Source organism: Microbacterium proteolyticum, assembly GCF_014192415.1.
GTDB classification, from domain to species: domain Bacteria; phylum Actinomycetota; class Actinomycetes; order Actinomycetales; family Microbacteriaceae; genus Microbacterium; species Microbacterium proteolyticum.
The window spans coordinates 178,437-293,779 of the sequence record NZ_JACHXY010000003.1; the positions used below are offsets into that span (position 1 = coordinate 178,437).

Here is a 115,343-nt window from a genome sequence, read left to right on the forward strand (position 1 = left end):
GTGCGCGCACGCGTCGAGCCCGGTCGGTGGCCCCATGCCCCGGGGCTGCCGCGGCGCCGCACCACTCGCAGCCGCTCCGCCCGCGCCCTCGCCGCTGGATCCCGCCCCGCCCGCGCCCGCGCCGCTCGTTTCTGTGCCGCGCGATGCCTCGGCGGTATCCCTCCCCCCGGCATGCACCCCCGCGGCGCCCCTCCCCCCGGCATCCGTCTGCGCAGCCTTCGCCCCTCCGTCGACCGCCTCGAGCGTCGCTTCGACCCCCGACCGCGACAGGTCGGGCCGGCGCACCACCACGCCGTGCCGCCGCGCATCGGCGGTCAGGGTCGCGGGCGAGTAGAACCCCATGGGCTGTGCGCGCAGCAACCCCGCGAGGAACGCCGCCGGATAGTGCAGCTTGATCCACGAGCTCGCGTAGACCAGCAGCGCGAACGACAGCGAGTGCGACTCGGCGAAGCCGAAGTTCGCGAACGCCTGGATCTTGGCGTACAGCTCGTCGGCGACCTGACCGACGAGGCCGTTCTCGGCCATGCCGGCGTACAGCGTCTCGCGGAGTGAGTCGATGCGCTCCAGGCCCCGTTTGGACCCCATGGCCCGACGCAGCAGGTCGGCGTCTTCGGCGGAGCAGTTGCCGATGGCGACGGCCATCTGCATCAGCTGCTCCTGGAACACCGGCACCCCCATCGTGCGTTCCAGCACCGGCTCGAGCTTGGGGTGTACGTAGGTGACCTTCTCTTGGCCGAGTTTGCGCCGCACGAACGGGTGCACGGCTCCGCCTTGGATGGGTCCGGGACGGATCAGGGCGATCTGCACGACCAGGTCGTAGAACTTGCGCGGCTGCAGGCGGGGCAGCAACCCCATCTGCGCGCGTGACTCCACCTGGAACACCCCGATCGAGTCGGCCCGGCACAGCATGTCGTACACGGCCTTCTCTTCTTTCGGCAGGGTCGACAGCTCCCACTGCTCGCCGGTGGCATCCCGGATCAGGTCGAAGCAGTACTGCAGGGCCGCGAGCATGCCGAGTCCCAGCAGGTCGAACTTCACCAGCCCCATCCACGCGGCGTCGTCTTTGTCCCACTGGATGACCGTGCGGTCCTCCATGCGCGCGTGCTCGATGGGCACGACTTCGCCCACCGGCCGATCGGTGAGCACCATGCCCCCGGAATGGATGCCGAGGTGCCGCGGCGCTTTCAGCAGCTCCGACGCGAACTCGATGACCTGATCGGGGATGTCGTGGTCGCCTCCGGTCTCGAGCGTCGCCCCCCAGCGCTCGACCTGCTTCGACCAGGCATCCTGCTGACCGGGTGAATGTCCGAGGGCCCGGGCCATGTCGCGCACGGCGTTCTTGGGGCGGTACTGGATGACGTTGGCCACCTGCGCCGCCCGTTCACGCCCGTACTCCCGGTAGACCCACTGGATGATCTCTTCCCGGCGGTCGGAGTCGAAATCGACGTCGATGTCGGGCTCCTCGTCGCGCAGGCTCGACAGGAACCGCTCGAACGGCAGCTTGTAGAAGATGGAGTCGACCGCGGTGATGTCGAGCAGGTAGCAGACCGCGCTGTTGGCGGCCGACCCGCGACCCTGGCACAGGATGCCGCGACGGCGGGCCTCGGCCACGATGCCGTAGACGATGAGGAAGTACCCCGGGAAGTCCTTCATCTCGATGACGCCGAGCTCGCGTTCGATGCGGCGGCGGTCGTCGTCGGAGAGATCCGGGTACTTGCGGGGCACGGCCTCCCACACCAGGTGTCGCAGCCACGACATGGGCGTGTGCCCCTCGGGGACCTTCTGTTTCGGAAGCGCGGGCTTGGCGCGGCGCAGCGGAAAGGCGATCTCGTCTGCCAGAGTCACGGTGCGCGCGACCGCGCCCGGGTAACGCGCGAACCGCGCCGACATCTCGACACCCGAGCGCAGGTGCGCGCCGGCGTGCGCGGGCAACCACCCGTCGAGCTCGTCGAGACCCCGGTTCGCCCGTACCGCAGCCACGGCGGCGGCGAGCAGTTCCTTCTGCGGAGCGGCGTAATGCACGTTGTTCGTGGCGAGGGTCGGCAGCCCGCGCTCGGCGGCGAGCGCCGCCAACACGTCGTTGCGACGGGAATCGAGGGGGTCGCCCTGGTCCATCAGTTCGACGTAGACGGCCTGCGCACCGAAAAGGTCGACGAGGGTGTCGAGTTCACGCGCGGCCCCTGCCGGTCCCTCGGATGCCAGCGCCTGCCGGACCGCTCCCTTACGGCATCCGGTGAGCACGGCCCAGTGCGGATCGCGGGGACCGCCCGCCCGCTCGGCGAGATCGGCGAGGTCGTAGACGGGGCGCCCCTTCTCGGCGCCGGTCAGTTGCGCGTGGGTGATCGCGGCGGCGAGACGGTGGTACCCCTCTTCTCGCCGCGCGAGGACGAGCAGGTGCGAACCCTCGGGATCGGCCGTGCCGCTCTGCGGACCGCCGAGTCCCAGCGACAATTCCGCCCCGAACACGGTCTTCACCGTGCGGGCCTCGGCCGCCTCGGCGAAGCGCACGATGCCGTAGAAACCGTCGTGGTCGGTGAGGGCGAGGGCGTGCAGGCCCAGGCGCTCGGCCTCTTCTACGAGCTCTTCGGGCGAGGAGGCGCCGTCGAGGAACGAGTACGACGAGTGCGCGTGCAGTTCGGCGTACGGGATCGTGTCGTCGGGGCGTTCGATCGACGGCGGCACATACGCCCCGCGCTTGTGCGACCAGGCCGGGCTGTCGCCGCCGTCGCCGTTCGGCGGCGTGCCGGTCGGCCGACGCGCGTCGCTGAGCAGGCGCTCCAGCTCCGACCACTTCACCGGGGGGTTGGTCCATCCCATCAGCGCACCCCCGCCTCGTTGCGTGACGCCGGCACCCCGCCGGCCCCCGCACTCGGATGGAGCACACCCACGGCCCGGGCGACTCGGATGCTCTCGCGCTCAGTCATATCGCCCCTCCGCCCGCCACTCGCCCTCTTCGACCACGAGCAGCCAGGCGCCGCCATCGGCGTCGATCACCTGGAATCGGTGCGCCCGGCGTGCCCGCAACGGGTCCCACCCGCGCTCGCTGATCGGCCAGGGTCCCGCCCATTCGTGGATGCGACGACGCTGCCCCGCCGTCTCGAGCACTGCGGGCGGGGCGCTCAGCACGTCTCGCTCCCCCACCGTCACGGGGGCGCCCCCGACGTCCGTCACGCCGACCAGGCGTGGTTCGGGGTAGACCGTGGCCGGCAGGGGGTCGGGAAGGCTGCCGGGCCAGGGCCGCGCCCGATCTTTCGCCGTGACGGCTCGATCGCCCCACGGCACGTTCACCTGGCGTTCGGCGAGCCATCGCCCGCCGCCGACGACCGGCGTCACCACGGCACGATGACCGAGCATGGCCTGCACGCGCGACAACGCGTGATGCACGCGTTCGTCGGGGCCGGCGCCGAAGAGTCCTTTGGCGTGGTGGGCTGCGGCATCCACCGCTTCGGGTTCGATGTGCACACCGGCCACACCGCTGCCGAAGATGCCCTGCGCGTCTTCGGCGAGTTGCCACCGCACCCGGTCGACCACGGCGGCGGCGTCGAACGACCCCGGATGCAACCAGACGCGTTCGCTGCGCTCGGCTCGTTCGCCGGTGAGGACGACGCGCAGTTCGGTGCACACGAGGTCGTGCGCCCCCAACCCGGCGATGAACTCCTCGGCCGCCACGCGCATGCCGAAGGCGATCTGATCGGCGAGCTCGAGCGGGGGTTCGAAGGCGACGTCGCGGTGCAGTTCGGGTGGAGGCGTCCGCGGCTGCACCGGCTGCGAGTCGAGCCCTCCCGACAGGGCGTGCAGCCGCACCCCACGGCCACCGAAACGCTCCCGTACCCGCTCGACCGGAAGCGCGGCCAGGTCACCGAGCGTGTGCACGCCCAGGCGTGAGAGCAGGCTCCCGAACTCGTCGTCGTCGAGCGTCGCGACGGACAGGGGCGCCAGGAACGCGCCGGCTTCTCCCGATGCGACGATCCGCACCGGGTCGTCGACGCGCGCTGATCGCGCCGCCTGCTCGGCGGTGAAGACGCCGTCGGCGACACTCGCCCGCACGTCGCTGAAACCGACGTCGTCGAGCAGACGGATCAGCGTGCGAGCCGCCTCGCGTTCGCCGCCGTAGTACCGGGCCGGTCCTCGCGCTTTCAGCGCGCACAGCCCGGGTCGCACGACCTGCACTCCGGGGGCGTACTCCTCGACGCGCGCGACGACGGGGGCGAAGGCGCGCGCGTCGCGCACGGGGTCGGCGGGCACGACCTGCAGCACCGGGCACAGGGCCTGTGCGTCGCGGCGCTTCTGGCCCCGACGCACTCCCTGCGCCCGGGCCGCCCACGAGCACGCCACGACGATGTTGTTCGCGAACACCGCGACGGCGGCATCCGGCTGCGGGGGCGAGACGGCCTCGTGGGCGAACGCCGTGATCGGCCAGTCGGGAAACCACAGCACGAGGCTGCGCGTGGGCGCCTGCATCACCCCACCGCCCGTACGGGGTAAGCCGGCACCGAATACGCGTCGAGTTCGCGTGGCATGAGACGTTCGGCGGGTGCGCCCAGCAGCTCGATCGACCCGTCGGCGGCCGGCAGCAGCATGCGTGCGCGGCGGGCGTTGGGCGAACGCCGGCTGCTGACCGAGACCGTCAGTTCACGACCGGCGAGATACCCGTTGCCCTGACCGAGCCCCGACCACTGCGGGTCGGCCACGTCGATCACCGCTTCGGCCTGCGGCCAGGCGCCCTGCACGAGCAGCACCGACCCGCGGTCGCGCAGGCGCGCGGCCAGGCGCGTGGTCTCGGCACCCCCGCGAGCCGCCGTGGAACCGGCCGGCGGGCGCACGGCCACCACCGGCAGCACCTCGGTGATCGTCGCGGTCACCGCGAGCCACCGCGGCCCCGGATCGGGGATGAAGACGAGCCGGTCGAGATCGAGACCGTACTTCTCAGCGGCTTCGGCACCCAGTTCGGGCATGCCGATCACTCCGCACCACGCCCCGTCTTGCGAGGGTCGGGCCATGAGCGCGAGCAGCAGCGAGGACGAGCGGGCGAGGGCGTAGGCCGAGCCCGGACGCAAACCGCCTCCGGGCAGCAGCGGCGAGAACGCGGGATGCGTCGGGAGCACCGGGGCGTCCATACGACGGCCCTGCATGCGCTCGAGGCGATCACGCAGCGCATGGATGTCGGGTACGGCCTGTACCTGGTCTCTCATGATCGCCCTCACTCCCACAGGTTAGAACATGTGTTCTATTCCCTCAATCCCTGTGGGTCGAAGATACGATCGACCTCCGACATCGGCGGAGGAGGTCGGCTGCAGCGCCCCGAACATGACGCGGATCCCCGAAGGCCCCGGCCGGGCGCACCGAGGAGCCCGGCGAGCCGGGGCGGGCGGAGCAGCGTCAGGCCGCGAGGGCCAGGTACGGCTCCCACCGCGGGTCGCTCTTGTCGACGCCACGGACGGTCCATGACGAGCCGTGCGGCGGGGCGGGCACGAGCCGCAGCTCCCACCGCATCTCCTGCGGTGTGCGATCGCCCTTGATGTTGTTGCACGCGAGGCAGCACGCCACGAGGTTCTCCCACGTGTCCTTGCCGCCACGCGAGCGCGGCATCACGTGATCGATCGTCGAGGCCGCCTTGCCGCAGTACCCGCAACGGTGCCCATCGCGGCGGAGGACGCCGCGCCTCGTCACCGGCACACGCCGTGCGCCCGGCACGCGCACATAGCGGGTCAGGATGATCACCGCCGGGCGATCGTACGTGCCGGCCGAGGCCCAGACGGGATCCTCCTCGACGCGTTCGACGACGACGGCCTTCTCGTTCATCACCAGCACGAGCGCTCGCTTGAACGACACGACGGCGAGGGGCTCGTAGCCCGCGTTGAGCACCAGTGTGCGCATGTACGTCTCCTCTCGAATGGCCGAGACGGCTTCTCGGATGTTCGACTCGCGACGACGACAGGCGCGGAAGGGCATGAAAAAAGGCGCTGTCAGGCAGACAGCGCCTTCGGACGCGCGGCGAGGCCACGGCATCCGAACTCACGATGCCGAAGAACGAGCAGCCCGAGCGCATCCATGGTGCGGATGCGCGGACTGGCGTTCATCGGCGTTCCCTCCGGTTCTTCCGACGTCGAGGAAAGGCTAACCCACCACGACACGCCCGGGGTCGGGCGGGAGGGGAAACAGAAGACGGCGTGTCGGAGAACGATGGTCTCCGACACGCCGTCTCGCGCAGGGAAAAATCAGCCTGCGTTCTGCTGCAGCCAGGCGTAGGGGTCGACCACCGAGTTGTTGATGTGCACCTCGAAGTGCAGGTGGTTGGCGGTCGAGCTGCCGGTCGAACCGACGAGGCCGATGAGCTGACCGGCGGCGACCGACTGCCCCGCCTGCACCTGACGGCTGCCGTAGGTCATGTGACCGTAGGTGGTGCGCACCTTCTGGCCGTTGATGACGTGCTCGATCTCGATACCGACGCCGTACCCGCCGTAGCTCTCCTGCGAGACGCTCACGACGCCGGCGGCCGCGGCGAAGATCGGCTGCCCACCGGGGGCGAGCAGGTCGACACCCTGGTGGTATCCGGAGTCCCACAGGCCGCGTCCGAGGACGTAGCTGGTGAGCGGCCACCGGACCTCACCCGACCCGGGCGCGGTCATGGACAGGTCGACCGACGAGACGGAGGCGTTCGCGGTGGATGCCGTCAGACGGGCGCGCTCAGCCGCGGCCGCGGCGGCAGCGGCAGCGGCCTCTTCGTCTTTCTTCTTCTTGATCTCGTCCGCGGTCGTGGCGGAGTAGCTGCTGCGGTCGAGAGACTCGGCCGTGGCGTCGGATGCGACGACCAGCGACTGGTTGTCGGCCGCCGACATCTGCTGCAGCGTCATCGTCTCGGCCGCGGGCATGGTGGCCGCGTACGCCGGGATGGCGACCGTGGCGACGAGACCCGCCACCATCGACAGGATGACGGCGCTGCGCAACGGCTTACCGATGCGACGCGTCGATGAGGGGCGGGGAGCGGGGATGGCACGCACGGCCGGTGCGGCCGCGGCGCGGGCGACCGGTACGGCCGCGATGCGAGCGGGACGCTTCGTCGTTCGGGCGACGGCTGCGCGCGTGCTCTTTCGGGTGGGTCCCGTCGAGGGGACCTCGGGTAGGTCCGCAGCGGGATCGTTGTGTTCAGCCAAAGTTCCTCCGGCGCCTCTGCGTCTTCGGGGACGCTGGCTCGTCAGCACTCGATCATTGGGGGCACGATGTGCGGGCTTAGCCCTCTGCAGACGACGAGCCGATGAGGCAAACCGCGAGGGGTCCGACGGCGGGCTTCCAGCCTGTGGACCCTCTGAGGCTACCTGAAGATAACGAACAAGTCACGCTTCGGTCAGGTGGCCCCGGCGAATACCCGGGTGAAATCGCGCCGACGTTCAGTCGCCGGCGACCAGGAAGATGTGCGAAGCCACTTCGACGGGCAGCTCCAGCCCCTCGTCGACGCCCTCCATCTGCAGGAGCACGTAGCCCTCGTTGAAGCGGTAGTCGCCGCGCTTTCCGGGCAGGACGCCGGCGGCCTTCAGCTGCTGCAGCAGTTCGGGGTCGACCTGCGCGGGTTCGGCGAGGCGCCGGATCGTGCCGCTGATGGGGCCACCGGCATCGGTCAGCTTTCGCACGAGACCGACCACGCCGTCGTCGAAGGTGGCGCTGGTGGCGTCGCCGAGCTGGTCGAGACCGGGGATCGGGTTGCCGTACGGGGACTCGGTCGGGTGGCCGAGCAGTTCGACGAGGCGTCGCTCGACCTGCTCGCTCATGACGTGCTCCCACCGGCACGCCTCGTCGTGCACGTAGGCCCAGTCGAGCCCGATGACATCGCTCAGGAGACGTTCGGCGAGGCGGTGCTTCCGCATGACGTCGACGGCCTTCTGGCGTCCGTCGTCGGTGAGCTCCAGTCGGCGGTCCTCGGAGACGACGACGAGACCGTCGCGTTCCATGCGGCCGACGGTCTGCGAGACCGTCGGACCCGAGTGGCCGAGGCGCTCGGAGATGCGCGCGCGCAGCGGCACGATCTTCTCCTCCTCGAGTTCGAGGATCGTGCGCAGGTACATCTCGGTGGTGTCGATCAGGTCGGTCATTCGGGTGTCCTCGATGTCGCGCGGCAAGTCCTCCCAGCCTACCGACCCCCTCCGACATGAGCGCGGGAGGGGCCGGACGGGGACTCTAGAATCGGTCCATGCCGCACGTGGAACTCCCCAGCGAACTCCTGCCCGCCGACGGCCGCTTCGGGTGCGGCCCCTCGAAGGTGCGCGGCGCGCAGCTCGAGGCCCTCGTCACCCGCGGAGCGTCGATCCTCGGCACCTCCCACCGTCAGGCCCCCGTCAAGAACCTCGTCGCCAGCACGCGCGAGCGCCTGTCGCAGCTGTTCCGCCTGCCCGAGGGCTACGAGATCATCCTGGGCAACGGCGGGTCGACCGCTTTCTGGGATGCCGCGGCGTTCGGCCTCATCGACACCCGCAGCCAGAACCTGGTCTTCGGCGAGTTCGGCGGCAAGTTCGCCTCCGCCGCCGCGGCTCCCTGGCTGCAGGCGCCCGACGTGCGAAAGGCCGCACCGGGCACGCGCACCGTGGCCGAGGCCGTCGAGGGCGTCGATGTCTACGCCTGGCCGCACAACGAGACCTCCACCGGCGTGTCCGCTCCGATCCAGCGCGTGCAGGCGGATGCCGGTGCGCTCACCGTCATCGACGCGACCAGCGCCGCGGGCGGCATCGACTTCGACGTGACGCAGGCCGACGTGTACTACTTCGCGCCGCAGAAGAACCTCGGCTCCGACGGTGGACTCTGGTACGCCGCCGTGTCGCCGGCCGCCATCGAGCGCATCGAGCGCATCGCGGCATCCGATCGGTACATCCCCGAGTTCTTGAGCCTGAAGAACGCCCTCGACAACTCCCGCCTCCAGCAGACGCTCAACACCCCCGCGTTGGCGACCCTGCTGCTGCTCGACGAACAGCTCGGCTGGATCCTCGACAACGGCGGTCTGTCGTGGGCCGCCGCCCGCACGGCGGAGTCGTCGTCGGCCTTGTACGAGTGGGCCGATGGGAGCGCCGTGGCGACTCCCTTCGTCGCCGATCCTTCGGACCGCTCCCCCGTGGTCGTCACCATCGACTTCGACGACAGCATCGATGCGGCCGCGATCGCGAAGAGCCTCCGCGCGAACGGCATCGTCGACACCGAGCCCTACCGCAAGCTCGGGCGCAACCAGTTGCGCGTCGCGACGTTCGTCTCGATCGAGCCGGCCGACGTCCGCCGTCTCATCGGTGCGATCGACTACACGATCGAGAACCTGCCCCGCGGCTGACGCCTCACCGAACGACGAAGGCCGTCCCGCATCGTGCGCGGGACGGCCTTCGTCGTTCGTGGTCAGTAGCTGCGGTCGCCCTCGTCGTCGTCCTCGCCGAAGCGGTCGCCCTCGTCGTCGTCCTCGTCCGAGCGGTCGGACTCGTCATCCTCATCGGACTCGTCGGAGCGGTCGGACTCGTCGTCGTCATCCGTCTCGTCGAGGTCGTCGTCCGCCTCGTCGGGGTGGTCGGCGTCGAGTTCGTCGATGTCGACACCGTCGAGATCGCCGGCGTGGAAGCGCGCCTTCGGCTCGTCTTCGTCGTCGTCCGCCTCGTCGTCGGTGTCGTCCTCGTCGTCGTCCAGATCTTCGTCGTCGTCCTCGTCGATCGCCGCCGCGGCCACCTGCGCCGCCTGGTACTCGGCCAGGCGCGTCGCCCAGGGCACCCAGTCGGGCGCGAGGAGGGCTCCGTCACCCGGCAGCAGTTCGACCTCGAGCACCGTGGGATCGGCCCCGTCGACCACGGCGACGCTCACCGTCCAGAACCAGCCCGGGTACCCGGAGAGGCGGGTGTGGAAACGCAGGGACACGGCGCCGTCGTCTTCGGCCGTGTATCCGGCCGCGGGACCGACGGTGTCGGCGGGCGTGATCTCGCGCAGCGCGGCGAGCGCCAGGTCGTGGGCGCCGGTCAGGCGCTCATCGACGGACTGCTCAGGCTTCGAAGTCATCGGCGACCTTGCGCAGCACGGCCGCGATCTTCTGCGCGTGCGGGGCGTTGGGGTAGCGGCCGCGGCGCAGGTCGCCACCGATGCCGTCGAGGAGCTTGACGAGGTCTTCGACGATGATCGCCATGTCGTCGGCGGGCTTGCGGGAGCGCTTGGAGAGGCTCACCGGGGCGTCGAGGACGCGCACGGACAGGGCCTGGGGGCCGCGCTTGCCGTCGGCGACGCCGAACTCCAGTCGCGTCCCGGCCTTGGGCCCGGGGGTTCCGGCGGGCAGAGCCGTGGCGTGCAGGAACACGTCCTGGCCGTCATCGGTGCTGATGAAGCCGAAGCCCTTCTCGTCGTCGTAGAACCTGACCTTGCCGGTGGGCATGGACACCTCGCTGAGTGTGTGCGCGATCGCGCGGCGGAACGTCGGACCCGATCGGATCCCGGTCTTCCAGCCTACGGCACCGCCGCCAGGCAGTAGGCTGAGGCCGATGAGCACCCGCACCTCCGGCGGCAGCACGCCGGGCGACGACGTTCCCGTCCGCCGCATCGACCGCATCCTGGCGTTCATGTCGCTCGGGTTGCTCGTTCTGGCGCTCTTGTGCTTCTTCGCGATCATCATCGGCTCCACCGCCGGCGCCGATCTGGCCTCGGGCGTGTGGCCCGTGGTGAGCCTGCTCGTCCTCATCACGCCCCCCATCGCGTTCGGATGCCTGTTGGCAGTGCTCATCATGAGCTTCGTCCGAAGAGCCCGGGCCAACAAGGCTCGTTGACGTGGCCGAGACCTCCGCTCAACGCGCACTGGCGGTCTCGTTGGGCGCGCGCTCCGACCACGAACTCGCGCACCTGTTCGCCGAGCGGCACGTCTCGCCGTCGGCGACATGGCGCGACATGTTCGACGCGGCCGAGGCGCTGCTCGAGCCTGTTTCGGTCGCCCGCGCACTGCCCGCCCTCACCCGTCGAGAGTCCGACGCCCTGTTCGCCGCGATCGCCGGCACCCCTGCGACGGGCGAGGTGCGCGACGATCTGATCGCCCGCGCCCTGGTCGGAGACGACGGTCGCCCCTTCCCGAGCGTGATCGACGCGGTCCGCGATGCGCTGCCCGAGGGCGTTCCCGCCGCCGTCACCCCGTCGCACACCCCGTCCGCAGCCGAGACCGCCGCGGCATCCGAGGCCGCCTTCACGTATGCCGCATCCGTGGCCGACATTCTTCTGCAGACCCTCGAGGCGCCGCTCGGACGCATCGGGTCGGGCTCCCTCGGCGCGACGGAACGCCGCCGACTCGTCGATGCCGGAGCCGTGTCGACGCCCGCCGATGCCGACCTGCTCGTCGGTCTCGCCGCCGACGTCGGCCTGCTGGGCGCGAACGATCGCGCGTGGCTCGTCTCGTCGGCCGGCCGGGAGTGGCTGCGCCTGCCCACCCTCGAACGCTGGCAGCACACGGCGGTGGCGCTGCGCGACGCCCTCCCCCGCGCGTACCGCTCGGCCGATGGCGGGTGGATCCCCGTCGACGAATGGGCCGGGGCCACCCCGTTCGACCCCGAGGGCGCGGACCGCGCGGCTCTGTGGGCACGTCGCCTGCGACGGTGGGGTCTCGTGGATGCCGCGGGTCGCACCGCCCCGTGGGCGGAACCCCTCGCCCGAGGCGGCGATGTCGACACGTCGGCCCTGCGCGAACTGCTCCCGCCCGAGGTCGATCGCGTGTACCTGCAAAACGACCTCACCGCGATCGCGCCCGGACCCCTCGCCCCGCACCTGGACGTCCGGTTGCGATCGATCGCCGTGCGCGAGTCGCGGGCTCAGGCCTCGAGCTACCGTTTCAGCGCGGCCTCGATCGGCGCGGCGATCACGGCCGGCGAGACGGCCGACTCGCTCCGCGACTTCCTCAGCGGCATCTCGCTGACCGGGCTTCCGCAGCCGCTCGCGTACGTCATCGAGCGCACGTCCGCCGAGCACGGGCGGGTGCGGGTGATGAGCGACCCCGCAACCCATCTGACGCGCGTCGTGACCGATGACGAGACGCTGTTGCGCTCGATGGAGATCGACCAGTCGTTGCGCTCGATCGCGCTTTCGCGCACCGACGACGACGAACTGGTGTCGCACGTGTCGAGCGACGTCGTCTTCTGGGCGCTCACCGACGCGCACTACCCCGCCGTCGCCGTCGACGCCGACGGGCGGCCTCGGGCCCTGGAGCGCGCGAAGCTGGCGCCGGGCACGCGGCCTCCCGCCGAGCCCGCCGACGTCTACACCGACCTGCTGCGACGCCTGCACGAGGGGGTGGGCGACTCGGATGCCGCGTGGCTCGAACGCGAGCTCGACCAGGCCGTCCGCGCCCGTGCCGTCATCGACGTGACCGTGCGCCTCCCCGACGGCTCCGCCCGCGTGTTCCGACTGGAAGCGACGGGGCTGGGCGGCGGGCGACTCCGCGGTCGCGACCGCGGTGCCGACGTGGAACGCACCGTGCCGCTATCGCACATCGACGGCGTCGTCCCCGTCGAGTGACGCCTCGCTTCGGCGTGGTCGGCGCCTGCCGCCGTGACCCCGGTAGAATCGAACGCTATGGCTGACGGTCCCCTCATCGTGCAAAGCGACCGCACCGTCCTCCTCGAGGTCGCACACCCCCAGGCGGAGACGGCGCGGCACGAGCTCGCCATCTTCGCCGAGCTCGAGCGCGCACCCGAGCACATCCACACGTACCGCATCACGCGTCTGGGGCTATGGAACGCCCGCGCGGCAGGTCACGACGCCGACGCGATGCTCGAGACCCTCGACCGGTGGTCGCGCTTCCCCGTGCCGGCCTCGGTCAGCACCGACATCCGTGAGACGGTCAACCGTTACGGACGTCTCGTGATCGAGCGCAACGACGACAAAGAACTCGTCCTGCGCTCCACCGATGCCGCCGTCCTCAGCGAGGTCTCGCGCAACAAGCGCATCGCGCCGCTGCTCATCGGCCACCCCACCCCCGACAGTTTCCTCGTCGACGCGTGGGCTCGCGGGCACATCAAGCAGGAGCTGCTCAAGATCGGCTGGCCGGCCGAAGACCTCGCCGGTTACACCCCCGGCACGCCGCACCCCATCGACCTCGCCGAAGACGGATGGAGCCTGCGGCCCTACCAGCGGCAGGCGGTGGACTCCTTCTCCGAGGGCGGCTCCGGTGTCGTGGTGCTTCCCTGCGGCGCCGGCAAGACCCTCGTGGGCGCGGGTGCGATGGCCGACACCCGCACCACCACGCTCATCCTCGTCACCAACACCGTCAGTGCGCGGCAGTGGCGCGACGAGCTGCTGCGGCGCACCACCCTCACGCCCGAGGAGATCGGCGAGTACTCCGGTCAGGTCAAAGAGATCAAGCCCGTCACCATCGCGACGTACCAGATCCTCACCGCCAAGCGGAAAGGTCAGTACGCCCACCTCGCACTCCTCGACGCCCTCGACTGGGGCCTGGTGCTCTACGACGAGGTGCACCTGCTGCCCGCCCCCGTCTTCAAACTCACCGCTGACCTGCAGGCCCGGCGCCGGCTCGGACTGACCGCGACGCTGGTGCGCGAGGACGGCCGCGAGGGCGACGTCTTCAGCCTCATCGGACCGAAGCGCTTCGACGCTCCGTGGAAGGAGATCGAGGCGCAGGGCTTCATCTCCCCCGCCGCCTGCTACGAGGTGCGCATCGACCTCCCCGCCGGCGAGCGCCTCGAGTACGCGGCCGCCGCCGACGAGGACCGCTACCGTCTCGCCGCCACCGCGCCCGCGAAGATCGACGTCGCGCGTCGCCTGGTCGAACGGCATCCGGGCGAGCGCGTCCTCGTCATCGGGCAGTACCTCGACCAGATCGACGAGCTCGCCGAGGCGCTCGGCGCGCCTCAGATCACCGGGGCGACGCCGATCCCCGAGCGCGAAGAGCTGTTCCAGGGCTTCCGCGACGGCAGCATCCCCCTGCTGGTGGTGTCGAAGGTCGCCAACTTCTCGGTCGACCTGCCGGAGGCCTCCGTCGCCATCCAGGTGTCGGGCTCGTTCGGATCGCGCCAAGAAGAGGCGCAGCGTCTCGGACGACTCCTGCGACCGAAGCAGTCCAGCCACACCGCGAGCTTCTACACGCTCATCGCGCGCGACACGGTCGATCAGGATTTCGCCCAGAACCGCCAACGGTTCCTGGCCGAGCAGGGGTACGCCTACACGATTCTGGATGCCGACGGAATCGACGCCGCGGCGGCCTGATCCATAGCAGGGCGCGCCCATCGGTTCCATATCCAGCGGATTGCTGGGTCGGGTCACGATAATGAGGTCATGACAGCACCTCGCATCCTCGTCGTCGACGACGAACCGAACATCCGCGACCTGCTCATCACGAGCCTGCGCTTCGCCGGGTTCCAGGTGCGTGCCGTCGCCAACGGCGCGCAGACGATCTCGGCCGTGCTCGAGGAGGAACCCGACCTCATCGTGCTCGACGTGATGCTCCCCGACATGAACGGCTTCAGTGTCACCAAGCGTCTTCGCGGCGCCGGTTACACCGCGCCCATCCTGTTCCTGACGGCGAAGGACGAGACCGAAGACAAGATCGAGGGCCTGAACGCCGGGGGCGACGACTACGTCACCAAGCCGTTCAGCCTCGACGAGATCGTCGCCCGCATCCAGGCGATCCTCCGCCGCACCATGCAGGCCGACGAGGAGTCCATCATCCGCACGGGCGAACTCACGATGGATCAAGACACCCACGACGTCAGCGTCGGCGATGTGTCGATCGATCTCAGCCCGACCGAGTTCAAGCTCCTGCGCTATCTCATGCTCAACCCCAACCGCGTGCTGTCGAAGGCGCAGATCCTCGACCACGTCTGGGAGTACGACTTCAACGGAGACGCCGGCATCGTCGAGAGCTACATCTCGTACCTCCGCCGCAAGATCGACCCGCACTCCTCCGAGCCGCTGATCCAGACCAAGCGCGGCTTCGGCTACATGCTGAAGTCGGGCAAGACCGCCTGACGAGAAGGCATCTGCCCTGTCGCATCCTGACGATTCCCTCACGCGCTGGTGGCGCGGCCTGAGCCTTCGCACCAAGGTCACCGGCGTCACCGTCATGCTCCTGGCGATCGGTTTGTTCACGGCCGGCATCGGCACCATGGTGTTCCTGCGGACGACCCTGGTGAACAACCTCGACGAGCAGCTCGCTCAGCAGGCGGCCGGCAACATCGCCGACAGCGTCTTCACGATGACGCCCATCGACGGCCAGGTCGTGTTCTCGCAGATCGAGAACGCGCCGCAGATCGGTTCGATGGTCGTCGTCTACGGCCCCGACGGCGAGCGCAAGGCGTTCTACAACGGCACGGCATCCCAGACTCTTCCCGAGTTGCCGTCGACGTTCACGGTCGAGCAGACGTACAGCCAGATCGATCGGCGCATCGAGCTGCACGAGGGTGATTCCGGTCAGCATTTCCTGGCCCGGGTCGGCGTGCTGCAGGTCAACGGCAGCTCGGGCGTCTACACGCAGATGGTGATCCAGCCGCTCGCGACGACCGATCGCATCGTCGCCGCCTACATCGGCATCTACGCCTTCGTGGCCCTGCTCATCCTCATCGCGACCGCCCTGCTCACCCGATGGCTCGTGACGCTGGCGTTCCGCAACCTCCGCCAGGTCGAGACGACCGCGATGGACATCGCCGCCGGCGACTTCAGCCAGCGCCTCACCGACATCGTCCCCGACACCGAGGTGGGCCGGCTCAAGACGGCCATCAACGCGATGCTCGCGCGCATCGACGGCGCCCTCGGTCAACGGGATGCCACCGTGCGGCAGATGCGCCGGTTCATCGGTGACGCCAGCCACGAACTGCGCACCCCTCTCGTGACCATGCGCGGATACGCCGAGTTGTACCGGATGGGCGCGATCCGCTCGGACGAGGATGTCGCGCAGTCGATGGAGCGCATCGAGAAGGAAGCCATCCGCATGGGTGCGCTCGTCGAGGATCTGCTCGCCCTCGCGCGTCTCGACGAGCGACGCGACGTGACCATCACCCCGCTCGACCTGCGTCCGATCGCCCGCGATGCGGCCCTCGATCTGCGGGTCACCTCGCCCCAGCGAGAGGTGACGGTCGACGACACCACCTCGCGCGACGAGATCGTGCTGCCCACCATCACTCTCGACCCGCTGCTGGATGCCGGCGGGGATCCCTCGACGGCCGCGAGCCGCCGTCGCGCCGCCCCGACTACGTCGGCCATGGCCATCGCGGGGGCGACCCTGTCACGGCTTCGACGCAAGCCCAGGGAGGTCGCCGAGTCGCCGTCCCCGGCTGCTGACGCCGCCCCCGCCGCGGCACCCACACCCCCGACAGGTGTGGTCCGCACGCCCGCGCGGATCGCGCCGATCGTGCTGGGAGATGAGAACAAGGTGCGCCAGGTGGTGGCGAACCTCCTCGGGAACGCCCGCCGGTTCACCGGTGACGACTCTCCGATCGGCCTTCGCGTCGGCGTCGACGTCGAGAGCGACATGGGGTGGATCGAGATCATCGACCACGGCGAGGGCGTTCCGGAGCAGATCCGCGATCAGATTTTCCAGCGCTTCTGGCGCGCCGACACCTCTCGCACCCGCGAGACGGGCGGGTCGGGCCTCGGTCTGTCGATCGTGGCATCCATCGTCGACCTGCTGCACGGAACGGTCGAGGTGGTCGACACGCCGGGAGGTGGTGCGACCTTCCGTGTCTCGCTCCCCCTGGCCGACCGCCGCGATGCCCAGGAGCACGCGCTCATCGAGACGCAGCCCCTCGAGCGTCTCCCCGACGGCTATCGGCCCGAGCCGACCGCCTGACGACGCGGGACCCCGCGCGGGGCGTCGAGAGCGGAGGACATCCGGGCGGAGGAGGATCTTCCGGTGAGGATCCTTCCTCCCGTCCCGGAATCTCCTCCGCCTCGCCTCCAGAGGTGGAGTGTCTGCGACGCGTCACCCGGCGGGGCAGGGCGTGCCGGATGCACACGCGGAACCCTCACGAGAACCCCGCCGCACACGCAGAACGCCCCCTCCCGAAGGAGGGGGCGTTCTGCTGACGTCAGGCGTGGATCAGAAGTCCATGCCACCGGTCGGGTCACCCGCGGGAGCGGGGTTCTTCTCGGGCTTCTCGGCGACGACGACCTCGGTGGTGAGGAAGAGACCGGCGATGGATGCCGCGTTCTGCAGCGCCGAACGCGTCACCTTTGCGGGGTCGATGATGCCCTGTGCGAACAGGTCACCGTACTCGCCGGTCGCGGCGTTGAGGCCGTGGCCCACGGGGAGCTCGGCGACCTTGTTGGCGACGACGCCGGGCTCGAGACCGGCGTTGAGCGCGATCTGCTTGAGCGGGGCCTCGATGGCGACGCGGACGATGTTGGCGCCCGTGGCCTCGTCACCGACGAGGTTCAGGTTGCCGAGGGCGTTCTTGCCGGCCTGGATGAGCGCGACGCCACCACCGGCGACGACACCCTCTTCCACAGCGGCCTTGGCGTTGCGCACAGCGTCTTCGATGCGGTGCTTGCGCTCCTTGAGCTCGACCTCGGTCGCAGCTCCGGCCTTGATGACGGCGACGCCACCAGCGAGCTTCGCAAGGCGCTCCTGGAGCTTCTCGCGGTCGTAGTCGCTGTCGGTGTTCTCGATCTCGCGGCGGATCTGGGTCACGCGACCCTCGATCAGCTCCGACTCACCGGCGCCCTCGACGATCGTGGTCTCGTCCTTGGTGATGATGACCTTGCGGGCACGACCGAGCAGGTCGACGGTCGCGTTCTCGAGCTTGAGGCCCACCTCTTCGGTGATGACCTGGCCGCCGGTGAGGATCGCGATGTCCTGCAGCTGCGCCTTGCGGCGGTCGCCGAAGCCGGGGGCCTTGACGGCGACCGACTTGAAGATGCCGCGGATCTTGTTGAGCACGAGCGTCGCGAGAGCCTCGCCCTCGACGTCCTCGGCGATGATGAGGAGCTCTTTGCCCTCCTGGATCACCTTGTCGACGATGGGCAGAAGGTCCTTGATGTTCGAGATCTTCTGGTTCGCGATCAGGATGTAGGGGTCTTCGAAGACCGCTTCCTGACGCTCGGGGTCGGTGACGAAGTAGGGGTTGATGTACCCCTTGTCGAAACGCATACCCTCGGTGAGCTCGAGCTCGGTGCCGAAGGTGTTCGACTCCTCGACGGTGACGACACCCTCTTTGCCGACCTTGTCGATCGCCTCGGCGATGAGCTCGCCGATGGCGGGGTCAGCGGCCGAGATCGACGCGGTGGCGGCGATCTGCTCCTTGGACTCGACCTCTTTGGCGGAGGCGAGCAGCTCGTCGGTGACGGCCTTAACGGCCTTCTCGATGCCCTTCTTGAGCGAGATGGGGTCGGCGCCGGCGGCGACGTTGCGCAGGCCCTCGCGCACGAGCGCCTGGGCGAGAACGGTGGCGGTGGTAGTGCCGTCACCCGCGACGTCGTCGGTCTTCTTGGCGACCTCCTTGACCAGCTCTGCGCCGATCTTCTCGTACGGGTCGTCGAGCTCGATCTCCTTGGCGATCGAGACACCGTCGTTCGTGATCGTGGGGGCTCCCCACTTCTTCTCGAGCACGACGTTGCGACCGCGGGGGCCCAGGGTCACCTTGACGGCGTCGGCCAGCGTGTTGAGGCCGCGCTCGAGGCCGCGCCGAGCCTCTTCGTCGAAAGCGATGATCTTTGCCATAAGTGTGTCGTCCCTCCCGGACGGATGACTTGCAGATTTTGGCACTCGACGAAAGCGAGTGCTAACTCATTCTGGCACTCGACCCTGGGGAGTGCAAGCCACCGAACGCCCGTGAAACGACGAACGCCGCGGCATCCGGAACTCGGATGCCGCGGCGTTCGATCCAGCACTCAGGCCAGACGCACGGACTCCGCCTGCGGTCCCTTCTGACCGCTGCCGACGGTGAACTCGACGGCCTGACCCTCTTCGAGGACACGGAAGCCCGACATCTCGATGCTCGAGTAGTGGACGAACACGTCCTGCCCGTCAGCGACGGTGATGAAGCCGAAACCCTTCTCGGCGTTGAACCATTTGACAGTGCCCTGCGTCATGCGAATCTCCTGTTGCTGAACGACGAGGTCATCGTAAGCACGGAGAGCGCCCCCGGATCAGGGTTCGAACGCATTGTTGACGCGCGTGCCGTCAAGTTGTTACTCCGCGGAAACACGCGGCCACGCGGGTCAGGATGCGGGTGACTCCGACGCCTGACCGGCAGCGCGATCGAGGCCGATCACGACGATCAGCCGCTTGACCGCACTCTCGTCGTCGGGGGTGCCGGGGTCATCGGTCGGCTGCAGGAAATCGCTCTGCGCCACCTCGGCACCGCCGATCGCCTGGGCCAGCCCCTCGGCGGCCGCCTCGTCGCTCTCGCGGAGGTAGAAGACGGTCGTCTGAGCGAAGTCGGTGGTGTCGGAATCGCCCGTCTCGACGCCGTCCCCCGGCCACCCGGCGGCGATGATCGTGTCGCGCAACGACCCCGCCAACCCCTCGTCGGCGGTGCCGTTGAGCACGACGACCGCATACGACTGGTCGACCACGGCGGGCGTGGTGACCTCGGCTGTGGGCACGGGGGTCGCGGCGTCGTCGGGACCGAGCGAGATGCGCCCCGACACGACGAGGGTGGCGAAGATGCCCGCGATGATCAGGACGAGCGTGGCGATGGCCGCCCACAGGAACACGATCCATCCGCGCAACCGGGGGTTCTCGGCCCGGTGGGCGCCGATTCGGCCGGAGGGATCGGGCAGGTCGTCGAAGCGATCCCGAGGGAAGGTCGATCTGGCCATTGGACGATGCTATCGGTCGGAGCCTGGCCGCTCCGTCAGCGGGACGCCGCCCGACCGAGCCTCGACCGGAGCCGGTCGGCGGCCTCGTCGCGACGGCGCCGGAGGCGGCGCACCAGCATGGGGTCGTGGGCGAGGGCATCGGGGGTGTCGATCAGGCGGCCGAGCACCTGGTAGTACCGGGCGGGCGTCAGGCCGAACTCGGCGCGGATCGCCTCTTCTTTCGCCCCCGCATGGCGCCGCCATTCACCCTCGAAGGCGAGGAAGGCGAGTTCGCGGTCCGACAGAGTCACGTTTCCACGTTAAGGGCGGGCCGCGTCGGATCCGGGATGCCACGCCACCCACGCGCCCAGAGGATCCACCTCCGCGACCACGTCACCGTCGAGCGCCAGCGAGAAGCCTCCCCGCACCGACTCGACGGGCCGCGTCCAGCCGTCATGGAGCCCCGACGCGTCGAGGGTGATCCATCGTCCCGCCGCACGGGCGGCCGCGATCACGGCCGCGCGCCGGATACGGGGAACGTGCGCGAGGACGCCGGGGGTCGTCACGACCAGGGTGGCATCGCGCGGCGCGCGGGCGGCGAGGGCCGGGAGCGCGTCGGCCCCGTCACCGGCGATGAGCAGCGGCGGGTCGGCCGCGGCGATGTCGAGCGCGCCGACGATGCGCTCCCGCCGCCCCTCCTCCCCCGGCCACACCAGACCCGTGAGCCACGCCCGGTCTTCGGCTCGGCGTGCGTCGAGCGGGTTCAGATCGATGCCCGCCCGCCACACCACCTGCGGCATCCGCATCTCCGGCGCACCCTCCAGCACGCTGTCGAGCACGACCGGGCTCGCCCCGTCGGCGGGGTCCAGCGCGAGGATGTCCGCGCCGCGTCGGTAGCGGTACGAGTAACGGTCGGGGTAGAGGCAGAGCCCCGCGCTCGCCCCCACCTCGAGCAGGGCGATGGGCCCCTCGATCAGCGACAGCGCCGGCAGCAGCGCAGCGCAGCGCAGCGGCTCGTTCGTCTGCACGCTCCGACGCCCGCACTCGGCTGCGATCGCATCGGCGTGGGACACGACCCACGACGCCCAGGCGTCGAGGTCGCTCATCGGGGCGCCGAGCACGCGGAGGACGGCGAAGACGAGCGGAGGCTGACGTCGCGTCTCGACGATGCCCGCGAGCGAGGTCGCCACCGCGGGGTCGTCGACCACCCGGCGCGCCCACGCCTCGTACACGGCGGATCGACCGGGCGCCTCCTCGCGGGCGAAGCGCCCGAACCTCTCGACGACGGCGGTCACGGCATCCTGATCCATCCCGCAGATTATGCCGGGCCGACCTGACCGCTCCCGGGCACGACAGAATGGATGCCGGAGAAGGGAAGTTTCCATGACTTACGCCGTCGACAAGTCCGACGACCAGTGGCGCGAAGAGCTGACGCCCGAGCAGTACGCGGTGCTCCGCCAGGCCGGCACCGAGCGCGCCTGGACGGGTGAGCTGCTCGACGAGAGCCGCGCCGGTTTCTACACCTGTGCCGCGTGCGGTGCGGAGCTGTTCCAGAGCGGGACGAAGTTCGACTCGCACTGCGGGTGGCCGAGCTTCTACGAATCGGTGCGCCCCGAGGCCGTCGAGCTGATCGACGACAGCAGCCACGGCATGCAGCGCACCGAGGTGCGCTGCGCCACCTGCGGCTCGCACCTGGGGCACGTGTTCCCCGACGGCTTCGGCACGCCGACCGGCGACCGCTACTGCATGAACTCGCTGTCGCTGAGCTTCACCCCGGAAGACAAGGCGTGAGCGCACTCGAGGCGATGCGCGACCGCCGGTCGTGGTCGAAGGTCACCGACCTCGCCCCCACCGGACCCGAACTCGAGGCGTTCGTGGCCGCGGCCGGACGCGTCGCCGACCACAAGACGCTGCGCCCCTGGCGCATCATCGAGATCCGCGGCAGCGACCGCGACCTGCTGGCTCGTGCGCTGAACAAGGCCGACGGCAAGCGCGGATACTCCTCGAAGCCGCGTCGTGCACCCCTGATCATCGCGCTGGTGGCGGACGTGTCGTCGAAGAAGATCCCCGCGTGGGAGCAGGAGGCGGCGGCATCCGGTGTCGCCCACATGCTCAGCCTCGTGCTCGACGAGGCGGGCTTCGGCGTGTTCTGGCGCACCGACGACAACACCCGCAGCAAGGCGCTCGCGAAAGCGCACGGTCTGCACAAGGGCGAGGTGCTGCTCGGGTGGCTCTACGTCGGCGGCAAGCCGCAGCGCTCGCGCCCGGTGCGCCGCAAGACCGTGGATGCCGCGAAGCACATCTCGCGCATGCCCGGGGGCAAGAAGGGCCGCAAGGTCGACGACGTCTCGCTCTGAGATACACGCGTTCAGCGACGCCGCCCGGGGGTTTCCTCCGGGCGGCGGCGTCGTCCGGGGGCGGCGGGAGGACCCTCAGCCGCGTCGACGCCGCCAGGGCACCGCCGCGACGACGACCCCGGCGATGGCGACCGACGCCGCGAGCACGGCGACCGCCGTGGCGGGCGCCGCCGGAGCGGGCCACGCCGCGTCGAGCAGCACCGAGGTGGTGAGGAGCCCGACGACCGACCCGAGGCCCAGCAGCAGCACTCCCGTGCGACGCACGACCACCGACGACAAGAAGATGTAGATCACGCCCACGGCACCGCCGCTGTACAGCCATGGTTCCGTCGGCACCGCGCGGGGGGCTCCGACGACGGCGACGTGCACGGCCGCCGCGACGAGCAGCACCGCGGTGCCGCCGACGAAGTTCACCAGCGTCGCTGTCAGGGGGCTCTCCACCCGTATGCGCAGGCGCCCGTTCGTACCCTGCTGCCAGGCCACTCCCGCCCCCGCGAGGGCGGGGACGACGAGCATCCACAGGGGTACGCCTCCGAGGGCGTCCCCCGACAAGCACACGACCACCCCGGCGATGGCCAGCGCCGCACCGACGAGTCGGCGCACGGTGACGGGCACGATACCCGCCGGGCCGTACCCCACTCGGTCGAGGATGAGCCCGCCGGTGGTCTGTCCCGCGACGAAGCCGACCGTGAACAGCGCGACGCCGATGGTTGCGACCGTCAGCCCCTGACTCGCGACCGTGAAGGCCCCCGCCAGACCGCCCAGCAGCATCCACGGTGGAATCGAGCGAGACCGGATGCCGGTGACCAGGCGGCGCAGACCGCCCCGGCCCTCAGGCAGCGCGGCCGACAGGACGAGCAGAATGACGAGCCCCGAACTGAACGAGACGGCGGCGGCCACGATGCCGTCGCCGAGCTCGGCGCCCAGGGTGCCGTTGATGCGCGCCTGCACGGCGGTGAGGGCGCCGATGAGCACCGCTCCCCCGACGGCCACGCCGACCGCACCCCGTTCCGACACCGCGTCCCCCTCGTACCCGCGACTCGGGCCGTCGTCGATCGTACGACGCAGGGGGAAGATCGCCCCGCCGCGATCAGCGCGACCCGGCATCGTCCGCTATCAGGCGCAGCACGTCGGCGAGCGTCTCCGCAGCCACTCCCTCGGCGACGGCGGCGTCGACGAGTTCGCGTATGCGCCGGGTCAGGTCGGCGGACAGCGCGGAAACGCCCGCTGCCACTCGCGTCCCCGATCCCACCCGGCTGACGATGAGACCCTCGCTCTCCAGTGCACGGTATGCCTTCTGCACCGTGCCGGGCGCCACCCCGAAATCTGCAGCCGCCTGTCGAACGGTGGGCAGCTTCTCACCTGTTCCGAGCCGGCCTGACACGATGAGACCGCGGAACAGACGGTGCACGTCGGCGGGAGCGGCCACCTGGTGGGAAACCGCGGACACGGCATCCTTCATACCCTGACCTCCGCCGGCGGGGCAGGTTGCCGACGTCGGGCATGAACGGCCGCGGCGGCGCGGACCACGAGCAGGGTCAGCAGCGAGCTCCCTGCGATCTCGAGCATCGGGGCCGCGATCCCGCCCACCATGATCAGGTCGGCGTGCGGGAGTGCGAGCTGGACGCTCGTGAGGTGGCCCGATGGCATCTGGACGGTCATGGTGTCCGCGGCAGCCGAGCGCGCGAGACGCAAGACCCCACCGAGCATGAGGAGCATCGTGGCGACGGCGAGCGCGACGATGTCACGCGCCGCGTCGGCGCGACCCCGACGCTCGAGGTCGAGCCTCACCCCGTCCGGAAACGGCCGCGCAGCGTTGCGATGCAAGGCGAGCACCACGGCCGCCGCAAGGGCGACCGCCCCCGCGAGGAGGGGGATGCCGTAAGCCCAGCCGGGAAAGACCGTCACGACAGGCGGCGCCTCGACGTTCGGTGCTTCCATAGCCACGTGAGCGGCCAGGCCGGGCTCGAAGGCCGTCGACATCCGCCCGAAGACGACCATGACGCCGACGGCGACGACCATTGCGACGAGAAGGGCAACGAGGCCACGGCGCGGCCCGAACGTTACCCACGTGCGCCGAGTCACCGACCCCGCGTCCGCGGCTCGACGGGGTTGCGTCGCCCGCCGCGTCACGGCCCACGCGGCCACCCCCGCGGCAGCGACGACCGGGGCGAGGGCAAACCGCCACCGCGAGACGGCGGCGGACATATCGATGACGTAACCGCGCAACGCGATATCGCCGATCCACACCAGCCCGACCGCGAGCGCAATCACGCCGATCGCAGCATGCCCGACACGGGCGACGGCGGCCCCGCTCGGCCCGCCGTGCCGTACTCGCGCCGCGACGAAGGCGATCGCGATGCCGAGCACAGCGCATACGACACTCGACGACAGCAGTCCCCACACGAGCTCCGGCAGGGGTGCCTGCAACATTCGGTTGCCCACGTTCCAGAAGTGTTCGGGGTTCATGGAAACCACCTTTCGTATCACTTTTCTAGCACATTTTGTGCTTTATATATGACACAAAAATAGTTTCATGCCGCGCGAGGCGCGCCGTCTTTGCGGCGGCTGCGGATCGCGCCGCCCACGAAGATCGAAACGAGTCCGAGCATCGCGAGCAGGCTCACCACCCCCAGGGCGGCACCGCCGAACGCGGAGTCGCCACCGGTGATGCCGTACGTGTCGGCGAGTCCCATGCCCGGACCGAACGAGGCGATGAAGTAGCCCGTGACCCCCGCAACGAGCAGACCCAGGTAGCAGGAGACGAGGGCCCAGACACCGACGTCCGTCAGCGCCAAGACCCCGCCGAAAACGAGCGCGAGCAGGGGACCGCGGCGATGACTGCGACGACGGAAACGTTGGGCGGACCCTGGCTCGCCGTCCCCACCTCGCGCCACACCTCTGCCGCAGTCAGGCCCGGCACCGCTGCCTCCGGGTTCCACACGAGGATCTGCAGTAGCGCGACGACCGCGTACAGCGTGACGACGACGACGCCCACGAGGGCGGCGAGCACACGGGTGCGGCGGTGCGCGGAGCGAGGCTTCACCTCCCCATGATCGTCCACCGACCGCCGTCTGCCCCGGATCGCGGGCACGTCGCTGCCGACCGGGACCGATTCCATACGTCAGGCTGTCACCCGTGACACAGCTCAACCCCGGCCCCCGCGATGTCTCGCACCTCCTCGGCGACCTGAACAGCTCCGGCGCCGACCGCGAGTTCCTCGCCCACGCCGAACTGCACCTGCCCCGCCTGCACGAGTTGTTCGTCCGCCTCTACGGCGAGCGCACCGACGGCCTCGAACGGCTGGCATCCGTCGTCGACCTCGCCCGCCGCTCCTGGACCGAGCGTCCACGGGCGCTCAAGGCCCTCGACCGCGAACGCGACAGCACCCCCGACTGGTTCGAGAGCGAGCGCATGCTCGGCGGTGTCTGCTACGTCGACCGCTATGCGGGCGGACTCAGCGGCATCCGGGATCGAATCCCCTACTTCCGCGAACTGGGGCTGACCTACCTGCACCTCATGCCGCTGTTCGAGAGCCCCGAGGGCAACAGCGACGGCGGCTACGCCGTGTCGAGCTATCGCCGCGTGAACCCGGCACTGGGGACGATGGAGGAGCTCGCGTCGCTCGCCGCCGACCTCCGGCGCGCGGGCATCTCGCTCGTGGTCGACTTCATCTTCAACCACACCAGCAACGAGCACGAGTGGGCGAAGAAGGCCGTCGCCGGTGAGCCGGGGTTCGAGGACTTCTACCTCATCTACCCCGACCGCGAGATGCCCGACGCGTTCGAGCAGACGACGCGGGAGATCTTCCCCGACGACCACCCGGGCTCGTTCGTGCAGCTCGACGACGGGCGCTGGGTGTGGGCGACCTTCTACCACTTCCAATGGGACCTCAACTACGCCAACCCCGCCGTCTTCGAGGCGATGGCCGGCGAGATGCTGTTCCTGGCGAACCAGGGCGTCGAGATCCTGCGGATGGATGCCGTGGCCTTCATCTGGAAGCGACTCGGCACGACCTGCGAGTCGCTGCCCGAGGCGCACCTGCTGCTGCAGGCGTTCAACGCCGTGCTGCGGATGGCGGCGCCGGGGCTGCTGTTCAAGTCGGAGGCCATCGTGCACCCCGACGAGGTCGTCTCCTACGTCTCCCCCGACGAGTGCCAGATCTCGTACAACCCGCTGCAGATGGCCCTCACCTGGGAGGCGCTGGCGACGCGCGACGGCCGCCTGCTGCAGCAGGCGCTCGAGCGCCGCCACGCCCTCCCCGACGGTACGGCCTGGGTGAACTACGTGCGCAGCCACGACGACATCGGCTGGACCTTCGCCGACGAGGATGCTGCCGAGCTCGGCATCGACGGCTACCCGCACCGCCGGTTCCTCAACGACTTCTACGTCGGCAGATCCGACGGCACCTTCGCCCGCGGTGTGCCGTTCCAGGAGAACCCCCGCACCGGCGACGCCCGGGTCACCGGCACCACCGCATCCCTCGCCGGCATCGAGGCGGGTGACGCCGGCGGCGAGGACCGCGTCGTCCTCGCGCACGCCCTGGCGCTGTCGACCGGCGGGATCCCGCTGCTCTACCTCGGCGACGAGGTCGCCCAGCTCAACGACTACGGCTACGCCGACCGGGCTGCGGAGGCGGGCGACAGTCGGTGGGTGCACCGCCCGTTCCGCCCCGAGCAGAACTACGCCGACCGCACGGATGCGGCGACCCCGGCGGGGCGCGTCTTCTCGCGGTTGTCGCGCCTGCTCGCCGTCCGCCGCTCGACGCCCGAGTTCGCTGGCAACGAGCTGGTCGCCTTCGATGCCCGTGCGGGGTCGGTGGTGGCGTTCCTTCGCCCCGGCGACGGCGGGTTCGCGGTGCTGGTCGCAGCCAACGTCGCCGACTCCACGGTCGGAGTCGATGCGTTGACCCTGTCGGGACTCGCCCCGGAGGCCCTCGACCTCGTCACCGGCGCTCCGGTGTGGCTCGGTGCGGGTCTCACGCTCGGTGCGCACGACGTGCGCTGGCTCCGCGTGCGCCCGCGCTGACCAGTCGTCCCGGCGCGGTAGTTCCCGCGCCGGGGACGACGTCAGCGGCGTTCCGGCGCCGGCTGCCCGTCGGTGGTCGCGATGCGGCGCGCCGCCGCCTCGAGCAACACCTGCGCCGTCACGTCCTCGATCTCGACGGCGGTTCCGATCCGGGTGTCGTTCATCAGGCCGGCGATCTGCGCCTGGTGGTCGTCGACGTGCTCGTTGCGGCCGGCCCGGCGGACGACGGCGACGGGGTACACGCCGGCCTCGAGCAGACCGAGGATGGTGCCGACTCCGGCGTGGGTGACCACCACGTCCGCCTCGTGGAGGGCGCGGTCGAAGGACGCGGCATCCATGTCCTGCACGACGCGACCGGGCAGATCGTCACGGGTGGTGTAACCGAGCTGCCAGGTGGTGTCTTCGCCCATGAGACCCGTCGCCAGCAGGGCGTCCACGAGAGTGTCGAAGCGATAGCCCTGGATGGTGCCGAGCGTGACGAAGATCTTCAGCGGCCGTCCCTCGGGAGGCACACGATCCTCGATGGAGAACGTCTCCAGCACGCTCGGGTGCAGGCCCCAACGACCGCCGGCCCACGAGCGGTGCTGCGTGCGCATCTCGGCGAGACGGCTGTGGTACAGCATGCGACCCGCCAGCGAAGGCCCGAGCACGCGCGAGACGCTCTCGATGTACAGCGCCGGGATGCCGCGTCGACGCGCTGCCGGCAGAGCGGCCGTGGCGAGCGCGGCCCCGGTGCTGACGGCGGCGTCGAAATTCTCGACCGCGAGGGCCTTGTCGATCTGCCCGACGGCTTTGAGCGTCCCGCGCCAGTCGCGCGGCTTGATGTAGGGCACGAGCAGGGTGCGCTTGTCACGCAGGAGCGACCGGGTCTGAGGAGAGTCGAAGCTGACCCACAGCGAGTCGTCGGTCGCCCCGAGCCCGGGTGCCAGGCGCACGAGCTGGGCGATGTGCCCACCGGTCGATGCCGCAAGCAGCATCTTGCGGGGGTTGTCGGGGGTCAGGTCCAGACGGGCGGAGGTGTCACGCGCCGCGATCATCGGGCCTCACCCGTTTCGAGACGAATTGCGGAGGGGTCCGCCGTGGTCCGCCGGTGCCCTCTCGTCGCCGCCCTCCCGGACGACGCATTGTCAGACGCACGAGTAAGAATCACTGATCTCCCCCAGATCTTGTGTCGGGGCCGATCTCTCTCGGGCCCGACGTCAGGTGAATTGTACGGTAGGCGCATTACAGGGCCGTGTCCGGCAAAGCAACGGCGGCGACCAGGAATGCGGTGCGCACCGCCGGTCGCGGTGCAGAACGAACGAAACCGCCGCACATCCGGAGCCCGTCCACGAGGGTCTAGACCCGAGCTCGGCCGAGGATATTGCGGTAGGCGTTCAGAGTCTGCGCGGCGATGACATCCCAGTCGAGCGCGCGCAGGTCCGCCTGCTCCGGCCTCCCCGAGGTCGTCGACCATTCGAGCGCGCCCGTCAGGGCGGCGGGTGTCAGGTCGCCGTCGAACAGGCGCACCCAGTCGTCGCCGAGCTGCTGCTGCAACTCCTGCATGGCCCCCAACTGCGGAACGAGCACCGGGCGGTCCGCCGAGACGGCCAGGATCGCCGAACCCGAGTTCTGGATACGCGAGTACGGGAGGATGACGAGATCCGCCGCGGCGAGAGCTGCGGCGATGTCGTCGTCGGGAAGGAAGCGCGCATCGATCACGATCCGGTCGTCTCCGCGGGCGGCCTCGCGGATCTCCGCCTCGAGCTCGGGCGGTGAGATCTTGCCGGCGATGAGCAGGGTGGCATCCACCTCGCTCTCGCGGAACACCCGGATCAGGTGAGGGACGTTCTTGTAGCGACGGATCTGCCCCACGCTGACGATCACCGGGCGACGGGGGTCGAGCCCCAGCCGCTCGCGGGCCTCGCTGCGGCCGACCCCGAAATCGTACGAGTCGCGGTAGTGGCCGTGCGGGATGACCTCCGCGGGAACGGCGGCGAGTTCGGGGTAAGCGGTCCGGGCGCCGACGACGCCCTGCGCCGTCAACGAGATGATGCCGTCGACGTTCTTCAGCAGAAGCTTGTCGGCGAGGGCACGGAGGCGGGCCGTCGAGCGCTCTTCGTGCGCGGCGACGTTGTGCACCGTCCACACCAGAACGGTCCCCCGGCGCCGGGAGAGCGCGAGGCTTCCGTAGAACAGGGCGAGCCGGCAGACGTGTCGGTACAGCCGGGGTCCCGACAGGAACGACAGGTCCGGCCAGTGCAGGTGGATGACGTCGGTGCGCTCGACGAGCAGACGTCCATAGTGCAGGTCGCGCACGACGGCGCCCTGACGCTGCAGCGCACGGGCGAGGTCGGCGGTGTACGGATTCGCCTTCTCCGTGCGGAAGGCCGGTTCGGCCTGCACGACCAACGGATGCCGCGCCGTCGTCGACGGCTCCCGCCCGAACAGGGTGCGTTCTGCGGCCGGGAATCCGCGACGCCACGAACGGCGGTGCGCCCATGCCTGCCGGTAGGCGTCGCGCGAGCTGCGGCGCAGAGCCTCGAGGACCGCGCGCAGGGCCACGCCCGCTTGGAGCAGCAGCACCGCGAGCAGCGCGACGGGTGCGGACCAGACCGTCGTGAAATACGTGACCTTGCCGGCCAGGACCATCGCCAGCCGTCGCCCGCTCGAGCTGCTCGAGCCGCCGACGTCGTGACGGATGACGGCCTCGGGCACGACGACCGGACGGAAGCCGCGGCGCCACGCCCGCGTCGAGAACTCCGCGTCCTCGCCGTACAGGAAGAACCGCTCGTCCATACCGCCGATGCGGTGCCACACGTCGCGACGCGTCATCAGGAGGCAGCCCGTGACGATCGGGACCTCGCGGACCGTGTCCCGCTTCCAGCGACCCAGGGACTCCGGGTCGAACAGGGCGGACTTCTTCGCGACGGCCGAGGCCCCCGTGGCGTAGCAGAGCAGCGACCACAGACTCGGCGCGCCCCAGCACGACGACGGGTCCAGCGCGCCGGTCTCGTCGACCGTGCGACCGCCGTAGATCCCGTGCTCGGGGTGGGCTTCGGCGAAGCTCACCAGCGCCTCCAGCGAACCGGGGAAGGCGGACGCGTCGGGGTTGAACAGCATGACGTAGTCGGCCGTCGACGCCTCCACTCCCCGATTGACCGCTCGCGCGAAACCGAGGTTCTCGCCCGCGTCGATGAGGGTCACGGCGGGGTGTGCGGCGCGGATCGCCTCCAGGGAGCCGTCGGTCGATCCGTTGTCGATCAGGACGATCCCGAGCCAGTCGAGGTCGAGATCGACCAGGGACTCGATGGCTTCGAGGGTGCGATCGCGGGTGTTGTAGTTGACGATGATCGCGTCGACGGTGGGCGCGCTCACGCGGTGACCCGGCCGGGAGTCGACGCGGGTTCGGCGTCTCGCCGGTAGGCGATGACCTTGGCCGGCACACCGCCGGCGATCGCGTTCTCGGGGACGTCCTTCGTGACGACGGCTCCGGCGGCGATGATCGCGCCGTCTCCGATGGTGACGCCGGCGAGGACGACGACGTCGGCCCCGAGCCAGGTACCGGCCCCGATGACGATGTCATCCTCCTGCTTGGGCTGGTCCATGGGCGCGACGCCCTTGGCGATGCCGTAGTTGGATGCCGTCAGCGTCACTCGGGGAGCGAGCAGGGCCTTCTCGCCGAACGTGATCCGGCCGGTCGAATTGCCCGCCCAGATGGTGGAGTACTCCCCGATCCGCGTCCCGGAGCCGATCGTGATGCGCTCCGCGTTCCGGAACGAGACGTTGGGCGCGAAGCTGACGTCGGTACCGCGCGTGAGCTTGCGCACCTGCGAGACGTGGGAGTACCCGTAGAAGTGCAGCACGCGCAACCCGTGCAGGTACACCCGCGGGTCCAGCAGCGAGGCGACTGCCACGAGCGTCTTTCGGATCTTGTTCATTCGTCCGCCCCTTCGAGCATCGAGCGGAGCCGACCGGCGATGCCGTCGGTGTCCAGCTCCGCGCGGGTGGTCACCGTCAAGGTGATCTTCTCGCCGTAGACCGCGGCGAACACCGCGAGTTCGTCCCTGCGGTCCGAGGCCGGCAGCACGATGAAGCGCTCCACGACATCCCCGGAGAAGAACCTCGGCTCGCGCGACCACGGCACCAGCGTCACGTACCCGATCGAGCGACCGCGCGGCTGCTCCTCGACGGCCAGGCCGCGCGCGAACGCCGCGACCTGGGAACGCACCGACGCGATGACCTCGGGCAGGCCCGACGACGGCGCCCCGTGCGCGCGGAGCATCTCGACGTGGTTGCGGATGGCGCGCTCGCCCTTCTTGCGACGTGACACCGGCACCATCACGTCGATGCCGTCACGGTCGTCGTCGACCGCGCACATGGCGGCTGCGACGATGAGGTCGTTCAACGAGCCTCGCAGCTTCGCCGCCCGGCGCGCGGTCGCCGAGGCGTCGACCTCGAAGTAGGTGTCGGTGAACGGAGGGATGAAGCTCGCACGGAGGTTCCGGCGGGTCGCGTAGACCTCCTTGAGCGGGCGGATGTTGCGTCCGACCACGCGCTTCACCCTCTTCACGACCGGCTTGCGCCAATACTCACGCCATGCGGCGGACACGTTCGGCTGCAGCCGCCACCAGTTGCGGGCGGCGTACAGCGGCACGAGCGCGCGCGATGCGGGCGGCCGGGCCGTGCGCGGCAGCGGTGTCTCCTCGGACACCTCGGATGCCTCGGTGAGCTCGGTGAGACGTTCCATCGCCCACTTGGCATCCCCGTTGGCGTGGTGCATGCGGGCACCGAAGGCGACCTGACCGGTGGTGAGCAGCGTGAACGTGAAGTCCCAGAGCGGACGGTCGCGCGGGAGCAGGCCGCGGTCCCCCTCGATGAACCACCGCAGGCGGTCCGTCCCGAGGTCGTGGGTGCCCTCGGGGAAATGCACGTGGTTGCGCAGGTCGAAATCGCTGGCCGGAACCCACGCGGGCGCCGTCATCCCGAGCGGGGAGTCGATGACGCGCAGCCGGAACTCCGGCACCCGTCGCACGAGCCGATCGACCCCCGCCAGGATCTTCTCCTGGTCGAGCGAGCCGTCGTCCAGGCGCAGATTGCGACCGCTCAGGACCAGGATGCACCCGGTGTGCATGGTCTCGTACTGGATGTTGGATGCGAGGTGCGTCTCGTCGAGGATGCGGAGCAGCTCGACCGACGCACCGGGGGCGGTCGAGGCGTCGACTGCGCGCGACGGTGCACGCGAGACGCTCGCCGACGGGGATGCGGACGCGAACCGTTCGCCGATCACCGGCGTCCTCCATGCTTGGCGGGCTCCGGTGACGATGCCGTCGAACATGGCGTGCTCGTGTGCCGCCGGCTTCTTGCGGGCGAAGGCCCGCACGATGCGTACCACCGAACGCCCCACCAGACGCCAGGCGAGCCGGGTGCCGAGCACGGGATCGATGTGGATCCACTTCGCGATCATCGCGCCCAGCCCCAGGCCGTAGCCCCGGTGCAGGTTGACGTAGTCCTGACCCTCGCGGGTGTTGTTGTGCCAGACGATGCACGTGGCGTCGTGCACGATGGTCGACCCGGCACGGACGATGCGGACGAAGATGTCGAGGTCCTCGGCGCCTGCCCACGGCTTGCCTGCGCCGAGGGCGTCGTCGAAGCCGCCCATCCGCAGGAGCATCTCGCGTCGGAACGCCATAACCGCGCCGTGGCCGGCATCGAGTCCCTGTACGGGTGTGCGGTACAGGCGCTGCCGACGGTACGGGGCCTTGGCGGCGGATTCCGATCGATGCAGCATGCGGCCGGTGACCGCCCCGACCGTCGGATCCTCGAAGTGCGGGAGGACGACGTCGATCCACCCCTCTTCCGGCAGGCAGTCGTCGTCGGTGAAGATCACGAACGGACGCGCAGAGGCATGGATGCCGGCGTTGCGCGCGACGGACAATCCGGCGCCGGCGAGCACGTAGACGACGCCGGCTTCCTCCGCGATCTGCCGCGTCTCGTCCGTGTCGGAGGCGCTGTCGACGACGACGACCTCGGTCTCGGCCGGGGTGGTCTTGCGGATGGCCGCCAGTGCCTCGCGGAGATACCCGGGGCGGTTGCGGGTGCAGACGATGACAGAGATGTCAGACGGCGTGAGCATGCGCACCTCCCGCCGTGGCGCGGTCGCGCGCGGCGTCGTAGCAGCGGACGAGGGTGTGGGCTGCGGCATCCCAGGTGAGCTCCGGGCCGTGCGCGATCGCGGCGGCGCTCATCCGCGCCAACTCCGCTCGGTCACGCGAGAGCAGGTCGAGGTGCGCGGCGAGCGCGTCGACGTCTCGGGGCTCGTGGAACAGACCGTGCACGCCGTCGTCCATCAGCGCCCCCGATGCGGTCGAGACGAGGGGGACGCACCCCATCGCCTGTGCCTCGTAGGTCACAAGGGCCGACCCTTCTTCGATGGTGGGCAGAAGGAGGACATCGGATGCCGCCAGCGCCGCCTCCACCTGGTGGGTGAAGCCGACGACCTGGACGCTCGGGTGGGCCAATCTGTCCGCGAGGAAAGCCTCGTATGCCGGGAGCATGCGCCCGACGACCGTGAGGGTCCCTTGCGTGCTCGCTTCCGACCTCAGCCACGCGTCGAGGGCGTAGTGCAGTCCCTTCCGGGGTTCGCCGAGTCCGACGTACACGGCGCGGAGAGGCGCCGGCGTCGCGGTGCGGGCCCGCGCGACCCGCGTCCCGGGGCGGAAACCGTACTGGTGACGGAGGATGCGGTCCTCGGCGAAACCGGCGTCGCGGAAGGTCTGCGCGACGAAATCCGACGGCGCGAGGACGGCGGTCGCCTGCGACCAGTCCGCGCGTTCCATGTCCAGGCGGCGGGCGTTCGCGGTGTGCGCGGTGTCCACCTCGCCCTGCAGGCCCAGTGTCGCCACCTCCTCGGCGACCACCCGCCACGCGAACTCCGTGTGGGTGTTCGGCGCCTCCCGCACGACGGCGGTCCCGCGCTCGCGCGCCGTCGCCGCGGTGCGGCCGGGGCCCGTGGGCCACAGATGGACGACGTCGTAGTCCCCGCTCGCCGCGAACCGCGCCGCCCGGGCGTCATGCCACGCGAAAGCACGGTCACGCCCGATCGCGCGGTGCGGGACCCTCTTGCCTCGAACGGCGAGGGTCTGCGTCACACGCACGTTTGCCGGCACCGGCCGCGCGATGCTCGCCGCCACGACGTGCACGTCGTGACCGAGCCGGGCGAGTCCGTCGACCTGGTTCCACGCCGTCCAGCCGATACCTGGCGCCCCGAGTGCATGAGGAAACGAAAAAAGCACCCGCATAGACATTGCCCCCGTTTCGAGCAGACATCGAATGCAGACATCGATACCCGCCGGTCTCCTACTGTGGACACGGGGCGGCGGCATTGCAAGTTGAGTACTTGATGTACACCCGAACGACGCGACGTTGTAACACGTACGAATCGCTAATACCAGAGGTTGCCCGCATACTGTCAAAGTGAGGTCGACCGGTTCGCCGGTTACGGGGTGTCTCCGGAGATCCTCTCATTCGCCATAGGTGGCTCAAGTTACATCGTCGCCCGGGGGGGCGACTGGAGGGGAAACAATGGAAATTCCGACGTATTTGCGCGTCCTGTGGAGGAGCAAGTGGCTCCTCGTGGTGGGCGCCGTGGTCGCGGCGGTGGCCGCGTTCTTCGCCGGCTTCACCATCACGAACGGCCAGGTCGAGCCGCGCGCCGAGCAGTCGTACCGCGCCGGCACGACTCTGCTGCTGAACGGCCCCGACCAGCCGCTGTACCAGGCCGTCATCCCCGGCCAGGAGCTGCAGGAGGGCCAGACCCAGCCGCAGACGGTCGACCTGACCTCGCGCGCCATCCTGTACGCCTACCTCATCAGCGGTCAGGACATGCGCGCCACGGTGGAGTCGCAGATCGGAACCTTCGCCGAGGAGGAGACGCTCACCGCTCTCCGCCGCACCACGCAGCCCGCGGGTGATGAGTCCTTCGCCGGCCGCTACGTGCTGCCCATCCTCGAGGTCATCGGCACGGCCTCGACGCCCGAGCGGGCGGAGCAGATCTCCCGCACGGCCGCCCAGACTTTCGAGGCGCAGGTCGTGTCCGACCAGACCGCCGCGGAAATCCCCGAGGGCAACCGCGTCCTGATCACGACCATCGACCAGAAGCCCGGCGCGGCGCTCGAAGGCTCCAACCCGGCGATCCCCGTCGTGGTCACCTTCCTCGGCGTCTTCCTGCTCTTCGTGGCGGCGGCGTACATCATCGCCGGTTCCAAGGCCTCCCGTGAGCGCAAGCGCGCCGCGAAGGCCGCTCGCGATGACGACGCCCCCTCGTCGGCGAAGCTCGACGACGACGCCGACTTCTCCATCGACGACCTCCTGCCGGGCCAGAGCTCCGATTCCGAGGCGGAGGCCGTCCGCTCCCGAGCGCGCAGCCGCTCCTCCCGCGTCGAGTCCACGACTCTCCGCAGCGACCTCTGAACCCCGAGGCCCCTCCCGTGTCACTGCACACATCGCAGACGCGGGGGCCGCACGATGCTGCCCCCGCGTCGCCTCCTCCCTCACCGGCTCCGGTGACGGAGGACGAGGTGACCCTGCCCGTGGGCAGGGCGATCCTGGCCGTGGTGATCCTCGTCGCCGTGGCCGCCGTATCCGTCATCTTCCTGCCCCCGGTCGCGGCCGGCGGCGCGATGATCGTCGTCGCCCTGGCGGTCCTGGCACGGAGGATCCTCACCTCGTGGGTCGGTTGGCTCGGCATCCTCGTCGCCGTGGTGATGTTCATCCCCATCCGGCGCTACGCCCTGCCCACCCCGCTCCCCTTCCAACTCGAGGCCTACCGTCTCGTGCTGTTCGTGATGTTCGCGGGAATGGTCGCGGCCCTCCTGCTGGACCGCAACCGCAAGTGGAAGCCCGTCGGTTTCGGCTGGCCGATCGGGATCTTCTTCGTCTCGCTGTTCGTCTCCATCCCGCCGAACGGCACACGGCTCGTCGAGGAGGGCCTCGCCACGAGCGCCGTGGGTACCCTGGTCAACTGGGTGGTGCTGCTGTCGGTCTTCTACATCGTCCGCCAGATCATCGACACCGAGACCATCGCCATGGGTCTGCTCACCGCTCTCGTGTGGTGCGGCACGGTCGTGGCGGTCTTCGCCGTCTTCGAGCGCGTGACGCGCATCAACGTCTTCCACCGACTCGAGACCTTCCTCCCGCTGAACCTGATCTCCGCCGACGGCGAATCGTTCCGCGCCGGTGGCTATCGCTCGTTCGGGTCGTCGCAGCATCCGATCGCCCTGTCGGTGATGTTCTGCATCCTGATCCCGATCGCCATCTACCTCGCGCGTTACGGCCGGTGGCCCAAGAACGAGTGGACGCGCCGCCTCGTGTACTCGCTCGTCACCCTCGTCCTGCTGATGGGCGTGCTGGTCGCGGTCTCCCGCACCGCGGTGATCGTGCTGGGCATCATGTTCCTGCTCACCCTCCTGCTGCGGCCATGGCTGGGCATCACCCTGCTGGCAATCGGTGTGCCGCTGCTGGCCGTCGGCATGGCGGCCCTCCCGAAGGTCGTCGGCACGCTGGTCCTGTCCTTCCTGGACATCGACGCGCTCATCGCCTCGCAGCAGACGTCACCGGGTTTCCGCGGTGCCGGTCGATTGGCCGACCTCGGTCCGTCTCTGATCGAGGCGTCGCAGTCTCCGTTCTTCGGAACGGGCTTGGGAAGCCGCATCGTCGTGGGTGACGAGCAGAACGCCTACATCCTCGACAATCAGGTGCTCGGTTCGCTCCTCGAGGTCGGAGCCGTCGGCGTTCTCGGTCTCGCCGTGTTCATCCTCGTTCCGATCCTGATGATGGGCGCCTGGGCATTCACGACGGCGCGGGACGAACCCCGCTACGCGATGCTGGCGTTCGCGCTGTTCCTGAGCGGAGCCGGCTACGCAGCCGCGCTGTTCTTCTACGACGCGTTCGGTTTCATGCAGACCTTCTTCGTGTACTCCATGCTGCTCGCGGTCGGCGGGTGGCTGCTCACATCGAGCCCGCCCGCCCTGAGGGCGCGCGCGGCGGGCGAGGGGATGTTCGTCCGGTGGCCCCGTGCAACGGTGTCATCCGGAGTCGCCGTATGACACCTCGGATGTCGATCGTCATCCCCGCCCACGACGAGGGCCCCCTGGTGCGCCGCAGCCTGGAGCAGATGCTCCGGGGTGCGGCGCCCGGGGAGTTCGAGGTCGTCGTGGTGGCCAACGGCTGCTCGGACGACACCGCGGAACAGGCGCGCGCCGTACCCGGCGTCGTCGTCCACGAGATCGCCGAGGGCTCGAAGATCGCCGCTTTGAACGCCGGCGACGCGCACGCGCGAGTACTCCCCCGCGCCTACATCGATGCCGACGTCGCACTGTCGGTGTCGGCTCTGCGCGCGATGGCCGACGAGCTGACCGGCACATCGGCGCCGCTCGCGGCGGCTCCGCGCCTCATCGTCGACACGTCGCGGTCGAGCCTGCCCGTACGGTGCCACTCGCGCGTCTGGGCGGCATCGGCGTATCGATCCCGCGGTCACGTCGGCTCCGGGGTGTACGCGGTCAACGCCGCGGGCCGCGAGCGGTGGGAGACGTTCCCCGACGTCATCGCCGACGACCGGTTCGTGCAGCTCCGCTTCGCGCCGGACGAGCGCACGACCCTGGCCGACGAGACCTTCACGGTCCACGCTCCCCGGAACATGCGCGCGCTCGTGCGCCGCGGCGTTCGCATCGAGCTCGGCAACCGGCAACTGCCCAACGACAGCGCCGAACGCGACCGCGGCGGACTCCTCGGGCGAGTGGTCCGTTCCCCCCGCCTCTGGCTCTCCTTCCCGTTCTACGTGTGGGGATATGCGATGCCCAAGCTCATCGCCCGTCGCCGATCGGCAGGTCCCATCGCGTGGGACCGCGACACATCCCTCAGAGAGGCATCACGCCGATGACAAGCGACCTCAAACACAAAGCGTCCCGCGGCGCCGCGGTCACCGCGGGCGGCCTGTGGATCAAGACGGCGCTGCAGCTCATCTCGACGATGCTGCTCGCACGCCTGCTCGACCAGTCGGACTTCGGTCTCGTCGCCATGATCATGGCCATCGTGGGCGTGGCCGACCTCGTGCGCGACTTCGGCATGACCGGCGCCATCCTCCAGGCCAAGAAGCTCACCGAGGATCAGTGGCGGTCGCTGCTGTGGTTCTCGGCGCTGCTGGGTACGGTGCTCATGATCGGCATCGCGGCCTGCGCTCCGCTCATCGCCATGCTCTACGGCGAACCCCGCCTGACGATCCTGACCCTCGCCATCGCACCGACCCTCCTGATCAACGGCCTCTGCATGCCGCTGCAGGCCTCGGTGCAACGCGACCTGCGTTTCGGGACCCTCGCTCTCATCGACATCGTGGCGATGGCTGTCGGGGTCGCACTGTCGGTCGTGGCCGCTCTGGTGGGCTTCGGCGTGTGGTCGCTGGTCGTCTTCGCCGGCGCCGGCCAGGTATACCGCCTGATCGCCCTGTGGATGGCCGCCAAGCCCCGCTGGGGTCGCCCCCGCGTCGGTCGCGACATCCGCCCGCTGCTGACGACGGGCGGAAGCCTCTTCGGTGTGCAGCTGCTCAACTACGCCTCGCGCAACCTCGACAACGTGGTGATCGGTCAGCAGCTCGGCGCCGCGGCATTGGGTCAGTACTCGCGCGCGTATGCACTGTTCCTCCTTCCCCAGCAGCAGCTGACGGCCCCCCTGGGCCGGGTCGCCCTGCCCGTGCTGAGCCGTCTGCAGGATGACAGCGAGCGATACCGGCGCTACATCAGCAACGCCATGGTGGTCATCGGCTATCTCGCCCTCCCGGTGTACGCGATCGCCGCCGCCGTCGCCCACCCTCTCATCCTGCTGCTCCTGGGGCCGGGATGGGACACCGCGGCGGACGCCTTCGCTCTCCTCGCCCTGGCGGGTGTGGCCCAGGCGGTCGGCAACGTCAACGGGTGGATCTACATCACCCTCGGGCGCGCGCACCGCCAGCTGGTCTACTACCTGATCACGCGCCCGATCGTGATCGCCGCGTTCTTCGTCGGCGTGGCGTGGAACGGCGTGAACGGCCTCGCCCTGCTGTACGGCCTGGTGACCCTGGCGCTCCTCGTCCCGGGGTTCCTCGTGGCGACCCAGGGCACGTTCCTGCGCAGCGGTCGTGACATCGCTCTCCCCCTCATCCGCCCCGCGATCGCGGCCGGCCTCGCCTTCGGGGCGTCCTGGACCACCGCGCAGCTGCTCGTCGATTGGCTCGCGATCCTCCAGGTCATCGGCGGCGGTGTCGCGGGTCTGATCGTCCTCGGCATCCTCTACCTCGTTCCCGGTTACCGGCGCGACTACCGGATGATGCTCGACTTCGTGAAGCAGGCGCGAAAGCCCGCTCCGCGCAAGCCCGCGTCCGACAAGGCGGCGGATGCCACCCCGTCCGACGACGGCACGGTCGCGCAGCCGACCGCGGCCGAGATCGACCTCGAGGCGACGCCCGTCGACGCCCCGGCCACCGTTCTCGGCGCCGACGAGCCGTCGGTCGGAGAACTCGAGTCCACCATCGAACAAGAGCAGTCCCGGCGGAAGGACAAACGCCCATGAAGGCAAGATTCTCCGCGATCGTGACCGGCCTCGCGCTGGTCGCTCTCCTTGCGGGATGCACCGCTCCGACGGCGGCGCCGGCACCTCCGACGGAAACCGCCGATAGTGACCTGCGCGAGGTCTCCTCGATCGCCGTCGTCGGAGACTCGATGTCGGTGGGCATGGCCGCGTGCGGCTCACGCGATGCGTGCCCGGAAGCCTCCTGGGCACTCGGGACGGATCCTGCCGTGTCGTCCATCCGCGAACGCCTGGGCGGCGACTCCATCGCTCCCCTCTCGTTGGCTCGTCCGGGCGCGGTCGTGGCCGACCGGATCACGGCCGTCGAGAAGGCCCAGGGCGAATCGGCCGACCTCGTCCTCGTCGCCGTCGGTACCAACGACGTGTGCACGAGCAGCATGGACAAGATCACGCCCGTCGACGAGTTCGGGCAGACGTACAGCGAGTTGCTCGCGACGATCCGCGCCGGCGTACCGGACGCACCCATCGTGGCCGTGTCGCTCCCCGACATCAGCCAGCTGTGGGAAGCGGGTCGAAGCGACCCGAAGATCGTCGGCCTGTGGAATCAGAGCCCGTCCTGCCGCACCCTCCTCGGTGACGCCGATTCGGATGCCGCGGCGGACGAGGAGCGTCGAGCCTCGGTCATGCAGACCCTCGCCGGCTACAACGCCTCGATCATCGAGGCGTGCGCGGCCGTGACCGAGTGCACGACCGACGACGGAGCCGTCAACCAGATCACGTTCTCGTTGGACGACATCTCGTCGGCCGACCACTTCCACCCCTCGGCCTCGGGCCAGGCGAAGGTGGCGGCCGCGGCGTGGCCCGCCGTGCAGAAGGCCCTCGGCGGCTGACCGCCCGCACTCCCCTCCGTCGCGTCCCGACCGGCTGACCGGTCCGAACGCGACGGAGGGGGTCAGACGTTCGCCGGTGCCGCTGCTCGGTGGCGGGCTGAGGACCGCAGAACGAGCTCGAGCACCGCACGGTGGCGTGAGCCCCAACTGTTGTCCTCGATGAACGCCGCGCGCTGCGCGTCGGTGAGAGGACCGCGCTCGAGAGCGTCGTCGACCTGGGGGGCCATCTCGGCCGTGCTGGCGGAGAAGGTCACCCGCTCGTGGATGCCCCGCACCGGCGGGAGATCGACGGAGACCACGGGCAGACCCGCGGCGAGGTACTCGTACACCTTGAGCGGGCTCATGGCCTCGGTGAGCGCCGTGCGCCGGTGCGAGAGCAGCGACACGTCGCAGTTGCGCAGTGCCGCCACGAGCTCCGATCGACCGACCCCGGCGTGCTGATGCACGTTAGGGATCTCGCGCAGCGCCCGGGTGTAGCCGGGCTCGGGTGTGGGCCCCAGCAGCACGATGTGGAGGTCGGGTCGCAGGACCGCCAGGTGCGCGATCCCCTCGACGTCGAGTCGGCTGTCGATCGTGCCGACGTAGATGGCGCGCGGACCGGGGATGGCGGCCAGCCAGTCCGGCGCCACGGGGCGGGGCCCCATCCACTCGCGCGGGTCGACGCCGTTCGGAACGACGACAGCCGGTCCGCGCGGGTCGATTCGGTCGATGATCTGCTGCGATACCGCAGCGACACCCACTTCGCTCTCGCTGATCTGGCGGTAGGCCGCGGCGTACGCCGGCCAGTAGGCCTGACGTGCCTCGGAACTCAGCCAATCGTCGCGCCCGAAATACGTGACGGTGTCGGCCCAGCCGAACGGACAGAACGCCGCCACGAGCGGGTTCGTCGTCACGATCGCGGTGCGGCTCATGCCGGCTCGGGCGGCCGCGGTACGCAACTGCTCGTCGTACGAGCGATAGGTGCGCACGATCGCGGGCACGCTGACCGGGTCGCGACGAGCGAGTCGGGTCGGGGTGATGAGCCGCCGGTCCGCGCGGGCGGGGAAGGACTCGGCCGGCCGGATCCCCCGTGCAGCCACGCTGGCGAGCGAGCGGAACGGGTTCGCGACGAGGAGGTTGCCCACCTCGTCCGACGACATGAGGGTCTGCAGGATGCGGTCCGGCGGACGCATCATGCCGCGAGCCGCAGCATCGGCATAGGTCTCGTACGAGAACGTGAAGACGACGTCGCGTTTCACGAGACGATCTCCCGCAGCACGCGAGCCGGAGCGCCCACCGCGACACAGCGGGGCGGGAGGTCGGAGGTCACGACGGCGTTCGCCCCCACGACCGTGCCGGCGCCGATGGTCACCCCGGGCATGACCACGACGTTCTGGCCGAGCCAGGCACCGCGACCGATCCGGACGGGGGCGACGCGCGACAGCGGCTGGTCGCGGATGGGGATGTCGGGATCGTCGAACCCGTGCGTGTGGTCGGAGATGTAGACGCCGCGGGCCAGAGCCACGGCATCCTCGACGATCACCTCTTCGACGGCGGTGATCGAGGTCTGGTTCATGCGCACGCGGTCGCCGATATGGATGACGGGGCCGACGGCGTCGAGCCGCGGCACCATGAACCACGACGACGGCCCGATGAGCACGTCGCGGCCGACCACGACCTTCTGGGGGTTGCCGGCACGGAACGGCAGCATGATCCGCGAACCGCTCCCGAACTCGGCGAAACCGGTCGCCGCGATCTTGGTGTAGGCCGCGTCCCGCGCGCGGGTGGCGTACTCCATGAGCGTCATCGGGTTCACGGCCCGCCCCCTCATGACAGGCCCTCGACGTTGCGTCGCGCCAGATCCGTCACGGTCGCACGGGCGTCGAGGATCCGCGAACGCAGCTCGTCGCGGTGCTCGACGGCGGTCGACACCGCGGCGAAGAGATCGCCGTCGAACGACGAACCCGGGGCGACGCACAGCTCCGGTGCTCCGAACAGGTCCATCAATCCCTCGACCTTCCCCTGCGTCGCGACCGTCACCGGCGGCGTCCCGGCCATCAACGACATCACCGCGAGGTGCATGCGCCCGGTGACCGTGACCGAGGCGCGCGCGGCAAGGCCGCGGATCTCGGCCGGGGCGAGCAAGCGCGGGACGAGGTGCACGTCCACGTCGCCTCCGGCAGCGTCCACGAGCGCCTGGCACAGCGGCAGATCGTCGGCGCCGTGACGCGACACGTGCGGGACCACGAGGACCACGAACCCCGCGGCGCGTAGGGTCTCCACGACCCGGACGTAGGCGGGCAGCCTGTCGCCGACCAGCCCCGATGCGTTCACGAGCGCGAGTTCCCGGTCGCCGAGCTCGGGCAGCAGACGCTGCACGATCGTGTCGTCGCGCGACGTGGCCGCGAAGACGATGTCGGCGCTGTCCCGCACCGCGAGACCGTCGGTGCGCGCCCGCGCCGCAGAGCGCGGATCGCGCAGGTACAGGCGCACCCCCGCGTCGCCGGCTCGGCGCAGAGCCGCCACGGACCGCGCGTGCGGCGCCGCGTTCCAGCTGAAGCCCACGATGCGGGTGGGCCACCCGAGACGGGCGAGCCGTTCGGCGAGTCCCGCGCGGTTCACGGAGGCCCGCAGAACATACGCGCCGTCCATGATGTCGGCGCCGATGACGGAGAACGACCGCGCCGAGCGGAGTTCGCGGGCCAGGGCGCGCACGTCGCGCGCATGACCGACCGCGGAGCCGTACACGAGAGCGGGAAGAGGGACGACGCGCATCCGCTCGCGCAGAGCGGCCGGTACGTCGAAGTCCTGCACGGATCGCGTCAGGACGACCACCGGCCCGTCGACGGTCTCGACGAAGGCTTCGACGAGAGCTTGGTCGCCGATGTTGCCGCGACCCGGAGGGGCCAGCAGGACGTGGTTGCGAGCCCTCTTCTGCGGTCGTGAATGCAGCAGCATCCGGTCGACGAGGCGGATGAGACCCTCGGACTGCAGGGGCTTCGCCAGGCGTCGGAGCGCGCTCACAGAGCGCTCTTCGGGACGACGTCTGCGGGGCTCCGGCGAGCCGAGGGAATGATCAAAGTTTCCAAATGGCCCTCAGGTATTCATCGGTAGGTGTAGGTGTGCGCTGTTCGAGCCACGCGGAATCTACGGTTGAAAGCGTCGGATCACTCGTCCATCCTCCGGAATTGGAGTAGGTCGTCGTCGCCGGTGTGAAGGAATTCTCTACGGATGCCCAGACGCCCGGGACGCTTCCGATCATAATCGAATCGCGTGCCGCCATAACGCCGTTCGTCCCCGACCCGTTCGCCGCCTGGGGCGCCCCCGTCGTCGACGACTTCGCGCCCGTGGGGAGCGGATAACGCTGGAGCATCCGACTCCCGGCGACGACGAGGCAGTGCTCGAATCGGACGCCGCTCGCGAGCTCGGTGGGGATGAATGCCGCATTCGTGGAGGCGAAGATCACGGTGTCCGTCATCACGACATTGCGCAGCGCGTGCGTACCCGACAGCTGGTAGGTGTCGAGGTGCGCCGACGAGCCCGAGGGCTTGTACATCGACGCGATGTAGCAGCCGGTGATTGACAGATCGGTCACGGTACTCCCCGCCGTCCGCGTCGCCCAGGCGTCGGATTCGGTGAGCTGCGACTCGGGGGTCACGCACTCGACGAACTCCACGCCGGACACGGCCCCCGTCTCGTTGCTCGAGATGTTGAACGCCCGCCCTTTCGACCACGCCCACGCGAAGTCGGAGACGCCGGTCAGTACCAGCGAGCTCGGGAAGGTCCAGAATCCGACGAAGCTCACGCCCATGACGCGATCGAGGCGGATCGACGCGTCGAAGCTCACACTGGCGGAACCGTCTCGCGGCATGATCAGGATGCGACGACCGCGGCCGGTCTGCCCGACGCCCTGCAGGACGGGCTTCGACGACGAACCGGCGCCGTTGCCGGCCAGGCGGCCGGGGCGCACGAGGATGCGCACATTGCCGTTCGGCGCGACCGTGCGCAGCGACGCGACGGCATTCGCGATGGCCGTCCAATTGCAATCGCATTCGATGGTCTTGTCGAACGCGTCGGAGGGGCGGGGGGTTCGAGACGGCCAATGCGAGCCGTCCGGCCCGAATCTGGTCGACATGACGGTGGCGGCGGAGGCGGCCGCGGGCACGAGGAGCGCGGAGGCGGCGACCAGGGGTGCCGCGGAGAGCAATCCGACGAACGAACGACGGCTGATGACATTCATGGCGCAAATATATGAGCACGGTGAATGCGCCGGCCTCGTTTATCGAAATTGCCCGTCAAACGTAATCTATTCGTCGTTTTCCGACCGACGCGCAGTCGTCAGGCCGATCCGGCGACGGCCGTGGGCGGTCAGCGGAGCTGCCAGATCTCCCGCAGCCGGTCGTCGGTGGGCATCGGCGCCCGCGCGTCCAACCACTCGGCGTCGATGTCGGCCAGCGAGGGATCCGACTCGAACGCACCGCCCGTGGCCGCCGGCGGATCCGCCGCCGAGATGGTGGAGTTCTCGACGCTCGCGAACGTGCCCCTCACGCGGCCGATGAAGATGGAGTCCTTCGCGCTCATCTCGTCGATGGACTTGGCAGCGTTCACCACCGACGGCGCCCCGGAGGTGAAGGCGTTCGCGCCGTCGGGCAGCGGGTAACGCTCGAGCATGCGGTCGCCCCCCACGAGAAGGCTCCGATCGAAGACGATGTCGCGGGCCTCCGCCGCCGGGATGAACCCGGCGTTCGTCGAGGAGAACAGCACGGTCCCCTCGAGCAGCAGCCCCTCCTTGTCGGCATTACCCGACAGCTGAAGAGTGTCGCAGTGCGACGACGAGCCGTCCTCTTTATAGGTCGGCGCGATGTAGCAGCCCCGCACGGCGATGTCGCGGAAGGGATTCGCCCCTGTCCGGAACGCCCAGGTGTCGGCGTCGCCCGAGACCGCGTCCGGGGTGACGCACTCCACGAACTCCGTGTTCTCGGTGGGTCCGCTGTCGCCCGACGTGATGTTGAACGCCTGCCCCTTCGACCAGGCCCAGGCCACATCACGTGTCGAGGTGAGCACGAGGCTCTTGGGGAAGGTCGAGAACCCGGCGAAAGCCACGCCCACGACGGCGTCGAGCCGCAGAGACCCGTCGATGGTCACCGACTCCGTCCCATCGCGCGGGATCACGAGGACCCGGGACGCGCGCCCTTCGCGCCCGACGTCCGCGAGCACGGGTTCCGACGTGGATCCCGCCCCGTTGCCCGGCAGGACGCCCGGTCGCACCAGCACCCGCGCCGAGCCGTCCGGCGCTGCCACGTCGACCGCGGTGATCGCGGTGGCGATGGCCTCCCACGTGCACTCGCACTCGATGCTCGCGTCGAACGCGTCGTAGGCGCGCGGCGTCCGCGTCGGCCAGTTGTGGCCGGTCGGACCGAAGACGTCACCCGCCGGCGGGATCTCCGGAGCGGTGGATGCCGCCGCCGGGGCGACGACGCCGAGACCCTCGCCCGAGGACTCCGGCGCGGACGGCGACGTGGTCGGCGTCACCGGTTCCCTCTCGGGGGCGCAGGCCGCGACGACAGCCACCGGCGCCAGAAGAAGGAGGGACATCGCAGTCCGTCGAGAAAAATCGGTCATTCTTCGCTCCGAACACTTGAGCGACGGACCCCCCGCCGTCGTTTCAACCCTACGCACTCGGCATGTCCCGGCAGTTACGGCAGGACCATCTCCCCGTGTCTTCGGGGCGAGTCCACGGGAAGGGAGAGCGTGAGGGCGCGAACCCCACGTCGACCTCGGAGAAAGTCGTTCGATGTGCCGGCTACAGGACTTGAACCTGCAACCCCCGTATTACAAGTACGGTGCGCTACCAATTGCGCCAAGCCGGCGGGAGACGCCGCGGGCGCCTCGGAGGACGAGTCTAGGGCGTGGTCAGGATGACTCGTGGTGCCTGCCGCTGCGGCGGTCCCAATCGAGGGACTTGAACTGCAGGAACGAGCAGAGATTGCCGGCGATGACGAGCTCGGCCGCGAGGCTGGCCATCTCGTGGGGCGTGAGCGTCAGGTCGTCGGGGCGGGCGCTGAGCGTCGCTTCCCACAACGGCTCGTCGTAGCCCCGGGGCTGCATGTAGATCGACGCCTGCGCGTTCGACAGGCTGACGACGACGAGGCCCGTGTCCTGACCGTCCGCGTCCTCTTGGTCGACGACCTTGATCTTGCCCGCGACGACGTGCCCCTGATCGCGGAATTCCTGCACCCAGACCTGCAACTGATCACGGGACCGCCGCGGCGGGGAGTCCTCGATCTCACCGTTCATGACAACAGAATCGCACACCGCCGCCTCCACCGAGGGATCGGTTCAGCCGACCGGCGTGGTCGACGGCGCCGGAGTGGCGGTGGAGTAATAGGCGTTGCTGTCGACGGTCAGCACGAACTGCGCGAACTCCTTCGCGTCGTCCATGTTGCCGACGTACGGCGTGCCGTTGACCAGCACGGTGGCGGTCGAGGTGAGCGCCTGTCCGTCCGTGCCGGGGAGCCCCTTGATCGCACGATCGGTGGCGGCCTTGGCCCAGGCGGTGTACGTCTCGTCCTCGATGCACGACCGCACGGTCGCGACATCGCTCACGCCCGCGCCCTGAGCCATGTCGGCCAACTGCTGGTCGCTGTACCCGTCGGTGTCGACGGCGGGCTGGGTGGTGAGCAGCTCGTGGTTGAAGGCGAAGAAGCGGTCCGACGCGTGGGTCGCGACGCACGCGGCGGCTCCGGCGGCGCGCAAGCTGTACTTCGTGCCGTTCGACTTCGAGGTGAGCATCGCCACGGGGTAGTAGGTGAGGGTGGCGGCGTCGTCACCCACCCACTTCGACAGCTGCGTCGCATTGGCAGACTGGAACTCCCGCGCCTCCGTCGAGAGGTAGTCGACGTAGACGCGGATGTCGACGGGCGCGGCCGTCGACGTCGGTTCGGGCGTGGGCTCCGCAGTCGGCGTGGCCTCGGCCGCCATGGTCGCGGCCGTGCCGTCGACCGTCTGGTCGGCCAGCGGGTTCGCCACCTGCGGAGCGCTGGTGACGAGGAATCCGTCGTCGCTGGCGGCATCCGGGAGCGCCTGCGAGCGGTCTTCGCGGGAGTTCAGCGCGGCCGAGACGCCCACGGCGCCGATGCCGATCACCGCGACGGCACCGACGGCGATGGCGGAGCGCCGCGCGATGCGCCAGCGCGTCTGCTTCGCCTTGACCTGCTGCGCCTTCTCGCGCACCGCCTCGCGACGGTCGCGTTCGGCGGGCGCATTCGCTGAGGGGTCGTGGGACATGAAACCTTCCGGACGCGGGTGATCGCCGCATGAAAACGAGGGGGTTCGCACGGGTGGGCGAACGAGCACCGATGGTAGTCACGCTGGCTGAGAAATGACCAGACACGTGCCATACTGACCCTGCGTGCACTGTCGCGCGCACGGGGTCGCCCCCGTTCATTCCATTCACTACGGATCGTCCGGCACGTACCTGCCGGTGAAGGAGAAGAAGAAATGGCGTCCGTCACCTTTGACAACGCAACACGTCTGTACCCCGGCGGAACCCGCGCCGCCGTCGACAAGCTGAGCCTCGACGTCGCAGACGGTGAGTTCCTCGTCCTCGTCGGCCCCTCCGGTTGCGGTAAGTCCACGTCGCTGCGCATGCTCGCCGGCCTCGAAGAGGTCAACTCGGGCCGCATCCTGATCGGTGACCGCGATGTCACCGACGTGCCCCCGAAAGACCGCGACATCGCGATGGTCTTCCAGAACTACGCGCTGTACCCGCACATGACCGTCGCCGAGAACATGGGCTTCGCGCTCAAGATCGCCGGTGTCGGCAAAGAAGACCGCGCCGCTCGCGTGCTCGAGGCCGCCAAGCTCCTCGACCTCGAGCAGTACCTCACGCGCAAGCCGAAGGCCCTCTCGGGTGGTCAGCGTCAGCGCGTCGCGATGGGCCGTGCGATCGTCCGTCAGCCCCAGGTGTTCCTCATGGACGAGCCGCTGTCGAACCTCGACGCCAAGCTCCGCGTGCAGACCCGTACCCAGATCGCGTCGCTGCAGCGCCGCCTCGGCGTCACCACGGTGTACGTCACGCACGACCAGACCGAGGCCCTCACCATGGGCGACCGCATCGCGGTCCTCAAGGACGGTCTCCTCCAGCAGGTCGGCACCCCGCGTGACCTGTACGAGACCCCGAAGAACGTCTTCGTCGCCGGCTTCATCGGCTCGCCCGCGATGAACCTGTTCACGGCCGACCTGGCCGAGGGCGGTGTCCGCTTCGGCGACATGGTCGTCGCCGTCGAGGCCGACACGATCGGCAAGGCCCACGGCTCCGAGGTCACCATCGGCGTCCGCCCCGAAGACATCCAGGTCGCCCCGGCCGACGGCCGCGGCCTCAAGGTCGTCGTCGACCTCGTCGAAGAGCTCGGCGCTGACGGATACCTCTACGGGCACACCGAGATCAACGGCAAGCGCACCGACCTGGTCGCGCGCGTCGACGGTCGCCGTCACCCCAATGCGGGCGAGACGGTCGTGCTGGCCCCGGTCCCCGGACACATCCACGTGTTCGACCTCGAGTCCGGTGACCGCCTGACCGACCGGGCCATCGCTTCGGCCTGACCCACGCACCGACGCGGCGCGTCCCCGGTCCCGATTCGCTCGGGCCGGGGGCGCGCCGCACTGTTTCCCGGAGGTTCCCGTGTCCGAATCCCTCAGTATCACGGCCAGCGCCGTCGACCCCGGGCTGCTGCAGCTGCCGTGGTCGACCGGACTCGGCGAGTGGCCGAGCAGCCACATCGTGGCGCTTCCCAAGGGCATCTCGCGTCACCTCGTACGCTTCGCCACCCTCTCCGGTCGCGTCGTGGCCATCAAGGAGACGACCGAGGAGATGGCGCGTCGCGAGTACGACATGCTCGGCAACCTCGACCGCCTCGCCGCCCCCTGTGTCGACCGCATCGCGGTGATCGCCGGGCGCACCGACGCGTCGGGTCGGCCGTTGCCCGCGGCACTCGTCACGGCGCATCTGCGGTTCTCGCTCCCCTACCGCGCACTCTTCACGCAGGTGCTGCGGCCGCACACCGCCACGCGCCTCGTCGACGCCCTCGCCGTGCTGCTCGTGCGTCTGCACAACGTGGGCTTCTACTGGGGTGACGTGTCGCTGTCGAACACGCTGTTCCGCCGCGACGCGGGCGAGTTCGCCGCCTACCTCGTCGACGCCGAGACCGGTGAGCTGCACGGCAACCGTCTGAGCCCCGGCCAACGCGCCCACGACCTCGACATCGCGCGCACCAACATCGCCGGAGAGATCATGGACCTCGAGGCGGGAGGACGACTCGAGGGCGGCGTGGACGCCATCGCCATCGCCGACGGACTGGTGTCGTCGTACCATTCGCTGTGGGGCGCGCTCACCGACAAGGAGTCCTTCGCGGTCGACGAGTCCTGGCGTATCACCGAGCGCGTGCATCGTCTCAACGCCCTCGGCTTCGACATCGGCGAGATGTCGATCCGCACGGCGAGCGACGGCACGCAGGTGTCGATTCAGCCGAAGGTCGTGGATGCCGGACACCACCAGCGCCGCCTGCTCCGCCTCACGGGGCTCGACGTCGAAGAGAACCAGGCCCGCCGCCTGCTCAACGACCTCGACGAGTTCCGCGCACGCGTCTCGCGCCTCGGCGCCGACGAGGAGATGGTGGCCCACGAGTGGCTCACCCGCGTGTTCGAACCCATCGTCATGGCCATCCCGTGGGACCTGCGGGCCAAGCTCGAGCCAGCCGAGGTGTTCCACCAGGTGCTCGAGCACCGGTGGTACATGTCGCAGGCGCGGGGGCGCTCGGTGCCGTTGGCCGAGGTCGTCAGTTCCTACATCGACGACGTGCTGCGCCACCGCCGTGACGAGGCGACCGTGATGGGTCCGCCCACCGACACCATGTCACTGCCCACCGTGTCCGACGCCGATGCCCCCGCCACGGGCGAGGTGCCCACGACCGACACCGACCTCGTCGACTGGCGCGACCTGGTCTGAACGACGGAGGCCGTGGCATCCGGAGTCGATCCGGTATGCCACGGCCTCTGCGGTACGCGGTGTCAGTAGCCGACGGTGAAGCGCTCGCGCGAGCGCTTCGGGTCCTCGATCTCGTCGACGACGGCGACGGCGAAATCGGCGCCGCCGATGAACGAGTCGCCGTTGTCGTCGACGACGAGCACGTCGCCGCCGTCGCGGTACGACCCCGTGCGCTCCCCCGGCGCCCACGCGCCGAAGCCGCCGGCCGGGTGCACGTAGAACCAGTCGCGGCCGGTGTCGTCGGCCTGCAGGTCCTCGAGGATGCCGATGGCTTCGCGGGCCTCGGGCTTGTACTCCTCGGCGAAGCCGTCGGTGTCGATGAGGCGCGGTCCTCCCTCGGAGACCAGTGAACCGCCCGCCCCACCGACGACGCCCAGACGCACGTTCTCGGGCAGCGCGGTGACCAGCTCGGTGATGGCGGGGCGCAGCTTGCCCTCCATGTCGCCGCGCGGGGCGACGGCCGAGACTACGACGTCGACCCCCTCGAGCTGAGCGACGAGGCCGGGCACGTCGAGGACGGTGCCCTCGATGTACGTGGCTCCCTCGATGCGCTCGGCGGGGACGGAGCGGGCGATGGAGACGACCGTGTGGCCGCGACGGACGGCCTCGGTCACGATGTGGCTACCGGCGTAGCCGGTGCCTCCGATGACGGCGATGCGGGGCATGGCGTTCCTTTCGTCGGTCGTGCGCGGAGCAGACCTCGTCGTCGTCCAGCGTGCCGCGTCCACCACGGCTCGGCAATGCGACGCGGGAGGTTCTCCCCGCTTTCAGAGTTGGTTCCGGATCACCCGGCGGCGCGCAGCGTCGACACCTGGTACAGGGCGACGGATGCCGCGATTCCGGCGTTGAGGGACTCGGTGGCGGCCGTGATGGGGATCGACACGACCTGATCGCACGTCTCGGTGACGAGGCGCGACAGGCCCTTGCCCTCGGAACCCACGACGATGAGGACCGGCCGGTCGGCGAGCTCGAGCGAGGGCAGCGACACGTCGCCGTCGCCGTCGAGGCCCAGGACGAAGACGCCCTGCTTCTTGAACTCCTTCAGCGTCGCCGTGAGGTTCGCTGCGAGCGCCACGGGGATGCGGGCGGCGGCGCCGGCGCTGGTCTTCCACGCGGCGGAGTTGACGCTCGCCGAGCGGCGCTGCGGGATGATGAGGCCCTGGCCGCCGAAGGCGCCCGTGGAGCGGATGATCGCACCGAGGTTGCGCGGGTCGGTCACGCCGTCGAGCGCCACCAGCAGCGGCACCTCGCCGCGATCGATGATCTGTTCGAGCAGGTCCTGCGGGTGCGCGTAGGAGTACGGCGGCACCTTGAGTGCGACGCCCTGGTGGACCCCGTCGAATCCGGCCATGCGGTCGAGCTCGGGGCGGGTCACCTCGAGCACCGGGATGCCGCGGTTCGTCGCCATCGACAGCATCTCTTTGACGCGGTCGTCCATCTCGACGCGCTGGGCGATGTACATCGCCGTGGCGGGGATCTTCGCGCGCAGCGCCTCGAGCACCGAGTTGCGGCCGGTGACGGTCTCGGTGTCGTCGGCCGCTTTGGGGCTCTTGCGGTTGGGGTTGCCGACCGCGCGCACGCCGGGTCGACCCTTGCCACCGGCGGCGGCGTAGCGCTCCTCGGCGGCCTTGCGCTTGCCGGCGGGGTGCCAGGCGCGGTCCTCCGCCTTGGGCGTGGGGCCCCGACCCTCGAGCGCCTTGCGGGGGTGCCCGCCGGTGCCCTTCAGGGGGCCTTTCTTCTTGCCGGGGTTGCGTGCTCCGGGGCGTCCAGGCTTAGGCATCGATACTCCAATGTGTTCCGGCCGGAGTGTCCTCCAGCGTGATTCCGGCGGCGGCGACGGCATCGCGGATGCGATCGGCGGCCGCCCAGTCTTTGTCTGCGCGCGCGCGGGTGCGCTGCGCGATCATCTCCTGCAGAAGGGCGTCGAGGGTCGCGTCGGCCGACCCGCTCGCGATCGCGGGCTCGGAGGCCTCCAGACCCAGGATGCCGAGCATCGCGGCGACGGAGCGATGAGCGGCGATCGCGGCATCGATGTCTCCCGTGTCGATCGCGACGTTTCCCGCGCGCACCGTGTCGTGGAGCGACGCCAACGCCTGGGGGACCCCGAGGTCGTCGTCCAGGGCTGCGGCGAATGCGACGGGGATCTCGCCCGGCACGATCACGAGCGCGTCTGCGCCGGAGGCCCGCAGCACGCGCTGACGGAAGGTGGCGATCCGCTCCAGCGCGCTGGCCGCCTCGGCGAAGCCGCGGTCGGACACGTCGAGGCTGGAGCGGTAATGCGCGGCGGCGAGGGCGTACCGCACGACCAGCGGGTCGTGTTCGGCGAGCACATCGGCGGCGAGGACGAAGTTGCCGAGCGACTTCGACATCTTCTGCCCGTCGACGGTGACGAGGCCGTTGTGCATCCAGTGACGGGCGAAGGCGTCGCCCGCGGCGGTCGACTGCGCGATCTCGTTCTCGTGGTGGGGGAAGCGCAGGTCGAGTCCGCCGCCGTGGATGTCGAACTCCACGCCGAGGTAGCGACGCGACATCGCCGAGCATTCGATGTGCCAGCCGGGACGGCCCGCTCCCCACGGCGAGGCCCAGGTGGCCGATACGGGCTCTCCCGGCTTGGCGCCCTTCCAGAGGGCGAAGTCGCGCGGGTCGCGTTTGCCGCGCGGGTCGGCGTCGGCCGCGGGCTCCATGGCATCCAGGCTCTGACGCGTGAGCTCGCCGTAGGCGGGCCACGAGCGCACGTCGAAGTAGACGTCTCCCGCGGCGGAGTACGCGTGGCCGCGCTCGATGAGCTCGGCGATGAGCTCCTGCATCTGCGTGACGGACGCGGTGGCGCGCGGTTCGTAGGTGGGCGGCAGGATGCCGATGGCGGCGTAGGCCCGTGAGAACTCGAGCTCCATGCGGTACGCGAGTGCCCACCAGGGCTCGGCGTCGGTGGCGTTCGCGAGCACCTTGTCGTCGATGTCGGTGACGTTGCGCACGAACGTCACTCGTCCGAAGCGGTGGGTGAGCCACCGGCGGAGCAGATCGAAGGCGAGAGCGGCGCGCACGTGGCCGATGTGGGGCCCGGACTGCACGGTCGGGCCGCAGACGTAGACGGTGATGTTCGAGGGGTCGAGAGGGACGAAGTCGCGCAGGTCTTGCGCCCTCGAGTCGTACAGCCGAACAGTCACCGCACAAGCCTACCGGCCACCTCGTGCGCGACACCTGGGGGAAACACGCAGCGGCTACGGTGCGGGTATGCCCCTGCTCATCCGCCCCGACGACCTCACCGGTGCCGAGACCCGCGCCCTGGTCGCCGCTCACCTGGCGGAGATGCTCGAGAACACGCCGACCGAGAGCATGCACGCCCTCGACGCCGACCGTCTGAGCGCCGACGGCGTCACGGTCTGGTCGGCGTGGGTCGACGACGAACTCGCGGGCATGGGCGCGTGCAAGGATCTCGGCCACGACCGGGCCGAACTGAAGTCGATGCGTGTCGTCGAGCGCTTCCTCGGACAGGGGATCGGCCGGGCCATGCTGCGGCACATCATGGAGGATGCGGCGGAGCGCGGCATCCGGAGCCTGTGGCTCGAGACCGGCAGCACCGACGACTTCGCGGCCGCGCGCGGACTCTACGCGAGCGAGGGATTTCGCGAGTGCGAGGCGTTCGCGCCCTACGAGCCGGATCCGCTGTCGACGTTCATGACCCGCGAACTCTAGATCGGCACGACCAGGGCCGTGGCGAAGGCCGCGACCCCCTCGGTGCGTCCGGTGAAGCCGAGTCCGTCGGTGGTCGTCGCGCTCACCGACACCGCCGCTCCCCCCAGGGCCGCCGACAGCACCCGCTCGGCCTCGACGCGACGCGCCGCGAAGCGGGGGCGGTTGGCCTGCACCTGCACCGAGACGTTCCCGACCCGCCACCCCGCCGCGCTCAGCAGCTCGACCGTGTGCGCGAGGAACGCCTCGGCGTGGGCACCGGCGAACTCGGGGCGATCGGTGCCGAAGTGCGTGCCGATGTCGCCCAGACCCGCCGCCGCCAGCAGGGCGTCGACGATGGCGTGCGCCACCGCATCGCCGTCGGAGTGCCCCGACAGGGCCTGCTCCCCCGGCCATTGGAGGCCCGCGAGCCAGAGCGTGCCCTCGCCTCCGAAACCGTGCACGTCGGTGCCGATGCCCACCCGGGGCACCGAAGCGGACGGGGACGGGACGGATGCCAGGGGGGCGGCGGCGAGCAGTGCGCGTGCGCGCTCGAGATCGGGGGTCGTGGTGATCTTGAACGCCACCGCGTCGCCGTCGACGACGACCACATCGTGTCCGGCCGCTGCCACGAGGGCTGCGTCGTCGGTGTGGTCCGCCTCGACCGAGTTCAGGGCCGCGCGCAGGACCGATACCCGGAAAGCCTGGGGAGTCTGGGCGGCCGCCAGCTCGCTGCGGTCGACGGCGGCCACGACACGGCCGTTCACGTCGACCCGTTTGATCGTGTCGACGACCGGAACGGTGGGGATGACCGCGACGGCGCCGGCAAGGATACGCGCCATGACGCGCTCGAACACCGCGGCCGGGGTGAGGGCCCGGGCCGCGTCGTGGATGAGCACCGTGTCGACGTCGTCGCGCAGGACGGCGAGCCCGGCCGCGACCGACTCCTGACGGGTGGTCCCGCCCGCGACGATGTCCACCGGGCGGGTATCGCCGGCGGCGACGTCGCGTGCGACGTCCAGAGCGGTCGCTTCATGACCCGCGGGTACGACGACCACCACCTGCGCCGGCCGAGCCATGAAGACACCGCGAAGGGCATGGTGGAGGATCGACCGTTCGTCGAGAGCCACGAACGCCTTCGGTGCCCCGCCGCGAAGACGGGTACCGGAGCCGGCGGCCACGACGACGACCGCGAAATGCGGATCCGGGGCGTGAGTCACCCGTTCACGCTAGCGCGATGACGTCCTGAGACGTGGCACGCCGAGCGACGTCAGGACGCGAGGACCTCGTCGAGCACGACGCTCGCGCGGTCTTCGTCGGTCTTCTCGGCCAGAGCGAGCTCGGACACGAGAATCTGACGGGCCTTGGCCAGCATGCGCTTCTCGCCGGCGGAGAGACCGCGATCCTGATCGCGGCGCCACAGGTCGCGGACGACCTCGCTCACCTTGATGACATCACCCGACGCCAGCTTCTCGAGGTTCGCCTTGTAGCGACGCGACCAGTTGGTCGGCTCCTCGGTGAAGGGTGCGCGCAGCACCTCGAACACGCGGTCGAGACCCTCTCTGCCGATCACGTCGCGAACGCCGACGAGGTCGACGTTGTCGGCCGGGACCTCGATGACGAGGTCTCCTTGCGTGACGTTGAGCTTCAAGTACTTCTTCGTCTCGCCCTTGATGACGCGTTCTTTGACCTCGATGATCGTGGCCGCGCCATGGTGCGGGTAAACGACGGTCTCGCCAACCTCAAAAAGCATGGAGTTATGTCCTTTCGGCAACATCCAGGATACCACAGGCCTGCATGCGCTATTGTTCCGCCCACCCTGCGGCCCCTCCCCCTCGCGCGCGGGTCCTGCACGACCCACGTGCGCGGGGTACCTGAGGCGCGCGCCGCGCGAGCCGGACCCGCAGCATGTACCCCGTAGGATGAGTGGGATGCCGTCTGTCGATCTTGGAGGATCCGTGAAAACGCGCCTGATCGCGTCCGTGGCCCTGGGTGCCGCTGTTCTGCTGGGCACGACGGGGTGCAACCTCATCGCTCCGCAGGCGACCACCATCGACTACTCGGCTTCGGACGGCGTGAACGTCCCCGCCGAAGCCGGCCCCCTGTCGGTGCGCAACGCCCTGATCGTCGCCAACGACGACGGCACGACCGGCAACTTGGTTGCTGCGATCGTCAACGACACCACCGACCAGCTCGTGCTGCGCATCGAGGTCGGCGAGGGCTCCTCCGCGGTCCGCGCCGCCGTCAACGTGCCGGCCGGCCGCACGCTCAGCCTCGGCGACCTGGCGGACGACGTCGAGCCGCTGCGTCTCGACGACATCGACGCCGTCCCCGGCTCCACCGTTCCGGTCTACTTCCAGTCCGGCGACGGCCAGGGCTCGCTCATGCAGGTGCCCGTGCTCGATGGCGCCCTCGAGTACCTCGCGCCCCTCGCCCCGACGCCCGAGGCGACCGTGACGATCGCGCCGATCCCCACGAACACGGCGACGCCGACCCCGACCGCGACGCCGACGCCTTCCTCCTGAGGACGACGAGGAAGGCGTCGACGGGTTTCGTCGGCGCCGATCCTCTCCCGCTGAAGACGACGACGAAGGCGCCGACGCATCGCGTCGGCGCCTTCGTCATTCTCGCGGTCACGCCTCGAAGCGATACCCGAGGCCCCGCACGGTGACCAGCATGCTGGGCTCGCTCGGATTCTGCTCGATGCGCGAACGGATCCGCTTGATGTGCACGTCGAGCGTCTTGGTGTCGCCGAAGTAGTCGGTCCCCCACACGCGGTCGATGAGCTGACCGCGCGTCAGGACACGGCCCGCGTTGCGCATCAGGACCTCGAGCAGCTCGAACTCCTTGAGCGGCATGTTGATCTCGCCGCCGTCGACCGCGACCGTGTGGCGATCGATGTCGAGCACCACGCGGCCGCCCGCCAGGACGCGATCGTCGAGGTCCGCGCCGTCGGGCGTACGACGTCGAAGCACCGCGCGCATGCGTGCCAGCAGCTCCCGCGTCGAGTAGGGCTTGGTGACGTAGTCGTCGGCGCCGAGTTCGAGCCCCACGACGATGTCGACCTCGGAGTCCTTGGCCGTCAGCATGATGATGGGCACCTGCGAGGTCAGCCGCAGCTGCCGGCAGACCTCGGTACCCGGCATCCCGGGGAGCATGAGATCCAGCAGCAGGATGTCGGCACCGCGCTCGCGGAAGGCGGCGAGAGCGAGGGCTCCATCTTCGGCGATCTCGACCTCGTAGCCTTCGCGGCGCAGCAGGTAGGCCAGCGGGTCGGCGAGATCGGGCTCGTCCTCGACGATCAGAACGCGAGTCATTCGGTTTCTTCCTTCACGGGAACGGAAGCCGCGGCAGAGGCCTTGCGGCCCTTGCGACGCTGCTTCGGACGGACGATTTCGAGATCCGGGGTCTCCGACAGCGGGAGGCGGATGGTGAACGTCGAGCCGCGGTCGGGGCGCGACCACAGTCGCACCTCGCCGCCGTGTCGCTGGACGGCGTGCTTGACGATCGACAGCCCGAGTCCGGTGCCGCCCGTGCGGCGCGAGCGCGCCTGGTCGGCGCGGTAGAACCGCTCGAACACCCGGTGCTGGTCACCCTCGGGAATGCCGATGCCGCGGTCGGTGACGGCGATCTCCACGACGTCGACGTCGAGCTTGATGCCGACCCCGACTTTCGAACCCTGCGGCGAATAGGCGATGGCGTTGGCGATGAGGTTGCCCACCGCCTCCGTGAGGATCTGGGGCTCGCCGCGCACCCAGAGGCCCTTCGTACCCCCGCGCACGACGACCACCTGCGCCGAGTCGGCCTGCACCGTGTGCGCCTCGACGGCGGCGGTCACGACCTCGTCGATCGACACGTCGCGCACGTCGCGGAGCTCCTCGGCCGCCTGCAGACGCGACAGGCTCAGGATGCGATTGACGAGCGCACTCAGTCGCGCCACCTCGGCCTGCATGCGCGCGGCGAAATGACGCACCTGCTCGGGGTCGTCGGCCGCCGATTCGATCGCCTCGGCGAGGAGGCTCACGGCGCCCACCGGGGTCTTTAGCTCGTGAGAGGTGTTGGCCACGAAATCGCGGCGCATCTCTTCGACACGCTCGCGCTCGGTGATGTCGCGCAGCACGACCAGGGTGAGCCGGTTCGAGATGGACGTCGCCCGCACGGCGACGAGGCGCGCCTCGGCCGGGGCCGCACCACGGCGCAGACGCAGGTTCTCAGCGACGCCGGCTCCGGTGTCGCGGGCGACGCGTGCCACGCGCTTCAGTTCATCGCTGGCGACGACCTCCCCGGTGTGCACGCCGAACACCTCGGCGGCGGGCGAGAGCGCCAGCACCGTCGACGACATGTCGCACACGAAGGCGGGGTCGTCCATCGCCTCGAGCATGGCGTCGACACCTTCCGGCACATCGACGTTCGTCTCGGCCCGAGAACGCTCACGTGCCCGCAGCGCTGCGACCACCAGACCGACCACCGCGGCCCCGATCAGCAGACCCGCGAGGAGCGAGAGCAGCGCGAGCTGCGGTTGTTGCATGCCCCCAGCGTAAACGGGAGGATGCCGCTTCACCCGCCGTTCACCACCGCGCGGACTCACGCGGACGTTACTATTCACTGTCACAGCACCACTCGTTAACCTTCGCTGGACAGAATCCCGGAGGGTAGCGGGACACCTCCGTGCCGTGCCGCCGACGAGGAAGGTACCCGCCATGCGCGAAGTATTCCACCAGTCCCTCGAGGACGTTCAGAACCGCCTGGTCGAGATCGCCGACCTCGTGACCATCGCGATCGATCGCGCCACGCGCGCGTTCGGCACGAGTGACGTCGCCCTCGCCGAAGAAGTGATCGAAGCCGACGCGATCATCGACGAGAAGGCCGTCGCGCTCGATGAGCTGGCCATCGAGATCCTCGCCCGCCAACAGCCGGTCGCCCGCGATCTGCGCATCGTCGTGACCGCCCTGCGCGTGAGCGCGTCGCTGGAGCGCATGGGCGACATGGCCGAGCACATCGCCCAGCTCGCCCGGTCGCGCTTCCCCGAGCGCGCGATCCCCAAGGGACTCAAGACCACGTTCACCCGCATGGGCGAGCTCGACGTCGAGGTGGCGCGCAAGCTCGCCGAACTCCTGCGCACGCAAGACCTGCGCCTCGCCGAGTCGATCCGCGACACCGACGACGACATCGACGAGCTGCACGTGAGTGTCTTCGAGAAGGTTCTCGGCGACTCCTGGAAGGGCGAGCCCACCGCAACCGTCGACGCCACCCTCGCGAGCCGTTATCACGAGCGCTTCGCCGACCACGCCGTCTCGGTCGCGAAGAAGGTCGTGTACCTCGCGACCGGCGACTGGGCCGGTGCCGATGAAGAGGCGGCGAACGAGCCCAGCCCCGTCATCTGACGACACACGTGGAAAGGGGGTGGATGCCGATCGGCATCCACCCCCTTCGACGTGCGGTGTCAGTGCTTGTTGCCCTGAGCAGCCACGGCGGCGGCGCCGGCCGCGGCGGCCTCGGGGTCGAGGTACTCGCCCGGTCCGACCGGGGTGAGGTCGTCGTTCAGCCGATAGACGAGCGGGATGCCCGTGGGGATGTTCAACTCGGCGATGTCGGCGTCGCTGATGCCCTCGAGGTGCTTCACGAGGCCGCGCAGCGAGTTGCCGTGCGCGGTGACGAGCACCGTCTTGCCGGCCTGGAGGTCGGGCACGATGTCGCTGTGCCAGTACGGCAGCATGCGGTCGATGACGATCTTCAGCGACTCGGTGTCGGGCACCTCGCCGTCGATGCCGTCGTAGCGGGGGTCGCCGACCTGACTGTACTGGTCGTCGGCGGGCAGCGCCGGCGGCGGCACGTCGAATGAACGGCGCCACAGCATGAACTGCTCGTCACCGAACTCCTCGAGGGTCTGCGCCTTGTCCTTGCCCTGCAGCGCGCCGTAGTGGCGCTCGTTCAGGCGCCACGAGCGCTTGACCGGGATCCAGAGGCGGTCGGCCGCGTCGAGCGCGATGTTCGCCGTCTGGATGGCACGGCTGAGCACGGAGGTGTGCAGCACGTCGGGCAGCACACCGGACTCGGCGAGCATCTCGCCGCCGCGCTGCGCCTCGGCCTTGCCCTGGTCGGTGAGTCGCACGTCGACCCAGCCGGTGAACTGGTTGGTCTTGTTCCACTCGCTCTGCCCGTGGCGGAGGAGGATCAGCGTGTGAGGCATGACTCCATGCTATCGACGCGCGGGCGTCGACCAGGAGCTGCAGCTGGCATCATGTCGGACGTGACCTCCTCCCCCGTCGGCCGTCCCACCCGCGGCACGACCGGGGTCAACCGCCTGCGCCGGGTCGACCGCTGGATCGCCCGGCATCCGGCGCTGCGCCGCAGCGACGACCCGCTCGTGGTGGATCTCGGCTTCGGGGCGAGCGCGGTCACGCCCCTCGAGCTGCACGCCCGCCTCGTCCGCGAGCGACCGGATGCAACGGTGCTCGGCCTCGAGATCGACGCCGACCGCGTGGCCCGCGCCCGGGAGCAGGCCGGCGGTGTCGCCGGAGTGTCCTTCGCCCGCGGCGGATTCGAGGTGCCGACCGCCCCGGGACGGCGCCCCGCGATCATCCGCGCGATGAACGTCCTGCGTCAGTACGACGAAGAGGACGTCGCCGGCGCCTGGGCACGCATGTGCGCGCGCCTCCAACCGGGCGGCATCCTGGTAGAGGGCACGTGCGACGAGATCGGCCGGGTCGTCACGTGGGCGGAGGTGGGAGCCGACGCGGTGCCCCGGAGCCTGACGATCTCGCTCAGGCTCGCCGAGCTCGACACCCCCGCCGTTGCGGCCGAGCGCCTGCCCAAGGCTCTGATCCATCGCAACGTCGAGGGCGAGCGGGTGCACGCATTCGTGGCGTCTCTCGAACGGGAGTGGGCGCGCGCAGCGGCGGTCGCGCCCTTCGGCGCCGTCCATCGCTGGCGCACCGCGGTGAAGGGGATGCAGGATGCCGGATGGCCCCTCGTGCGTCGCGAGCGCTGGCGGCTGGGCGAGGTCGGCGTCGCGTGGGAGGCCGTCGCTCCGCGGTGAGCGGGCCGGACACGCCCCGATCCACCCTCTCTCGGATCCGACGTTCTCCTCGCGCCGTCTCAGATACGGGGCAGCAGCGCCCGTGCCTCGGCTGAGGGCATTCCGGCCGCGGTGAGCAGATCGACGGCCAGCGGTCGCATCGCGGCGACGAGGTTGAGTTCTCCGACCCCGCCGTCCGGCAGCAGCGCAGCCGGATCGAGGCGACGGATGACGGCGACCACCGCCGAACGCGCCGCCGGCTCGAGCGAGATGTCGTCGAGGCTGTCGCGCACCAGCGACGCACCCCGGGCGAGCTCGGCCAGCAAGTCGGCCGGTATCGGTCGCGTCTCACCGTCCGCGCAGAGGTAGGCGACGCGCCGGGCCACGACCCGCAGATTGCGTGTGGCCAGATCCAGGGACTGCCTCACCCGCTCGTGGCGCTGCAGCTCCGTGCGCTGGCGGCGGAGGAACGGCGAGATACGCGCCACCTCGCGTCCCGACTCCAGCGACCCGCTCCATGCATCGACGTAGGTCTGCAGCGACCGGGCACGCTCGAGACCGCGCTCGGCCCGGACGCGATCGCCCCGTCGCAGCGCCCGCACGATGGTCGCCATCGCGACCTCGAGCGCATCGAACAGCTCATCGGCGTCGCGCAGTTCGGTGCGCCGCAGCGTCCGCGGGATCAGCGCCGTGACGATGAGCGCCGCGACCCCGCCGATCGCGCCGTCGACGAGACGCAGGAACGGCGCTCCCGTGACCACGACCAGGGCGATGAGCGACTGCACCACCGCCGCCAGGGCGAAGCCCGGCTGGGGTGAGAGGAAGCGGGCGACCAGCAGCGTCGACGTCATGGCCACGGCGATCTGCCACCAGCCGCTGCCCGCGGTCACCAGCACGATCTCGGCGATGAGGATACCCACCAGCATGCCCATGACGGTCTCGGCGACGCGCCACGGGCGCGCATCGCGCACGAGTCCGAGACTCGACACCGTGACGGTCGCCGCCAGCAGCGGGACCGGATGCCCGAGCACGAAATGGGCGAACGCGTACGCCGCGGTCGCTGCGACGACGATCTGCGAGATCGCCGGAAGCGAATCGCGCACCCGCGCGGCACGCCGACGCAGCGTCGAGCGCAGGCGCGAGCGGGGAACGACGACCCCGACGGTCGTCGAGGAGTCGTCGGCGATCATTCCGCCGCGCGGCGGCGTCCGAGGCGGGGCATCCGCGGAATGGACGCGGTGGCCCCCGCGTCGGCGGGTACGACCGTCTCGGCCGCGGCAGCGAGTGGCCCGTCGGCGGTGTCGACGACGAGCGGCACTCCCTCGGGTGCGGTGCGCTTGACGAGGGCGAGGGCGATCGGCCCCTCCTCATGGTGCACGGCGACCGAGGTGATGGCACCGATCACGATGTCGCCCGCGCGCACGGCGTCGCCGCGGGCGGGGAGGACGTTGTCGCTTCCGTCGAGCTGCAGGGCCACGACGCGGCGGGGCGGGTGGCCGAGGTTGTGCACCTTCGCCACCGTCTCCTGGCCGCGGTAGCAGCCCTTCGACAGGTGCACCGCAGTGCGCAGCCAGTCCATCTCGTGCGGGAGGAGACGTTCGTCGGCGTCGACGCCGACGCGCGGACGCCACGCGGCGACACGCAGCGCCTCGACGGCATCCAGACCCGACAGGGCGATCTCTCCGCGGACGGCGCCGTCGAGCACGCGACCGAACTCCTCGGCATCCACGATCGCCTCGGCCCAGTCGCGCTCGGCACCGGGGTGCGGTTCGACGCGGGCGTAAGCCCAGCCGCCAGGTGAGACCGCGGGCCACGGGTCGACCCAGACGGGGGCGACGGTGCGCAGGGTCTCGACGGCCGCGCGGGTGCCGCCCACGACGACGAGGTCGTCGGAGCGGTCCCGCACCTCGACCCGCAGGCGGAAGCGCATGCGGGTGAGCCACGTCGCGAGTGCTTCCACGTCGGAGGCGTCGACGAGGAGCCACATCGTTTCGCCGTCGTCGACCACCGCGGCGGCGTGCTCCACCCGCCCCTGGGGGTCGAGGATCAGCAGCTCGGTGGACACCCCGGGCGCGAGATGCGTCAGAGCCTGCGACGACAGCGAATCGAGCCAGCTGCGGCGGTCCTCGCCGCCGACGGAGATCACGCGCCGGTCGCCGAGGGGGGCGAGCGCGGATCCGGATGCCAATCGTCGCTGCTCCGCCACGGGCGAGCCGACGTGGCGGAGCCCGCGGTCGTCCATGACGGCACCGGGGACGTCGGCGAGGGAGACCATGATCACTCCGCCCGCGCGAGACGCGCCGAGGCGTGCGAGCCGAGCTCGCGGCCCAGGGCGGCGATGTCCCACGCCCACAGCAGGTGGTTGTCGACCAGTCCGTACAGACGCGTCGCGGCCGCGTAGGGCTTCGCTCCGGCGGTGCGCACGACGGCATCCGTCGCCAGATCGATGCGGGGGCCCTTCACCTGACCGACGTAGAGCTCCAGGATGCCGTCCGCATGCGCCAGGCTCACCTCGATGTCGAAGCCGCCGTCGGCGTTGCGCAGCGCCTCGACGTCATCGGCCGTGCGGGCGACGGGCGACGTTGTGGCCGGAAGGAGCCCGGGGCCGGCGTCGGCGTCTCCGACCGGTCGCGCCAGACGCCAGTAGCCGATCTCGGAAACGAGGGGCCGCCGCTCTTCGCCGTCGAGCAGCCAGGCGTCGGCGGAGTAGTTCAGAAAGGCCCCGCCGTCGTGGCTGAAGCTCACGCGATGTGCGAACTCCCCGGAGAACGCACGACCGTCCGCCTCATAGTCGATGACGCCGGTGCCCTCCCAGACGCCGACGAGCCACGAGAGGGGAACGAGGTCGGCGGGAAGGTCGGTCGGGATCTCGATCACGACGCGCTCAGCGCTGGCCGCGATAGAGGTTCCAGACGACCGTTCCGGACACGAAGGCGATCGCCAGCGAGGCGAGACCGAGAAGTCCCACGAAGAACAGTTCGAGCGCGAGGAGGTCCATGGCTCAACTCTAGCCCGAGACCAGGGATGCCAGACCGAAACCGATCGTGATCACCCCGAGCACGACGAGCGCACCCAGCGAGCTCAGCGCCATCCGCTGGATGAAGGCCTGCGACCGGCCGTACCAGAGCTGCACGGCGAACGACACGATCACGCACCCGCCGAGGGCGACCGCGACCCACTGCGCGCGCCACTGCTCGGGGGCGAAGATCCCGATGAGGACGCCCGCGACCGCAGCCAGCACCCATACCGCGACGACACCGGCGTAGGTGTGGCGCGGGGCGAGGTCGGGAGTCGACATGCCCCCATCATCGCTCAGGACCCCCGCCGCGCGCACGCGCAGCGCCGGTGATGAGGCCGCCGCCTCGTCGCCCTAAGATGATCGGGTGCGCGACACGCCGCACGGGAGGTCCTCTTGGCACAGCTTCTGGTACTCAGCTCCGCCCCGGGCGGCGGGGCTGCCCTGCCCGCGCTCGAATTGCTGAGCCACCGCGTGCGGCAGATCCCCGCCGAGGCCGCGCAGCTGGTGAACGCCCCCAGCGCCGACGTGATCTTCGTCGATGCACGCTTCGACCTCGTCGGCGCCAAGTCGCTGTGCAAGATCATGTCGACCACCGGCATCGAGGCTCCGCTGGTGCTCATCATCACCGAGGGAGGCCTCACCGCGGTCTCCACCGACTGGGGCATCGACGACGTCGTGCTCGTGGGCGCGGGTCCCGCCGAGATCGACGCCCGCATCCGACTGGCCATGGGCCGGCAGACGGCGGATCAGGTGTCGACGCGCATCCAGACCTCGGGCATCACCATCGACGAGTCGTCGTACTCGGCGAAGGTGCACGGCAAGCCGCTCGACCTCACCTACAAGGAGTTCCAGCTCCTGCACTTCTTCGCCACGCACCCCTCGCGGGTCTTCACGCGCGAGCAGCTGCTGAGCGAGGTGTGGGGATACGACTACTTCGGCGGCACCCGCACGGTCGACGTGCACGTGCGCCGCCTGCGCGCCAAGCTCGGCGACCTCGAGCAGCTCATCGGCACCGTGCGCAACGTCGGCTACCGCTTCAACGTGTACGAGGACGACGCCCCCGTCGCGGCATCCGCCCCCGTCTAACCCGACGCCTACCGCCCGTTCACTCCCGTGTCACCGACCACTGCAATGATGTGGGGATGATGGAACACGACGTGCTGGACACCGGACTCGGTGACGCCGACGACGATGACTTCGATGAGGCCGTCGAGGCCGAAGACGACCAGCTGCCCGATCACCGGTACCTCGACCGCGAGGTGAGCTGGTTGGCGTTCAACCAGCGCGTCCTCGAGCTGGCGGAAGATCCGGCCGTCCCCGTGCTGGAGCGCGCGAACTTCCTCGCCATCTTCGCCAGCAACCTCGACGAGTTCTTCATGGTGCGCGTCGCGGGGCTCAAGCGCCGCATCGTCACCGGGCTCGCCGTGCCCACGAACGTGGGCCGAGCACCGCTCGACGTGCTCGCCGACATCTCGGCCGAAGCGCACCGCCTGCAAGAGCGCCACGCGGCCGCCTGGACCGAGAAGGTCCGCCCCGCGCTGGCCGAGGCCGGCATCGAGGTCGTGTCGTGGGACTCGCTCGACGAGGACACCGCCGCTCGGTTGACCGAGTATTTCCAGCGCAACGTCTTCCCGGTGCTCATGCCGCTCGCCGTCGACCCGGCGCACCCGTTCCCCTACATCTCGGGACTCTCGCTCAATCTCGCCATCCGCATCCGCAACGCCCGCACCGGTCGTCAGGAGTTCGCGCGCCTGAAGGTGCCGCCCATGCTGCCGCGCTTCGTCGAGGTGCAGGGAGGGGGCCCGGGCGTGCGTTACCTCCCGCTCGAGGAGCTCATCTCCAATCACCTGGGAGACCTCTTCCCCGGCATGGAGGTGCTCGATCACCACGCGTTCCGCCTCACCCGCAACGAGGACATGACGATCGAGGAGGACGAGACCGAGAATCTCATCCAGGCCCTCGAAGCCGAGCTCCTGCGCCGCCGTTTCGGCCCGCCGATCCGCCTCGAGATCACCGAGGACATGGATGACGTCACCCGGTCGCTGCTCCTGAGCGAGCTCGACATCACCGAGCAGGAGGTCTACCGCCTTCCCGGCGCCCTCGACCTGCGCGGATTGTTCGATCTCTCGCGTATCGACCGCCCCGACCTGCGGTACCCGCCTCACGTGCCCAAGACCGCTTTGGCGTTCCAGCCGCCGGAGCAGAACGGCCGCGCCGACCTGTTCCGCGCGATCCGCAAGAACGACGTGCTCGTGCACCACCCGTACGAATCGTTTGCGACGAGCGTGCAGGCGTTCCTCGAGCAGGCCGCCCGCGACCCGCACGTGCTCGCCATCAAGCAGACCCTCTATCGCACATCGGGCGACAGCCCCATCGTGCAGGCCCTCATCGATGCCGCCGAGGCGGGCAAGCAGGTGCTGGCGCTCGTCGAGGTCAAGGCGCGCTTCGACGAGGCGAACAACATCGTCTGGGCCCGCAAGCTCGAGAAGGCCGGCGTCCACGTCGTCTACGGCCTCGTGGGGCTCAAGACCCACTGCAAGCTCGCCCTCGTCATCCGTGAAGAAGAGGGGCGACTCCGCCACTACAGCCACGTCGGCACGGGCAACTACAACCCCAAGACGAGCCGTATCTACGAAGACTTCGGCCTCTTCACCGTCGACGATCAGGTGGGTCGCGACCTCACCCGCCTGTTCAACGAGCTCAGCGGCTACGCGATCGAGAAGAAGTTCAAGCGCCTGCTCGTCGCGCCCCTGCACCTGCGCAAAGGCCTGCTGCGCCACATCGACAAGGAGCGCCGCAACGCGCTCGAGGGCAAGCCCTCCGGCGTGCGCATCAAGGTCAACTCGATGGTCGACGAAGAGATCATCGACGCGCTGTACCGCGCCAGCCAGGCCGGGGTCCCCGTCGAGGTGTGGGTGCGCGGCATCTGCTCGATCAGGCCGGGAGTCCCGGGCATGAGCGAGAACATCATCGTGCGCTCCATCCTCGGCCGCTACCTCGAGCACTCGCGCATCTTCTCGTTCGCGAACGACGGCGATCCCCAGATCTTCATCGGCAGCGCCGACATGATGCACCGCAACCTCGACCGCCGCGTCGAGGCGCTCGTGCGGGTCGTCGACGAGAACCAGCTGCGCGAACTCACGTCGTTGTTCGATCTCGCGATGGACGACGGCACGAGCTCGTGGCACCTCGGGTCGGAGGGCGAGTGGACGCGTCACAGCGTCGCCGCCGACGGTTCGGCCCTCCTCGACCTGCAGGAGCACACGATGTCGCGCGTCCAGCGCAAGCGCCGCGCCCGGACGGCCCGATGACGGAGACCGCCGTCTATGCCGCCGGCGGCGTCGTGTGGCGCCGCGTAGAGGGCAAACTCCGCATCCTGCTCATCCACCGCACCAAGTACCGCGACCTCACTCTGCCCAAGGGCAAGGTCGATCCCGGCGAGACCCTCGCCGAGACGGCCGTCCGCGAGATCCGCGAAGAGACCGGCATCCGCGTCGCACTCGGGGTCCCGGTGGGTGTCTCGCGATACCGGATGCCGAACTCGCGCACGAAGATCGTGCACTACTGGGCGGCCGAGGCCACCGATGCGGCCGTGCGCACGTCGTCGTTCGTGCCCAACAAAGAGGTCGCCGCGATCGAGTGGGTGAGCATGAAGAAGGCGCGCAAGCACCTCAGCTACCCCGTCGACATCGAGATCCTCGACGAGTTCGCGCGCATCGTCGACGAACAGGCCCTGCCGACGTTCCCGATCGTGGTGCTACGTCACGGCAAGGCGCGCTCACGCGAGGAGTGGGACGGCGACGACACGGATCGCCCGCTCAACGCGCGCGGTCGCAAGCAGGCCGAGGCCATCGTCGGACCTCTGCTGGCCTTCGGGGTGCGTCGAGTGCTCTCGAGCCCCGCGGAACGATGCGTGCGCACCGCCACCCCGATCGCCCAGGCGATCGGTCAGCGGGTGCAGCTGACGGCCGACATCAGTCAAGATGCGTGGGAACGGGGCCGGGCCGATGCCCGAGCTGTCATCGGGCAGCGCGTGCGCGCGCGCAAACCCGTGGTTCTCACCAGTCACGGCCCCGTTCTGCCCGCCCTTCTGCACGAGCTCGCCCTTGCGACCGGCACGATGAGCGGCTCCTACCTCGGCAGCGCGTCCACCCTCGAGCCGGGCGCGTTCTCGGTCGCCCACGTACCGGTCGAGCATCCGGGTGCGGGCATCGTGGCGATCGAGACGCACGAACCGCGGGCGTGACCCTCCCGCCGGGCATTCGCATCGCGTGGCGGGCGGTTCCCGCGCGCTCGTCGCGGCGAGACACGTCGCGGGCGCTCCTCGCGGAGATGCTCCCCGGTGCGGGGTTCGTCTCCCGATGCCCGCTGTGCGGCGGTGACCACGGTCGGATTCGGGTGGAAGGCGAGGATGCCGAGGCGGCGGATGCCGCGGTGTCGGTGTCGTACGTCCCCGGGTGGGCCGTCGTCGCGGTGACACGGGAGCACGCGCGCATCGGCGTCGACGCAGCGCCGGCGGATGCCGCGGGACTCGATCGCGTCCTCCCCGGTGCGGCGGATGCGCGAGCCTGGGCGCGTGCGGAAGCGGTGCTGAAGGCCGACGGGCGGGGTCTGGCCGTCGACCCGGCTCGCGTCTCCGTACACGAGAGCACGGATGGGTGGTGCGCGAGGATCATCGACCGTCCGGACGGCCGGCACTCGACGACCGAATGGCGTGGGTGGGACCTCGACGGCCCCGAGGGTGTGGTGGCGGCGGTCGCTGTCGACGCGCCCGCCGAGGCCCACCGCCGCGCGCGTAACTCCTGACCGGCGCGGTTGAAGCGGGTGACCCGCCCCGGACCCCGTAAGTGTCAGGGGCGCGGCGGCAGAGCCTCGGCGTCGATCCAGCGCGACAGCACCGCCACGGCATCCGGTCCGCCGGCGCGCTCGACCGCGGCGCGGAAATCCTCGGTCGTGACGAGTGCGTGCCGGTGCTGCGCCGTCCAACCCCGCACCAGGTCGAAGAACGCCTGGTCTCCGAGCGTCCGGCGAAGAGCGTGCAGGGTCAGTGCTCCGCGCTTGTAGACGCGATCGTCGAACATGTCGTCGGGGCCGGGGTCGGCCAGGAGCAGATCGCGGGGCTTGGCGGCGAGGCGCGCGTAGTGCTCGGCGACACACGTCTCGACGGGGGTGCCGCCCGAGGCATCCGACCACAGCCACTCGGCGTAACAGGCGAAGCCCTCGTTGAGCCAGATGTCGCGCCAGCGCGCGATGCCGACGCTGTTCCCGAACCACTGGTGTGCCAGCTCGTGCGCCACCAGACGCTGAGCTGCCGGTACGAGATGGTTCATGCCGAAGACGGCGAGACCCTGCGCCTCGAGCGGGATCTCGAGCTCGTCGGCCGTGACGACCAACGAGCAGGTGTCCTGCGGATAGGGCCCGAAGAGCCGGTCGAACACACGGAGCATCTCGGGCACTGCCGCGAAGGCGCGATCGACCGCCGCGTTCAGTGACGGGGGCGCGGTGACGCTGACCGGCGGGACGACATCCACTCCCCCACCGACGAGCGGGCGGGTGCGGTAGCGGCCCACGTGGACGGCCGCGAGGTACGTCGCGGTGGGCACGTCGGAGGTGAACGTCGACGTCACGCGTCCCCCACGCCGGGTCGTGGGACCTGCGACCCCCGTCGCCGCCACCGTGTAGCCGTCGTCGACGGTGATCTCCATGCGCATGCGCGCACGATCGTCGGGACGGTCGTTGCACGGGAACCAGGTCGGCGCCCCGATGGGTTGGCCCGCCACGAGCGCGCCGTCGGTGAGTTCCTCCCACCCGACGGCGCCCCAGCGCGAGCGCCGCGGGGCCGGGGCGCCCGCGTACACCACCTCGACCTCGAAGACCGCGCCCTCGGCGAGCGGCTGCGGGGGCGTCACGCGCACCACGCGCGGACCGGCGGCGAATCGGGCCACCTCCCCGTCGACGCGGACGCGCGACGTGCGCAGCCCCACGAGGTCGAGCGCGAACGAGGTCAGCGGCGCACGCGCGACGGCCACGATGGTCGCCGTCCCCTCGAGCCGGTTGGTACGCACGCGATAGCCGAGGGCGAGGTCGTAGGACCGCACATCGTACGACGCGTCACCGCTCTGCGGGGCGTAGGGGTCGGTCGTGCTCACGTCGTCGACTGGTAGGCGCGCACCTTCACCGCACGCCAGGGTCCGATGGGGTTGCCGCTCCAGCGCGAACCGACCGGGACGGTCTCGCCGCGCATGACGAGCGAGGCGGGACCCACGGTGGCGTGCGCCCCGAGCGTGGATGCCGGCAGCACCACGCTGTGCGGGCCCAGGGTCGCCCCGGGTTCCAGCTCGACGGTGTCCATGCTCATGATTCGATCATGGAACAGATGCGTCTGAACGACGCATCCGCGGTTGACGGTTGACGCATCGCCCAACGTGACCAGGTCGGGTTCGGGCAGCCAGTAGCTGTCGCACCACACGCCCCGCCCGATCTTCGCTCCGAGCGTTCGCAGCCACACGGCGAGCGCCGGCGTCCCCGACGCCGCCCGGGCGAACCAGGGTGCCGCGACCATCTCGGTGAACGTGTCCGACACCTCGGTACGCCACACGAAGCTCGACCACAGCGGCTGCTCTCCCGCGCGGATGACGCCGACGATGGCCCACTTCGCCGCGGTCGACACCCCGGCGGCGACCGCACCGGCCGCCAGCAGCACGAGGCCCGACAGCAGCAGTGTCCAGACGGGTCCGGTCGCCTCCCACAGCGTCGCGAGCGTGAACAGCACGCCCAGTCCGATGCCGCACGTCACCACGACCGGCACGAAACGGCACAGCTCCCACAGGGTGCGAGCCAAACGCAGACCCGGTCCGGGGTTGTACGTACGGGAATCGTCGACCCCGGCCGACAACCGTCGCAGGCGCACCGCCGGCGAACCGAGCCACGACGACCCCGCTTTGGCCTTCAGCGGAGCGGCCGACAGCACGGCGACGAGCCCGTCCCGCGGAACGCGGTGGCCGGGGGCGGCCATGCCGGAGTTGCCGAGGAACGCGCGCTTGCCGATGCGCACCGGACCGATCCGCAGCCATCCGGCGCGTAGCTCGTAAGAGGCGACCATGGTGTCGTCGGCGAGGAACGCCCCGTCTTCGATCCGCGCCATCGAGGGGATGAGCAGGACGGTGGATGCCTCGACGTCACGGCCGACGCGCGCGCCCAGCATCCGCAGCCACACGGGGGTGAACAGCGACGAGTAGAGCGGGAACAGGATCGTGCGGGCGGCATCCAGGAGTCGTTCGATGGTCCACGCCTGCCAGGCGACGCGGCTGCGCACCGGATGAGTGCCCTCGGACAGACCGATCGAGAGGAGCCGCACGAGCAGGACGACGGATGCCGCGAAGACCAGGCCCGTGACGGCGACGCCCGGAACGAGCCAGACGAAGGCCCGGCCCGCAGCCTCGGCGAGCGAGTCGGCGCCGCGCAGGCCCTGGGCCACGACGAGTCCACCCACGGCGAATGCCGCCAGCGGCAGAAGGGCGAGCGCGACCGCGGACGCGGCGTAGGCCCACAACCAGCGCGTCGGCGCCGGCGGACGCTCACTCGGCCACCCCTTCGCGGTGCCCCCCACGCGGACGGCGGGCGAGCCCGCCCACGACTGATCGGCCTTGACACGGCCGAAGACCGCCGAGCCGGGGGCGATCTCGGCACGACGGCCGATACGGGTGCCGGGCGCGAGGGTCGAACGCGCACCCACCGTGGCATCCGCTCCGATCCGCACCTCGCCGATGCGCACGAGGTCACCGTCGATCCAGTACCCCGTCAGATCGACTTCCGGCTCGATCGATGCACCGTCGCCGACTTCGAGCATGCCGGTGACCGGCGGCAGGGCGTGCAGGTCGACGTTGCGACCGATCCGCGCGCCCAGCGCCCGGGCGTAATACGACACCCACGGGGCTCCGGCCAGGCCCACGGCATCCACCTGATCGGCGATCTGCTCGGCCAGCCAGAGCCGGATGTGCACCCATCCCCCGCGGGGGTAGTCGCCCGGACGAACATCCGCCAGCAGAAGACGAGCGGATGCCACGGCGATCACCATGCGCCCGAACGGGGTCGCGAACACCAGCAGGCCGACGCCGAGCACGGGCCAGGGCACGCTCGGCAGCACGTCGAAACCCGGGACGAGTTGCAGGATCGCGGAGGCGGTCAGCAGGTAGAGCAGCCAGCGCACCCCGGAGAGGATGAACAGGGGCGCGCCGAGGAGCGTCTGCGCCCATTGCGTCGAACGGGGCGTGGGCGCCGCACGGTGGAACTTCGCGGGCGCCTCGTCGGCGAGCTGCGGACCGAGCGCCTTGGCCATCGCACCCAGGCGCGGCACGTCGTAGATGTCGGCCACCGAGAACTCCGGCACCCGCGTGCGGATGCGCGAGACGAGCTGCGCGGCGGCGAGCGAGCCCCCGCCGAGGTCGAAGAAGTCTGTCTTCCGCTCGGTCACGGGAAGACCCAGCACCGCCTGCCACTGTTCGGCGAGCCAGCTCTCGTCGGCGGTGAAGTCGGTGGCGGCGGGGGCGTCGACGCCCGGTAGCGGCCACGGCAGCGCGGCGCGGTCGACCTTGCCCGAGGTACGCACGGGCAGGGCGTCGACGACGCCGAGGAGGGGGATGGTCGCCGCGGGGAGCCGCTCGGCGAGCGCCGCACGGGCGGCCCCGCGGTCGAGCTCCACTCCCTCGTCCATCACGAGGTAGCCCACCAGCACCGGCACGCCGGCCTCGGTGGTGCGGACGGCGACGGTGGCCGCGCTGACCCCCGAGAGATCCTGCAAGGCCGATTCGACCTCGCCGAGCTCGATACGTCGCCCGCCGACCTTGACCTGGTCGTCGGCGCGCCCCTGGAACACGAGTCCCTCGGGCTCGAAGCGCACGAGGTCGCCGGAGCGGTAGGCGCGGTCCCAGCCGAGGGTCGGCATGGGAGCGTACTTCTCGGCGTCCTTCGCCGGGTCCAGGTACCGCGCGAGGCCGACGCCGCCGATGATCAGCTCGCCCACCTGGCCCTCGGCGACCGGGAGCCCCTCGGCGTCGACGACGGCGAGCGCCCACCCGTCGAGGGGGAGGCCGATGCGCACGGGCAGGGAACCGTCGAGCGGGGCGGCGCAGGCGACGACCGTGGCCTCGGTGGGGCCGTACGTGTTCCACACCTCGCGCCCCTCGGCGACGAGCCGCGCGGCGAGTTCGGGCGGGCACGCCTCGCCGCCGAAGATCAGCAGCCGCACGTTCTCGATCGAGTCCGCCGGCCACATCGCCGCCAGCGTCGGCACGGTCGACACCACCGTGATGCCCTGGCGCAGCAGCCAGGGTGCCAGATCTTCGCCGGAGCGCACGAGCGACCGCGGCGCCGGCACGAGGCACGCCCCGTGACCCCACGCGAGCCACATCTCCTCGCACGAGGCATCGAACGCCACCGACAGACCCGCGAGCACGCGGTCGCCGGGGCCGAGAGGCTCCTGCTGCAGGAAGATGCGGGCCTCGGCCTCCACGAACGCCGCGGCCGAACGATGCGAGACGGCGACGCCCTTGGGGACGCCGGTGGAGCCGGAGGTGAAGATGATCCAGGCGTCGTCGTCGACGGTGGGCGGGGCGACGATGGGCACCGCGTTGGTGCTCGGGTGGGGTGCGTCGCCGTCGTACAGCCGCACCAGGTCGGTATCCTGCGCGATGAACTCCCCCTCCCCCGCGACGATGCCGCGAACGCCCGCCTCCCCGAACACGAGGCGGGCACGGTCGTCGGGATCGTCGGCATCGACGGGGACGTAGGCGGCACCGGCCGCCATCACGGCCAGGATCGACACGTACAGCTCTTTCGAGCCCGAGGGCATGCGCACGCCGACCCGGTCTCCACGGCGGACGCCCGCCTCGTGCAGGGCCGCCGCCGTCCGCCACACCCGCGCCAGGAGCTCGCGGTAGCTGAGGGCACCCGAGCCATCGTCGATGGCCGAGGCCTCCGGATGCCGCGCGGCGACGTCGGCGAGGAGGTCGATGAGGGTGCGCGGAGGCGGCGCGGCACCGGTCCGATCGAGGGCAGCCTGGGGCTCGGGCACGGGGGTCGTCACGGGGATGAACAGTACAGCGCTGAGGAGAACACCCCGGAATGGCTGGGCTGGTTCACCGCCCGTTCACCCGAGGGGCGCATCCTCTTAAGGATCGCTGTTTAGCGTTCCCGGCGAGTCCCCACGGGGCTCACCTCACAGCTCCCGATATCCCGAAGGACTTTCATCGTGAAGATCACTCGCTTCGCTCAGCTCGGCGCGCTCACCGCCGTCGCAGCACTCGCCCTCGCCGGCTGCGCCGCGAACGAAGGCGGCGCCAGCACCGGCGGCAGCAGCAGCGACACCGGCTCGAACCTCTCGGGCGAGGTCGCCAGCGGTGGCGCGTCGTCGCAGGAGGTCGCCGTCCAGGCGTGGACCGCCGGATTCCAGACGGCCAACCAGGGTGTCACCATCACCTACGACCCCGCTGGATCGGGTGCCGGCCGCGAGTCGTTCCAGGCCGGGGCCTTCCCCTTCATCGGTTCGGACCGCGCGTTCAAGGACGACGAGATCGCCGCCGGTGGTTTCGGCGCCTGCGCCGACGGCTCGGGCATCATCGAGCTCCCCACCTACATCTCCCCGATCGCGGTCATCTTCAACCTCGAGGGCGTCGACTCGCTCAACCTCGACGCCGCGACCGTCGCGGGCCTGTTCACGGGCACCATCACGAACTGGAACGACCCGGCCATCGCCGCCCTCAACCCGGGCGTCACGCTCCCTTCCCTGGCCGTGACCCCGGTCCACCGTCAGGACGACTCGGGCACCACCGAGAACTTCACCGACTACCTCTACCAGGCCGCTCCCAGCGTCTGGACGTCGGAGCCCGACGGCGAGTGGCCGCTCACCTCCGGTGAGGCCGCCAACGGCACCTCGGGCGTCGTCTCGGCCGTGTCGGGCGCCAACGGAACGATCGGCTACGCCGACGCGTCGCGTGCCGCTCAGGAGGGCCTGTCGACCGTCGCCATCAAGGTCGGCGACGACTTCGTCTCGTACTCGCCCGAGGCCGCTGCCGCGATCGTCGACGAGTCGCCGTTCGTCGAGGGCCGCGCCGACGGCGACCTCGCCATCGAGCTCGAGCGCACCTCGCAGGAGGCCGGTGTCTACCCCATCGTCCTGATCAGCTACATGATCGCGTGCGAGCAGTACAGCGACAACAACACGGCCTCGATCGTGAAGTCCTTCCTCGAGTACGTCGCGAGCGAAGAGGGTCAGACCGCCGCCGCCGACGCCGCGGGTAGCGCCCCCATCAGCGACTCGCTCCGCGAGCGCGTCAACTCGGCGATCGACCTGATCGTCACGCAGTAAGACCCCCTGAGACCCGGCCCGGAGCACACGAACGCTCCGGGCCGGGTTCTCGCCCGTTCTAGACCCGAGACAGGACGACATGACCACCACCACGGCTCCGGCGCCACAGAAGCCGAAGCAACGCCCAGGAGACCGCGTCTTCTCGGGCACCGCCCTCTTCGCCGGCTCCATGATCCTCGTCACACTCGCCGCGGTGACGATCTTCCTCGTCGCCCAGTCGATCCCCGGATTCACCGCCACCAGCGAGAACGCCTCGATCCTGAGCAGCGACTTCTGGTCGTACGTGGGCCCCCTCGCCTTCGGCACGATCTGGGCGTCCATCCTCGCGCTCATCATGGCCGTGCCCCTGTCGGTGGGCGTGGCACTCTTCATCTCGCACTACGCGCCCCGCCGCCTGGCACAGGGCCTCGGATACGTCGTCGACCTGCTGGCGGCCGTCCCCTCCGTGGTCTTCGGCCTCTGGGGCATCCTGGTGCTCGCCCCGGCCATCCAGCCGGTCTACGCCTGGCTCAACACCAACGCGGGCTGGTTCCCGTTGTTCTCCGGAACGGTCTCGGCCACCGGCCGCACGATCCTGACCGCCGCCGTCGTCCTCGCGGTGATGATCACCCCGATCATCACCGCCATCTGCCGCGAGATCTTCCTGCAGACGCCCGTCCTCCACGAAGAGGCGGCACTCGCCCTCGGCGCGACGCGCTGGGAGATGATCCGCATGGCCGTCTTCCCGTTCGGTCGCAGCGGCATCGTGTCGGCGTCGATGCTCGGTCTCGGCCGCGCCCTCGGCGAGACCATGGCCGTCGCGCTCGTCCTCTCGGCATCCGGAGTCATCACGCTCCAGCTGTTCACGTCCGAGAACCCCAGCACCATCCCCGCCAACATCGCCCTGACGTTCCCCGAGGCCTACGGCTTCAACGTCAACGTGCTCATCGCAACGGGTCTCGTGCTCTTCATCGTCACCTTCGCGGTCAATGCGCTGGCGCGCTACATCGTCAGCCGCCGCAAGGAATTCTCGGGAGCGAACTGACATGACCGCCACGTCCACTGCGCCGCGCACCCCGGCGACCGCGACACCCACGCGATCGACCAACAGCCTCACCAGCGGTCGCCTCCCCTCGTGGGCTCCGTGGGTGACCCTCGCCGGCAGCGCGGGCCTCTCGGCCCTGCTCCTGGGCATCGTCTCCCTCGCCTCGGACGCTCCGTTCAACATCGCGGGGTGGGCGGTCGTCGCGGCCGTCCTGTACCTGATCCTGATCACCACCGCCTCCACGATCATCGAGGGACGACGCAAGGGCGTCGACCGCCTGGTGACGGGCGTCGTGGTCATCGCCTTCGGCATCGCCATGGTTCCGCTGGTCTCCGTGGGAGTCACGGTCGTCACCAACGGCGTGAGCGGCATCAGCGCCGAGTTCTTCAACTCGTCGATGCGCAACGTCGTCGGCGAGGGCGGAGGCGCCCTCCACGCGATCATCGGCACCGTGCTGATTACGCTGGCCGCCGCCGTGATCTCGATCCCGATCGGCATCTTCACCGCCATCTACCTGATCGAGTACGGCGCCGGAAAGCGTCTCGCGCACGCGATCACCTTCCTCGTCGACGTCATGACGGGCATCCCGTCCATCGTCGCGGGACTGTTCGCCTACGCCCTCTTCGCGCTCTTCCTCGGCCCCGGAATCCGCATGGGCATCATGGGCGCGATCGCTCTGGCGGTGCTGATGATCCCCGTCGTCGTGCGCTCGACGGAAGAGATGCTGCGACTCGTCCCCAACGAGCTCCGTGAGGCGTCGTACGCGCTCGGCGTGCCCAAGTGGCTCACCATCAGCAAGGTCGTCCTGCCGACGGCCGTGGCCGGCATCACCACCGGTGTCATGCTCTCGATCTCGCGCGTCATCGGCGAGACGGCGCCCCTGCTGCTCACGGCGGGCGTGGCCACCTCGGTGAACTACGACCTGTTCAACGGCCGCATGATGACGCTGCCGGTGTTCGCCTACTCCCAGTACATGAACCAGGGCATTCCCGCGACGGCCTTCATCGACCGTGCCTGGGGTGCGGCCCTGGTGCTCATCGTCATCGTCATGGTGCTGAACCTCGTCGCGCGCGCCGTGGCGAAGTTCTTCTCCCCCAAGCTCGGCCGCTGAACGCGGCACGTCGACCCGACCAGAAATCACCCGAGGAATCGTGTCCAAAAGCATCGAAGTAAACGACCTGAACGTCTACTACGGCGACTTCCTCGCTGTCGAGGGCGTGTCCCTCGATATCGAGCCTCGCACCGTCACCGCCTTCATCGGCCCCTCGGGCTGTGGCAAGTCGACCTTCCTGCGCACCCTGAACCGCATGCACGAGGTCATCCCCGGCGCGCGCGTCGAGGGCTCCGTGCTGCTCGACGGCGACGACCTGTACGGTTCGGGCGTCGACCCCGTGCTGGTGCGCCGCCAGGTGGGCATGGTGTTCCAGCGCCCGAACCCGTTCCCGACGATGTCGATCCGCGAGAACGTGCTGGCGGGCGTCAAGCTCAACAACCGACGCATCGCCAAGTCCGACGCCGACGCGCTGGTCGAGAAGTCGCTCAAGGGCGCCAACCTGTGGAACGAGGTCAAGGACCGCCTCGACAAGCCCGGTTCGGGCCTGTCGGGCGGTCAGCAGCAGCGCTTGTGCATCGCCCGCGCGATCGCCGTCTCGCCCGACGTGATCCTGATGGACGAGCCCTGCTCGGCGCTCGACCCCATCTCGACCTACGCGATCGAGGAGCTCATCGGCGAGCTGAAGAGCGAGTACACCGTCGTCATCGTCACGCACAACATGCAGCAGGCATCGCGCGTCAGCGACAAGACGGCGTTCTTCAACATCGCCGGCACCGGCAAGCCCGGAAAGCTCATCGAGTACAACGACACCTCCACGATCTTCACCACGCCGTCGGTGCAGGCCACGGAGGACTACGTCTCGGGTCGCTTCGGATAAGCGTCCATTCCGCGAAAGCCCTGCTCCGGCAGGGCTTTCGTCGTTTCCGGATGCCGGACGCCCGCGCCGCGTCCGGATGCGCCGCGTCCGGGAGCGCCGCCCCCGGCGTCGCCTCACGCGCGCGCCCCTGCCCGGGGGCAGCGAGCGCACCGGGTCAGTCGCGAGGGCTCAGCAGGTAGGCGTTGAGCTCGTCGGTGAGGGTCCGGTCGACCGGGAGGACTTGCCCGTCGACCGCGCAGACCGGGGCAGCGAGACGCACGCTCGACAGCAGCCACGCGGCATCCGCCCCCGCCAGCTGGGCAACCGAGATCGTGGCGTAGTCCGCGGCGAAACCCCGCTGTTCGAGGTGCGCGAACACGCTCAGCTGCGTGGTTCCGTGCAGGATGCCGACGCTCGGCGCGGGCGTGACGAAGCGCTCCCCCACGCGCAGGACGACGGATGCCGTGGGCGCCTCGAGCACGAAGCCGTCACTGCTGACGAAGACCGCGTCATCGGCCCCGCGGCGCTTGGCCTCGCGGATGGCGGCCATGTTCGTCGCGTACGACAGCGTCTTGGCCCCGAGCAGCAGCCACGGAGCGCGAGCGGGCACGTCGAGGGCGTAGCCGCGGTCGAGAGTCGCCACGCGGACACCGTCGGTGCGCGCCGCCGCGTTGTCGGGCGCATCGGCGAGGGTGATCCACGCGGTCGGCGCGTCGGTCCCCTCGACGCCCCGGCTGAGCAGGAGCTTCATCACGTTCTCGCCCCGGCCAGCCTCACGGGCCACCATCACGATCGCCTCTCGCCATTGCGCGAGATTCGGCACGGGCAGATCGCACAGCTGGGCCGAATGGGCGAGGCGCTCCAGATGCGGCTCGACCTCTTGCGGGTGGGCGTCGACGACGCCGAGCGACTCGAAGATGCCGTCACCGCGTTGGGCGCTCAGCTCACCGACGGGGAGAGCGGGAGCGAACGGGTCGATCACGCGGAAGGTGTCGGCGAAGGACTCCCTTCGTTCGACGGATGCCACGGGGTCGATGCGGAGAGCGAAGCGCCAAGCCATGCAGCGAGCCTACGCGGCAGCCCCGACACGCCCGGCGCTTGTCAACGGGGCCGCGAGAGGGAATGACTCGCGCCTGCGCTTGTTACACTTTCCTAGCCGGGCCGCAGTAACCCCGGGCTCCATCTTTTGCCGCTCTGAGCGGCCATGCGCCGAGAGGCGTTCTGCGGTCCGGCACCCACTTCTTCAGTCCTCGCTGTGCGAGTCGCGCGCTGGATCTCTGGGCTGGTCGATCGGACCGGGAGCCGCCGTCATCCGGTGCTCTGGGTCTTCCCTCCCGAGACCCCTCGCCACCTCAGGTCAGCGCGTCGCGTCGCCACAGAGCCGCGCACGCCGACAGGTCTTCAGCGTAGGTCGCCAGGCGCAGGGCCCGCGTCGTCAGCGCGCTCGCGCGCTCCGCCTCGGTGTTGTCGTAGTCGTCCGCGAGATGGGCGGAACCCGCCGCCTGCACGCGGCAGAAGGCGGCCGCACGATCGAGTGCCACGGCGAAGTCGCCCTCGAACAATCCCCGCAGGATCGTGTCGATGAGGCGCACCAGCTCCTCGGGCCCCGCAGGTGCCGGAGCGCCCGCCACGACGGCATCCACTGTCGCGATCTCGACCCGGCCGCGCTCGTACAGCAGCGCCGCGGTCGCCGCGTCGTCATGGATCATGAGCTGCAGCAGGTACAGCCGCCAGAGCGCGCCCGGGAGAGAACGGGCGGGCGAACGCGACCACAACTCCGCGATGTCGTCGATGCCGTGGTCGTCGGTGAAGGCGACGAGGCGCTCGACGACGTCGACCGAGGGATCAGCGCGAACGCGTGAGAGAAGTGCGGAGGCGGTGCTGTGGGCCACCCGCGAGACTTCGGCGGGGTCGTCCGCCGCGAAGAGACGATCGAAGAGTTCGGCGGGTCGCCGCACGGGCTTGTGGAACTCGCGTGAGGAATCGCTCATTCATCCAGGCTAGGCGGTCTCCCACCGCCAGGGGGTCGGGACCACTCCCCCGGAGGGGCCCACGTCGAGCGGCCGCGTCAGGCCGTGGCGACGGCGACGACCGGGTCGGTGCTCGGCGTGCCGTCGGGCGACCCGCCCGCCGGCTCGATCGTGACCGCGATCACGTCACCGACCTGCATCTCGCCCTGCAGGACCGCGGTGGCCTTGCCGTCGGCATCCGGCTGGAAGATGCCCGCAGCGATGGGGGTCTCACCGCGCACGAACCAGAGTTCGTACGTCGTACCGTCAGCGAGCTCCGGCATACCGTCGGCCACCAGCACACTCTGACCCGTCGACGGTGACCAGTGGGCCGTCGCGACGGTTCCATCGGCCATCGTCGCCGACGCCGACTGTGCGTCAGGGGCGTCCTCGATCTGCTGCAGGGCGACGACCGCTGCGGGAGGCGCGAAGAACTGGCTGACGGTCACCGCTCCGAAGCCGAGCACCAGCACGGCCGCGAACGACGCGGCGAGGGCGAACCATCGCTTCGTCCCCCATCCCGTACGGGCGGACGAACGGAGGGCGACGGGCTCGCGCACGATCGCCGCCGGGGCGATGCCCGCGGCGGCGAAATCTTCCTCTTCGGCGGAGGTACGCGCATCTCGCGGTTCCGCTGACTCCTGCGGGAGTTCGGAGATGCGGGCGAGCAACGACGCGCGCACGGCCGACGGCGGCTCGACCGGCTCGATGGAGGCACTCAGGGCGGCGACCGTATCGACCGCTCCGCGCACGTGATGGTCCCACTGTGGATTGCCCGCGAGAGCCTCCTGGTACGCGCGTTCATCTGCCTCGGATAGCGCATTCAACGCGTGTCCGACGGCGAGGTCGGCGAAGTCCCTCTCGTTCACTTGTCCACCCCCATCTCCATCCTCAGACGCGACAGACCGTCGCGCATCCTGGTCTTGACCGTACCGAGCGGCGCCCCGACGAGGGTCGCGATCTCACTTTGGCTGTACCCACCGAAATAGGCCAGCGTGAGTGCTTCCTTCTGAGCTTCGGGAAGCGTCGCCAGTGCATCGACGACGCGCCGCCCCTCCATCTTCAGTTCTACTTTCTCGGATACGTCGTCATAAGCGACATCCATATCCCGGAAGCCCGCGCGCACATCCCGATCGACGCTCGACTGCGATGACCGCACGCGGTCCACCGCTCGTCGGTGCGCGATCGTGAGTATCCACGATCTTCCTTGGCCTCTATTCGGAGTGAACTTCGCAGCGGATTGCCAGATCTCGAGGAAGACCTCCTGCAGAACCTCCTCGCTCTGGGAGCGATCGACCAGGACGCGCCGGATGAGACCGAAGGCGCGGGCTGCGAGGGCGTCGTACACCTCGGCGAAAGCACCACGGTCGCCGTCCGCAACGCGCAGCAGCAGGATGCCGATGTGATCGACCTTCTCGAGCCCCTCGTCGGGCAGGTCGAAACCGTCGATCACCATGGCATCCATCATTCCGTACTGCCGGGACGATTCCTGTACGCGCGCGCGAGCACGCGAAAGGTCTGCACGAACCGTTATCTCGGCGTCGACGTCGGAGGTTTCCCCACCGACCCGGAAATATTCTGAAGAATATTTATAGCCGCTCGACCTGGGCTTTTCTGGCTTCGCGACGCCGAGAATCGACCGGAAGCGAAACATTCTGCAATCCATTCCCCGGGGGGTCCCGAAGACCCTGTGTAAGCCGCTCCACGGCGAACCGCCCCTCGCACCGGGGTGTCCCTGACGGGTCGCAGACGCGATCCGAACGATTTCGGAGGAATGTCATGCTCACCAAGAAGAAGCCTGTCGTCGCCGGTCTCGCCCTCGTTCTGGGCTCGGCCTTCGCTCTCACCGCATGTTCGGGCGGCACCACCTCGGGTGGCACGACCACCGAAGAGAGCACCGCCCCCTCGATGGAGGCATCGCCCTCGATGTCGGCCTCGGCATCCGCGATGGACCCGGCCGCCAACCTCGTCGGCCCCGGTTGCGCCGGCTACGCCGAGACCGTTCCCTCGGGCGCTGGTTCGGTCGCCGGCATGGCCGCTGACCCGGTCGCCGTCGCCGCCTCGAACAACCCGCTCCTCACCACGCTCACCGCGGCGGTCAGCGGACAGCTGAACCCCAACGTGAACCTGGTCGACACCCTGAACGGCAGCGAGTTCACCGTCTTCGCTCCGGTCGACGACGCGTTCGCCAAGATCGACTCGGCCACCATCGAGACGCTCAAGACCGACACCGACCTGCTGACCTCGATCCTGACCTACCACGTGGTCCCCGGTCAGATCGCTCCCGACGAGATCGACGGCACCCACACCACGGTCCAGGGTGCGGACGTCACGGTTGCCGGCTCCGGCGACTCGATCACGGTCAACGGCACCTCGAACGTCATCTGCGGTGGCGTCCAGACGGCCAACGCCACGGTGTACCTCATCGACACGGTGCTGATGCCCCCGATGTAAGTCCTCGGACGCGTGAGTCCTCACGCATCCGTTCGGTCGATGATCGACCGAGATTGACGGCGAGCGCCGGACCCCAGGCGAGGGGGTCCGGCGCTCGCTTTTTCGTGTGCGGGTGCCGCGCCGGTCAGTTCCCCCCGACCACGCGCACGATCTCGTCCTGAACGAGTCGAGCGGCGGTGGGTCCGGCGTTCATGAACCACGGGTCGAAGTCCACGGCCGTCGTGCGTCCGCCCGCCACGGCGTCGAGCGTGGGCCACAACGGCGCCTCCTCGATGAATGCCACGCCCTGTCCGGTGCCGGCGTAGAACACGTGATCCGCGTCGGCGAGGTCGATCTGCTCTGCGCTGACCTCCTGCGAGGTCTCGTCGAACTGCTGGGAGGCCGGGCGACCGAGCCCGAGGTCTTCCGCGAGACCGCCGGCGAAAGAGGGCACGCCCATGATGCGCGTGCGATCGCCCGTCGACTGCAGGAACGACACCGTCGGCTCACCCGCGGGGTGCGTCGCGGCGAACGCCGCACTGTCGGACTGGAGCGAATCCAGAATCCCGCGAGCCGCACCCTCGTCGCCGAGCGCATCGGCGATGAGGAGGAAGTCGCTCTTCCAGTTCACCCCATTGCCCTTGGTGACCACGGTCGGAGCGATCGCGGACAGGGCGTCGTAGAGCTCCGCGCCGCGCGTGGCGTTGATCAGGATGAGGTCGGGGGCGGCCTGGGCGATCGCCTCGAGGTCGGGCTCGGTGCGCTGGCCGATGTCGGTCATGGCGGCGAGCGCCGCGGCATCCTGGGGGAAGGCGTCGAGCAGGTACTGCGGCACGAGTCCACTGTTCTCGGCGCGGGTGGCGGCGGCGGGCACCGTGCCCAGCGTGAGAAGCGCGTCGAGCTGGCCGGTGGACACGATGGCGATGCGGGACGGCGGGGTGGGGACCTCGGTCACGCCTTCGAAGTGCGTCACCTCGCGGGGGAAGACGCCGTCGGGCTCGGTGGAGCCCATGCCGGGTTCGAGGTCGCGCGACACGACCCACTCCCCCGTGGCGCCGGCTTCGGCGTCGACGGTGGATGCCGGGGCAGCGGCGCCGGCACAGCCGCTGAGCGCGAGGACGGCTACGGCTCCGAACGCGGCGGCGAGCGGACGAAAACGGCGGAGAAGAGACGGGGCACGAAAGTCGGTCACGTACTTAGGTTATCCTTACCTGTGTGCTCGATCTGTCCGCCGCTGCTCAGCCGGCGACCGCGGCACATCTGTTTCAGCGCCGTCGGAGGGCGCAGCGGCGGGCGACCGGACTGACCCTCGTCGCACTCGTCGTCTTGCTGGGGCTCGTCGTCGCGAGCCTCGCGGTGGGGTCACGCGCGCTCTCACCGGTAGACGTCATGTCCGCGCTGTTCTCGGACCGGCGGGATGCCGTCGGCGTCATCGTCTTCGAACTCCGCATCCCCCGCACGCTCACCGCGCTCCTGGCCGGATCGTGCCTGGGGGTCGCGGGAGTGCTGATGCAGGCCGTCGCCCGCAACCCCCTCGCCGACCCCGGACTGCTGGGCGTCAACGCGGGGGCGGCAGTAGGCGTCGTCGTGGCAATCGCATTCTTCGGGGTGGGCACCGCCGCCGGATACGTCTGGTTCGCATTCGCCGGAGCGGCGGGAGCCGCGCTCCTGGTGAACGCCGCCGCACGGCCGGGGCGACGCGGCGACACGATCGGCCTCGTCCTGGCGGGGGTCGCGTTGAGCGCCTGCCTCGGCGCGGTCGTCCGCATCATCACGCTCGCCGACGACGACACGTTCGAGTCGTTCCGCTTCTGGGCGGTCGGCTCCTTCGAGCGACGTGACCCGGACGTCGCCGCCCAGTTGCTGCCCTTCGCGATCGCGGGGGTCGTTCTGGCCGCGGCGGTCGCCCGCGGGCTCGATCAGCTGCAACTCGGCGCCGATCTGTCTCGATCGCTCGGGGTGTCGCCCGCGGCCGTCGTCGTCGTGGCCGGCACGGCCATCACCCTGCTGTGCGCGGTCGCGACATCGGCGGCCGGCCCCCTGGCCTTCATCGGACTGCTCGTCGCCCACCTCGTCCGCCGCGTCGTCGGCCGCGGCGTGCGTACCTCGCTCCCCCTGGCCGCCCTGACCGGCGCCGCGCTCACCCTTGCCAGCGACGTGATCGGTCGGACCATCGCCCTTCCGGGCGAGGTCGAGGCGGGCATCGTCGCCGCCTTCGTCGGAGCTCCCCTGCTGCTGTGGCTCGTCGTGCGGAAGCCGTCGTGATGCACCCGGCCGTGGGCCCACGACACCGTCGGTACGCGATCGTCACCGCGGTCACCGTCGCCGTCGCGGTCGTCGCCGCCATCGTCGGGGTGACGACCGGGTCGTTCCAGGCGTCGCTCGGCGACGTGGCATCCGCCCTCACTGGGAATGCCGACGGCCGCACGAGCGTCGTGGTGATGGGCCTGCGGGTGCCGCGGGTCGTCGCGGCGCTGTCGATCGGTGCGGCCCTGGGGCTCGCCGGCGCCGTCTTCCAGACCCTCGCCCGAAACCCGCTCGCCAGCCCCGACATCGTGGGGTTCACCGCCGGATCCGCCACCGGCGCGCTCGTCGGTCTCATCGTCATCGCCCCCGCCGCGTCGCCCGCCGCGGGCGCGTGGATCGGCGGGCTGCTCACGGTCGTCGTCGTGATGCTCGTCGCGCGCAGCGTCGGCGTCTCGCGCGAGCGCACGATCCTCGCGGGCATCGCGCTCTCGACGCTCCTCGCGGCGGTCAACGACTACCTGCTCACACGCGCGCCCGTCGAGATCGCGCGGAACGCCGACCAGTGGTTGCACGGGAGTCTCGCCGCCACCTCGATGGACGACGTCGCTCTCCTGCTCGGTGCCCTCGGCATCCTGAGCGTGGTCCTCGCCCTGGTGCATCGCGACTTCCGTGCTCTCGAACTCGGCGATGACACCGCGCGATCCCTCGGCGTGCGCACCGGCCGCGTGCGTCTGCTCCTGGTCGTGGTGGCGGCGCTGCTGACGGGAACAGCCACCGCGGTTTCCGGCCCGATCGGCTTCATCGCGCTCGCGGCTCCGCAACTTGCCCGCCGCACGCTCGGCACCAGCGGCATCCCGCTGTTCGGCTCGGCACTGACCGGCGCAGTGGTCCTCGTCATCGCCGACGTCGTGGCCCAGCGCGCACTCGCCCCCCTGCAGATCCCGGTCGGTCTGCTCACCGGCGTCGTCGGAGGCGCCTACCTCTTCTGGATCGTCGCCCGCACGCGGCGATGAGCACGGGGGCGCCGCCGCTCCCGGTAGGCTGGAGGCATCAGGGCCTGTAGCTCAGTTGGCAGAGCATCGGACTTTTAATCCGCGGGTCGAGGGTTCGAGCCCCTCCGGGCCCACCAGACTTGTCTTACTCGAACAAATTGCCTTGAGATAAAGGTTGCTCGGGGTGGAGTCCAGGGCGTCAGCGGAATCGCTGGCGCTCTTTGCGTGTGTGGCCGCCCATGCGGTAGCTGCTTCTTGGATCAACGCGATGGGCTCGTGCACCTGGCCCTGAGCGCGCACCTGGTGGAACTCATCATCGATCCAGAGGACCGAAAAAAAGGCCTCAAGAATGCGCCGTTTGATCGGTTCGGACGCGGAGACGTAGAAGCTGTACGGGCGCTCAAGCAGATCGAGGTATGCCAGGACTAGATCTGCGTGCCGCTGGACCTGTTCATCGGAGCGCGCGAGCTTGTCGATGAGGGTCCGACGCTGCACGGCGAGGGCACGCAGCCGGGCTTTGACGGCTTCCGCGGCCAGCTCTCCATCTGCGGCGATATCGAGCAGATTCGACTCCTGCACTTCGAGCTTCTTCAGCTGTGCTGCCAGTCGAGCTCTGGCCTCTCGCTCCCCCTGTTGCTGCACGGTGAGCGCGTCATGCACATGGCGCCTCATCTCGGCAGCAAAGCCCGGGTCAAGCCTCAGTCCGCGCACTTCCCGAGCAACGGCGCGCTCAACTTCCTTGACTGGAAGGTGCGGAAGATCGCATGTCGCGTCCTGGCGGCCGCGACACAGGAAGTATCCGTAAAGGCCGCCCTTCCCGTTGTTCGTCTCGGTGTAGATCATTCGGTGCTCCCGCCCCGCTTCGCGACACCGATCGCAGCACATCAGCCCCCGCAGAAAGTGTGCATGAACTTGGTCTCGCTGCGTCGGCCTCCTGCGAGCAGCAAGCACCTCCTGAACGCGCTCGAAGGTCTCCGCCGAGACGAGTGCTTCGTGACGCCCGTCGAACACCTGGCCCTTGTAGGTCACCATCCCGAGGTAGTAGGGGTCGCGGAGAAGCAGGCTGAGTTGGTTCAGCGAGAGCGGACCTTCCTTCCACTTCGCCGTCGGACGAGTCGTCAGGCCTTGCTCTGCAAGCTGCTCGCGGAGAACCGACATGCTGTACTCCCCCGTCGCGTATTGCTCAAAGGCCCACCGGATGAGCGGAGCCCGCTGAGGATCGATATCGATCGTGTTCACCAGACGTCCGTCGAAGTCCCTGCGCACGTTGAGGTAGCCGATCTTGGCCCGACCGGTGGTCCCGCCGCTCATCGCCTTGTGGAGCATCTTCTGCTTAATGTCCTCGCCGCTCTGCCGGACTTGGACTTCGTTCATGATGTCCGTGACGGCCTCCATGGCATCGGCCATGTAAGGGCGTGAGGAACGAACTGGTGACAGGTTCGGTTTAGGCCGCGAGTGTGAGCGGCTCGGTTAGCTTGGCTTCGAATTCGATGGGCGTCAACCCGCCGAGGGTGTCCTGGGCTCGCTGTCGGTGATACTTCCGCTCGATCCAGACCACGATCGCCAGGCGCAGCTCCTGCCGCGTCACCCATCGCTGCTGGTTGAGCACGTTCGTCTGCAGCAGTGACCAGAAGCTCTCCATGGCCGCGTTGTCCCCGGCGGCGCCGACTCTGCCCATCGATCCGACCATGTCGTGACGGCGCAGCTCACGGGCCATCGCCCTGCTCCGAAACTGGCTGCCCCTATCGGCATGCAGGATGCAGCCGGCGACCTCACCGCGGCGTGCGATGGCGTTGCGGACGGCGTCGACGGCGAGCTTCGCGGTCATCCGGTCGCTGATTGAGTATCCGACGATCCGGTTCGAGAACACGTCTTTGATCGCGCAGCAGTAGAGCTTGCCCTCGCTCGTCCAATGCTCCGTGATGTCCCTGAGCCAGACCCGGTTCGGTGCATCGGCGCGGAACTCGCGCTGGACGTGGTCGTCGAACACCGGCGGGCCGGCCTTCTTGCCCTTCCCGCGTCGGCGACGCTGCGCGGAGGAGAGGATGCCGGCCTGCGAGCACAGCTTCCACGCCGTCCGTCGACTCATCCGCCACCCGGCCCGACGAGCTTCGTCAGCGAGGTATCGGTATCCGAACGTCGGGTCGTCGTGGTGCGCGTCATGCAGCGCGTTGATCCGATACGCGCGGAGCACGTCCGCGTCCCGCACCGGATCGTTCCGCCACCGGTAGTAGGGCTGGCGAGCGAGCTTGAGAACCCGGCACGACACCGTCACGGGAATCCCCGCATCGGCGAGCTCAGCTACGAGCGGGTACGTCATTTTGGGGAGCCACCGAGTTTCAGATTCGCCTGCGACAGATACGCCGCCGCACGGCGGAGAACTTCGTTCTCCTGCTCGAGCAACCGAATCCGTTTCTTCAACTCACGAGCTTCCGCCGCGTCCGCAGCGGTCTGACCGGGGCGGTTGCCGTCCTCGACATCGGCCTGGCGGAGCCAGTTCTGCAGCGTCGCCTCGCTGATACCGAAATCCGCGGCGATCTGCTTGATGGTGACGCCGCTCTCACGACGTCGCGCGACCGCGATGACGTCCTCGCGGAACTCTCGGGGATATGGACCGGGCATGATGACATCCTCCCCGCCAGCACCTCCCGGCACTAACGATCAGTTGTCACCAATTCGTTCCTCACGCCCACCGGGGTTTTTCTGGCCGCGATGACAGGATTTGAGCCTGGGACCCCTTGACCCCCAGGTGATGGTCACCTAGTTGGTTCATTTCACGTCAGGTCTCCCATATCCTGCTCGATGACCTCACCGCATTCAGTAAGAGCGACAACGAACTGAGACGCCGTGAGCACCTCATACGGGCGCGAAATCCAGTAGCCTGCTGGCGTCAGATGGCGAGTGACGAAGCGCGTCTGAAGCACGTGGGCGCCGTGCTCCGGCAGTGGCTCGAGGCCGAGCATCGTCGCTACATTTTCAACGTAGGGCTTCAACTCGGATTCCTTGCGCGCGAGCTGAGTGGCGTAGCAAGGCTTGATCTTGCCCTTGTTTTCCAAATCGCTGTAGAAGGTCCGTAACTGGCGCGCGGTCTCCGCAAAGCCATAAACGGATGCTGGGTCCTTCGCCTCGATCAGCCAGATGTTTGGATCGCCACTACGCCCGCAAACGAGGTCAACTTCTGTCGTTAGCTCCGGGACGCCAAGGCGACCGTGGTCGCCAGGCTTCACGCGCGCGATGGTCTTGAACCCGGCTTCTTGTGGCTGCCGCTCAAGTGTCCGCTCGAACGTCTTGTTCCTCGCCGATCGTCTCTCAGCGAGGGCCCTCGACACATCGTCCGGCACCTCGCCGGTCCAGGGAAGAACGCCCTGTGTCAGGTGATTGTTGTAGACACTCAGGGTCATCAGGAGATATTGCGGAGCGATCAGGATCGTGGCATCCGGACGCCGTACAAGCGGTTGGACCAGGAGACGATGCCTGCGGGTGCGGGTTTGCCACGGCTCCCAACTGCTGGATCGCAGGATGTCTGCGGACACCGTGAGCATTTGAAATGCGCGCCGGAGACGCGACCGCTGCTCTTCGTTGGGATCACCGGCTGCTTCAAAGACCCAGTTGAGAGCCTCGTCCTCTGAGGCAAATGTGATGCTTCTGCCCTCGTCGAATGAATCCCACTGAGCGAGTGCCATCAAAACTACGAAGAGATCGGAAGTGGACGCGCCGAAGGATTCCAGCATCGCTGGGTCAACGGCATCCTCAAATGCTCCTGTGCCTGCCTCGTCGTCATCGAGTACCGGGCCGAGGCGGACAGCGGCTGCCGCCGTGTTGAGGGAGCCCCCTTCCAACACCCATGAGCCATCAGTGACCTGCTCGTCATCCTTGAATGTGAGCTCGTACGCCGAGCTGATCTCGATGACCGCCGGAGCAACCCGATGATGCAGCCGCTCGCTCAACGTCGTCATCGTGCGATATGCATCTGCGGCCGCTAGGAGCGCACTCCAGCTGTGAGCCGTAACAGGCTGTTGCCCTCCGACACCCAAATCCAATCTCAATGCGGCTTCGACGATGATCTCGTTGCACTGCCGTAGTTCGAGCGTTTCGCTGGCGAGCTCGGCCATGCGGGCGACTGGGTCCCACTCCGTGCTGAGATTCTGGGCGACGCGGGTCAGGTTGCCCTGTTCATCTTGGAGGTGGTCATACACACGATTAAGTTGCTCCATCCCCGTAGCGACGATCACATCGACGTCGTGCATGGCGATTCGATCGTTGAGGTGCTCCAGAGCTGCGGGCGCGAGATGTGTTCTGACTAGCGCATTGGCTTCGAACCCACCGTACGCGCCGGGTTGTACGCCCGTTGCGTGAAGGCGACGGGCGAAGGATGCAGTTGTCGCTGATTCGTCAGACGGGCTCAGCTGCCACGGCCTAGGCAGGTGGTTGAGCTTGGTTCGGGCGGTCTTCGTCTCGAGTATGAGGAATGGTCGGCAGGTGAGCCATTCGCGTCCGATCTCTTGCGCAACGCTCTCAGTGACGCCGCCGTACACAAGAAGCTGTTCGAGGGCGTCTGCTGTAAGCGCATTGGCTGCGAAGAGCTTACCGTCCGCCTCCTGCACGAAATTCTCCACGTCAAGACTCCAGAGCGCGACCCGCGGAGCACCTTCGGTTTGACTCCGCAGCGATGAGAACTCGACCACTTCATCGCCTCGCTCAACTGCCCGGAGCCAGAGTCGGTATCCGCGGGTTCCGAGGCCTTCGTGGGCCTGCCGCCACCAGTCACCGATTGCATCAAACGCGAAGATGAGGCCTCCACAGACGTCGAACAGGAACCGATACTCCTGCTCGTCTGTCCAGTCCGGGTCGGACCTAACGATTGCGATCGGAGGCGTGATCAGAGGCAGGGACCAGCCGATGCGGTCCGGGGCATGGTGGGTTCCCCGTCGGTAGTCGTATTCGCTCTCTGCGGCAAGAAACGATACGGAAGCGACATTGCCGGATGAGATTTCGGCCATCTCCGCGTGCCGCAGCGACGGTAGGCCCGTTCCATGAAGCGCAACTTCTAATCTCGAGAGAGCGACCGCGCGCTCCCACTCTGCATCTCCCGCGTGCGCCTCGAAGTACATGTGTGTTGGGCTGATCCCGCCCTTGAAGAATGTTTTGTCGTTCGTCCTCCACGGTTCCCAGTAGTTGATTGCTTCCCAGCCGAAGCTGGACGGGAACTCCGGTGAGCTCAGGTCACGAACGAATCGATACAGGTCGTCTTTCGCCGTCGCTGTCTCCGCAATCCAGGTGAGATCTTCCAACGCGAGGGTCGCTTGGCCTGGAACCTGCGGAGCCATCAAATGGGAGGTGCCTGCGACGATGACAAGCGGTACGACGCTTGCACCGGGGAGCAGTTCGATGGTGCCACCGCCAGCGATCTGCGCCGAGAGCGGGCCGTCGGTGGGGGCATGGTCCCGGACGCGGTCTGCGAGCGTTACGCACGCTGGTGACGACGGCCCTGTTCTGGGAAGGTCTTCTGTGAAGAGGATCGACACCGCGATGAAATTGGGTCCGTCGACAGGAACGAGCCACTGGCTTGCGTTCCCAGTCAGCGGAAGCGTCTCATCGCGCACCTTGGGCGGTGCCTCGATCAATGCATCCGAGAACCGCCAGAGTGCGCCGCGGATCGCATCAATGCAGGAGGCCCGGAGCGCTCGCCTGGCATGGTTATCACGTTTAAGGCCCTCAACAAGATCCGCGACCGCGTGAGCAAGCACTTCGGGGACATAGGTCGGTGGCAACCATCGGTAGCGCGGGTCAGCAGTCGGAAGGCGATAACGCAGAGTTCGTCCAAAGGGACTCGTGCGACTCTCGTGGTCGTACTTCGCCGAGATCGCTGGTGAGGTCATCCACTCAAGCGCGAGCAGGTCGGCTTGGTCGAGTCGGAGCGACTCAAGCGGGTCCGTGGACACGAGCCTGCCGGCGGCGTCCAGCTCATTAGCAGGAAGGGTGATTTCATCGCCAAGTTCGATGTCCGGAGCCGGTTGCCACTCCGGCAACAGAGCGTCCAGGCAGTGGTCCACGTACCTGAGCGCTACTCGGACGACGTTGGCGATGCCGAACTTGTGCCGCCGCATAAGTCGGTCGTCTACCGCGTCGGCCAGGCGCAGAGCCCGTGAGAGGTCGGCTATTGGCCTCTCGACCAAACCTGGCACGTAGCGAAGCAGTTCGTCATCAACTCGGACAGTAGCAACATTGGTGGTGTCCGTCGGGACGTAGTCCTCGTGCATGACACCGATGCCCTTGGAATGAGCCGCCGTATCAATCAGCTCCTGCGCATCGGGGAGAGGCGCGCTTGAACGCTCGGGGGAAACGGAGGTCGCGCTGAGGCTGGCAGCGAGCGCCGCGCCGATCGATGTGGTTCGATGACGGGCAGACGGGGACGAGGCTGCCGCGAATAACATGGTCCACAGCTGGTCAGGGTCGAACCGACAATAGGCTTGCGCAAGTTCATCGAGTTCGGGCGCCACGGGCTTGGCTTGAGCGCGCTTCGGCTTTCTCGCTTTGCTTCGCCCCATGCCAGCCTCCAAGTCGACGTGCAGCAGTCCCACACGATTAGGTTTGGTCACTAGCGCCTGACACGTCATTCAAGCGCGGCCACCACGGCGTGGCTCTTCGCAAGCATTACTGATCGACGGCGGGCGGTCAACGAAGCCGGTGAAGCCGACCCTACCGACCAGGACGCGGACGCAGCCTGACGCCCTCCGCCTTCAGCACACGATGAACGGCGCCGAAGCTGGAGCCAAGCTCGACTGCAATCGGTTTGATGGCGAAACCCTCTTCATAGAGCTGCACCGCGCGAGCCCGTTGCGTCTTGGTCAGTGGCTGACGACGCATCTGCACGTCACGATCGTGAAGCAGCTCGAGGAGACTCGGCTTCGAGATGCCGAACCGCTTGGACAGGGCCGGCGTGCCAAGACCCCATCGGTACAACTCTACCAACTCTGCAACCTGCTCGTCGCTCAGACGGCGGCGGATCAGCCACGAGCGACCAGTTTCGTCCAGGTCAGTATCGGGATCTGCAGGCACGACCGCGGCGAGTTCAGCCAACTTCTGCAGTTTTTCCAGAGGCGGGAGCAGCCCTCTTGATTTTTTAGAGGCTGGCCCTACCGTGCCCACCACCTCCCCCACTCGAGCACGAGTTCCCGGGATCGGCGCGAGACCAGCCGCTACGCGGCCAGGGACAGCAGCCACGCGTAGAGGGCCATCGAGGCCCCGTAGACGACGATCAGGATGCCGAAACCCAAAGCCTGGGCGCGCCAGCCCGGCTTCGGCTTCAGCCACCACGCGAACATCTTGAACACGCGGGGCATCACGAACCAGCCGAGGAGCTGGGTGCTGACGAAGTTGCCGACGAACAACGACAGCCAGAACGGGATGGCGTGCGGACCGTCGAAGAGGGGCGTGCTGACGAAGTAGCTCCACCCGAACACGATCGGGTACAACGCCGCCAGCACGAGCAGGTTGTTCTTCATCACCGATTCGCGAGCGGTCTCGCCCGCGGGCGTCCAGAAGTCGAAACCGAAGCTCGACGCGGCGACCGACAGGTCGGCGTTGAACCGCTCCCCCTCTTCGAGGAGACGCGTGCGCTCCGGCGAGTCGATCCAGGTCGCGAGATTATCTGCCGTGTCGAACGTGAGGATGACGACCCACTCGTCCTGCACACCGGGAACGGGACGCTGGATCCGGTGACCCCGGAAGCCGCGGAACTGCGCCTCGACATCGGAGATGCGCTTCTGCCACGCCAGATAGTCCGCCTCAAGAGCCGGGGGAACCGTGGACGAGATGAGCACCGAGACCTCGTCGCCGGGCGACGGGTTCTCGCGGAAGAGCGTCACCTCTTCGTCGATGACCTCGACGTCGGCGATCTGTTCGTAGAGTTCCCGCCGTGCGGAGCCGTCGAGCCATGCGCGTGCGGCGGCGGCATCGGTGAAGCGCTGGACGAGTGTCCAGTCGTCCCTCGATTCGCTCGGCGAGATGACGGTGCTGCCGAGATACCCCGGCGTCCCGGTGAGGGCGCGGCCCGATCGCTCCAGCCACCCTTCGAACGCCTCGACGTCGCGGGCGGCGACCTTCCGGTGGGTGACGAGGGTGACCGCCGTGTCGTCGGCGCCCGACACTTCCCCCGACGTCGGCCGTTCGTCCGCGACGGCGAGGCGTTGCACCGTCAGTCCTTCTTATAGAGACGTACGCCGGACACCCAGGTCTCGTCGACGTTGCGGTCGTCGCCGACCATCATCACCGCGAACAGCGCGTGCGCGGCTTCTTCCATCGTCGTCGGGCCCGCTTCGTCGAAGAAGAGGGACTGGTGCCACGGCATCGCCGACGGACCGGCGTTCCAGTCGAGAGCCACGAAGTCCGCGGACTTCCCGACCTCGAAGTTGCCGACCTGGTCGTCGATGTACAGGCCTTCCGCGCCTCCCAGGGTGACCGACCAGAAGGCCCGGTAGGGCGAGAGCTTGCTGCGCTCGGCCGCCGCGAGGTCCTGGGTGATGCGGTTCGTCGTACCGTCCAGCAGCGTGTTGCCCAGCATCCCGACCTTGTACGCCTCGTCGAGGACGTGGATCATGCTGAACCGGTTGCCGCCGCCCATATCGGTGCCGAACGACATCTTGACGCGCTTGTCAGGGTCGGTCGCCTTCGCGAGCCGGAAGATGCCGCTACCGAGGAAGAGGTTCGAGCACGGACAGAACACCACCGCACCACCGCTGTCGGACAGGCGCCCGAACTCATTGTCGGACAGCCAGACCGCGTGCCCGCCGGAGAACTTCGGCCCGACCAGCTCGTATTTCTCATAGACACCGAGATAGTCGGTGCAGTCCGGATGCGCGAGGAGGAGATTGGAGATCTCGAGCGGGTTCTCCGAGATGTGGGTGTTCACCCAGAGGTCGGGATGCTCCTTCTTGAGGCGCTGACAGGCTTTGAGCAATTCATCGCTCGCGCCGAGCGCGAAACGCGGGGTGATGGCGTAACGGTTGCGACCCTTGCCGTGGTATTTGGCGATCATCGCCTTGCTGTCGGCGTAGAACTCCTCGGGCGTGCTCGTCGACCCTTCGGGCGCGAACTGATCGATGCCGGTAACCCCGCTGATCACCAGCATGTCGCGCCGCGCGGCGGCCTCGAAGAACTCCTCGACAGCGACCGTGGAGGTCGTGGTGAACGCCTGCACCGTCGTCGTCCCGGCGGCGAGCATGTTCTCGAGGAAGCGGTCCGAGCCGGCGCGCGCGTAGTCGCGGTCGCTGTAGCGAGCTTCCTCAGGGAAGACGGTGTCGAGCAGCCACGGCAGGAGCTGCTCACCGAAGGCGCCCAGGGCCCGCGTCTGCGGAACATGCACGTGGCCGTCGATGAACCCCGGGGTGATGATGCGCCCGCGGATCTCGGTGATGTCGAGGTCGGGATGCAGGGGGGACACCTCATCGAAAGGGCCGAAGGCGACGATCACACCGTCTTCGATGACGAGGAGACCATCACGGAGGAATCGAGCCGAATCCTCTTCTCTGCCCACGTGCTTCCACGGGTCGTCGATGAAATCGAAGAACGTACCGCGAATTCCAGAAGTGACGATGATCGCGCCTTTCACAGAGGGCTAATGAATGTCCGCGCCGGATTCGCCATGACGTTCGGCAGGTCAATCGGGCACCTTGCGTCATAGTGGCATAAAACCGTTCGCGCCCGGGAAGAAATTCGAGCGAACAATGCGCGACCGGCGCGACTCGCCGCGGAGGCGGGGCCGACAGCGGGGACCCCTAACGAACGACGACCGCCGTCGGCGCCGACGTGCGCTGCGCCGAGGTGAACCCGACCTTACTCCCGGTGACGCTGACGGTGATCCGTTTGCCCAGCTGCGTCGTGGCGACTTTCAACGTCCTACCCGTCGCACCGGCGATGTCGACACCGTTCGCCTTCCACCGGTACGTTAGGGTGACCGGGCTGGGCGTCCACGTGCCCGGCGACGCGGTCAGGGTCGACCCGAGCCTCGCGGTGCCGCTGATGGCGGGAGTGACCGCGCCCAGCGTGCCCGCGGTCACGGGGACCGTCGGCAGCGAAGTCGCGGCATCCGATCCGTCCGGGGCCGAGACCGTGACGGAGACGCGCTTGCCGACTGCCGTGCCCGGAACGGCGAACGAGGCACCCGTGGCGCCGGCGATCGCGGTGCCGTCCGCCCTCCACTGGTACGTCACCGGCACCTCGCGTCCGGACGCCGCCACCAGGGTCGCCCCCGCCGCGGCGGTGCCCGCGATCGTCGGGATCGACGGCGCCGGAGGGTCGGACCGGTACACCGCGACGTGCTCGACCGACATCGTGCCCCCCGAGGTCTTCGGCGCCGACGCACTGTCGCACCCGCAGACGCCGTTGGGCAGCCCGCCGCCGATCGCGAGGTTGAGGATGACGAAGAAGTCGTTCGGGATGGCGGCATCCCATGCACTCTCGCCCACCTCCGCTTCCTCGACGACGTGCGTGCTCACCCCGTCGACGAAGAACTCCACGCGTTCAGCGCCGGGCACCGTGCGATCGATCAGCGTGGAGTAGCTGTGGAACCCGGTCAGGCAGGATGCGCAGTCCTGCAGGCCGCTGGTGATGCCGTAGGGCTCGTCGCAGGCACCCCCGTCAGGAAGGTCGCAGTGCAGCGTCTGAAGGAGCTGCGGTGTGCCGTTCACCGCCTCGAGCATGTCGATCTCGCCCGTACGCGGCCAGTCGATCTGCCCGCTCGCATCGCGGCCGAGAGCCCAGAAGGCCGCCCAGTACCCGGTCGGGTCGGCGATGGCGGGCAGACGAATGGATGCCGTCAGGAGCAGTCGTCCGCCCGGCGGCGCCGAGAACGACTTGTCGGCAGTGATGATTCGGCCCGAGGTCCATGCGCCGGAGGCATCCTCGAGGGCGCGAATGCCGAGCGCGCCAGCCCCGTCGAGGAAGACGTTCGCCGTCGACGCGGTGGTGCGGTCGATGGCGCCCGTCCCCCAGGTGCCCACCTCGTGCTCCCACTGGGGACCGACCGCGGTGCCGGCGGGCCCGTCGAAGTCGTCCCGGAAGAGCGTCGACCACCCCGGGGCATCGGCGGGGGCGGAGGCGACGACCGCCGTCGGAGCGGCATCCGTGGGTCCCTCCGCCGCGACGGCGTTGCCCGGTGCGGCGGCGAGCCCGACGAGGGCGAGGAGGGTCAGCGCGGCGCCCGCCTGACGCGGCACCAGAAGGAAACGACCGAGCATGACGAGTCCTGCCTCTCGAACACCTGACGACGACGGAGACGACCGTCACGCGCGGCCTTCTTGTGAATCGCCCTCCAATGAATCTGAGCAGAAGCTGATTAATGACGCAAGAAAAGGCCCGAACTGCCCTTTCCTCACCTTCTGCCGATCTTGAGGTTCTCTTGCGCCCCCGTCGACGAAATCTCGTATTCATGCGCATAGGTTCAACGCTGTCCGAGATCCACTGCGATCCGACAGACCGCATCAGCGGCAGCGGGGCTGCGAGTTCTCACACCGGCGAGCCCATCTCCGGTGCATTTCTGCATGCACCGACGACGAAAAGGATCCCGGTGACGACCACCACAAGCCGCGCACGCAGCCACGCATCGCCCCTCCCGCGTCGGGCGTCGTGGGAGGCTCCGCCCGAGGTCCTTCCGACACGGAGATCGCGAACCCGGCGTCGCCCTACCTCGCCCTCGGTCAGCGGGCTCGATCGACCGACGGCGCCGACCCCGCGCCGCTCCGACGCGGCTTCCGCGACCATACAGCGGCCCGCCGAGGTCTCGGTCTTCGCGATATCCCCGCCGAGGGAGCGACCCTCCGATGTCTCGGTCTTCGTGACATCCCCGTCGAGGGAGCGACCCGCCGATGTCTCGGTCTTCGCGGCGTCCCCGCTCGGCACGCCTCTTGCGATCGACTCGGAGGCGCCGGCCGCAACTCCGACACGCCGTCGCCGCGCGGGCGCCCGCACCGCGAGCCTTGTCGCCGCTCTTCCCGCCCACAATGAGGAAGCCGGCATCGCCGCAGCGATCCAGGGCCTGCAGAACCAGACGTCCCCGCCGGATCACATCGTCGTGATCGCCGACAACTGCACCGACCGCACGGTCGAGATCGCCCAGGCGCACGGCGCCGAGGTCTTCGTCACGACCGGCAACACCCACAAGAAGGCCGGAGCGCTCAATCAGTTCCTGGCCGAGACGCTCCCCTACCTGCGGGAAGACGACGTGGTGCTCGTGCAGGACGCCGACTCAGCCCTTGACCCGGACTTCCTCGAGATCGCGCGCAAGAACCTCCGCGGGCGCATCGGCGCCGTCGGCGGTGTCTTCCGCGGCAGCGAGGGCGGTGGCTTCGTCGGGCACCTCCAGCGCAACGAGTATGCGCGCTACGCCCGCGATGTGCGGCGCCTGCGCGGCAAGTGCCTCGTGGTCACCGGAACCGCCGCCGTGCTGCAGGTCGGTCTGCTCCGCCGGATCGGAGAGGCGCGCCTCGCCGGCGAGCTCCCCGCGGGCGACGGTCGGGGCGGGGTCTACGACACGTCGGTGCTCACCGAGGACAACGAGCTCACCTTCGCCATCCGCCACCTCGGCTACGACGTGCTCAGCCCCGCCGGGTGCACCCTCGTGACGGAGGTCATGCCGACGTGGCGCGAACTGTGGAACCAGCGTCTGCGGTGGAAGCGCGGAGCGGTCGAGAACTGCGTGCAGTACGGCCTGACGCGGGTCACCGCGCCGTACTGGGGGCGTCAGCTGCTCACCATGATCGGCTGCGTCATCACCTACGTCTACCTGGCCACCATCGTCTATGCGATCGGGTGGGGCAACTTCGCCGTCCAGCCGTTCTGGCTGGGCGTGACGGTCATCTTCATCGTCGAGCGCATCGTCACCGTCCGCGACCGCGGGTGGCGGCACATGGTGCTCGCCGGCCTGATGTACGAACTCGTCATCGATCTCTTCCTGCAAATCGTCCACACCAAGGCATACCTGGACGCGTTGACACGACGTCGACGCGACTGGTGAACGGAGAAACACCATGTACAACAACATCGCATCGTCCACCGGCGCAGGCGTCGGCGCCGGCGCACTGGCCATGACCGGATTCAACTCGGTGTGGCTGGGTCTCGCCGCCTTCGCCCTGATCGCCGCCGGCACCGCCGTCATGCGCATCGTTCCCCGCCGCACGCGCGAGTCCTGAACAAACGACCTCACCCCTAGACGGCCGTCGGCGCTCCCGCGTCGACGGCCGTCGCTCCGTGGACTGCCGACGCCCGGCATCCACCGGCTCTGAGAGACAACACGCGCCCACCCCCGAATTCGACGACGACCATCGTGTCGTTCGAAGCGGGCCTTCGTTCGCAGCCGACTCTCACGATCCGAGACACGGACGAAACAAGGGCCCCCTCGAATGCGGGTCACTCGGGCGGCGGTGCGAGGATGTGGACATGGCATTCGGGATGGCCCGGAACGTGCTGCGCCCCGCGGACTCCGCGCGCGCGGATCGCGTGACGTACGTCGAACTGTTCTTCGACCTGGTCTTCGTCCTCGCGTTGACCCAGCTGTCCGCCTACATTTCCGAGAATCACACGCCACTGGGGGCCTTGGAGGGCGCCGTCATGGTGTGCGCCTTGTGGTGGTCATGGGTGTCGACCACCTGGGTGACGAATTGGCTCGACCCCATGAAGCTGCCCGTCCGCGGGGCGGTGATCGTGCTGGCCTTCGTCGCCCTCGTGATGAGCGTCTCGATCGCCGAGGCCTTCGGCGACCGCGCGTGGGCGTTCGCAATCGCTTACGTCATCCTTCAGGTGGGGCGCACGGGGTTCATCGTCTGGGCGACGATCCGCCACGACCGCGCGGTCGCCCGCGACTTCGCTCTCGTGCTCGGCTGGACGGTCGCCAGCAGCGCCCTGTGGATCGTCGGCGCGCTGCTGCCCCTCACCTGGCAGTTGCCGCTGTGGGCCGCGGCACTCGCTGTCGAACTGGCCGGTACGATTCTGGGGTTTCCTGTCCCGGGCCGAGGCAGAGTGATGCTGCAGTCGTGGGATCTGTCCGGCCCCCACATCGCCGAGCGCACGGCGCTGTTCGTGCTCATCGCCCTGGGCGAGGGGTTGCTCGTCACGGGCTTCGCTTTCGTCGAGAAGGAGTCGTCCACATCATCGATCGCCGCGATGGTGACGGCTTTCATCGCCGCGGCGGCCACCTGGTGGATCTACTTCGACCACGGCGAGCGCGTCGGCGCCGAAGCGATCGAGGCGTCGGATGAGCCGGGCCGGCTCGCTCGCACCGCCTACACCTGGGTGCATCTTCTGATCATCGCGGGCATCGTGCTGATGAGCGTGGGCGACAAACAGATGCTCACGCTTCCCGACCAGCGCGGTCTTTCGACCACGGTCGTGATCGTGGGCGCGCCCGTCCTCTTCCTCAGCGGCACCGTGGCGTTCCGTCGCGTCCTCGAGGGCCGCTGGTCACGACCTCAGCTTCTCGGTCTCCTCGCTCTCGCCGTGCTCGCAGGTGCGGCATCCGTCGTCCCGGTCTTCGATGCGCTCGGCTTGTCGATCGCGTGCGCGATGCTCCTCGTGGGTGTCGCCGCGGGCGAGACCGTCGAGCGCGTCCGTCGCGGCCGTCGCGCCGGCGGATGACCGGTCACGCTGATGATCGATCTCGACCTGAACACCGCTGGGTCTCTGTTGTGCACGCCTGGCACTCTGTCGAGCCGTCTCGTTGCGATATCTTCTCGCGATGCAGGAGGGCGTTCGACCCCGACGACCTAGCCGTGGTTCGTCGCACCGTACGTCATGGTGCGGGACGGGCGCCGTCCTCGACAGCGACGACTCATCCCGCTCCTCAGCCGAGCAGCGCCACCCCGAACCCGGCGACCACCTCGCGCACCTCCCCCAGGTAGCGCTGAGCCTGCTCGGTCAGCGGGATCGCGCTGCGTCCGATCCAGCCGATCTCGATGCGCTCGTCGACCTCCAGCGGCACCGCCACGATCTCGGGATCGAGGTCGTCGCTGATGATTCCCGTCGAGATGGTGTAGCCGTCGAGGCCGATCATGAGGTTGAAGATCGTCGCGCGGTCGGACACCCGGATCTCCCGGGGGCTCGACAGGGTCGAGAGGATCTCCTCGGCGAAATAGAAGGAGTTGTTCGCCCCCTGGTCGAACGTGAGGCGGGGCAGGCCGGCGAGGTCGGCGAGGGTCGCCCGGGGCCGGGATGCCAGGGGGTTCCGCCGCGAGACGAAGATGTGCGGCGCGGCGACGAAGAGCGGGTGAAAGACCAGCCCCGAATCGCGCAGCAGCTTGTCGAGCACGTTGCGGTTGAAGTCGTTGCGGAACAGGATGCCGAGCTCGCTGCGCAGCGTCCGGACGTCTTCGATGATGTCGAACGTTCGTGTCTCACGGAGCGAGAACTCGTACTCGGCGGCATCCGTCGCCTTGACCATGCGGACGAACGCGTCGACGACGAAGGAGTAGTGCTGGGCCGAGACGCCGAGCAGTCGCCGCGACGGCGGGCGTCCGAGGTACCGCTGTTCGAGCAACGCCGCCTGCTCCACCACCTGCCGTGCGTAGCCGAGGAACTCGACGCCGTCGACAGTGAGCGTCACCCCGCGGGCGGAGCGGGTGAGCAGATCGCGCCCCACCCGCGTCTCGAGGTCGCGCATCGCCGCCGACATCGTCGGCTGGGCCACGAACAGCAGATCGGCTGCGGCACTGATCGATCCCTCCGCGGCCACCTCGATGAAGTACTGGAGCTGCTGCAGCGTGATGCCGCTCGTCCGCTTGGGCATAGGTAGAGGCTATAGCAGGGCATAGCGTCGCGGAATTACCCGATGCCTCCTCTTCCGCTGGACGATGAGGGAACCGACTTCCTCGAGACCCGCCCGGTCTCCCCGCCTCCCCGATTGGCATCCCCATGTCGAACGACATCACGTTCCGCATCACCACCACCCGTTTCGACGAGGACTACGCACCCGCCGAGGGATCGCGCGTCACGACGAACTTCGCCAACCTCGCCCGTGGGGAGGGGCGTCAGCAGAACCTGCGCACCGCCCTGTCGATGATCGACCGTCGCCTGAACGACCTCGCGTCCGACGACCCGGACGGCCAGCGGTATCGCGTCGAACTCGACATCGTGTCGGTGCAGCTGCAGTTCGCCGACGGTGCCGACGAGGAGTTCCCGGTCATCGAGGTGCTCGACGTGCACATCCTCGACACGCACACCGGCGAGCGCCACCAGGGCATCGTGGGCAACAATTTCTCGTCGTACCTGCGCGACTACGACTTCAGCATCGTGCTGCCCGCAGCCCAAGCCGCCGCGGGTGGCTTCTCCGTGCCCGACGACTTCGGCGACCTGCACGGCAAGCTGTTCTCGCACTTCCTCGATTCCGCCGCCTACCGCGAGCGCTTCCCGCTCCCGCCCGTCATCTGCATCAGCGTCTCGACGAGCCGCACCTACCACCGCACCGGCGTCGTGCACCCCGTACTGGGCGTGGAGTACGCGCAGGACACCACCTCGTCGCTCACCGACGAGTACTTCGGCAAGATGGGGCTCCAGGTGCGCTACTTCATGCCGCGCGGCAGCGTCGCGCCCCTGGCGTTCTACTTCCGGGGCGATCTGCTCGCCGACTACACCGATCTGCAACTGATCGGCACGATCAGCACCATGGAGACCTTCCAGAAGATCTACCGCCCCGAGATCTACAACGCTCGCGTCCCCGCGCACGAGGTCTACCGCCCGAGCCTCGAGGCTGCGGATTTCGAGCCGACCGAGGTCACGTACGACCGCGTCGAGCGCAGCCAGCTCGCCGTCATCCAGGGCCGTTACGCCGAGGAGCACTTCGTGGAGCCGCACCGCGCGATCCTCGACCAGTGGGCCGCCGACTACGCACTGGCCGCACGATGACCCGCGAAGGATCGACCGCGGTGTCCCCGCTCCTGCCCACCTCGACCGTCGGAAGCCTCCCCAAGCCCGCGTGGCTGGCCAGACCCGAGGTGCTGTGGTCGCCCTGGGAGCTCGAGGGCGATGTGCTCGTCGAGGGCAAGCACGACGCCCTGCGTTCCGCGGTGCAGGAGCAGGAGCGTCGCGGCCTCGACATCATCAGCGACGGAGAGCAGACCCGTCAGCACTTCGTCACGACCTTCATCGAGCACCTCGAGGGTGTCGACTTCGAACACCGCGAGACGGTGCGCATCCGTGACCGTTACGACGCGAGCGTGCCGACCGTCGTCGGAGCCGTCAGTCGTCGCGCCCCCGTCTTCGTCGAGGACGCCGCTTTCCTGCGCGCGCAGACCGATCGACCCATCAAATGGGCGCTGCCGGGCCCCATGACGATGATCGACACGCTCGCCGACCGCCACTACCGCAGCCGCGAGAAGCTGGCGTGGGAGTTCGCCACCATCCTCAACCAGGAGGCGCGCGAACTCGAAGCCGCCGGGGTCGACATCATCCAGTTCGACGAGCCCGCCTTCAACGTCTTCTTCGACGAGATGAAGGACTGGGGCATCGCCGCCCTCGAGCGAGCGGTGGAGGGCCTGAACGCCCAGACGGCCGTGCACATCTGCTACGGCTACGGCATCAAGGCGAACACCGATTGGAAGGCCACGCTCGGGTCGGAGTGGCGACAGTACGAGGAGTCATTCCCGCTGCTGCAGCAATCCACCCTCGACATCGTCTCGCTCGAGAGCCACCGTTCGAACGTGCCGATCGACCTGATCGAACTCATCCGCGGCAAGAAGATCATGCTCGGTGCCCTCGATGTCGCCAGCGAGCGCATCGAGACGCCGGAGGAGGTCGCCGAGACCCTGCGCCGCGCGTTGCGGTTCGTCGACGCCGACAAGCTGATCCCCAGCTCCAACTGCGGCATGGCGCCGTTGCCGCGCCAGGTCGCGTTCGACAAGATCAGCGCGCTCTCCGCGGGAGCGCAACTGCTGCACGAGGAGCTCGCCGGCGCGGCGTCCTGAGCGACGCCTCGATCGGAGCAGGCGAGGGATGGCGCGGCATCCGGGCCGGTGCCGGGCTTCCTGTTCGCGGTCGACACGATGCCGTACCGACCTGGTCCGCCGCGTTCGAGGGAGAGCGCGGACCGGGACGGGCATGGCAGAGTCGAGGCATCCCGCTTACGCCCTCCGAGGAGCACCATGCCCATCGACGCCGATGACCCCCGCTTGACCTCTCCGTTCGAGGCCGCCGCCACGCGCTACGACGACGTGCCGTTCCTGCGCGCAGGCTCCAGCGGCATCCCGCTCCCCCGCATCTCACTCGGGCTGTGGCAGAACTTCGGCAGCGCACGTCCGCTGGATACGCAGCGCGAGATCCTGCGGCACGCGTTCGACCGCGGCATCGTGCACATCGACCTCGCCAACAACTACGGTCCCCCGTACGGGGCGGCGGAGTCGACCTTCGGAACCGTGCTCGACAGCGACCTGCGCCGCTACCGCGACGAATTGTTCCTCTCGACCAAGGCCGGGTACGACATGTGGCCGGGTCCCTACGGCGACGGTGGATCGCGCAAGTACCTGATGCGCTCGCTCGAGCAGAGCCTGGGGCGCATGCGCACCGACCACGTCGACGTGTTCTACTCGCACCGCGTCGACCCCGACACCCCGATCGAAGAGACCGTGCACGCCCTCGCCGACATCGTGCGCAGCGGTAAGGCGCTGTACGCCGGCATCTCGAACTACCCCGCCGACCTCACTCGTCGGGCGTGGGAGCTGCTGGCCGCTGAGGGCGTGCGTCTATTCATCCATCAGCCGCGGTACTCGCTGTTTGATCGCACACCGGAAGCCGAGCTGTTCCCGACGCTGCGCGAGCTCGCCGTCGGCAGCGCCGTGTTCTCCCCTCTCGCGCAGGGGCTCCTCACCGCGAAGTACCTCGACGGGACCGTGCCCGCCGATTCCCGCGCCGCCGACAGCCGGTTCCTCGACGCCTCGGCGCTCACCGACGACTACCTCGAACGCATCCGCGGCATCGAGGGCGTCGCCCGTGAGGCGGGGCTCTCGATCCCCCAGCTGGCCGTCGCGTGGGTGCTGCGCGACCCGGTCGTCACCACGGCGATCATCGGCGCCTCGCGCACGAGCCAGATCGACGACGCGGTCTCGGCCAGCTCCACGCCCCTGCCCGACGACGTCGTCGCCGCCCTCGAGCCGTTCGCGGCCGGGGTGGGCGAGCGCATCGCCTGAGCCGGCGTCACAGCACACCCAGGGGCGAGGCGCAAGCGTGCCGGCATCCGTCGTCCGATCCTGTCTGCTGGAGTCTCCAGACGCGACAGAAGGAGGCGCCATGGGTGTCGGACGATGGATCGGAACCGGGGCGGTAGGACTGGCCGGGGCGGTGCTGGCACGCACGGCGATCGGGCGTGCGGTCGCCGCGGGCACCGTCGCGTATCGGGTGTGGAACGACCCGAAGGTGCAGAAAGTGCGGCGCCGGGTGGTGACCAAGCTCGCCAAGCAGCGCCGCGCGCGCTGACCGGGGCGGCTCCCCTCGCGTCCAACCCGGTCGCCTCGTCCGAGGTCACCGGAACGCGAGGGGAGCCACGGATGCCGAGGTCGTGAGGGACACGGATCGTCGCGGGGCTGCGGTCGGCGTAGGCGGCGTGCTTGCCATCGGCCTGATGGCCGACGAGATTCGCTCGATCGCGGCGGTCCGACGAGAACCCGCGCACCGGCCGTCGGCTAGCGCGTCAGGGCGCGCGATACGACACGTCGCGGTGGACGGGCAGCGGCGACAGGGGTTTGGTGACCCCGAAGGCGAAGGTCGTGTCGATCGACGACAGTGCGGGAATGGCCCGGAGGTGCTCGCGCAGCAGGCGCTCGTACTCGTCGAAACTGGGGGTCACGACGCGGACGAGGTAGTCCCAGTCGCCGGCGAGCAGATGTGCCTCGACGATCCACGGAATGGCGCGCAGCCGCTCCTCCACCGCATCGACGGTCGAGCCCTCGTGCGAGGCCAGACGCAGCCGCACGAAGGCCGTGATCTCGAGGTCGACGGCCTTCGGCGAGACCACCGCGCGGTATCCGGAGATCACGCCCGCGTCTTCGAGACGTCGGACGCGCCGCAGGCACGGCGAGGGCGACAGCCCGACGCGATCGGCCAACTCCTGGTTCGTGAGACGTCCGTCGCGCTGCAACTCAGTGAGAATGAGTCGATCGATCGCGTCTAAACCGTCCATGGAGCAGATTCTGCCAATCTGAGCGGCCGTGAAGCAATATCCGCAATCGCGTGCCTCATCGCCTTTCCTACGCTCGCAGGGTGACGACGTTCGCCCTCCCGCGCCCCTCCGTGTCGTCGCACCGGACGATCGTCGGGGCCGTCGCCCTCGCCGCCGTCGTCTGCCTGTGGTCGTCGTTCGCGCTGTCGACCCGCGCGCTCGAGACGACCGGGATGAGCGTGGGGGATGCCGCCATCGTGCGCTTCGGCGTACCCGCGATCGCGCTCGCTCCCTGGGTGCCGCGCACGCTGCGACGCCTGCGCGGGGAGCGTGCGAGCGTGATCGCGCTCGTGCTGCTCGCGGGACTGCCCCATTTCCTCCTCTTCGCGTGGGGGGCGCACCTGACCTCCGCGGCGCTGACCGGGTTGCTCGTACCCGGTACCGTGCCGTTGTTCGTCGCGGTGCTGCTCTTCCTCGGCTTCCGCGCTCCGATCTCCCGCCGCCGCCTGATCGCCCTCGGAGCCATCGTCGCCGGCGTCGCCGCGAGCGCCACCCTCACCGGCGGCCCCGCCGGTCCGGACGGGATCGCCGTGCTGATGGCGGCGGGACTCGTCTGGGCGGCGTACACCATCGGGCTCTCGCGCACGCGAGTCGATCCGCTCGGAGTCATCGCCCTCGTCTCGCTCACCTCGCTCGTCGTGGCGCTCGTGCTCGCGGCGGCGGGAGCCCTGCCGTCCCAGCTGTTCAGCGGCACCGTCGACCTGCCCGCCTGGGGGACGTACGCCCTGGTGCAGGGCGTGGGCACCGGGCTGCTGTCGACCGCATGCTACGTCGTGGCGGTGAAGAATCTGGGGAGCAGCATCACCGCCGCAGCCGGCGCCCTCAGTCCCGTCCTCACCGCGGTGGTCGCCGTCCCCCTCCTCGACGAGCCGCTCACCGCCGGACTCGCCGTCGCGCTCGTGCTGATCGTGTCGGGGGTCGTGGCCTTCGCGCTCGCCCCGGGCCGCGCGGCGCGGACCCCTCCCGCCGACCCACGGCGCTGACCTCTCTCCGGGCCGACCGCGGCGTGCGGGCTCGGCATCCGATCGCCCCTCCGCTCCGAAGAAGAAGCGAGGCGGGGTCGCGCGTGCGTGACACCCGGAAACGAGGATGCAATGACCATCGACACCGCGACCCACACCGACGACACGACCAGAGTCCGCCGCCCGCACGGCTGGATCTGGGCGGCCTTCGCCGGCATCGCGTCGGCCGCCGTCCTCCTCGCCGTCGCAGAGCTGTTCGCCGCCCTCGTCGCACGCTCGGCCAGCCCGGTGCTGGCGGTCGGTTCGTTCATCGTCGACATCGTGCCGCGCCCGCTGAAGGAGCTCGCGATCACGCTGTTCGGCGAGACCGACAAGATCGCCCTGCTGGCGGGCGTCGGTGTCGGCGCAGCCGTGGCCGCGGCCGTGGCCGGAATCGCGCAGTACCGGTTCCGCCCGGTCGGTGCGGTGCTGATCGGCATCGGCGGAGCGCTCGCCACCGCCGCCATCATCACCCGCGCCGGCGCCGGGGCCCTCGCGTGGCTGCCTCCGGTGCTCGGCACGATCGCCGGGATCTTCGTCCTCGTCTTCGCCGTCTCGCGTCTCCAGCGGTGGGTCGCCGCGGCGCGCGAGCACGACGCACAGGTCGCCGGCGCCAATCGCCGTCAGTTCCTGCTCTTCACCGGCATCACGACCGTGGGCGCCGTCCTCGTCGGCGTCGGTTCACGCATCCTCAACGCCACCACCGCGTCGGTCGCGGCGGCGCGCGACGCGTTGCGACTCCCCTCGGCGCGCACCACCGTCACGGTGCCCGACGGGGCGAACTGGGAGATCGACGGCCTCACGCCGATCATCACCCCCAACGACGACTTCTACCGCGTCGACACCGCGCTGACCGTGCCCAACGTCGACCCGACCACTTGGCGCCTCTCGATCGAGGGCATGGTCGACACCCCGATCGAGCTGAGCTTCGACGACCTCGTCGGCATGGGTCTCGACGAGTACGGCGTGACCCTCACCTGCGTGTCGAACGAGGTCGGTGGAGGCCTCGTCGGCAACGCCATCTGGACGGGCGTCCCCATCCGCGATGTGCTGCGCATGGCGGGTGTGCAGGCCGACGCCGACATGGTGCTGTCGGAGAGCGTCGACGGGTACACGGCATCCACTCCCCTGTCGTCGCTGACCGACGACAACCTCGACGCCATCTTCGCGGTCGCGATGAACGGCGAACCGCTCCCCTTCGACCACGGGTTCCCCGTGCGCATGGTCGTTCCGGGCCTCTACGGCTACGTGTCGGCGACGAAGTGGGTCACCAAGCTCACCGTGACGCGCTTCGATCGCGACGAGGCGTACTGGACCCCGCGCGGGTACTCCGCCGAGGCGCCCATCAAGATGTCCTCGCGCGTGGACACCCCCAAGATCGGCGCACCCATCGCCGCCGGCGCGATCGTCATCGCCGGCATGGCCTGGGCGCAGCCCGTGGGCGTGGAGAAGGTCGAAGTCAGCATCGATGACGGCGACTGGCAGGAGACGCAGCTGTCCACCCCCATCAACGATCAGTCATGGGTGCAGTGGAAGCTGGACTGGAACGCCGATCCCGGCTCGCACTACATCGCGGTGCGCGCGACCGACAAGCAGGGCAACCTGCAGGTCCAGGATCAGGCCCCCATCGCCCCCGACGGATCGAGCGGCTGGCAGCGAACGCTGGTCACCGTCTCGTCGTAACGGAGCACACGCGCACCGGGCTCACGGTGTCAATCGCTGTCGGAGGCGGGACCGGCTCGGGCATGATCGCTGTATGCCTCCTGTTCGCACCCTCCTGTCCGGTGGTGTGCGCGCGTGAGCGCCGTTCCCGGCGGAGAGCCCGGTTCGCCCGTCCCCGCCCCGCGCGCGCTGACCAGCATCCGTCGCTCGGTTCCGCGCGACTGGGATGAACAGGTCGACCTGTTCGCCATCGTCAAGCTCGACAGCGGCGGATTCGTGCGCGGATGGAACCTGGGCGCAGAGCGCATCAAGGGCTACACCGAAGACCAGATCATCGGATGCCATTTCTCGCAGTTCTACCGCGAGGACGCACGTCGCCGCGGGGTGCCCGATCAGCTGCTCGCCGCCGCTCAGCGCGACGGACACGTCGAGGACACGGGCTGGCGGGTACGCAACGACGGCAGCGAGCTCTGGGCGCGCGTGACCATCTCGGCGATCCGCAACGACCAGGGCCAAGTGCTGGGGTTCGTGAAGATCGTGCGCGACCTCACGAGCGAGAAACGGGCGTCCGACGAGCGCGCCGCCGCCCGACGCGCCGTCGCCGAGGATCTGCTGGCCCCCGCGACGGCGCTGCGCGACCACCTCGCGCTGCTCAGCGAAGAACTCGGCCACGACCACCGCCTGCTGCGGCTCGCGGCGGAGGCAGGCGATCGCATCCTCGCGGTGGCGGACACGCTCGGGGGCGTCGCCGACGCCCACGCACGGCGGGGCCGGCGGAGCGAGACCTTCGCCGTGGTCGCGCGCGACGCGGCCTCACTCGTGCTTCCCGGTGACACCCACGGCCGCGTCGTGTTCGGACAGATGGATGCCGTGCCGGTCTGCGCCGACGTGCGAGGACTGCGCCACGCGGTCGCGCACGTGCTCGAGAACGCCGCAAAATACTCCGACGACGTCATCGACGTCGACGCCTACGAGACCGACGAGGGCGCCGCCGTCCGCGTGCACGATCGAGGTCGCGGCATCCCTGCCGACGATCTGGCCGCCATCCTTCACGGTGGCCACCGCGGACGATTCGACGATACGGAAGACGGCGGTCAGGGACGTGGTCTGACGAACGCGCAGCGCATCGTCGGCGAGCACGGCGGCATCCTGCGCATCACCAGCGTTCCGGGCGAGGGGACGACCGTGACGATCACGATCCCCCGCACCGACGACTCGTTGTCGTGCTGACCGGGGTTCAGCCCTCGGATACAGCCAGTTCTGCTCCCGCGGCGGCGATCTCGACCAGGGCGGCGTCGCTGGAAACGGGATGGACGCCCGCGACGAGATCGGTGAGCACGCGCACACGGCGTCCGGCCGCTAGCGCGTCGAGAGCGGACGCGCGCACGCAGTAGTCGGTGGCGATGCCGACGACGTCGATGTCGCGGATGCCATGGGCGTCGAGGATCGCCGCCGCGGTCTCGCCGTCGTCCGATACGCCCTCGAAGAGCGAGTAGGCGGGCTTTCCCTGCCCCTTCTTGAGGTGGTGGGTGACCCGCGTGGTGTCGAACACGTCGTCGTAGGCGGCGCCGTACGTGCCGCCGACGCAGTGCACCGGCCACGTGTCGACGAAGTCGGGCTCGGCCGAGAAGTGGCCGCCGTTGTCGTCGTCGCCGTTGTGCCAGTCGCGCGAGGCGACGATGAGCGCGTACTCGCCGGCGTGGGCATCGAGGTAGCGCGAGACGCGCTCGGCGACCGCGTCTCCGCCCTCGACCCCGAGGGCACCGCGTTCGGTGAAGTCGTTCTGCACGTCGACGATGAACAGGGCGCGGGTCATGCGTCGAGCCTACGCGCGCGTCGTCCGTCCACGCCCCGCCCGTCGCGGCCGGCCGCGTCGGCATCCCTCCGGCCCAGCTTCGACGGCCACCAGATCCGGTGGCCGAGGTCGTAGGCCAGCGCCGGCACGAGCAGGGAGCGCACGACGAAGGTGTCGAGCAGCACGCCGAAGGCCACGATGAACGCGATCTGCGCGAGGAACAGGATCGGGATGACGCCGAGGGCGGCGAACGTCGCGGCCAGCACGAGTCCCGCCGAGGTGATGACACCGCCGGTGGCGACGAGACCCCGCAGGATGCCGGGTCGCGTACCGTGCGCGAGAGACTCCTCCCTCACGCGCGACATGAGGAAGATGTTGTAGTCGACCCCCAGCGCGACCAGGAAGACGAATCCGTACAACGGCACCGAGGGGTCGGCGCCGGGGAAGCCGAAGACGCCGTCGAACACCAGCGCGCTCACCCCGAGCGCCGCGCCGAACGACACGATCACCGTGCCGATGAGGATGAGTGGCGCAACGACCGACCGCAACAACGCCATCAGGATGAGCAGGATGACGACCAGCACGATCGGGATGATGAGCGTGCGGTCGCGGATCGAGGTGTCGACCGAGTCGATGTCGGTCGCGGTGACGCCGCCGACGATGGCGGTGTCCTCGCCGAGCTCGGCGGTCAGGCTCGCGCGCAGATCGCGCACCGTGTCGGCGGCTGCCGCCGAGTCGGCGGTGTCGGCCAGGGTCGCCGCCAAGAGCACCTCCCCGTCGGAGACGGTCGGGGCGGGGGCGGCGGTTCCGGGCGGACCGAACGCGGTGGTCTGCAGAGTGCCGTCAGCGGCCGTGACGGGCGCCTGGCCGCCGGGCGCATCGGACGAGAGGACTCCGACGCTGTCGATTCCCGCGGTCCGCTCGATCACTGCGACCGCCTCGGCGGCGCGGTCCTCCGGCACGAGCACGTAGGCCGGGCTGCCGGAACCGCCCGGGAAGTGCTCGGCGAGCGCGGTCTGGCCATCGCGCGCCTCCGAGGCGCCGAGCACCAGATCGCTGGCGGGCACGCCGTCGGCGCGCAGTTGCGTGACGCCGACGCACGCGGCCAGCAGCACGAGCGTGCACACGATCCACACCGGACGCGCGCGACGGGCGACGAAGCGCGCCTGGCGCGGCCAGAGGCCCTTCGCGGGCGCGGTGAGATCGGCCGGCAGCGAGGCGGCTCCGGGCTTCGGCGCGAAAGGCCAGAAGGCGGCACGACCGAAGAGGGCGAGCAGAGCGGGTAGGAAGGTGAGGGCCGAGAGCACCGCGAAAGCGATGCCGATCGAGGCGATCGGGCCGAGCGCGCGGTTGGTCGCGAGATCCGACAGCAGAAGGCAGAGCAGTCCCGCGATGACCGTTCCCCCCGAGGCCAGGATGGGCTCCACCGCTCCCTTCCACGCTCGGACCGTGGCATCCCACCGACGCTCGCCCGACCCGATCGCCTCGCGGAACCGCGCGACATAGAGCAGGGCGTAGTCGGTGGCGGCGCCGATCACGAGGATGAACAGGATGCCCTGCACCTGCCCGTTCAGCACGACGATGCCGGCGAAGGCGAGCCACCACACCGTCAACAGAGCGACGCACAACGCGAACACCGACGTCAACAGCACGAGGATCGGCAGCAGGGGGGAGCGGTACACGATGACGAGGATGACGAACACCGACGCCAGCGCCACGATCAACAGAAGACCGTCGATGCCGAGGAAGCCCTTCACGAGGTCGGCGGTGAACCCCGCGGGGCCGGTGACCCAGGCATCGACGCCGGCGGGAACGTCACCGGCGACCACATCTCGCACCTGCTCGACCGCCTCGCGGACTTCCCCGGAGCTGTCGATGGGGACGAAGATCTGCACAGCCTTCCCGTCGTCGGACACGACCGGGGGTGAGGCGTCTCCGGCCACCCCGTCGATGCCGGCGATATCGGTGGCCAGCGTCTGCAGGGCGGCGACCTGGGAGTCGCTGAGGGCGCTGCCATCTGCGGTGGCGGCCACGACGATGGCGGGAATGGTGTCGCCGCCGGTGAAGTCCGTCAGCCGTTCGCTCACCCGTGTGGCGTCGGCCGACTGTGGCAGGAACGACGACTGATCGTTGGTGGCGACCTCGTCGACCTTTCCGAAGAACGGACCGCCGATCGACCCTCCCACCACCCACAGCAGCACGAGCAGGCTCGGGATGCCGATCCGCAGCCAGCGCGAGACGCGGGGAGCGTCGTCGGAGCGCCGGGAACGGCGAAGGGTGGGGCGGAGCGAATCGGACATATCGCTAGCTTATCTAGCGAGATGCACCTCGCGTCAATGGTTACCCGCGAACGAACAGCATCACGATCGATGCGACGAAAGCCACGAGTCCCAGCGCCAGGACACCCGCAGCCAGGAGAGACACGAACCGCACGAGCGGCGACGAGCGCGTCAGACGCATCCGGTGCTCGCTCCCTCGCCGGTAGAAGATGTCGATCATGTCGGCGGAACCGATCTTGGCATCGTCGTGCGCCGACAATGCCGCCTCGTTCACGCCCCCGTCGTGATCGAACCACCGCACGACCCGCCCCTCACCGACAGGCTCCACCACGGCTCGGGCGGGCAGCCATGTGCCGTCGGCGAGCAGGAGGAACACCGCGACGAGGGCGAGCAGCAACCCCGCGCCCAGGCCCACCCACGTGAAGATCTCGATGACGGCGTCGATCGCATTCGACACGGGAACTCCAGCGGGTAGCGGACGGGCACGACCGTCGTGGGGGGCGGGTTTTCAGCCTATCGTTCGGGCTCGCTGGTCCCCGGCGCCGCCCGCTGGGGAAGGCGTCCACCAACCGGATGCGGGATGCGAGACCACGCAGACGTGAAAAGGCCCCCACCCGGTGGAAGCGGGTGAGGGCCTTCGGAGCCGCCTAAGGGAATCGAACCCTTGACCTATTCATTACGAGTGAATCGCTCTGCCGTCTGAGCTAAGGCGGCATGTGCGCGCTGTCGCGTGCACGATCATCGAGTTTACATGCTCCAGCGCGCTCGGACGCACACGCCCGACGCGACGATCAGTAGTCGCCGCTCGCGGACCGGTCGGCGAGGATGTCGCGGCTGGACGACAGTCCCAAGCGCGTCGCTCCGGCGGCGATCATCTGTTCGGCGGCATCGCGCGTGCGAACGCCACCAGAGGCTTTCACCTCGGCCCGATCGCCGACCGTGCGCTTCATCAGCTCGACCGCGTGCACGCTGGCGCCGCCGGCGGGGTGGAACCCCGTGGAGGTCTTGACGAAGTCGGCTCCTGCGGCGACCGCCGCTTCGCACACGGCCACGATGGCCTCATCGTTCAGCGCCGCCGACTCGATGATGACCTTGAGCACGGTCGGCGCCGGGGCGGCGTCGCGCACGGCGCGGATCTCGGACTCGACGAGTTCGTAGTGGCCCTCGATAGCGGCGCCCACGTCGATCACCATGTCGATCTCGTCAGCTCCCTGCGCGACCGACAGCGCCGCCTCGGCCGCCTTGATCTCGGCGTGGTGCTTGCCGCTGGGGAAGCCGCAGACGACGGCGAGCTTCAGACCGGCGGGCACCTCGACGGGGAGGAACGACGGCGAGATGCAGACGCTGTAAGTACCCAGCTCGGCGCCCTCGGCGATGAGTCGCTCGACGTCGGCGCGGGTGGCCTCGGGCTTGAGCAGGGTGTGGTCGATGTACGTCGCCAGGTCGGCGGTGGGCGCTGTCATAGGGGTCTCCTCGGGGTGTGACGGATCAAGCGTAGGCGAGGTCATCACTCGCAGCGCAGCCCCGCCTCGGGTACGGTGCCCTCGACGAGGTAGTCGTCGACGGCGCCGTTCACGCAGGCGTTGCCCTTGTTGTAGGCGAGGTGGCCCTCGCCGACGTACGTCACGAGCACGCCCTGCGAGAGCTGCTCGGCGAGCGCCTGCGCCTCGGTGTAGGGCGTGGCCGGGTCGCCGGTGGTGCCGAGGACGACGATGGGCGGCGAGCCGGGCGCGGTGATCGCGGCGCGCGTCCCGGTCGGGGGCGCGGGCCACGCGGCGCAGGGGTCGGGGCCGACCCAGTAGGGCGCGACGACGGGGGCCTTCTGTTCGAGCTCCGCTTCGAGCGCCTCATCGTCGGCGTCGGCCTCGTCGGGGTAGTCGACGCAGTTGTACGCGCGCAGCGCCTGGAGGGTGTTGCTCGGATACTGCCCGTTCTCGCGGCCGTTGTAGAAGTCGGCCAGCTGGAAGGCGACCGACGCGTCGCCGTTCTGCGCGTCGGTGAGGGCGATGCGGAGATACGGCCAGCTCTGGTCGCTGTACAGCGCGGCGAGGACAGCCGTCACGAGGGTGTCCGCGCCGAGGCTGCGGCCGTCGCCGTTGGTCAGCGGCCGGACGTCGACCCGTTCGAGCAACGCGGTCAGATCGCTCATCGCG

The 115,343-nt window shown here is 69.3% G+C and carries 103 protein-coding genes, 3 tRNA genes and 1 pseudogene (2 of these 107 cut by a window edge); 42 read left to right on the plus strand and 65 right to left on the minus strand.

Going from position 1 to position 115,343, the window contains the following annotated elements; all coding sequences use genetic code 11:
- The 6 genes from FHS07_RS12980 to FHS07_RS13005 all read right to left on the minus strand — a co-directional run.
- Positions 1-2,817 carry the 5' portion of an error-prone DNA polymerase gene (locus FHS07_RS12980; RefSeq protein ID WP_183420342.1) on the minus strand. It extends 780 nt beyond the left edge of the window, so 2,817 of the gene's 3,597 nt are visible here — the first part of the coding sequence; the start codon lies at positions 2,815-2,817; its stop codon lies beyond the left edge, outside the window.
- A gap of 99 nt (positions 2,818-2,916) precedes the next feature.
- Positions 2,917-4,461, minus strand: coding sequence for a DNA polymerase Y family protein (locus FHS07_RS12985; protein ID WP_183420782.1), 1,545 nt, complete (start codon positions 4,459-4,461; stop codon positions 2,917-2,919).
- The gene (locus FHS07_RS12990) at positions 4,461-5,192 is read right to left on the minus strand and encodes a hypothetical protein (protein WP_183420343.1); all 732 of its coding nucleotides are present in this window, start codon (positions 5,190-5,192) and stop codon (positions 4,461-4,463) included. The genes FHS07_RS12985 and FHS07_RS12990 overlap by 1 nt, the downstream gene beginning before the upstream one ends.
- A 187-nt stretch (positions 5,193-5,379) precedes the next feature.
- Entirely contained in the window at positions 5,380-5,877 is a 498-nt protein-coding gene (locus FHS07_RS12995) for an HNH endonuclease (protein WP_055956669.1), read from the minus strand.
- Between the two features lie 341 nt (positions 5,878-6,218).
- Positions 6,219-7,154 (minus strand): M23 family metallopeptidase, encoded by a 936-nt coding sequence (locus FHS07_RS13000; protein WP_246383584.1) that lies wholly within the window; start codon positions 7,152-7,154, stop codon positions 6,219-6,221.
- A 234-nt stretch (positions 7,155-7,388) separates the two neighbouring features.
- Positions 7,389-8,087: an iron-dependent transcriptional repressor DtxR gene (locus tag FHS07_RS13005; RefSeq protein WP_183420344.1), complete on the minus strand. Its 699-nt coding sequence runs from the start codon at positions 8,085-8,087 to the stop codon at positions 7,389-7,391.
- Positions 8,088-8,185: 98 nt separating this feature from the next.
- Between FHS07_RS13005 and serC the strand changes: the two genes are divergently transcribed.
- Complete coding sequence (gene serC / locus FHS07_RS13010) at positions 8,186-9,307, plus strand: phosphoserine transaminase (RefSeq protein ID WP_183420345.1); 1,122 nt, start codon at positions 8,186-8,188, stop codon at positions 9,305-9,307.
- Between the two features lie 62 nt (positions 9,308-9,369).
- Here the strand turns inward: serC and FHS07_RS13015 are convergent, their stop codons facing one another.
- Positions 9,370-10,014, minus strand: a complete 645-nt coding sequence (locus FHS07_RS13015) for a DUF3027 domain-containing protein (protein WP_183420346.1) — start codon at positions 10,012-10,014, stop codon at positions 9,370-9,372.
- Positions 9,998-10,381, minus strand: a complete 384-nt coding sequence (locus FHS07_RS13020; protein WP_183420784.1) for a cold-shock protein — start codon at positions 10,379-10,381, stop codon at positions 9,998-10,000. The genes FHS07_RS13015 and FHS07_RS13020 overlap by 17 nt, the downstream gene beginning before the upstream one ends.
- Positions 10,382-10,487: 106 nt before the next feature.
- Between FHS07_RS13020 and FHS07_RS13025 the strand changes: the two genes are divergently transcribed.
- From FHS07_RS13025 to FHS07_RS13045, 5 genes are all read left to right on the plus strand, one after another.
- Positions 10,488-10,769, plus strand: coding sequence for a multidrug ABC transporter ATPase (locus FHS07_RS13025; RefSeq protein ID WP_183420347.1), 282 nt, complete (start codon positions 10,488-10,490; stop codon positions 10,767-10,769).
- A 1-nt stretch (position 10,770) separates the two neighbouring features.
- Positions 10,771-12,498, plus strand: coding sequence for a helicase-associated domain-containing protein (locus FHS07_RS13030; RefSeq protein ID WP_183420348.1), 1,728 nt, complete (start codon positions 10,771-10,773; stop codon positions 12,496-12,498).
- Positions 12,499-12,555: 57 nt separating this feature from the next.
- Complete coding sequence (locus FHS07_RS13035) at positions 12,556-14,205, plus strand: DNA repair helicase XPB (protein ID WP_183420349.1); 1,650 nt, start codon at positions 12,556-12,558, stop codon at positions 14,203-14,205.
- Positions 14,206-14,274: 69 nt separating this feature from the next.
- Positions 14,275-14,967 (plus strand): response regulator transcription factor, encoded by a 693-nt coding sequence (locus FHS07_RS13040; RefSeq protein ID WP_055956651.1) that lies wholly within the window; start codon positions 14,275-14,277, stop codon positions 14,965-14,967.
- A 94-nt stretch (positions 14,968-15,061) separates the two neighbouring features.
- On the plus strand, positions 15,062-16,783 hold the full coding sequence (locus FHS07_RS13045; RefSeq protein WP_246383585.1) for a sensor histidine kinase: 1,722 nt from the start codon (positions 15,062-15,064) through the stop codon (positions 16,781-16,783).
- 249 nt (positions 16,784-17,032) lie between these two features.
- On the opposite strand, the gene groL is transcribed toward FHS07_RS13045, so the two are convergent.
- The 5 genes from groL to FHS07_RS13070 form a co-directional block, all read right to left on the minus strand.
- Positions 17,033-18,652 (minus strand): chaperonin GroEL, encoded by a 1,620-nt coding sequence (gene groL / locus FHS07_RS13050; RefSeq protein WP_183420350.1) that lies wholly within the window; start codon positions 18,650-18,652, stop codon positions 17,033-17,035.
- A 170-nt stretch (positions 18,653-18,822) separates the two neighbouring features.
- The gene (locus tag FHS07_RS13055; RefSeq protein ID WP_055956643.1) at positions 18,823-19,023 is read right to left on the minus strand and encodes a cold-shock protein; all 201 of its coding nucleotides are present in this window, start codon (positions 19,021-19,023) and stop codon (positions 18,823-18,825) included.
- A gap of 129 nt (positions 19,024-19,152) precedes the next feature.
- A complete protein-coding gene (locus FHS07_RS13060) occupies positions 19,153-19,755 on the minus strand; it encodes a LytR C-terminal domain-containing protein (protein WP_183420351.1) in 603 nt (200 codons plus the stop codon).
- 35 nt (positions 19,756-19,790) lie between these two features.
- Positions 19,791-20,045, minus strand: coding sequence for a DUF3263 domain-containing protein (locus tag FHS07_RS13065; protein ID WP_183420352.1), 255 nt, complete (start codon positions 20,043-20,045; stop codon positions 19,791-19,793).
- Positions 20,046-20,054: 9 nt separating this feature from the next.
- Entirely contained in the window at positions 20,055-21,044 is a 990-nt protein-coding gene (locus tag FHS07_RS13070; protein WP_183420353.1) for a DUF2332 domain-containing protein, read from the minus strand.
- Positions 21,045-21,117: 73 nt separating this feature from the next.
- Here FHS07_RS13070 and msrB point away from each other — a divergent pair, with 73 nt between their 5' ends.
- Positions 21,118-21,525, plus strand: coding sequence for a peptide-methionine (R)-S-oxide reductase MsrB (gene msrB, locus FHS07_RS13075; RefSeq protein WP_183420354.1), 408 nt, complete (start codon positions 21,118-21,120; stop codon positions 21,523-21,525).
- A 14-nt stretch (positions 21,526-21,539) separates the two neighbouring features.
- A complete protein-coding gene (locus FHS07_RS13080) occupies positions 21,540-22,091 on the plus strand; it encodes a nitroreductase family protein (protein ID WP_183420786.1) in 552 nt (183 codons plus the stop codon).
- Between the two features lie 75 nt (positions 22,092-22,166).
- Here the strand turns inward: FHS07_RS13080 and FHS07_RS13085 are convergent, their stop codons facing one another.
- The 5 genes from FHS07_RS13085 to FHS07_RS13105 all read right to left on the minus strand — a co-directional run bounded on the left by FHS07_RS13085 (position 22,167) and on the right by FHS07_RS13105 (position 25,137).
- Positions 22,167-23,108 (minus strand): DMT family transporter, encoded by a 942-nt coding sequence (locus FHS07_RS13085; RefSeq protein ID WP_343054718.1) that lies wholly within the window; start codon positions 23,106-23,108, stop codon positions 22,167-22,169.
- A gap of 73 nt (positions 23,109-23,181) precedes the next feature.
- Positions 23,182-23,541 (minus strand): GntR family transcriptional regulator, encoded by a 360-nt coding sequence (locus FHS07_RS13090; protein WP_343054719.1) that lies wholly within the window; start codon positions 23,539-23,541, stop codon positions 23,182-23,184.
- An 8-nt stretch (positions 23,542-23,549) separates the two neighbouring features.
- On the minus strand, positions 23,550-24,560 hold the full coding sequence (locus FHS07_RS13095; RefSeq protein ID WP_183420357.1) for a hypothetical protein: 1,011 nt from the start codon (positions 24,558-24,560) through the stop codon (positions 23,550-23,552).
- A 65-nt stretch (positions 24,561-24,625) separates the two neighbouring features.
- Positions 24,626-24,889 carry a hypothetical protein gene (locus FHS07_RS13100; protein WP_183420358.1) on the minus strand — a complete coding sequence of 88 codons (264 nt, stop codon included), beginning with the start codon at positions 24,887-24,889 and terminating at the stop codon, positions 24,626-24,628.
- Positions 24,880-25,137, minus strand: a complete 258-nt coding sequence (locus FHS07_RS13105; protein ID WP_183420359.1) for a hypothetical protein — start codon at positions 25,135-25,137, stop codon at positions 24,880-24,882. The genes FHS07_RS13100 and FHS07_RS13105 overlap by 10 nt, the downstream gene beginning before the upstream one ends.
- 92 nt (positions 25,138-25,229) lie before the next feature.
- Between FHS07_RS13105 and FHS07_RS13110 the strand changes: the two genes are divergently transcribed.
- The gene (locus FHS07_RS13110) at positions 25,230-27,119 is read left to right on the plus strand and encodes an alpha-amylase family protein (protein ID WP_183420360.1); all 1,890 of its coding nucleotides are present in this window, start codon (positions 25,230-25,232) and stop codon (positions 27,117-27,119) included.
- 41 nt (positions 27,120-27,160) lie between these two features.
- Here the strand turns inward: FHS07_RS13110 and FHS07_RS13115 are convergent, their stop codons facing one another.
- The 5 genes from FHS07_RS13115 to FHS07_RS13135 all read right to left on the minus strand — a co-directional run bounded on the left by FHS07_RS13115 (position 27,161) and on the right by FHS07_RS13135 (position 34,393).
- A complete protein-coding gene (locus tag FHS07_RS13115; protein ID WP_221189495.1) occupies positions 27,161-28,156 on the minus strand; it encodes a glycosyltransferase in 996 nt (331 codons plus the stop codon).
- A gap of 301 nt (positions 28,157-28,457) precedes the next feature.
- On the minus strand, positions 28,458-30,476 hold the full coding sequence (locus FHS07_RS16835; RefSeq protein WP_183420361.1) for a glycosyltransferase: 2,019 nt from the start codon (positions 30,474-30,476) through the stop codon (positions 28,458-28,460).
- Complete coding sequence (locus tag FHS07_RS13125) at positions 30,473-31,039, minus strand: acyltransferase (protein ID WP_183420362.1); 567 nt, start codon at positions 31,037-31,039, stop codon at positions 30,473-30,475. The genes FHS07_RS16835 and FHS07_RS13125 overlap by 4 nt, the downstream gene beginning before the upstream one ends.
- Positions 31,036-33,234 (minus strand): glycosyltransferase, encoded by a 2,199-nt coding sequence (locus tag FHS07_RS13130; protein WP_183420363.1) that lies wholly within the window; start codon positions 33,232-33,234, stop codon positions 31,036-31,038. Before FHS07_RS13130 ends, FHS07_RS13125 begins: the two co-directional genes overlap by 4 nt.
- Entirely contained in the window at positions 33,218-34,393 is a 1,176-nt protein-coding gene (locus FHS07_RS13135) for a glycosyltransferase (RefSeq protein WP_183420364.1), read from the minus strand. Before FHS07_RS13135 ends, FHS07_RS13130 begins: the two co-directional genes overlap by 17 nt.
- 289 nt (positions 34,394-34,682) lie before the next feature.
- Between FHS07_RS13135 and FHS07_RS13140 the strand changes: the two genes are divergently transcribed.
- The 5 genes from FHS07_RS13140 (at position 34,683) to FHS07_RS13160 (ending at position 40,546) form a co-directional block, all read left to right on the plus strand.
- Positions 34,683-35,570, plus strand: coding sequence for a hypothetical protein (locus FHS07_RS13140; RefSeq protein ID WP_183420365.1), 888 nt, complete (start codon positions 34,683-34,685; stop codon positions 35,568-35,570).
- A gap of 107 nt (positions 35,571-35,677) precedes the next feature.
- Positions 35,678-37,204 carry a hypothetical protein gene (locus FHS07_RS13145; RefSeq protein ID WP_183420366.1) on the plus strand — a complete coding sequence of 509 codons (1,527 nt, stop codon included), beginning with the start codon at positions 35,678-35,680 and terminating at the stop codon, positions 37,202-37,204.
- 8 nt (positions 37,205-37,212) lie between these two features.
- Positions 37,213-38,037, plus strand: a complete 825-nt coding sequence (locus tag FHS07_RS13150) for a glycosyltransferase family 2 protein (RefSeq protein ID WP_183420367.1) — start codon at positions 37,213-37,215, stop codon at positions 38,035-38,037.
- Positions 38,034-39,698, plus strand: a complete 1,665-nt coding sequence (locus FHS07_RS13155; RefSeq protein WP_183420368.1) for a lipopolysaccharide biosynthesis protein — start codon at positions 38,034-38,036, stop codon at positions 39,696-39,698. Before FHS07_RS13150 ends, FHS07_RS13155 begins: the two co-directional genes overlap by 4 nt.
- Positions 39,695-40,546 carry an SGNH/GDSL hydrolase family protein gene (locus FHS07_RS13160; RefSeq protein WP_183420369.1) on the plus strand — a complete coding sequence of 284 codons (852 nt, stop codon included), beginning with the start codon at positions 39,695-39,697 and terminating at the stop codon, positions 40,544-40,546. Before FHS07_RS13155 ends, FHS07_RS13160 begins: the two co-directional genes overlap by 4 nt.
- Positions 40,547-40,608: 62 nt before the next feature.
- On the opposite strand, the gene FHS07_RS16840 is transcribed toward FHS07_RS13160, so the two are convergent.
- The 8 genes from FHS07_RS16840 to FHS07_RS13200 form a co-directional block, all read right to left on the minus strand.
- Entirely contained in the window at positions 40,609-41,784 is a 1,176-nt protein-coding gene (locus FHS07_RS16840) for a glycosyltransferase family protein (protein ID WP_183420370.1), read from the minus strand.
- Positions 41,781-42,332, minus strand: coding sequence for an acyltransferase (locus FHS07_RS13170; protein ID WP_246383649.1), 552 nt, complete (start codon positions 42,330-42,332; stop codon positions 41,781-41,783). The genes FHS07_RS16840 and FHS07_RS13170 overlap by 4 nt, the downstream gene beginning before the upstream one ends.
- A gap of 20 nt (positions 42,333-42,352) precedes the next feature.
- Positions 42,353-43,549, minus strand: a complete 1,197-nt coding sequence (locus FHS07_RS13175) for a polysaccharide pyruvyl transferase family protein (RefSeq protein WP_183420372.1) — start codon at positions 43,547-43,549, stop codon at positions 42,353-42,355.
- Between the two features lie 52 nt (positions 43,550-43,601).
- Positions 43,602-44,765 carry a hypothetical protein gene (locus FHS07_RS13180; protein ID WP_183420373.1) on the minus strand — a complete coding sequence of 388 codons (1,164 nt, stop codon included), beginning with the start codon at positions 44,763-44,765 and terminating at the stop codon, positions 43,602-43,604.
- Between the two features lie 128 nt (positions 44,766-44,893).
- Entirely contained in the window at positions 44,894-46,120 is a 1,227-nt protein-coding gene (locus tag FHS07_RS13185; protein WP_183420374.1) for a hypothetical protein, read from the minus strand.
- Between the two features lie 202 nt (positions 46,121-46,322).
- Positions 46,323-46,395: transfer RNA gene (locus FHS07_RS13190), tRNA-Thr, on the minus strand.
- A gap of 43 nt (positions 46,396-46,438) precedes the next feature.
- A complete protein-coding gene (locus FHS07_RS13195; protein WP_183420375.1) occupies positions 46,439-46,822 on the minus strand; it encodes a hypothetical protein in 384 nt (127 codons plus the stop codon).
- A gap of 42 nt (positions 46,823-46,864) precedes the next feature.
- Positions 46,865-47,812 carry a DsbA family protein gene (locus FHS07_RS13200; protein ID WP_183420376.1) on the minus strand — a complete coding sequence of 316 codons (948 nt, stop codon included), beginning with the start codon at positions 47,810-47,812 and terminating at the stop codon, positions 46,865-46,867.
- 213 nt (positions 47,813-48,025) lie between these two features.
- Between FHS07_RS13200 and FHS07_RS13205 the strand changes: the two genes are divergently transcribed.
- Complete coding sequence (locus tag FHS07_RS13205) at positions 48,026-49,129, plus strand: ABC transporter ATP-binding protein (protein ID WP_183420377.1); 1,104 nt, start codon at positions 48,026-48,028, stop codon at positions 49,127-49,129.
- Between the two features lie 79 nt (positions 49,130-49,208).
- The gene (locus tag FHS07_RS13210) at positions 49,209-50,531 is read left to right on the plus strand and encodes a DUF4032 domain-containing protein (RefSeq protein ID WP_183420378.1); all 1,323 of its coding nucleotides are present in this window, start codon (positions 49,209-49,211) and stop codon (positions 50,529-50,531) included.
- A 62-nt stretch (positions 50,532-50,593) separates the two neighbouring features.
- On the opposite strand, the gene FHS07_RS13215 is transcribed toward FHS07_RS13210, so the two are convergent.
- The 3 genes from FHS07_RS13215 to cysS form a co-directional block, all read right to left on the minus strand.
- Positions 50,594-51,235 (minus strand): NAD(P)-dependent oxidoreductase, encoded by a 642-nt coding sequence (locus FHS07_RS13215; protein WP_183420379.1) that lies wholly within the window; start codon positions 51,233-51,235, stop codon positions 50,594-50,596.
- 119 nt (positions 51,236-51,354) lie between these two features.
- Positions 51,355-52,350 (minus strand): 23S rRNA (guanosine(2251)-2'-O)-methyltransferase RlmB, encoded by a 996-nt coding sequence (rlmB, locus tag FHS07_RS13220; protein WP_183420380.1) that lies wholly within the window; start codon positions 52,348-52,350, stop codon positions 51,355-51,357.
- A complete protein-coding gene (cysS, locus tag FHS07_RS13225; protein ID WP_183420381.1) occupies positions 52,343-53,737 on the minus strand; it encodes a cysteine--tRNA ligase in 1,395 nt (464 codons plus the stop codon). Before cysS ends, rlmB begins: the two co-directional genes overlap by 8 nt.
- A 67-nt stretch (positions 53,738-53,804) precedes the next feature.
- On the opposite strand from cysS, the gene FHS07_RS13230 reads away from it, so the two are divergent.
- Complete coding sequence (locus FHS07_RS13230) at positions 53,805-54,266, plus strand: GNAT family N-acetyltransferase (protein ID WP_183420382.1); 462 nt, start codon at positions 53,805-53,807, stop codon at positions 54,264-54,266.
- Here the strand turns inward: FHS07_RS13230 and ispD are convergent.
- Entirely contained in the window at positions 54,263-55,462 is a 1,200-nt protein-coding gene (gene ispD, locus FHS07_RS13235) for a 2-C-methyl-D-erythritol 4-phosphate cytidylyltransferase (RefSeq protein ID WP_183420383.1), read from the minus strand. The two genes, FHS07_RS13230 and ispD, sit on opposite strands and share 4 nt — an antisense overlap.
- A 50-nt stretch (positions 55,463-55,512) precedes the next feature.
- A complete protein-coding gene (locus FHS07_RS13240) occupies positions 55,513-55,995 on the minus strand; it encodes a CarD family transcriptional regulator (protein WP_058233016.1) in 483 nt (160 codons plus the stop codon).
- 205 nt (positions 55,996-56,200) lie between these two features.
- Here FHS07_RS13240 and FHS07_RS13245 point away from each other — a divergent pair, with 205 nt between their 5' ends.
- Positions 56,201-56,767: a DNA modification methylase gene (locus FHS07_RS13245; protein ID WP_183420384.1), complete on the plus strand. Its 567-nt coding sequence runs from the start codon at positions 56,201-56,203 to the stop codon at positions 56,765-56,767.
- Positions 56,768-56,875: 108 nt separating this feature from the next.
- On the opposite strand, the gene FHS07_RS13250 is transcribed toward FHS07_RS13245, so the two are convergent.
- Together FHS07_RS13250 and FHS07_RS13255 are read right to left on the minus strand one after the other, a co-directional pair.
- Positions 56,876-57,559, minus strand: coding sequence for a response regulator transcription factor (locus tag FHS07_RS13250; protein ID WP_183420385.1), 684 nt, complete (start codon positions 57,557-57,559; stop codon positions 56,876-56,878).
- Positions 57,556-58,770 (minus strand): sensor histidine kinase, encoded by a 1,215-nt coding sequence (locus FHS07_RS13255; RefSeq protein WP_183420386.1) that lies wholly within the window; start codon positions 58,768-58,770, stop codon positions 57,556-57,558. Before FHS07_RS13255 ends, FHS07_RS13250 begins: the two co-directional genes overlap by 4 nt.
- A gap of 172 nt (positions 58,771-58,942) precedes the next feature.
- Between FHS07_RS13255 and phoU the strand changes: the two genes are divergently transcribed.
- Positions 58,943-59,626, plus strand: coding sequence for a phosphate signaling complex protein PhoU (phoU, locus tag FHS07_RS13260; RefSeq protein ID WP_183420387.1), 684 nt, complete (start codon positions 58,943-58,945; stop codon positions 59,624-59,626).
- 59 nt (positions 59,627-59,685) lie between these two features.
- Here phoU and FHS07_RS13265 read toward each other — a convergent pair whose 3' ends face one another.
- Positions 59,686-60,432, minus strand: coding sequence for a phosphoglyceromutase (locus FHS07_RS13265; RefSeq protein WP_183420388.1), 747 nt, complete (start codon positions 60,430-60,432; stop codon positions 59,686-59,688).
- A 51-nt stretch (positions 60,433-60,483) separates the two neighbouring features.
- Between FHS07_RS13265 and FHS07_RS13270 the strand changes: the two genes are divergently transcribed.
- Complete coding sequence (locus FHS07_RS13270; RefSeq protein ID WP_183420389.1) at positions 60,484-61,281, plus strand: class I SAM-dependent methyltransferase; 798 nt, start codon at positions 60,484-60,486, stop codon at positions 61,279-61,281.
- A 59-nt stretch (positions 61,282-61,340) separates the two neighbouring features.
- Here the strand turns inward: FHS07_RS13270 and FHS07_RS13275 are convergent, their stop codons facing one another.
- The 4 genes from FHS07_RS13275 to FHS07_RS13290 form a co-directional block, all read right to left on the minus strand.
- Positions 61,341-62,450 (minus strand): FUSC family protein, encoded by a 1,110-nt coding sequence (locus FHS07_RS13275; protein WP_183420390.1) that lies wholly within the window; start codon positions 62,448-62,450, stop codon positions 61,341-61,343.
- On the minus strand, positions 62,447-63,535 hold the full coding sequence (gene ygfZ, locus FHS07_RS13280; protein WP_183420391.1) for a CAF17-like 4Fe-4S cluster assembly/insertion protein YgfZ: 1,089 nt from the start codon (positions 63,533-63,535) through the stop codon (positions 62,447-62,449). The genes FHS07_RS13275 and ygfZ overlap by 4 nt, the downstream gene beginning before the upstream one ends.
- A 2-nt stretch (positions 63,536-63,537) precedes the next feature.
- The gene (locus FHS07_RS13285; protein WP_183420392.1) at positions 63,538-64,137 is read right to left on the minus strand and encodes a heme-binding beta-barrel domain-containing protein; all 600 of its coding nucleotides are present in this window, start codon (positions 64,135-64,137) and stop codon (positions 63,538-63,540) included.
- A gap of 130 nt (positions 64,138-64,267) precedes the next feature.
- Positions 64,268-64,558, minus strand: a complete 291-nt coding sequence (locus FHS07_RS13290; RefSeq protein WP_183420393.1) for a hypothetical protein — start codon at positions 64,556-64,558, stop codon at positions 64,268-64,270.
- A 114-nt stretch (positions 64,559-64,672) separates the two neighbouring features.
- On the opposite strand from FHS07_RS13290, the gene FHS07_RS13295 reads away from it, so the two are divergent.
- From FHS07_RS13295 to FHS07_RS13310, 4 genes are all read left to right on the plus strand, one after another.
- Positions 64,673-65,365, plus strand: coding sequence for a response regulator transcription factor (locus FHS07_RS13295; protein WP_055956528.1), 693 nt, complete (start codon positions 64,673-64,675; stop codon positions 65,363-65,365).
- Between the two features lie 56 nt (positions 65,366-65,421).
- Entirely contained in the window at positions 65,422-67,590 is a 2,169-nt protein-coding gene (locus tag FHS07_RS13300) for an RNA degradosome polyphosphate kinase (protein WP_183420394.1), read from the plus strand.
- Positions 67,587-68,525, plus strand: coding sequence for an NUDIX hydrolase (locus FHS07_RS13305; protein ID WP_183420395.1), 939 nt, complete (start codon positions 67,587-67,589; stop codon positions 68,523-68,525). Before FHS07_RS13300 ends, FHS07_RS13305 begins: the two co-directional genes overlap by 4 nt.
- Before the next feature lie 152 nt (positions 68,526-68,677).
- Positions 68,678-69,085 carry a 4'-phosphopantetheinyl transferase superfamily protein gene (locus tag FHS07_RS13310; RefSeq protein ID WP_183420396.1) on the plus strand — a complete coding sequence of 136 codons (408 nt, stop codon included), beginning with the start codon at positions 68,678-68,680 and terminating at the stop codon, positions 69,083-69,085.
- A gap of 44 nt (positions 69,086-69,129) precedes the next feature.
- Here the strand turns inward: FHS07_RS13310 and FHS07_RS13315 are convergent, their stop codons facing one another.
- Both FHS07_RS13315 and FHS07_RS13320 read right to left on the minus strand, forming a co-directional pair.
- Positions 69,130-70,428, minus strand: coding sequence for a M1 family aminopeptidase (locus tag FHS07_RS13315; protein ID WP_183420397.1), 1,299 nt, complete (start codon positions 70,426-70,428; stop codon positions 69,130-69,132).
- Entirely contained in the window at positions 70,425-74,363 is a 3,939-nt protein-coding gene (locus FHS07_RS13320; RefSeq protein WP_343054720.1) for a Pls/PosA family non-ribosomal peptide synthetase, read from the minus strand. Before FHS07_RS13320 ends, FHS07_RS13315 begins: the two co-directional genes overlap by 4 nt.
- A gap of 165 nt (positions 74,364-74,528) precedes the next feature.
- Here FHS07_RS13320 and pstS point away from each other — a divergent pair, with 165 nt between their 5' ends.
- From pstS to pstB, 4 genes are all read left to right on the plus strand, one after another.
- Positions 74,529-75,644 carry a phosphate ABC transporter substrate-binding protein PstS gene (gene pstS / locus FHS07_RS13325; protein ID WP_183420398.1) on the plus strand — a complete coding sequence of 372 codons (1,116 nt, stop codon included), beginning with the start codon at positions 74,529-74,531 and terminating at the stop codon, positions 75,642-75,644.
- Positions 75,645-75,723: 79 nt separating this feature from the next.
- The gene (gene pstC / locus FHS07_RS13330; protein WP_183420399.1) at positions 75,724-76,668 is read left to right on the plus strand and encodes a phosphate ABC transporter permease subunit PstC; all 945 of its coding nucleotides are present in this window, start codon (positions 75,724-75,726) and stop codon (positions 76,666-76,668) included.
- 1 nt (position 76,669) lies between these two features.
- Positions 76,670-77,779 carry a phosphate ABC transporter permease PstA gene (gene pstA / locus FHS07_RS13335; RefSeq protein WP_183420400.1) on the plus strand — a complete coding sequence of 370 codons (1,110 nt, stop codon included), beginning with the start codon at positions 76,670-76,672 and terminating at the stop codon, positions 77,777-77,779.
- A gap of 40 nt (positions 77,780-77,819) precedes the next feature.
- Positions 77,820-78,599, plus strand: coding sequence for a phosphate ABC transporter ATP-binding protein PstB (gene pstB / locus FHS07_RS13340; protein WP_055956505.1), 780 nt, complete (start codon positions 77,820-77,822; stop codon positions 78,597-78,599).
- Between the two features lie 154 nt (positions 78,600-78,753).
- Here pstB and FHS07_RS13345 read toward each other — a convergent pair whose 3' ends face one another.
- The 4 genes from FHS07_RS13345 to sigK form a co-directional block, all read right to left on the minus strand.
- Complete coding sequence (locus FHS07_RS13345; protein WP_183420401.1) at positions 78,754-79,638, minus strand: aminodeoxychorismate lyase; 885 nt, start codon at positions 79,636-79,638, stop codon at positions 78,754-78,756.
- 292 nt (positions 79,639-79,930) lie between these two features.
- Positions 79,931-80,569 carry a DNA-directed RNA polymerase subunit beta gene (locus FHS07_RS13350; protein WP_183420402.1) on the minus strand — a complete coding sequence of 213 codons (639 nt, stop codon included), beginning with the start codon at positions 80,567-80,569 and terminating at the stop codon, positions 79,931-79,933.
- A gap of 77 nt (positions 80,570-80,646) precedes the next feature.
- Entirely contained in the window at positions 80,647-81,456 is an 810-nt protein-coding gene (locus FHS07_RS13355) for an anti-sigma factor (protein ID WP_183420403.1), read from the minus strand.
- On the minus strand, positions 81,453-82,055 hold the full coding sequence (gene sigK / locus FHS07_RS13360) for an ECF RNA polymerase sigma factor SigK (RefSeq protein ID WP_183420789.1): 603 nt from the start codon (positions 82,053-82,055) through the stop codon (positions 81,453-81,455). Before sigK ends, FHS07_RS13355 begins: the two co-directional genes overlap by 4 nt.
- 311 nt (positions 82,056-82,366) lie before the next feature.
- Between sigK and FHS07_RS13365 the strand changes: the two genes are divergently transcribed.
- The gene (locus tag FHS07_RS13365; protein WP_183420404.1) at positions 82,367-83,041 is read left to right on the plus strand and encodes a fasciclin domain-containing protein; all 675 of its coding nucleotides are present in this window, start codon (positions 82,367-82,369) and stop codon (positions 83,039-83,041) included.
- 124 nt (positions 83,042-83,165) lie between these two features.
- Here the strand turns inward: FHS07_RS13365 and FHS07_RS13370 are convergent, their stop codons facing one another.
- Positions 83,166-84,212, minus strand: coding sequence for an ABC transporter substrate-binding protein (locus FHS07_RS13370; protein WP_183420405.1), 1,047 nt, complete (start codon positions 84,210-84,212; stop codon positions 83,166-83,168).
- A 23-nt stretch (positions 84,213-84,235) separates the two neighbouring features.
- Between FHS07_RS13370 and FHS07_RS13375 the strand changes: the two genes are divergently transcribed.
- The 3 genes from FHS07_RS13375 to FHS07_RS13385 all read left to right on the plus strand — a co-directional run bounded on the left by FHS07_RS13375 (position 84,236) and on the right by FHS07_RS13385 (position 86,396).
- A complete protein-coding gene (locus FHS07_RS13375) occupies positions 84,236-85,285 on the plus strand; it encodes an iron chelate uptake ABC transporter family permease subunit (protein WP_221189498.1) in 1,050 nt (349 codons plus the stop codon).
- Positions 85,258-86,280 (plus strand): iron chelate uptake ABC transporter family permease subunit, encoded by a 1,023-nt coding sequence (locus FHS07_RS13380; protein ID WP_183420406.1) that lies wholly within the window; start codon positions 85,258-85,260, stop codon positions 86,278-86,280. Before FHS07_RS13375 ends, FHS07_RS13380 begins: the two co-directional genes overlap by 28 nt.
- 40 nt (positions 86,281-86,320) lie before the next feature.
- Positions 86,321-86,396: transfer RNA gene (locus FHS07_RS13385), tRNA-Lys, on the plus strand.
- 862 nt (positions 86,397-87,258) lie between these two features.
- Here FHS07_RS13385 and FHS07_RS16915 read toward each other — a convergent pair.
- The 7 genes and pseudogenes from FHS07_RS16915 to FHS07_RS13420 form a co-directional block, all read right to left on the minus strand.
- A pseudogene (locus tag FHS07_RS16915) lies at positions 87,259-87,666 on the minus strand (recombinase family protein); the annotation flags it as partial.
- Between the two features lie 37 nt (positions 87,667-87,703).
- A protein-coding gene (locus tag FHS07_RS13395; RefSeq protein ID WP_425488159.1) for an IS3 family transposase occupies positions 87,704-88,881 on the minus strand; the annotation gives its coding sequence in 2 pieces (ribosomal slippage) (positions 87,704-88,612 and positions 88,615-88,881; 1,176 coding nt in all).
- 152 nt (positions 88,882-89,033) lie between these two features.
- Complete coding sequence (locus FHS07_RS13400) at positions 89,034-92,840, minus strand: hypothetical protein (protein WP_183420407.1); 3,807 nt, start codon at positions 92,838-92,840, stop codon at positions 89,034-89,036.
- Between the two features lie 118 nt (positions 92,841-92,958).
- Positions 92,959-93,339 carry a helix-turn-helix domain-containing protein gene (locus FHS07_RS13405; RefSeq protein WP_183420408.1) on the minus strand — a complete coding sequence of 127 codons (381 nt, stop codon included), beginning with the start codon at positions 93,337-93,339 and terminating at the stop codon, positions 92,959-92,961.
- A gap of 119 nt (positions 93,340-93,458) precedes the next feature.
- Positions 93,459-94,454 (minus strand): antibiotic biosynthesis monooxygenase, encoded by a 996-nt coding sequence (locus FHS07_RS13410; protein WP_183420409.1) that lies wholly within the window; start codon positions 94,452-94,454, stop codon positions 93,459-93,461.
- Between the two features lie 2 nt (positions 94,455-94,456).
- On the minus strand, positions 94,457-95,869 hold the full coding sequence (gene guaD, locus FHS07_RS13415) for a guanine deaminase (RefSeq protein WP_221189499.1): 1,413 nt from the start codon (positions 95,867-95,869) through the stop codon (positions 94,457-94,459).
- Between the two features lie 166 nt (positions 95,870-96,035).
- A complete protein-coding gene (locus FHS07_RS13420; protein ID WP_183420410.1) occupies positions 96,036-97,496 on the minus strand; it encodes a family 16 glycosylhydrolase in 1,461 nt (486 codons plus the stop codon).
- A gap of 596 nt (positions 97,497-98,092) precedes the next feature.
- On the opposite strand from FHS07_RS13420, the gene FHS07_RS13425 reads away from it, so the two are divergent.
- From FHS07_RS13425 to FHS07_RS13435, 3 genes are all read left to right on the plus strand, one after another.
- Positions 98,093-99,271: a glycosyltransferase family 2 protein gene (locus FHS07_RS13425; RefSeq protein ID WP_343054721.1), complete on the plus strand. Its 1,179-nt coding sequence runs from the start codon at positions 98,093-98,095 to the stop codon at positions 99,269-99,271.
- A 13-nt stretch (positions 99,272-99,284) separates the two neighbouring features.
- Complete coding sequence (locus FHS07_RS13430) at positions 99,285-99,446, plus strand: hypothetical protein (protein ID WP_183420412.1); 162 nt, start codon at positions 99,285-99,287, stop codon at positions 99,444-99,446.
- Between the two features lie 247 nt (positions 99,447-99,693).
- Positions 99,694-100,887: a low temperature requirement protein A gene (locus FHS07_RS13435; RefSeq protein ID WP_183420413.1), complete on the plus strand. Its 1,194-nt coding sequence runs from the start codon at positions 99,694-99,696 to the stop codon at positions 100,885-100,887.
- Positions 100,888-101,092: 205 nt separating this feature from the next.
- Here the strand turns inward: FHS07_RS13435 and FHS07_RS13440 are convergent, their stop codons facing one another.
- Positions 101,093-102,034: a LysR family transcriptional regulator gene (locus FHS07_RS13440; RefSeq protein ID WP_183420414.1), complete on the minus strand. Its 942-nt coding sequence runs from the start codon at positions 102,032-102,034 to the stop codon at positions 101,093-101,095.
- A 125-nt stretch (positions 102,035-102,159) separates the two neighbouring features.
- Here FHS07_RS13440 and FHS07_RS13445 point away from each other — a divergent pair, with 125 nt between their 5' ends.
- The 4 genes from FHS07_RS13445 to FHS07_RS13460 all read left to right on the plus strand — a co-directional run bounded on the left by FHS07_RS13445 (position 102,160) and on the right by FHS07_RS13460 (position 105,711).
- Positions 102,160-103,149 carry a putative oxygenase MesX gene (locus tag FHS07_RS13445; protein ID WP_183420415.1) on the plus strand — a complete coding sequence of 330 codons (990 nt, stop codon included), beginning with the start codon at positions 102,160-102,162 and terminating at the stop codon, positions 103,147-103,149.
- Positions 103,150-103,169: 20 nt separating this feature from the next.
- Positions 103,170-104,207 (plus strand): methionine synthase, encoded by a 1,038-nt coding sequence (locus tag FHS07_RS13450; protein WP_343054722.1) that lies wholly within the window; start codon positions 103,170-103,172, stop codon positions 104,205-104,207.
- A gap of 177 nt (positions 104,208-104,384) precedes the next feature.
- A complete protein-coding gene (locus FHS07_RS13455) occupies positions 104,385-105,425 on the plus strand; it encodes an aldo/keto reductase (RefSeq protein ID WP_183420417.1) in 1,041 nt (346 codons plus the stop codon).
- Positions 105,426-105,525: 100 nt separating this feature from the next.
- On the plus strand, positions 105,526-105,711 hold the full coding sequence (locus FHS07_RS13460; protein WP_055956458.1) for a hypothetical protein: 186 nt from the start codon (positions 105,526-105,528) through the stop codon (positions 105,709-105,711).
- A 214-nt stretch (positions 105,712-105,925) separates the two neighbouring features.
- Here the strand turns inward: FHS07_RS13460 and FHS07_RS13465 are convergent, their stop codons facing one another.
- Positions 105,926-106,414 carry an Lrp/AsnC family transcriptional regulator gene (locus FHS07_RS13465; RefSeq protein ID WP_183420418.1) on the minus strand — a complete coding sequence of 163 codons (489 nt, stop codon included), beginning with the start codon at positions 106,412-106,414 and terminating at the stop codon, positions 105,926-105,928.
- An 80-nt stretch (positions 106,415-106,494) separates the two neighbouring features.
- Here FHS07_RS13465 and FHS07_RS16845 point away from each other — a divergent pair, with 80 nt between their 5' ends.
- The 3 genes from FHS07_RS16845 to FHS07_RS13480 all read left to right on the plus strand — a co-directional run bounded on the left by FHS07_RS16845 (position 106,495) and on the right by FHS07_RS13480 (position 110,346).
- The gene (locus tag FHS07_RS16845; RefSeq protein ID WP_183420419.1) at positions 106,495-107,436 is read left to right on the plus strand and encodes an EamA family transporter; all 942 of its coding nucleotides are present in this window, start codon (positions 106,495-106,497) and stop codon (positions 107,434-107,436) included.
- 111 nt (positions 107,437-107,547) lie between these two features.
- Positions 107,548-109,137 carry a molybdopterin-dependent oxidoreductase gene (locus tag FHS07_RS13475; protein ID WP_183420420.1) on the plus strand — a complete coding sequence of 530 codons (1,590 nt, stop codon included), beginning with the start codon at positions 107,548-107,550 and terminating at the stop codon, positions 109,135-109,137.
- Between the two features lie 114 nt (positions 109,138-109,251).
- Positions 109,252-110,346, plus strand: a complete 1,095-nt coding sequence (locus tag FHS07_RS13480; protein WP_343054723.1) for an ATP-binding protein — start codon at positions 109,252-109,254, stop codon at positions 110,344-110,346.
- Between the two features lie 7 nt (positions 110,347-110,353).
- On the opposite strand, the gene FHS07_RS13485 is transcribed toward FHS07_RS13480, so the two are convergent.
- The 6 genes from FHS07_RS13485 to FHS07_RS13510 all read right to left on the minus strand — a co-directional run.
- Positions 110,354-110,932, minus strand: a complete 579-nt coding sequence (locus tag FHS07_RS13485) for an isochorismatase family protein (protein WP_183420421.1) — start codon at positions 110,930-110,932, stop codon at positions 110,354-110,356.
- Positions 110,929-113,211 (minus strand): MMPL family transporter, encoded by a 2,283-nt coding sequence (locus FHS07_RS13490; RefSeq protein ID WP_183420422.1) that lies wholly within the window; start codon positions 113,209-113,211, stop codon positions 110,929-110,931. Before FHS07_RS13490 ends, FHS07_RS13485 begins: the two co-directional genes overlap by 4 nt.
- Positions 113,212-113,251: 40 nt before the next feature.
- On the minus strand, positions 113,252-113,647 hold the full coding sequence (locus FHS07_RS13495; RefSeq protein WP_183420423.1) for a hypothetical protein: 396 nt from the start codon (positions 113,645-113,647) through the stop codon (positions 113,252-113,254).
- A gap of 184 nt (positions 113,648-113,831) precedes the next feature.
- Positions 113,832-113,904: transfer RNA gene (locus tag FHS07_RS13500), tRNA-Thr, on the minus strand.
- 77 nt (positions 113,905-113,981) lie between these two features.
- Positions 113,982-114,653, minus strand: coding sequence for a deoxyribose-phosphate aldolase (gene deoC, locus FHS07_RS13505; RefSeq protein ID WP_221189500.1), 672 nt, complete (start codon positions 114,651-114,653; stop codon positions 113,982-113,984).
- A 44-nt stretch (positions 114,654-114,697) separates the two neighbouring features.
- On the minus strand, positions 114,698-115,343 hold the 3' end of the coding sequence (locus FHS07_RS13510) for an alpha/beta hydrolase (protein ID WP_183420425.1). 878 nt of this gene lie beyond the right edge of the window; 646 of the gene's 1,524 nt are visible here — the last part of the coding sequence; its start codon lies beyond the right edge, outside the window; it ends in the stop codon at positions 114,698-114,700.

Coding starts and splice junctions, on each gene's coding strand:
- FHS07_RS12985 (WP_183420782.1), bottom strand. CDS start 4,461: ATGCAGGCGCCCACGCGCAGCCTCGTGCTGTGGTTTCCCGACTGGCCG.
- FHS07_RS12990 (WP_183420343.1), bottom strand. CDS start 5,192: ATGAGAGACCAGGTACAGGCCGTACCCGACATCCATGCGCTGCGTGAT.
- FHS07_RS12995 (WP_055956669.1), bottom strand. CDS start 5,877: ATGCGCACACTGGTGCTCAACGCGGGCTACGAGCCCCTCGCCGTCGTG.
- FHS07_RS13005 (WP_183420344.1), bottom strand. CDS start 8,087: ATGACCGACCTGATCGACACCACCGAGATGTACCTGCGCACGATCCTC.
- serC (WP_183420345.1), top strand. CDS start 8,186: ATGCCGCACGTGGAACTCCCCAGCGAACTCCTGCCCGCCGACGGCCGC.
- FHS07_RS13015 (WP_183420346.1), bottom strand. CDS start 10,014: ATGACTTCGAAGCCTGAGCAGTCCGTCGATGAGCGCCTGACCGGCGCC.
- FHS07_RS13020 (WP_183420784.1), bottom strand. CDS start 10,381: ATGCCCACCGGCAAGGTCAGGTTCTACGACGACGAGAAGGGCTTCGGC.
- FHS07_RS13025 (WP_183420347.1), top strand. CDS start 10,488: ATGAGCACCCGCACCTCCGGCGGCAGCACGCCGGGCGACGACGTTCCC.
- FHS07_RS13035 (WP_183420349.1), top strand. CDS start 12,556: ATGGCTGACGGTCCCCTCATCGTGCAAAGCGACCGCACCGTCCTCCTC.
- FHS07_RS13040 (WP_055956651.1), top strand. CDS start 14,275: ATGACAGCACCTCGCATCCTCGTCGTCGACGACGAACCGAACATCCGC.
- FHS07_RS13045 (WP_246383585.1), top strand. CDS start 15,062: ATGCTCCTGGCGATCGGTTTGTTCACGGCCGGCATCGGCACCATGGTG.
- groL (WP_183420350.1), bottom strand. CDS start 18,652: ATGGCAAAGATCATCGCTTTCGACGAAGAGGCTCGGCGCGGCCTCGAG.
- FHS07_RS13055 (WP_055956643.1), bottom strand. CDS start 19,023: ATGACGCAGGGCACTGTCAAATGGTTCAACGCCGAGAAGGGTTTCGGC.
- FHS07_RS13060 (WP_183420351.1), bottom strand. CDS start 19,755: ATGGCCAGATCGACCTTCCCTCGGGATCGCTTCGACGACCTGCCCGAT.
- FHS07_RS13070 (WP_183420353.1), bottom strand. CDS start 21,044: ATGGATCAGGATGCCGTGACCGCCGTCGTCGAGAGGTTCGGGCGCTTC.
- msrB (WP_183420354.1), top strand. CDS start 21,118: ATGACTTACGCCGTCGACAAGTCCGACGACCAGTGGCGCGAAGAGCTG.
- FHS07_RS13080 (WP_183420786.1), top strand. CDS start 21,540: ATGCGCGACCGCCGGTCGTGGTCGAAGGTCACCGACCTCGCCCCCACC.
- FHS07_RS13095 (WP_183420357.1), bottom strand. CDS start 24,560: ATGAACCCCGAACACTTCTGGAACGTGGGCAACCGAATGTTGCAGGCA.
- FHS07_RS13115 (WP_221189495.1), bottom strand. CDS start 28,156: ATGATCGCGGCGCGTGACACCTCCGCCCGTCTGGACCTGACCCCCGAC.
- FHS07_RS13125 (WP_183420362.1), bottom strand. CDS start 31,039: ATGAACAAGATCCGAAAGACGCTCGTGGCAGTCGCCTCGCTGCTGGAC.
- FHS07_RS13130 (WP_183420363.1), bottom strand. CDS start 33,234: ATGCTCACGCCGTCTGACATCTCTGTCATCGTCTGCACCCGCAACCGC.
- FHS07_RS13140 (WP_183420365.1), top strand. CDS start 34,683: ATGGAAATTCCGACGTATTTGCGCGTCCTGTGGAGGAGCAAGTGGCTC.
- FHS07_RS13150 (WP_183420367.1), top strand. CDS start 37,213: ATGTCGATCGTCATCCCCGCCCACGACGAGGGCCCCCTGGTGCGCCGC.
- FHS07_RS13155 (WP_183420368.1), top strand. CDS start 38,034: ATGACAAGCGACCTCAAACACAAAGCGTCCCGCGGCGCCGCGGTCACC.
- FHS07_RS13160 (WP_183420369.1), top strand. CDS start 39,695: ATGAAGGCAAGATTCTCCGCGATCGTGACCGGCCTCGCGCTGGTCGCT.
- FHS07_RS13170 (WP_246383649.1), bottom strand. CDS start 42,332: ATGACGCTCATGGAGTACGCCACCCGCGCGCGGGACGCGGCCTACACC.
- FHS07_RS13180 (WP_183420373.1), bottom strand. CDS start 44,765: ATGAATGTCATCAGCCGTCGTTCGTTCGTCGGATTGCTCTCCGCGGCA.
- FHS07_RS13185 (WP_183420374.1), bottom strand. CDS start 46,120: ATGTCCCTCCTTCTTCTGGCGCCGGTGGCTGTCGTCGCGGCCTGCGCC.
- FHS07_RS13195 (WP_183420375.1), bottom strand. CDS start 46,822: ATGAACGGTGAGATCGAGGACTCCCCGCCGCGGCGGTCCCGTGATCAG.
- FHS07_RS13200 (WP_183420376.1), bottom strand. CDS start 47,812: ATGTCCCACGACCCCTCAGCGAATGCGCCCGCCGAACGCGACCGTCGC.
- FHS07_RS13205 (WP_183420377.1), top strand. CDS start 48,026: ATGGCGTCCGTCACCTTTGACAACGCAACACGTCTGTACCCCGGCGGA.
- FHS07_RS13215 (WP_183420379.1), bottom strand. CDS start 51,235: ATGCCCCGCATCGCCGTCATCGGAGGCACCGGCTACGCCGGTAGCCAC.
- rlmB (WP_183420380.1), bottom strand. CDS start 52,350: ATGCCTAAGCCTGGACGCCCCGGAGCACGCAACCCCGGCAAGAAGAAA.
- FHS07_RS13230 (WP_183420382.1), top strand. CDS start 53,805: ATGCCCCTGCTCATCCGCCCCGACGACCTCACCGGTGCCGAGACCCGC.
- FHS07_RS13240 (WP_058233016.1), bottom strand. CDS start 55,995: ATGCTTTTTGAGGTTGGCGAGACCGTCGTTTACCCGCACCATGGCGCG.
- FHS07_RS13250 (WP_183420385.1), bottom strand. CDS start 57,559: ATGACTCGCGTTCTGATCGTCGAGGACGAGCCCGATCTCGCCGACCCG.
- FHS07_RS13255 (WP_183420386.1), bottom strand. CDS start 58,770: ATGCAACAACCGCAGCTCGCGCTGCTCTCGCTCCTCGCGGGTCTGCTG.
- phoU (WP_183420387.1), top strand. CDS start 58,943: ATGCGCGAAGTATTCCACCAGTCCCTCGAGGACGTTCAGAACCGCCTG.
- FHS07_RS13265 (WP_183420388.1), bottom strand. CDS start 60,432: ATGCCTCACACGCTGATCCTCCTCCGCCACGGGCAGAGCGAGTGGAAC.
- FHS07_RS13270 (WP_183420389.1), top strand. CDS start 60,484: ATGTCGGACGTGACCTCCTCCCCCGTCGGCCGTCCCACCCGCGGCACG.
- FHS07_RS13275 (WP_183420390.1), bottom strand. CDS start 62,450: ATGATCGCCGACGACTCCTCGACGACCGTCGGGGTCGTCGTTCCCCGC.
- ygfZ (WP_183420391.1), bottom strand. CDS start 63,535: ATGGTCTCCCTCGCCGACGTCCCCGGTGCCGTCATGGACGACCGCGGG.
- FHS07_RS13290 (WP_183420393.1), bottom strand. CDS start 64,558: ATGTCGACTCCCGACCTCGCCCCGCGCCACACCTACGCCGGTGTCGTC.
- FHS07_RS13300 (WP_183420394.1), top strand. CDS start 65,422: ATGATGGAACACGACGTGCTGGACACCGGACTCGGTGACGCCGACGAC.
- FHS07_RS13305 (WP_183420395.1), top strand. CDS start 67,587: ATGACGGAGACCGCCGTCTATGCCGCCGGCGGCGTCGTGTGGCGCCGC.
- pstC (WP_183420399.1), top strand. CDS start 75,724: ATGACCACCACCACGGCTCCGGCGCCACAGAAGCCGAAGCAACGCCCA.
- pstA (WP_183420400.1), top strand. CDS start 76,670: ATGACCGCCACGTCCACTGCGCCGCGCACCCCGGCGACCGCGACACCC.
- FHS07_RS13345 (WP_183420401.1), bottom strand. CDS start 79,638: ATGGCTTGGCGCTTCGCTCTCCGCATCGACCCCGTGGCATCCGTCGAA.
- FHS07_RS13350 (WP_183420402.1), bottom strand. CDS start 80,569: ATGAGCGATTCCTCACGCGAGTTCCACAAGCCCGTGCGGCGACCCGCC.
- sigK (WP_183420789.1), bottom strand. CDS start 82,055: ATGATGGATGCCATGGTGATCGACGGTTTCGACCTGCCCGACGAGGGG.
- FHS07_RS13365 (WP_183420404.1), top strand. CDS start 82,367: ATGCTCACCAAGAAGAAGCCTGTCGTCGCCGGTCTCGCCCTCGTTCTG.
- FHS07_RS13420 (WP_183420410.1), bottom strand. CDS start 97,496: ATGCTCGGTCGTTTCCTTCTGGTGCCGCGTCAGGCGGGCGCCGCGCTG.
- FHS07_RS13430 (WP_183420412.1), top strand. CDS start 99,285: ATGTACAACAACATCGCATCGTCCACCGGCGCAGGCGTCGGCGCCGGC.
- FHS07_RS13435 (WP_183420413.1), top strand. CDS start 99,694: ATGGCATTCGGGATGGCCCGGAACGTGCTGCGCCCCGCGGACTCCGCG.
- FHS07_RS13440 (WP_183420414.1), bottom strand. CDS start 102,034: ATGCCCAAGCGGACGAGCGGCATCACGCTGCAGCAGCTCCAGTACTTC.
- FHS07_RS13445 (WP_183420415.1), top strand. CDS start 102,160: ATGTCGAACGACATCACGTTCCGCATCACCACCACCCGTTTCGACGAG.
- FHS07_RS13455 (WP_183420417.1), top strand. CDS start 104,385: ATGCCCATCGACGCCGATGACCCCCGCTTGACCTCTCCGTTCGAGGCC.
- FHS07_RS13460 (WP_055956458.1), top strand. CDS start 105,526: ATGGGTGTCGGACGATGGATCGGAACCGGGGCGGTAGGACTGGCCGGG.
- FHS07_RS13465 (WP_183420418.1), bottom strand. CDS start 106,414: ATGGACGGTTTAGACGCGATCGATCGACTCATTCTCACTGAGTTGCAG.
- FHS07_RS13475 (WP_183420420.1), top strand. CDS start 107,548: ATGACCATCGACACCGCGACCCACACCGACGACACGACCAGAGTCCGC.
- FHS07_RS13485 (WP_183420421.1), bottom strand. CDS start 110,932: ATGACCCGCGCCCTGTTCATCGTCGACGTGCAGAACGACTTCACCGAA.
- FHS07_RS13490 (WP_183420422.1), bottom strand. CDS start 113,211: ATGTCCGATTCGCTCCGCCCCACCCTTCGCCGTTCCCGGCGCTCCGAC.
- deoC (WP_221189500.1), bottom strand. CDS start 114,653: ATGACAGCGCCCACCGCCGACCTGGCGACGTACATCGACCACACCCTG.